Origin of the sequence: Streptomyces sediminimaris (assembly GCF_047049295.1) — a bacterium.
GTDB lineage: Bacteria > Actinomycetota > Actinomycetes > Streptomycetales > Streptomycetaceae > Streptomyces > Streptomyces sediminimaris.
The window spans coordinates 1005319-1118252 of sequence record NZ_JBJWOT010000001.1 but is presented as its reverse complement, the minus strand read 5'-3'; the positions used below and the strand labels follow the sequence as shown (position 1 = coordinate 1118252).

The 112934-nt window shown below is 73.2% G+C and carries 96 protein-coding genes and 1 riboswitch (2 of these 97 only partly in view); of the genes, 44 read left to right on the top strand and 52 right to left on the bottom strand.

The annotated features are described in order from the left end of the window. The 4 genes from ACJ9NR_RS05140 to ACJ9NR_RS05125 form a co-directional block, all read right to left on the bottom strand. On the bottom strand, positions 1 to 527 hold the beginning of the coding sequence (locus ACJ9NR_RS05140) for a beta-xylosidase/alpha-l-arabinosidase (protein WP_412489525.1). It extends 1855 nt beyond the left edge of the window; only the first 527 of its 2382 coding nucleotides appear in the window; the start codon lies at positions 525 to 527; its stop codon lies beyond the left edge, outside the window. A 121-nt stretch (positions 528 to 648) separates the two neighbouring features. Then, on the bottom strand, positions 649 to 1545 hold the full coding sequence (locus tag ACJ9NR_RS05135) for a carbohydrate ABC transporter permease (RefSeq protein WP_412489526.1): 897 nt from the start codon (positions 1543 to 1545) through the stop codon (positions 649 to 651). A 1-nt stretch (position 1546) separates the two neighbouring features. After that, complete coding sequence (locus ACJ9NR_RS05130; RefSeq protein WP_412489527.1) at positions 1547 to 2449, bottom strand: carbohydrate ABC transporter permease; 903 nt, start codon at positions 2447 to 2449, stop codon at positions 1547 to 1549. Then, a complete protein-coding gene (locus ACJ9NR_RS05125) occupies positions 2446 to 3756 on the bottom strand; it encodes an extracellular solute-binding protein (RefSeq protein ID WP_412489528.1) in 1311 nt (436 codons plus the stop codon). Before ACJ9NR_RS05125 ends, ACJ9NR_RS05130 begins: the two co-directional genes overlap by 4 nt. Before the next feature lie 405 nt (positions 3757 to 4161). Between ACJ9NR_RS05125 and ACJ9NR_RS05120 the strand changes: the two genes are divergently transcribed. Continuing rightward, entirely contained in the window at positions 4162 to 5190 is a 1029-nt protein-coding gene (locus ACJ9NR_RS05120) for a LacI family DNA-binding transcriptional regulator (RefSeq protein ID WP_412489529.1), read from the top strand. 69 nt (positions 5191 to 5259) lie between these two features. On the opposite strand, the gene exaC is transcribed toward ACJ9NR_RS05120, so the two are convergent. The 8 genes from exaC to xylB all read right to left on the bottom strand — a co-directional run bounded on the left by exaC (position 5260) and on the right by xylB (position 15260). Continuing rightward, positions 5260 to 6783 (bottom strand): acetaldehyde dehydrogenase ExaC, encoded by a 1524-nt coding sequence (exaC, locus tag ACJ9NR_RS05115; RefSeq protein ID WP_412489530.1) that lies wholly within the window; start codon positions 6781 to 6783, stop codon positions 5260 to 5262. 114 nt (positions 6784 to 6897) lie between these two features. Further along, entirely contained in the window at positions 6898 to 8193 is a 1296-nt protein-coding gene (locus ACJ9NR_RS05110; protein ID WP_412489531.1) for a GAF domain-containing protein, read from the bottom strand. 141 nt (positions 8194 to 8334) lie between these two features. Continuing rightward, a complete protein-coding gene (locus tag ACJ9NR_RS05105; RefSeq protein ID WP_412489532.1) occupies positions 8335 to 8934 on the bottom strand; it encodes an N-acetylmuramoyl-L-alanine amidase in 600 nt (199 codons plus the stop codon). A 115-nt stretch (positions 8935 to 9049) separates the two neighbouring features. Next, positions 9050 to 10063 carry an acetamidase/formamidase family protein gene (locus tag ACJ9NR_RS05100; RefSeq protein WP_412489533.1) on the bottom strand — a complete coding sequence of 338 codons (1014 nt, stop codon included), beginning with the start codon at positions 10061 to 10063 and terminating at the stop codon, positions 9050 to 9052. After that, a complete protein-coding gene (locus tag ACJ9NR_RS05095) occupies positions 10060 to 11544 on the bottom strand; it encodes an APC family permease (protein WP_412489534.1) in 1485 nt (494 codons plus the stop codon). The genes ACJ9NR_RS05100 and ACJ9NR_RS05095 overlap by 4 nt, the downstream gene beginning before the upstream one ends. Before the next feature lie 180 nt (positions 11545 to 11724). Beyond that, positions 11725 to 12267, bottom strand: a complete 543-nt coding sequence (locus ACJ9NR_RS05090; protein WP_412489535.1) for a heme-binding beta-barrel domain-containing protein — start codon at positions 12265 to 12267, stop codon at positions 11725 to 11727. Positions 12268 to 12595: 328 nt separating this feature from the next. Continuing rightward, positions 12596 to 13804 carry an ROK family protein gene (locus tag ACJ9NR_RS05085; protein WP_412489536.1) on the bottom strand — a complete coding sequence of 403 codons (1209 nt, stop codon included), beginning with the start codon at positions 13802 to 13804 and terminating at the stop codon, positions 12596 to 12598. A gap of 10 nt (positions 13805 to 13814) precedes the next feature. Next, positions 13815 to 15260, bottom strand: a complete 1446-nt coding sequence (gene xylB / locus ACJ9NR_RS05080; protein ID WP_412489537.1) for a xylulokinase — start codon at positions 15258 to 15260, stop codon at positions 13815 to 13817. A 160-nt stretch (positions 15261 to 15420) separates the two neighbouring features. Between xylB and xylA the strand changes: the two genes are divergently transcribed. Together xylA and ACJ9NR_RS05070 are read left to right on the top strand one after the other, a co-directional pair. Beyond that, entirely contained in the window at positions 15421 to 16587 is a 1167-nt protein-coding gene (gene xylA, locus ACJ9NR_RS05075) for a xylose isomerase (RefSeq protein ID WP_412489538.1), read from the top strand. 182 nt (positions 16588 to 16769) lie between these two features. Further along, a complete protein-coding gene (locus tag ACJ9NR_RS05070) occupies positions 16770 to 17324 on the top strand; it encodes a hypothetical protein (protein ID WP_412489539.1) in 555 nt (184 codons plus the stop codon). Positions 17325 to 17409: 85 nt separating this feature from the next. Here the strand turns inward: ACJ9NR_RS05070 and ACJ9NR_RS05065 are convergent, their stop codons facing one another. Both ACJ9NR_RS05065 and ACJ9NR_RS05060 read right to left on the bottom strand, forming a co-directional pair. Continuing rightward, entirely contained in the window at positions 17410 to 18675 is a 1266-nt protein-coding gene (locus ACJ9NR_RS05065; RefSeq protein ID WP_412489540.1) for an SWIM zinc finger family protein, read from the bottom strand. After that, the gene (locus tag ACJ9NR_RS05060) at positions 18672 to 21545 is read right to left on the bottom strand and encodes an SCO1167/SCO6262 family helicase (protein WP_412489541.1); all 2874 of its coding nucleotides are present in this window, start codon (positions 21543 to 21545) and stop codon (positions 18672 to 18674) included. The genes ACJ9NR_RS05065 and ACJ9NR_RS05060 overlap by 4 nt, the downstream gene beginning before the upstream one ends. A 305-nt stretch (positions 21546 to 21850) precedes the next feature. Between ACJ9NR_RS05060 and ACJ9NR_RS05055 the strand changes: the two genes are divergently transcribed. Together ACJ9NR_RS05055 and ACJ9NR_RS05050 are read left to right on the top strand one after the other, a co-directional pair. Next, positions 21851 to 22906, top strand: a complete 1056-nt coding sequence (locus ACJ9NR_RS05055; RefSeq protein ID WP_412489542.1) for an acyl-CoA desaturase — start codon at positions 21851 to 21853, stop codon at positions 22904 to 22906. Between the two features lie 134 nt (positions 22907 to 23040). Further along, positions 23041 to 23223 (top strand): tail-anchor membrane protein, encoded by a 183-nt coding sequence (locus ACJ9NR_RS05050; RefSeq protein WP_412489543.1) that lies wholly within the window; start codon positions 23041 to 23043, stop codon positions 23221 to 23223. A 225-nt stretch (positions 23224 to 23448) separates the two neighbouring features. Here ACJ9NR_RS05050 and ACJ9NR_RS05045 read toward each other — a convergent pair whose 3' ends face one another. The 3 genes from ACJ9NR_RS05045 to ACJ9NR_RS05035 all read right to left on the bottom strand — a co-directional run bounded on the left by ACJ9NR_RS05045 (position 23449) and on the right by ACJ9NR_RS05035 (position 25887). Continuing rightward, positions 23449 to 24366: a hypothetical protein gene (locus ACJ9NR_RS05045; RefSeq protein WP_412489544.1), complete on the bottom strand. Its 918-nt coding sequence runs from the start codon at positions 24364 to 24366 to the stop codon at positions 23449 to 23451. A 138-nt stretch (positions 24367 to 24504) separates the two neighbouring features. Then, positions 24505 to 24801 (bottom strand): hypothetical protein, encoded by a 297-nt coding sequence (locus ACJ9NR_RS05040; protein WP_412489545.1) that lies wholly within the window; start codon positions 24799 to 24801, stop codon positions 24505 to 24507. 486 nt (positions 24802 to 25287) lie between these two features. Continuing rightward, a complete protein-coding gene (locus tag ACJ9NR_RS05035) occupies positions 25288 to 25887 on the bottom strand; it encodes a class I SAM-dependent methyltransferase (RefSeq protein WP_412489546.1) in 600 nt (199 codons plus the stop codon). Positions 25888 to 26568: 681 nt separating this feature from the next. Here ACJ9NR_RS05035 and ACJ9NR_RS05030 point away from each other — a divergent pair. Continuing rightward, the gene (locus ACJ9NR_RS05030) at positions 26569 to 27174 is read left to right on the top strand and encodes a GTP-binding protein (RefSeq protein WP_412489547.1); all 606 of its coding nucleotides are present in this window, start codon (positions 26569 to 26571) and stop codon (positions 27172 to 27174) included. A gap of 118 nt (positions 27175 to 27292) precedes the next feature. On the opposite strand, the gene ACJ9NR_RS05025 is transcribed toward ACJ9NR_RS05030, so the two are convergent. After that, positions 27293 to 27721, bottom strand: coding sequence for a PPOX class F420-dependent oxidoreductase (locus tag ACJ9NR_RS05025; protein ID WP_412489548.1), 429 nt, complete (start codon positions 27719 to 27721; stop codon positions 27293 to 27295). A 92-nt stretch (positions 27722 to 27813) separates the two neighbouring features. Between ACJ9NR_RS05025 and ACJ9NR_RS05020 the strand changes: the two genes are divergently transcribed. Both ACJ9NR_RS05020 and ACJ9NR_RS05015 read left to right on the top strand, forming a co-directional pair. Next, on the top strand, positions 27814 to 28227 hold the full coding sequence (locus tag ACJ9NR_RS05020; protein ID WP_412489549.1) for a roadblock/LC7 domain-containing protein: 414 nt from the start codon (positions 27814 to 27816) through the stop codon (positions 28225 to 28227). A 126-nt stretch (positions 28228 to 28353) separates the two neighbouring features. Next, positions 28354 to 29292 (top strand): DUF6397 family protein, encoded by a 939-nt coding sequence (locus ACJ9NR_RS05015; protein WP_412489550.1) that lies wholly within the window; start codon positions 28354 to 28356, stop codon positions 29290 to 29292. Between the two features lies 1 nt (position 29293). Here ACJ9NR_RS05015 and ACJ9NR_RS05010 read toward each other — a convergent pair whose 3' ends face one another. After that, positions 29294 to 30160, bottom strand: coding sequence for an acyl-CoA thioesterase (locus ACJ9NR_RS05010; protein WP_412489551.1), 867 nt, complete (start codon positions 30158 to 30160; stop codon positions 29294 to 29296). A 19-nt stretch (positions 30161 to 30179) separates the two neighbouring features. Continuing rightward, positions 30180 to 32693: a DEAD/DEAH box helicase gene (locus ACJ9NR_RS05005; RefSeq protein WP_412489552.1), complete on the bottom strand. Its 2514-nt coding sequence runs from the start codon at positions 32691 to 32693 to the stop codon at positions 30180 to 30182. Positions 32694 to 32838: 145 nt separating this feature from the next. Between ACJ9NR_RS05005 and ACJ9NR_RS05000 the strand changes: the two genes are divergently transcribed. Next, positions 32839 to 33633: a metal-dependent hydrolase gene (locus tag ACJ9NR_RS05000; protein WP_412489553.1), complete on the top strand. Its 795-nt coding sequence runs from the start codon at positions 32839 to 32841 to the stop codon at positions 33631 to 33633. Between the two features lie 15 nt (positions 33634 to 33648). On the opposite strand, the gene ACJ9NR_RS04995 is transcribed toward ACJ9NR_RS05000, so the two are convergent. From ACJ9NR_RS04995 to ACJ9NR_RS04980, 4 genes are all read right to left on the bottom strand, one after another. Then, entirely contained in the window at positions 33649 to 33921 is a 273-nt protein-coding gene (locus tag ACJ9NR_RS04995; protein WP_412489554.1) for a type B 50S ribosomal protein L31, read from the bottom strand. A gap of 71 nt (positions 33922 to 33992) precedes the next feature. Beyond that, positions 33993 to 34463: a DUF5709 domain-containing protein gene (locus ACJ9NR_RS04990; RefSeq protein ID WP_412489555.1), complete on the bottom strand. Its 471-nt coding sequence runs from the start codon at positions 34461 to 34463 to the stop codon at positions 33993 to 33995. Positions 34464 to 34978: 515 nt separating this feature from the next. Continuing rightward, positions 34979 to 36760: an ABC transporter ATP-binding protein gene (locus tag ACJ9NR_RS04985; RefSeq protein ID WP_412489556.1), complete on the bottom strand. Its 1782-nt coding sequence runs from the start codon at positions 36758 to 36760 to the stop codon at positions 34979 to 34981. Next, entirely contained in the window at positions 36757 to 38640 is a 1884-nt protein-coding gene (locus ACJ9NR_RS04980) for an ABC transporter transmembrane domain-containing protein (RefSeq protein ID WP_412489557.1), read from the bottom strand. The genes ACJ9NR_RS04985 and ACJ9NR_RS04980 overlap by 4 nt, the downstream gene beginning before the upstream one ends. A gap of 669 nt (positions 38641 to 39309) precedes the next feature. Here ACJ9NR_RS04980 and ACJ9NR_RS04975 point away from each other — a divergent pair. Beyond that, on the top strand, positions 39310 to 40263 hold the full coding sequence (locus tag ACJ9NR_RS04975) for an IS481 family transposase (RefSeq protein WP_412489558.1): 954 nt from the start codon (positions 39310 to 39312) through the stop codon (positions 40261 to 40263). A 144-nt stretch (positions 40264 to 40407) separates the two neighbouring features. On the opposite strand, the gene ACJ9NR_RS04970 is transcribed toward ACJ9NR_RS04975, so the two are convergent. Next, positions 40408 to 43185 carry a lectin gene (locus ACJ9NR_RS04970; RefSeq protein WP_412489559.1) on the bottom strand — a complete coding sequence of 926 codons (2778 nt, stop codon included), beginning with the start codon at positions 43183 to 43185 and terminating at the stop codon, positions 40408 to 40410. Positions 43186 to 43595: 410 nt separating this feature from the next. Beyond that, positions 43596 to 44054, bottom strand: coding sequence for a MarR family winged helix-turn-helix transcriptional regulator (locus ACJ9NR_RS04965; protein ID WP_412489560.1), 459 nt, complete (start codon positions 44052 to 44054; stop codon positions 43596 to 43598). A gap of 317 nt (positions 44055 to 44371) precedes the next feature. Here ACJ9NR_RS04965 and ACJ9NR_RS04960 point away from each other — a divergent pair, with 317 nt between their 5' ends. Together ACJ9NR_RS04960 and mltG are read left to right on the top strand one after the other, a co-directional pair. Continuing rightward, positions 44372 to 46183, top strand: coding sequence for an ABC transporter ATP-binding protein (locus ACJ9NR_RS04960; protein ID WP_412489561.1), 1812 nt, complete (start codon positions 44372 to 44374; stop codon positions 46181 to 46183). 43 nt (positions 46184 to 46226) lie between these two features. Further along, positions 46227 to 47087: an endolytic transglycosylase MltG gene (gene mltG / locus ACJ9NR_RS04955; protein WP_412489562.1), complete on the top strand. Its 861-nt coding sequence runs from the start codon at positions 46227 to 46229 to the stop codon at positions 47085 to 47087. Positions 47088 to 47100: 13 nt separating this feature from the next. On the opposite strand, the gene ACJ9NR_RS04950 is transcribed toward mltG, so the two are convergent. Further along, entirely contained in the window at positions 47101 to 48186 is a 1086-nt protein-coding gene (locus tag ACJ9NR_RS04950; RefSeq protein WP_412489563.1) for an NAD(P)-binding domain-containing protein, read from the bottom strand. Between the two features lie 75 nt (positions 48187 to 48261). On the opposite strand from ACJ9NR_RS04950, the gene ACJ9NR_RS04945 reads away from it, so the two are divergent. The 11 genes from ACJ9NR_RS04945 to ACJ9NR_RS04895 all read left to right on the top strand — a co-directional run bounded on the left by ACJ9NR_RS04945 (position 48262) and on the right by ACJ9NR_RS04895 (position 58155). Beyond that, positions 48262 to 48690, top strand: coding sequence for a YjbQ family protein (locus tag ACJ9NR_RS04945; protein WP_412489564.1), 429 nt, complete (start codon positions 48262 to 48264; stop codon positions 48688 to 48690). A 928-nt stretch (positions 48691 to 49618) separates the two neighbouring features. Then, positions 49619 to 51274, top strand: coding sequence for an FAD-dependent oxidoreductase (locus ACJ9NR_RS04940; protein WP_412490510.1), 1656 nt, complete (start codon positions 49619 to 49621; stop codon positions 51272 to 51274). Positions 51275 to 51435: 161 nt separating this feature from the next. After that, positions 51436 to 51927, top strand: coding sequence for a hypothetical protein (locus ACJ9NR_RS04935; protein ID WP_412489565.1), 492 nt, complete (start codon positions 51436 to 51438; stop codon positions 51925 to 51927). Positions 51928 to 52042: 115 nt separating this feature from the next. After that, positions 52043 to 52750 carry a class F sortase gene (locus tag ACJ9NR_RS04930; RefSeq protein ID WP_412489566.1) on the top strand — a complete coding sequence of 236 codons (708 nt, stop codon included), beginning with the start codon at positions 52043 to 52045 and terminating at the stop codon, positions 52748 to 52750. A gap of 125 nt (positions 52751 to 52875) precedes the next feature. Continuing rightward, the gene (locus ACJ9NR_RS04925) at positions 52876 to 54018 is read left to right on the top strand and encodes a SchA/CurD-like domain-containing protein (protein WP_412489567.1); all 1143 of its coding nucleotides are present in this window, start codon (positions 52876 to 52878) and stop codon (positions 54016 to 54018) included. Positions 54019 to 54078: 60 nt separating this feature from the next. Beyond that, positions 54079 to 54489, top strand: a complete 411-nt coding sequence (locus ACJ9NR_RS04920; RefSeq protein WP_412489568.1) for a cupin domain-containing protein — start codon at positions 54079 to 54081, stop codon at positions 54487 to 54489. Then, positions 54486 to 55754 (top strand): beta-ketoacyl-[acyl-carrier-protein] synthase family protein, encoded by a 1269-nt coding sequence (locus ACJ9NR_RS04915; protein ID WP_412489569.1) that lies wholly within the window; start codon positions 54486 to 54488, stop codon positions 55752 to 55754. The genes ACJ9NR_RS04920 and ACJ9NR_RS04915 overlap by 4 nt, the downstream gene beginning before the upstream one ends. Then, the gene (locus ACJ9NR_RS04910) at positions 55751 to 56992 is read left to right on the top strand and encodes a ketosynthase chain-length factor (protein WP_412489570.1); all 1242 of its coding nucleotides are present in this window, start codon (positions 55751 to 55753) and stop codon (positions 56990 to 56992) included. Before ACJ9NR_RS04915 ends, ACJ9NR_RS04910 begins: the two co-directional genes overlap by 4 nt. 35 nt (positions 56993 to 57027) lie before the next feature. Beyond that, positions 57028 to 57282: an acyl carrier protein gene (locus ACJ9NR_RS04905; RefSeq protein ID WP_412489571.1), complete on the top strand. Its 255-nt coding sequence runs from the start codon at positions 57028 to 57030 to the stop codon at positions 57280 to 57282. 2 nt (positions 57283 to 57284) lie between these two features. After that, positions 57285 to 57800: an SRPBCC family protein gene (locus tag ACJ9NR_RS04900; protein ID WP_412489572.1), complete on the top strand. Its 516-nt coding sequence runs from the start codon at positions 57285 to 57287 to the stop codon at positions 57798 to 57800. A gap of 22 nt (positions 57801 to 57822) precedes the next feature. After that, complete coding sequence (locus tag ACJ9NR_RS04895) at positions 57823 to 58155, top strand: TcmI family type II polyketide cyclase (protein WP_412489573.1); 333 nt, start codon at positions 57823 to 57825, stop codon at positions 58153 to 58155. 80 nt (positions 58156 to 58235) lie between these two features. On the opposite strand, the gene ACJ9NR_RS04890 is transcribed toward ACJ9NR_RS04895, so the two are convergent. Both ACJ9NR_RS04890 and ACJ9NR_RS04885 read right to left on the bottom strand, forming a co-directional pair. Next, positions 58236 to 59264: a methyltransferase gene (locus tag ACJ9NR_RS04890; RefSeq protein WP_412489574.1), complete on the bottom strand. Its 1029-nt coding sequence runs from the start codon at positions 59262 to 59264 to the stop codon at positions 58236 to 58238. Positions 59265 to 59334: 70 nt separating this feature from the next. Beyond that, entirely contained in the window at positions 59335 to 60393 is a 1059-nt protein-coding gene (locus tag ACJ9NR_RS04885) for a right-handed parallel beta-helix repeat-containing protein (protein WP_412489575.1), read from the bottom strand. A gap of 120 nt (positions 60394 to 60513) precedes the next feature. On the opposite strand from ACJ9NR_RS04885, the gene ACJ9NR_RS04880 reads away from it, so the two are divergent. Beyond that, positions 60514 to 61689, top strand: coding sequence for a cytochrome P450 (locus ACJ9NR_RS04880; RefSeq protein ID WP_412489576.1), 1176 nt, complete (start codon positions 60514 to 60516; stop codon positions 61687 to 61689). 809 nt (positions 61690 to 62498) lie between these two features. Here the strand turns inward: ACJ9NR_RS04880 and ACJ9NR_RS04875 are convergent. Next, on the bottom strand, positions 62499 to 64109 hold the full coding sequence (locus tag ACJ9NR_RS04875) for an MFS transporter (protein WP_412489577.1): 1611 nt from the start codon (positions 64107 to 64109) through the stop codon (positions 62499 to 62501). Between the two features lie 373 nt (positions 64110 to 64482). Here ACJ9NR_RS04875 and ACJ9NR_RS04870 point away from each other — a divergent pair, with 373 nt between their 5' ends. After that, on the top strand, positions 64483 to 65688 hold the full coding sequence (locus ACJ9NR_RS04870) for a cysteine desulfurase-like protein (RefSeq protein WP_412489578.1): 1206 nt from the start codon (positions 64483 to 64485) through the stop codon (positions 65686 to 65688). A gap of 61 nt (positions 65689 to 65749) precedes the next feature. Next, positions 65750 to 66796, top strand: coding sequence for a helix-turn-helix domain-containing protein (locus ACJ9NR_RS04865; RefSeq protein WP_412489579.1), 1047 nt, complete (start codon positions 65750 to 65752; stop codon positions 66794 to 66796). Positions 66797 to 67212: 416 nt separating this feature from the next. Here the strand turns inward: ACJ9NR_RS04865 and ACJ9NR_RS04860 are convergent, their stop codons facing one another. Then, positions 67213 to 67839, bottom strand: coding sequence for a TetR/AcrR family transcriptional regulator (locus tag ACJ9NR_RS04860; protein WP_412489580.1), 627 nt, complete (start codon positions 67837 to 67839; stop codon positions 67213 to 67215). A 58-nt stretch (positions 67840 to 67897) separates the two neighbouring features. Between ACJ9NR_RS04860 and ACJ9NR_RS04855 the strand changes: the two genes are divergently transcribed. Together ACJ9NR_RS04855 and ACJ9NR_RS04850 are read left to right on the top strand one after the other, a co-directional pair. Next, positions 67898 to 68584 (top strand): class II aldolase/adducin family protein, encoded by a 687-nt coding sequence (locus tag ACJ9NR_RS04855; protein WP_412489581.1) that lies wholly within the window; start codon positions 67898 to 67900, stop codon positions 68582 to 68584. After that, a complete protein-coding gene (locus tag ACJ9NR_RS04850; RefSeq protein ID WP_412489582.1) occupies positions 68581 to 69519 on the top strand; it encodes a carbohydrate kinase family protein in 939 nt (312 codons plus the stop codon). The genes ACJ9NR_RS04855 and ACJ9NR_RS04850 overlap by 4 nt, the downstream gene beginning before the upstream one ends. A 17-nt stretch (positions 69520 to 69536) precedes the next feature. On the opposite strand, the gene ACJ9NR_RS04845 is transcribed toward ACJ9NR_RS04850, so the two are convergent. The 4 genes from ACJ9NR_RS04845 to ACJ9NR_RS04830 form a co-directional block, all read right to left on the bottom strand. Next, positions 69537 to 69968: a VOC family protein gene (locus ACJ9NR_RS04845; protein ID WP_412489583.1), complete on the bottom strand. Its 432-nt coding sequence runs from the start codon at positions 69966 to 69968 to the stop codon at positions 69537 to 69539. Positions 69969 to 70335: 367 nt separating this feature from the next. Next, entirely contained in the window at positions 70336 to 71082 is a 747-nt protein-coding gene (locus ACJ9NR_RS04840) for a helix-turn-helix transcriptional regulator (protein WP_412490511.1), read from the bottom strand. A gap of 183 nt (positions 71083 to 71265) precedes the next feature. Continuing rightward, a complete protein-coding gene (locus tag ACJ9NR_RS04835; RefSeq protein ID WP_412489584.1) occupies positions 71266 to 72915 on the bottom strand; it encodes a C40 family peptidase in 1650 nt (549 codons plus the stop codon). Positions 72916 to 72923: 8 nt separating this feature from the next. Further along, positions 72924 to 73097: riboswitch (cyclic di-AMP (ydaO/yuaA leader) on the bottom strand. A gap of 233 nt (positions 73098 to 73330) precedes the next feature. Further along, positions 73331 to 73735, bottom strand: coding sequence for a DUF5997 family protein (locus ACJ9NR_RS04830; protein WP_412489585.1), 405 nt, complete (start codon positions 73733 to 73735; stop codon positions 73331 to 73333). A gap of 105 nt (positions 73736 to 73840) precedes the next feature. Between ACJ9NR_RS04830 and ACJ9NR_RS04825 the strand changes: the two genes are divergently transcribed. Next, positions 73841 to 74602 (top strand): LysR family substrate-binding domain-containing protein, encoded by a 762-nt coding sequence (locus tag ACJ9NR_RS04825; protein WP_412489586.1) that lies wholly within the window; start codon positions 73841 to 73843, stop codon positions 74600 to 74602. Between the two features lie 253 nt (positions 74603 to 74855). Continuing rightward, the gene (locus tag ACJ9NR_RS04820; RefSeq protein ID WP_412490512.1) at positions 74856 to 75638 is read left to right on the top strand and encodes a hypothetical protein; all 783 of its coding nucleotides are present in this window, start codon (positions 74856 to 74858) and stop codon (positions 75636 to 75638) included. 103 nt (positions 75639 to 75741) lie between these two features. On the opposite strand, the gene ACJ9NR_RS04815 is transcribed toward ACJ9NR_RS04820, so the two are convergent. Beyond that, entirely contained in the window at positions 75742 to 78846 is a 3105-nt protein-coding gene (locus ACJ9NR_RS04815; protein ID WP_412489587.1) for a carboxyl transferase domain-containing protein, read from the bottom strand. A 92-nt stretch (positions 78847 to 78938) separates the two neighbouring features. On the opposite strand from ACJ9NR_RS04815, the gene ACJ9NR_RS04810 reads away from it, so the two are divergent. After that, on the top strand, positions 78939 to 79619 hold the full coding sequence (locus tag ACJ9NR_RS04810) for a TetR/AcrR family transcriptional regulator (protein WP_412489588.1): 681 nt from the start codon (positions 78939 to 78941) through the stop codon (positions 79617 to 79619). On the opposite strand, the gene ACJ9NR_RS04805 is transcribed toward ACJ9NR_RS04810, so the two are convergent. After that, positions 79583 to 80278, bottom strand: a complete 696-nt coding sequence (locus ACJ9NR_RS04805; protein ID WP_412489589.1) for an HAD family hydrolase — start codon at positions 80276 to 80278, stop codon at positions 79583 to 79585. The two genes, ACJ9NR_RS04810 and ACJ9NR_RS04805, sit on opposite strands and share 37 nt — an antisense overlap. 19 nt (positions 80279 to 80297) lie before the next feature. After that, entirely contained in the window at positions 80298 to 80774 is a 477-nt protein-coding gene (locus ACJ9NR_RS04800) for an Lrp/AsnC family transcriptional regulator (RefSeq protein ID WP_412489590.1), read from the bottom strand. A gap of 211 nt (positions 80775 to 80985) precedes the next feature. Between ACJ9NR_RS04800 and ACJ9NR_RS04795 the strand changes: the two genes are divergently transcribed. Next, the gene (locus ACJ9NR_RS04795; protein ID WP_412489591.1) at positions 80986 to 82476 is read left to right on the top strand and encodes an FUSC family protein; all 1491 of its coding nucleotides are present in this window, start codon (positions 80986 to 80988) and stop codon (positions 82474 to 82476) included. 184 nt (positions 82477 to 82660) lie between these two features. Next, positions 82661 to 83695 (top strand): lactonase family protein, encoded by a 1035-nt coding sequence (locus ACJ9NR_RS04790; RefSeq protein ID WP_412489592.1) that lies wholly within the window; start codon positions 82661 to 82663, stop codon positions 83693 to 83695. A gap of 91 nt (positions 83696 to 83786) precedes the next feature. Here ACJ9NR_RS04790 and ACJ9NR_RS04785 read toward each other — a convergent pair whose 3' ends face one another. The 4 genes from ACJ9NR_RS04785 to ACJ9NR_RS04770 all read right to left on the bottom strand — a co-directional run bounded on the left by ACJ9NR_RS04785 (position 83787) and on the right by ACJ9NR_RS04770 (position 87710). Then, positions 83787 to 84710 carry a sirohydrochlorin chelatase gene (locus tag ACJ9NR_RS04785; RefSeq protein WP_412489593.1) on the bottom strand — a complete coding sequence of 308 codons (924 nt, stop codon included), beginning with the start codon at positions 84708 to 84710 and terminating at the stop codon, positions 83787 to 83789. A gap of 118 nt (positions 84711 to 84828) precedes the next feature. After that, positions 84829 to 85809 (bottom strand): N-acetylglucosamine kinase, encoded by a 981-nt coding sequence (locus ACJ9NR_RS04780; RefSeq protein ID WP_412489594.1) that lies wholly within the window; start codon positions 85807 to 85809, stop codon positions 84829 to 84831. Beyond that, positions 85806 to 86483: a uracil-DNA glycosylase gene (locus tag ACJ9NR_RS04775; RefSeq protein WP_412489595.1), complete on the bottom strand. Its 678-nt coding sequence runs from the start codon at positions 86481 to 86483 to the stop codon at positions 85806 to 85808. Before ACJ9NR_RS04775 ends, ACJ9NR_RS04780 begins: the two co-directional genes overlap by 4 nt. A 72-nt stretch (positions 86484 to 86555) precedes the next feature. Next, a complete protein-coding gene (locus tag ACJ9NR_RS04770) occupies positions 86556 to 87710 on the bottom strand; it encodes a WD40/YVTN/BNR-like repeat-containing protein (protein WP_412489596.1) in 1155 nt (384 codons plus the stop codon). A 213-nt stretch (positions 87711 to 87923) separates the two neighbouring features. On the opposite strand from ACJ9NR_RS04770, the gene ACJ9NR_RS04765 reads away from it, so the two are divergent. Together ACJ9NR_RS04765 and ACJ9NR_RS04760 are read left to right on the top strand one after the other, a co-directional pair. Continuing rightward, positions 87924 to 88508 carry an Rv1733c family protein gene (locus tag ACJ9NR_RS04765; RefSeq protein WP_412489597.1) on the top strand — a complete coding sequence of 195 codons (585 nt, stop codon included), beginning with the start codon at positions 87924 to 87926 and terminating at the stop codon, positions 88506 to 88508. A 270-nt stretch (positions 88509 to 88778) separates the two neighbouring features. Further along, the gene (locus ACJ9NR_RS04760) at positions 88779 to 89612 is read left to right on the top strand and encodes an MIP/aquaporin family protein (protein WP_412489598.1); all 834 of its coding nucleotides are present in this window, start codon (positions 88779 to 88781) and stop codon (positions 89610 to 89612) included. 68 nt (positions 89613 to 89680) lie between these two features. Here the strand turns inward: ACJ9NR_RS04760 and ACJ9NR_RS04755 are convergent, their stop codons facing one another. The 4 genes from ACJ9NR_RS04755 to ACJ9NR_RS04740 form a co-directional block, all read right to left on the bottom strand. Then, on the bottom strand, positions 89681 to 91570 hold the full coding sequence (locus ACJ9NR_RS04755) for a phospholipase C (protein ID WP_412489599.1): 1890 nt from the start codon (positions 91568 to 91570) through the stop codon (positions 89681 to 89683). A gap of 187 nt (positions 91571 to 91757) precedes the next feature. Further along, the gene (efeB, locus tag ACJ9NR_RS04750; protein WP_412489600.1) at positions 91758 to 92981 is read right to left on the bottom strand and encodes an iron uptake transporter deferrochelatase/peroxidase subunit; all 1224 of its coding nucleotides are present in this window, start codon (positions 92979 to 92981) and stop codon (positions 91758 to 91760) included. Then, positions 92978 to 94234 (bottom strand): EfeM/EfeO family lipoprotein, encoded by a 1257-nt coding sequence (locus ACJ9NR_RS04745; protein ID WP_412489601.1) that lies wholly within the window; start codon positions 94232 to 94234, stop codon positions 92978 to 92980. Before ACJ9NR_RS04745 ends, efeB begins: the two co-directional genes overlap by 4 nt. A gap of 245 nt (positions 94235 to 94479) precedes the next feature. After that, positions 94480 to 96147, bottom strand: a complete 1668-nt coding sequence (locus ACJ9NR_RS04740) for a DNA alkylation response protein (protein ID WP_412489602.1) — start codon at positions 96145 to 96147, stop codon at positions 94480 to 94482. Between the two features lie 71 nt (positions 96148 to 96218). Here ACJ9NR_RS04740 and ACJ9NR_RS04735 point away from each other — a divergent pair, with 71 nt between their 5' ends. The 3 genes from ACJ9NR_RS04735 (at position 96219) to ACJ9NR_RS04725 (ending at position 102348) form a co-directional block, all read left to right on the top strand. Continuing rightward, the gene (locus tag ACJ9NR_RS04735) at positions 96219 to 96956 is read left to right on the top strand and encodes a PaaX family transcriptional regulator C-terminal domain-containing protein (protein ID WP_412489603.1); all 738 of its coding nucleotides are present in this window, start codon (positions 96219 to 96221) and stop codon (positions 96954 to 96956) included. Positions 96957 to 97233: 277 nt separating this feature from the next. Continuing rightward, entirely contained in the window at positions 97234 to 98058 is an 825-nt protein-coding gene (locus ACJ9NR_RS04730; protein WP_412489604.1) for a hypothetical protein, read from the top strand. A 9-nt stretch (positions 98059 to 98067) separates the two neighbouring features. After that, complete coding sequence (locus ACJ9NR_RS04725) at positions 98068 to 102348, top strand: cation-translocating P-type ATPase (protein ID WP_412489605.1); 4281 nt, start codon at positions 98068 to 98070, stop codon at positions 102346 to 102348. A gap of 127 nt (positions 102349 to 102475) precedes the next feature. Here the strand turns inward: ACJ9NR_RS04725 and ACJ9NR_RS04720 are convergent, their stop codons facing one another. Beyond that, the gene (locus ACJ9NR_RS04720) at positions 102476 to 103555 is read right to left on the bottom strand and encodes an NADH:flavin oxidoreductase/NADH oxidase (RefSeq protein ID WP_412489606.1); all 1080 of its coding nucleotides are present in this window, start codon (positions 103553 to 103555) and stop codon (positions 102476 to 102478) included. 100 nt (positions 103556 to 103655) lie between these two features. On the opposite strand from ACJ9NR_RS04720, the gene ACJ9NR_RS04715 reads away from it, so the two are divergent. Continuing rightward, positions 103656 to 104009 (top strand): ArsR/SmtB family transcription factor, encoded by a 354-nt coding sequence (locus tag ACJ9NR_RS04715; RefSeq protein ID WP_412489607.1) that lies wholly within the window; start codon positions 103656 to 103658, stop codon positions 104007 to 104009. Positions 104010 to 104179: 170 nt separating this feature from the next. Here ACJ9NR_RS04715 and ACJ9NR_RS04710 read toward each other — a convergent pair whose 3' ends face one another. Next, positions 104180 to 105574, bottom strand: coding sequence for an FAD-dependent oxidoreductase (locus ACJ9NR_RS04710; RefSeq protein ID WP_412489608.1), 1395 nt, complete (start codon positions 105572 to 105574; stop codon positions 104180 to 104182). 191 nt (positions 105575 to 105765) lie between these two features. On the opposite strand from ACJ9NR_RS04710, the gene ACJ9NR_RS04705 reads away from it, so the two are divergent. Then, positions 105766 to 106245, top strand: a complete 480-nt coding sequence (locus ACJ9NR_RS04705) for a DUF6214 family protein (RefSeq protein ID WP_412489609.1) — start codon at positions 105766 to 105768, stop codon at positions 106243 to 106245. Positions 106246 to 106255: 10 nt separating this feature from the next. Here ACJ9NR_RS04705 and ACJ9NR_RS04700 read toward each other — a convergent pair whose 3' ends face one another. Then, complete coding sequence (locus ACJ9NR_RS04700; RefSeq protein ID WP_412489610.1) at positions 106256 to 107005, bottom strand: TetR/AcrR family transcriptional regulator; 750 nt, start codon at positions 107003 to 107005, stop codon at positions 106256 to 106258. Between the two features lie 253 nt (positions 107006 to 107258). Here ACJ9NR_RS04700 and ACJ9NR_RS04695 point away from each other — a divergent pair, with 253 nt between their 5' ends. After that, entirely contained in the window at positions 107259 to 107507 is a 249-nt protein-coding gene (locus ACJ9NR_RS04695) for a DUF2630 family protein (RefSeq protein WP_412489611.1), read from the top strand. A 40-nt stretch (positions 107508 to 107547) separates the two neighbouring features. Here ACJ9NR_RS04695 and ACJ9NR_RS04690 read toward each other — a convergent pair whose 3' ends face one another. From ACJ9NR_RS04690 to ACJ9NR_RS04680, 3 genes are all read right to left on the bottom strand, one after another. Continuing rightward, the gene (locus ACJ9NR_RS04690; RefSeq protein WP_412490513.1) at positions 107548 to 108237 is read right to left on the bottom strand and encodes an HAD family hydrolase; all 690 of its coding nucleotides are present in this window, start codon (positions 108235 to 108237) and stop codon (positions 107548 to 107550) included. 77 nt (positions 108238 to 108314) lie between these two features. Then, positions 108315 to 108986 carry a phosphatase PAP2 family protein gene (locus ACJ9NR_RS04685; protein ID WP_412489612.1) on the bottom strand — a complete coding sequence of 224 codons (672 nt, stop codon included), beginning with the start codon at positions 108984 to 108986 and terminating at the stop codon, positions 108315 to 108317. 171 nt (positions 108987 to 109157) lie between these two features. Continuing rightward, complete coding sequence (locus tag ACJ9NR_RS04680; protein WP_412489613.1) at positions 109158 to 110093, bottom strand: M56 family metallopeptidase; 936 nt, start codon at positions 110091 to 110093, stop codon at positions 109158 to 109160. 124 nt (positions 110094 to 110217) lie between these two features. Between ACJ9NR_RS04680 and ACJ9NR_RS04675 the strand changes: the two genes are divergently transcribed. The 3 genes from ACJ9NR_RS04675 to ACJ9NR_RS04665 all read left to right on the top strand — a co-directional run. Further along, on the top strand, positions 110218 to 111891 hold the full coding sequence (locus ACJ9NR_RS04675) for an FUSC family protein (RefSeq protein WP_412489614.1): 1674 nt from the start codon (positions 110218 to 110220) through the stop codon (positions 111889 to 111891). After that, positions 111888 to 112430, top strand: a complete 543-nt coding sequence (locus ACJ9NR_RS04670; RefSeq protein WP_412489615.1) for a MarR family winged helix-turn-helix transcriptional regulator — start codon at positions 111888 to 111890, stop codon at positions 112428 to 112430. The genes ACJ9NR_RS04675 and ACJ9NR_RS04670 overlap by 4 nt, the downstream gene beginning before the upstream one ends. A gap of 372 nt (positions 112431 to 112802) precedes the next feature. Continuing rightward, positions 112803 to 112934 carry the 5' portion of an N-acetyltransferase gene (locus tag ACJ9NR_RS04665; RefSeq protein ID WP_412489616.1) on the top strand. 792 nt of this gene lie beyond the right edge of the window, so 132 of the gene's 924 nt are visible here — the first part of the coding sequence; it begins with the start codon at positions 112803 to 112805; its stop codon lies off the right edge, out of view.

Genomic DNA, 112934 nt, shown 5'->3' with positions numbered 1-112934 from the left:
ACGACGTCCAGGACGGGCGCGAGTCCCTGGTGGACGCCGACGGCGCGCATGTCGCGGCCGATGGCGGCGGCCATGCGCCGCACCGTGTCCGGATCGAAGGTCGCGCCCCAGGACAGCGGAACGGGGTAGGCCGTCGCCCCCCAGGCGGCGAAGCCGGCCAGGCACTCGTCATGCGCGAGAGCGGGGATGCCGAACCGGTTGGTGGCGGCGATACGGGTCTGGGTGCGGGCCAGGGAGAGCGCACCCAGGGCGGGGTCGACCGGACCCGTGCCGAAGGGCCGGGTCAGCTGGCCCAGTCCGGTGGGCAGGAGTGCGTCGAGATCGACGGCCTCCTCCATGTCGTGCTGATGCGGGGCCACTTCACCGCCCTGGTCGGAGGCGCCCACCCACACTCCGTACAGCTGGGCGGTCTTCTCGTGAAGGGTCATCGCGTCGATCAGGGCGTCGACCCTGGCGGTGACGGGAAGCGCGGGGTCGTTCCAGAGGGGGATCACGGGGGTGTTCTCTACAGCCACGTTGGCGTTCACTTTCCTCCCACGCCCGTCAGGCCCTTGACCAGGGCGCGACGGGCGAACAGGTATGCAGGTCGGGCCGTCCGAGCCACCAGCCGTCCACCGGCCACGGCGTCGGTGCCGGCGTCGGCGTCGGTCAGCGGCTGAATCCGGCGGTCAGACCGCTCAGCAGCTGGCGGCGGCCGAACGCGTAGAGCACCAGGACGGGCAGTGTGGTGAGGACGACGGCGGCGAGGACGGCGGGGACATTGACCCCGTACTGGCCCTGGAAGGTCCACAGCGCGAGCGGCAGGGTCCGGCGCTCAGGGCTCTGCGTGAGGACCAGCGGCAGCAGGAATCCGTTCCAGATGGTCAGGGCGTTGAAGATGGTCACGGTGAGGATGGCCGGCCGGGTGAGCGGTGCCGCCAGCCGCCACAGGGCCGTCCATTCGGTGGCGCCGTCGACCCGCATCGAGTCGAAGAGTTCATTGGGCACGTCGCGGATGAAGTTGGCGAGCACCAGCACGGACAGCGGGATGGCGAAGGCGATCGACGGGAGGATCAGCGCCAGCAGACTGTCGTACAGGTGCAGTTTGATGATGATCAGGTAGACCGGGATCACCGTCGCCTGCAGCGGGATGGCCAGGCCCATGAGGAACAGCCCGTTCATCGCCCGCAGGACCCGCATGCGCCAACCGCGCACGATGGCGTAGGCGGCCATGAAGGAGAACACGACCGCAGGCACCACGGCGCCGGCGGTGACCACGACGCTGTTCAGGAAGTAGCGGAGGAAGTCGGACTCGATGACCAGCCGGTAGTTGTCCAGTGTGGGGTCGCTCGAAGGCACCAGCGGGTTGCTCGCGTAGTAGCGGCTCTGGACCTTGAGACTGGTGATGACGGTCCAGTACAGGGGTACGGCGACGACGGCGAGCCAGAGCCATCCGGCCAGGCCGCCGGCCCAGTTGCGCCGGCGGGCCGACGGAGGGGAGTGGCGTTGCCGTTCGCGGCGGGTGGCCTTCTGCGGTCGTCGCGACTCGGTCAGCATGGTGGTCACGTCAGGCCCCCTCGAGTTGGCTCGCACCGGCGTCCCGGCCCCCCAGCCGGCGCAGCAGCAGGGCGAGGGCCAGCCCCACCAGGACCAGGATGACCGCGATGGCGCTGGCCGGACCCATCAGGCTGGCCTGGAACCCCCGCTTGTACATGTCCAGTGCGAGGACGCGGGTGGCGTCGCCGGGGCCGCCTTCGGTCAGGATGAAGATGAGGTCGAAGAAGGTCAGCGAACCGACCACCATCAGCGTGGACGAGGTGATGACGGTGTATTTCAGCTGGGGCAGCGTGATGCTGAAGAACTGCCGGACGCGTCCGGCTCCGTCCAGCTGCGCCGCCTCGTACAGGGACTTCGGGATCTGCTGGACCCCGCCCTGGTAGATCAGTGAGTGGAACGGGATGAACTGCCAGGAGACGACGAAGACGACGACCCCGAAGGCGAGTCCGGGCCGCCCCAGCCAGTCCTGGCTGAGCGCGTGGATCTTCAGCCCGGCACCGAGCCCGAAGTTGGGGTCCAGCAGGGCCTTGTACGCGATCGCGATGGCGGCCGAGCTGAGCATCAGCGGGACGAAGTAGATCACGCCCAGCACCGCGCGGTAGCGCTGGCGGCCGGCCAGGAACGTGCCGAGCAGAATGCTCAGCGGCGTCTGGACGGCCCAGGAAACGGCCATCACCAGGAACGTCACCCAAAGGGCGTGCGGCAGCCCGGGGTCGGTGAGCACCTTGCGCCAACTGGTCAGCCCCGAGGGGTGGATGGCGCCGATCCCGTCCCACGTGGTGAAGCTCAGCGCGAAGACACCGACGAGCGGAATCACGGCGAAGCCGACGAACATCACCAGCGCCGGCGTCGCCAGCCACGGCAGGATGCTGCGCGGTTCGCGACGCGGCGGATGGCCGGTGAATGCGCTCATTTGGCGGTGACCGCGTTGAGGTTGTGGGCGAACTGCTGCGGTGAGATGGACAGTTGGAACAACTTGACGATGTTGTCGAGCAGGGTCTCGGCGGCCGTCGGGCTGAGCGCCTGGTCCCAGGACTGGCCGAACACCTTGGCCTTGCTGGCGATGCCGTAGGTGAACTGCAGGAAGTCGGCGCTCTTGGAGGCGGCGAGCAGCTTCTCCGTACCCAGCCGGATCGGAACCGCCCCGGTGCCGATCCACTTCTTCACCTCCGCCTCCTGGAGGACGCCCCGGGCGAAGAAGTCCTTGGCGATCTTCTTCTGCTCGGCGCCGGCCTTCGAGGAGATGGACAGGTACTGGGCGGGGTTGCCGACGGTGTCGCTCGGATCGCCCTTGCCGCCTTCAACGGGCGGGAAGGTCATGTAGCCGAGCGAGCCGCTGGGGACGAAATCGCCGCCGTCGGCCTGCTGGATGCCGTACGACCAGGCGCCGTGCAGCATCATCGCGGCCCTGCCGGTGTACAGCAGTGCCTGGTCGGCGTTGGAGTCCGCGGTGATCGAGGAGAAGCCCTTGACGAATCCGTGGGCCTTGACCAGTTCCTGCACCTTGGTCAGCGCGGTGATGGCGTCCGGGTTGGACCAGGCGTTCTTCTCGCCCTCGATGATGGCCTGGAACACCTGCGGACCGCCGATGCGGTCGAAGAGGAACTCCAGCCACATCATGTTCGTCCACCGGGACTGGCCGCCGAGGGAGAACGGCGCTATGCCCTTGGCGTTGAACTTCGGCACCAGCGCCATGATGTCGCCCCAGGACTGCGGCGGTTTCACACCGACCTTCTCGAAGACCCTCTTGTTGTAGTAGAGGATGATCGGCTGCACGGTCTCGCACGGCATCGCGTAGATCTTGCCGTCGACGGTCGCCGCGCCGAACGAGGACGGGAACAGCCGCTTCTTGACCTCGGAGTGCTCGTCGAACCACGAGGTGAGGTCCTCGACCTGGCCGGCTTTCACGTAGGTGCGCAGCGTCCCGCCGCCCCAGCCCCAGATGATGGTGGGCGCCTGCCCGGCACCGATCGCGGTCTTGATCTTCGTCTTGTACGCGTCGTTCTGGAAGGTGGTGTCCTTGATCTGTTCCTTGGGGTGGGCCTTGTTGAACGCGTCCACCGCGCCGGCCCTGACGCCTTCCTGCGGCTGGCCGTTCAGGTACCAGTACGTGGCCGCACCGCCGTTCTTGCCGGGACCGGACGAGCCGCAGGCCGCCAGTGCCGCGGAGACCGGCACGCCGGCGGCCAGGCCGAGGAGGGTACGTCGGGAGAGCGCCATGTTGTTTCTCCGCACTCGAGAGCCACCGGCTTCTCGTGAGTCAAGGGGAAAAGGGTCTCGAAAGTTTTCGAAAGTTGCGCCTTCAAGTTCTGTTGGTGCAAGTTAGATTTCGGGTTGAGGCCCTGTCAAGGCATGTGCATGCACGTTGTCGAGCAGTGGTTAACTGCCTAATATCGGCAAACGAGACCCTTGTGGAGCTCCGAACAGGCATCGAAAGGTTTCGAAATCCGTACGGCTTGGCGGCGACCTGCTCCCCGACGCGACTGCCTGTCGAGGTCGAGGACGGCCCGGCACCTCCCGGACGAGGCCGGTGCCGGGCTGCCGTACGGTTGACCGGTTCCACCCGCGTTGCCGGCCCGAGCGGCGGCTCACCACGCCGGTGGACGTACAGCTGGGGAGGAACCGATGCGACCGAACGCCAGACGCACCACGTTGGCGGACATCGCTCAAGCGGCCGGGGTCTCCGTCGCGACCGTGTCCAAAGTGGTCAACGGCCGCGGTGACGTGGCACCGCACACCCGCACCCGGGTGCAGGAACTGCTGCACCAGCACCACTACCTCGCGCCCGTGCTCCGCCACACCGAGGCCGTCCAGAGCCCGGTCATCGAGGTGCAGTTCCAGGGCGGCCTGAAGTCGTACGTGGCCGAGACCCTGGAGGGCATCGTCGACTCCGCCGCGGAGTCGGGGGCCTCGGTGGTGATCAGCAGGGCGTCCCGTGCCCCGCACTGGGCCCGGGACCTGGTCTCGGCCGGGCGCCGCGCGGTCATCGCGGTCACCAGCGTGTACACCGCGGCGCACCTGAACGAACTGGCCAGGTCCGGGCTGCCGCTGGTCGTGCTGGACCCCCTGCACCTGCCGGACAGCCGGGTCCACAGCGTCGGGGCGACCAACTTCGCCGGCGGCCTGGCCGCGACCCGGCACCTGCTCTCCCTGGGCCACCGCCGTATCGCCTATCTCGGCGGACCGGCCATGGCCGTGTGCAACCAGGCACGCATGCACGGCTACCGCGCCGCCATGGAGGCGGAAGGGGCGCGGGTGCCCGACGCCTACGTCCGGCCCGGAGAATTCACGTACGAGACGGGGCTGCTCGGCGCCACGGCGCTGCTGGGCATGTGGGAGCCACCGACGGCGGTCTTCGCGGGCAACGACGAGATCGCGCTCGGTGTCATCGAGACCGCCCGCTGCCGGGGGCTGCGCATCCCCGAAGACCTGAGCGTGGTCGGCTTCGACGACACGAGCCTCGCCCAGATGGCCTCACCGCCGCTGACCACCGTGCGCCAGCCGCTGCGCGAGATGGGCGGTGCGGCCCTGCGCACCGCCCTCCGGCTGGCCAACGGCGAAAAGGTCGAGTCCCACCACATCGAACTCGCCACCGAACTCGTGGTACGCGCCTCGACGGCGCCGCCCCGCGAACAGGCTCCGGCGCCCGGGTGATCGGTCCGCCGGGCCGGCCGCCCGGAGCGCGGGAGGGCGGGAGCGGCTCCGGGCAACCGGCCCGGGGCTCTAGAAGAAGCCGAGCTTCTGGGGGCTGTAGGAGACGAGGAGGTTCTTCGTCTGCTGGTAGTGCTCCAGCATCATCTTGTGGTTCTCGCGACCGATGCCCGACTGCTTGTAGCCGCCGAAGGCCGCGTGGGCCGGGTAGGCGTGGTAGCAGTTCGTCCAGACCCGGCCCGCCTGGATGGCCCGGCCCGCGCGGTAGGCGGTGTTGATGTCCCGGGTCCACACGCCGGCGCCCAGGCCGTACAGCGTGTCGTTGGCGGTCTTGACGGCGTCGTCGAAGTCGTCGAAGGACGTCACGGAGACGACCGGGCCGAAGATCTCCTCCTGGAAGATCCGCATGCGGTTGTCGCCCTCGAAGATGGTCGGCTGGACGTAGTAGCCGCCCTTCAGCTCACCGTCGTGCTCGATGCGTTCACCGCCGGTGAGAACCTTCGCGCCCTCCTGCCGGCCGATGTCGAGATAGGAGAGGATCTTCTCCAGCTGGTCGTTGGAGGCCTGGGCGCCGATCATCGTGCCGGTGTCGAGCGGATGGCCCGGCTTGATCAGCTCGGTGCGGGCGACGGCGGCCTCAATGAACTCGGCGTAGTTGCCGCGCTGGACGAGCGCCCTGGACGGGCACGTGCACACCTCGCCCTGGTTGAGCGCGAACATGGTGAAGCCCTCGAGGGCCTTGTCACGGAAGTCGTCGTCGTGCGCCCATACGTCGTCGAAGAAGATGTTGGGCGACTTGCCGCCGAGTTCCAGGGTGACGGGCTTGATGTTCTCGGAGGCGTACTGCATGATCAGCCGCCCCGTCGTGGTCTCGCCCGTGAACGCGACCTTCGCCACCCGCGGGCTGGAGGCGAGGGGCTTGCCGGCCTCCACTCCGAAGCCGTTGACGATGTTGACCACACCCGGCGGCAGCAGGTCCGCGATCAGGCTCATCCAGTAGTGGATGGAGGCCGGCGTCTGCTCGGCGGGCTTGATGACGACCGCGTTGCCCGCGGCGAGCGCGGGCGCCAGCTTCCACGTCGCCATCAGGATGGGGAAGTTCCACGGGATGATCTGCGCGACCACGCCCAGCGGCTCGTGGAAGTGGTACGCCACCGTGTCGTCGTCGACCTCGCCGAGCGAGCCCTCCTGCGCGCGGATCGCGCCCGCGAAGTAGCGGAAGTGATCGATGGCGAGCGGGATGTCGGCGGCCAGCGTCTCGCGCACCGGCTTGCCGTTCTCCCAGCTCTCGGCGACCGCCAGCTGCTCGAGGTTCTCCTCCATGCGGTCGGCGATCTTCAGCAGGATGTCGGAACGCTCGGTCACCGACGTGCGGCCCCAACCCGGTGCGCTCGCGTGCGCCGCGTCGAGCGCCCGCTCCACGTCCTCCGCCGTGCCGCGCGCGATCTCGGTGAACGGCTGCCCGTTCACCGGCGACGGGTTCTCGAAGTACTGCCCGCGCAGCGGCGGCACGTACTCGCCCCCGATGAAGTGGTCGTAGCGCGCCTGGTAGGAGACGATCGCGCCGTCGGTGCCGGGCGCCGCGTAACGGGTCATGCTGGTCTGCCTCCTTCGCAGCGCTGCCCGCCGTTGGGCAGCTTTCCCCGGGAGGCTAGGGAGGGCGACGTTGCAACCACGTTGCCGTGAGCGCCGGGACGGGCTCCGGGGGCACTACGCAGGCGCGGCACCCCGGCGCCCCGCGTCGCCCGGCCAGTCGCCCGGGGCCGCCAACTCGGCCTCCAGCGCGGTCAGACGGGCCCGGACCGCCGCCGTCGGACGGACGGCGGCCAGCGCCTGCCAGATGGCCAGGTCCTCCTCGCCCCAGGGCGCGTGCGCCCAGTCGGAGAGCAGATCGGGATCGCGGCGGGCGATGAGCGCGGTACGGAGGCCGTCGGCGAGGCGACGCCTGAGCCGCACCACCGCCGGTGCCTGCGAACCCGGCAGCAACGGTCCCGCGTACGCCCTCGCCGCCGCCGTGACCGCGCCCGTCTCCAGCCGCCGCTCCAGGACGGCGGCATCGCTCTCGACGGGAACGGTCAGCCGGTACGGCCGCGAGCCCAGCAGCCCGGGTCCCAGCACCCGCCGCAGCCGGGCCAGTTCGGCACGCAGCGTCACCGGCGTCACCGACTCGTCCTCGTACAGCGCGCACAGCAGCTCGTCACCGGTCAGCCCCTCGGGGTGCCGGGCCAGCAGCACGAGGATCTCGCTGTGCCGCCGGCTGAGTCTGATCCCGCGCCCACCGGTGAGCAGGTGCGCCTCGTCCCGTCCCAGCACGCTCAGCTCGGGCGTGTCACGGGCGGGCCGCTCCGGGGCGAGCAGGGCCAGCTGGGACTCGGCGGCCCGGGCGACCGCCTGCACGAAGCCCAGGCTGTGCGGATGCGCGAGCCCGTCCCCGCCGGTGATGTCCACGGCACCGAGCACCCGCCCGGTGCGCGGGTCGTGCACCGGAGCCGCCGCGCACGTCCACGGCTGCACGCGCCGGATGAAGTGCTCGGCCGCGAACACCTGTACGGGCCGGTCGACCGCGACCGCCGTTCCCGGCGCGTTGGTCCCCATCGCCGTCTCCGACCACCGGGCACCCGGCACGAAGTTCATCAGCCCCGCATGCCGCCGGGTCGCCGGATGCCCCTCCACCCACAGCAGCCTGCCGTGCGCGTCGCACACCGCGAGCAGATGCTCCCCGTCCGCCGCGAACGTCCCCATCAGCTCCCGGAACAACGGCATCACCCGCGCCAGCGGGTGCTCCGCCCGATAACTGCCCAGGTCACCGTCGACGAGCTCCACGGTCGCCGTGCCGTCGGGCCCCACGCCGGCCCGTGCCGAACGGCGCCATGACTCGGCCACCACCGAACGCACCGGCCGAGGCACCGTCCCGGCCTCGGTGAACATCTCGTGCGCGCGGCGCAGCATCCGCATGCGCTCGGCGGGGTCGGTCCCCGGCTCCAGGGCCACCCACGGATCGGTCAAGGCGCCCTCCCCGGCAGTGGTACGGCAGTGACACGGCAGTGACGCGGCCGCGATTCGGCTGGGGGACATCGTCACTCCGAGTACGCGCGCGGACAACCGTTTCGACCGCGATCAACCCGAAGGGGGACCGTGCCGCCGAGGTCAGGCGAAGTTGACGAGCCTTATGTAGCGCGTCCAGTCCCAGTCGGGCCCGGGGTCGGTGTGGTCCGTCCCGGGCACCTCGTAGTGCCCGATGATGTGCGCGCGGTCCTTCGGGATTCCGTACGTGTCGCAGACCGCCGCGGTGAGTCCGGCCGACTGCTCGTACAGGGCGTTGGTGAAGTACTCGGGCCGGTCCACCCATCCCTCGTGCTCGATGCCGATGCTGCGCGTGTTGTAGTCCCAGTTGCCCGCGTGCCAGGCGATGTCGGACTCCCGCACGCACTGCGCCACATGCCCGTCGGCCGACCGGACCAGATAGTGGATGGACACCTGCTTCGCCGGGTTCTGGAAGATGGACAGCGCGTCGGCGTACGTCTCCTGCGTGACGTGGATGACCACGTAGTCGATGGGATAGGCCGTGGGGCGGTTCGAACGGGTGTAGTTGGAGGTGCTGGCCGGCTGCCACTCGGCGCCGGGGTAGTCGACGGCCCGGGTCTGCGCCCCGGCCCGTGGGTCGGGGAGTAACGCGTACGGGACGGCGGCGAGGGCGGCGCCCTTGAGGAACCGCCGTCTGCTGGTGGCCGGTCCTGACCGTTGCATGAGGCCGTGCCTTTCCGTGAGGGGGTGGGGGTCTGTGCGGCAGGGGCCCGTGAGGGGCCGGGCTGACACGCGCGGCGGGGGACGGGCCGGGCGGGCCGGTCGCCGGAGGCGGCACTCAGCCCCGCAGGGTGGCCGCCATCTCCCGCAGCTGCGCGTGCATCCCGCGGTGAGTCTCGCGCGCCGGCAGCCACTGCTTGCGGATCTTCGCCACGCACGTGTAGTTGGTGTCGCAGACATTGGCCAACGGTGACTCGACCGCCTGGGTCGCGAACTGGTACGCGTCCAGTTCGCCGAAGCCGTAGTCCCGCACCAGCCACTGCACCAGGTCCAGCTGCGATATCCGGAACGCGTCCTCGAGCGGGCGTGCCGAACCCGTCGAGACGATGTGCGTGTCCGATTCGATGCGCGGCCAGGGTGTGGCGACGCCCTTCAGCAGCTCCACGATCACCACGGTGTTCATCGCGCACTCGACGGCGACCCCGCAGGTCTCGCCCTCCCCCTGGCGCGCGTGCCCGTCGCCGAGGCTGAGCAACGCGCCCTCCACGTTGACCCCGAGGTAGCAGGTGACACCCGCCCGCATCTCCGGGGTGTCCATGTTGCCGCCGTGCGCGTCGGGCACCAGGGCCGAGCGGACCTCGAGATTGGCGGGCGCCACTCCGACGGTGCCGTGCATCGGGTCCATGGGCAGCTCGGCCTCGATGCCGCTGTCGCGGGCCGTGAACAGCGCCGTGCGCCGGGCCCGGTCCAGCTGCCAGATCCACACGGTCTCCGGCAGGGGCGGCTGCAGGGTGGCCGTGGCGTGCGTGGAGGTGAGCGCCCCGAACAGGGGGACGGTCGTCGACGCGGCCCAGTCGCGGGCCGGTTCGATCGACACGAAGTGCACGGCGACCGTGTCGCCGGGTTCGGCGCCCTCGACGTGGAAGGGCCCGGTCTGCGGGTTGAGGAAGGGAAACTCGCACACCTCGGACACCAGGTCCTTCTCGGACCGCACCCGCCCGGCGAAGCAGTCCTCCGTGTACAGGTCGAGGACCGTGCCGGGCGCGATGCGCGCCACGGGCGGTGCGCCGCCGAAGGTCCAGGCGTACTCGTCGGGCCGGGGCCGGACGGTCAGGATGCGGGGGTCGCTCATGCTTGCGCTGCTCCGTTCTGCGCGGGTTCGGTCAGGGCGGGTTCGTCGAGGTGGACACGGGCGGTCTCGGCCATGCGCTCGGGATGCCGCCGCATCAGCACGAGCAGCACCACGACACCGGCGGCCATCCACACCCCGACGATCGGTCCGGCGTACGACACCGGGGCCGTCAGCTCGGTGACGAAGTCGAAGGCGGGCAGTCCCGCCGCGGTCAGCAGCGCGGGCACGAACGCGACGATGCCGAGCAGGGGCAGCAGCAGATGCCGCAGCGGGTCGAACCTCTCCCGTCCACGGCGCAGGAAGTACCCGGCGCAGGCGAGGTTCACGATGATGTACACGCCGATCACCACCGTGACGATGACGGTCGCGAGGAGCAGGAAGGCCGTCACCGGGTCGTAGGCCAGTCCCAGCCCCAGCGCGGCCCCGACCGCGACGGCGCTCTGTACGGCGATACCGGCGACGGGGGAGCGGTGCCTCGGGTGGAGCGTGGCGAAGAGGCGCGGCAGGACGCGGATGCGGGCCAGGGCGAAGGCCGTGCGGGTGGAGACGTTGGCGCACGCGTTGGCGTTGGCGATCGTGGAGTTCACCACGGCCAGGAAGACCAGCACCCAGAACAGGCCGAACGACGCCCGTGCCACGCCGTCCCAGGACGCCTCGCCGGAAGCCCCGAACCTCGCGAACCGGTCCGGCCCGAAGTAGACCGTCATGGCGTAGGTGGTGATCACGTAGAAGAGGCCGATACCGAGGGCCGCGCCGAGAACCGCGCGGTGCATCGTCCGGCGCGGGTCCCGTGTCTCCTCGGCGAGCGGTGCGGCGGCCTCGAAGCCGGCGAAGGCCAGCACCGTGTACACCGATCCGGCGAAGACGCCGCTGACGCCCTCGTAACCCTGGGCGGTGTGGGAAGTGCCGAACACCGTCAGGGTGTTGTCGCCGCCCGCCTTGGCGATGAGCCAGACGGCGAACACCAGGAGGACGAGAACCTCGAAGACGCCGAGGACCGTGCCGAAGCGGGCCGAGGCGCGCACTCCGAAGTACCCGGCGGCCCCGATGATCGCGACACCCGCCAGCGCCCAGGGCCACCACAGGTCCGCCGGATACGAGGACCACTCCTGGTGCAGGGTGCCCGCCGTGGTGAAGCCGAGCTGCAGAAGCAGCAGTGGCGGCACCAGCGCCTCCACGAACACGTACCCCCAGCCGACGAGGAAGCCGACAGCCGGGTGCAGGCCCCGCGCCGCATAGGTGGACACCGAGCCCGCGGCCGGGAGTTCCCGCGCCAGCTCGGCCACGCAGGACGCGGTGAACAGACAGGCCACCAGTGCGATCAGCACGGCCAGCGGCAGACTGCCGCCGGCGAAGGCCGCGCCGGACGGGATGGAAGCGGCGACCGCGGCGGCCGGCGCCATGGCCGTGATGCTCTGGAACAGGACCTCGCGCAGCCCGATCGCGTCGCGCCTGAGACCTGCGACCGCGTCCCCCGACATGTGAATCCCCCTCAATCCACGCCGACATGCCCGGCGCCGCCCGTCTCGACGGGTGCGCCTCGCGTGATTCACGGTACGGCGCTTGCGAGTTGGGCAGAAGGGCCCGGCGTGCTTCGGTGGACGCGGCGGCGGATGTGGAAAACCCGGCCACTCGTACGGGTGAGGCCGGTGCCCCGCGGACTACCGCACGCGTCGCAGGTTCGCCGAGAGATGGTGCTGCAACGGCCGGCCGACCGCGGCCATGTCGAAGACGAACGTGAGGCTGTCGCTGTCGGTCAGGGTGTAGCGGCGGCGGGTGGCGTCGACCTGCTTGGCCGTGGGGGTGAGGGCCACCTCGTGGGCGGAGAGGTCGATCGTGCCCTCGGCCGCCGACCCGATCGCGATCTCCGCGGTGCCGGTGGGCTGGGTGATCAGCGCCTCCACCCGTCCGTCCGGCTGCAGCCGCCACCAGCCGCTCTCCCTGGCCGCCGGACGCAACGGCACGTCATCGGCGTCGAGCAGCCAGGCCCGCGCCTCGTAGCGGAGGAAGGGGCGCCCGTCGTGGCTGAAGGTGACCTCCTGCCCGTACGAGAAGTCCGCGTCGAGCGTCGGGTACTCGCCCTGGCCCCGGCCCTGCCACGTGCCGAGCAGACCGAGCACGGGCGCGAGCAGCGCGTGCGGTGGGGGCGCCGTGTCGGGCCGGTGGCTGTCGGGGTAGGGGTGGGCCGGTACGGGGTCGAACACGGTGGTGCTCCTCTGGGCGGGTGCGTCGCGGGTGCGGAAGGTGACGGACTCGTGCGGGTTCGGGCGCGAGCGCGGGTGTGGGTGCGGGTGCCGTACCGGCGGTGGCGCGGGTGTCGGTCTGGTGTGGGTGGGTGGTGAGGGTGCCGGTCTGGTGTGTGTACCGGTGGTGGCGCGGGCGCCGGTCCGGTGTGTGCCGGTGGTGGTGAGGGCGTCGGTGGTGGCAGTTGGCGGTGTGCGTACCGATGGTGGTGTTCATGCCGGCGGTGGTGCCGGCGCCGGTGTGTGCTCGTCCTGGTGTCCGGCGACAGCCTAGCTAGGCGTGCCACCCTCAGGTCCGCGCGCCCACCGCTGCGGGATCGTCCAGCACCGCCCGCACCACCGAGTGCGCCGCGCCCAGCAGCGGCCCCTCGGGGCCCAGCCGCGACACGGACACCGGGCAGGCCGGACCCGCGGTGCGCCGGTCCAGCTCGGCCTCCAGTGACGGCAGCAGCCACGGCGCCAGCCCGGCCAGCGCGCCGCCGAGCACGACGCCCTCCGGATCGAGCAGGTTGACCGCCCCGGTCAGCGCGATACCGAGCGCCGTGCCCGCGTCGCGCAGCGCGTTGCGTACGTCCTCGTCGCCCGCGGCGGCCCGGCCTGCGAGCAGCCCGACGCGGTCCTCGCCCGGCTCCAGGCCGGCGGCGCGCAGCACCGCCTCCTCACCGGCGTACTGCTCCAGGCAGCCGCGCCCGCCGCACGGGCAGGCGGGCCCCTCCGGCCGCACCGGCACATGCCCGAGCTCGCCCGCGAAACCGCGCGTCCCGCGCAGCAGCCCACCGGCAACGACGACCGCCGCGCCGATGCCGATCTCCGCCGAGACGTGCAGGAAGTCCCGGGGGGTGTTCTCGCCGAGCCACAGTTCGGCGAGCGCGCCGAAGTTGGCCTCGTTGTCGACGGTCAGCGGGATGTCGTCGGGCAGCACGGCACCGATGTCGGTGTCGTGCCATTCGAGGTTGGGAGCGCGTACGACGGTGCGGGCGTCGCGTGCCACCAGTCCCGGCACGGCCACCGCGAGTCCCGCGGGCCACAGCCCCTCGCCCTCCGTCTCCGCCACGACCCGGCGTACCAGTCCGGTGAGTTCCTCGAGCACCGGCTCGGGCGAGCGCCCGCGGTTCGCGCCGTGCCGCACGGCACGCGCGCGTACCCGCCCGCGCAGGTCGACCGCGCAGACGGCGAGGTGATCCACGCCGATTTCGGCGCCGATCCCGGCCGGACCGCGCCCGCTGACGGCGAGCGCCGAGCCGGGACGGCCCACCCGGCCGGGGCGTTCCGGGCCCAGCTCCTCGAGCAGCCCGGAACGTATGAGCTCATCGACCAGGGTCGACACAGCTGCCCTGGTCAGTCCGATGCGCGAGGCGACGGCGGCGCGGGAGAGCGGTCCCTCGGCGCTGACGGCGTGCATCACGCGCGCGAGATTGCGGTGGCGCATGCCGCGCTGGGTGTCGGGCAGCACCCGTCCCGGGCCGGCCGGCTGGACCTCGTGCAGCGGTGCGGTCATGCCCCCGTCCTCAACGGCTCTCCGTGCTCCGCTCCAGCAGCGGGGCCGCGTCGGAGAGTACCCCGGCGATCCTCGCCAGCGTCTCCTCGTCCCGCTCCACCGCCTCCAGCACCGGGCCCGCCGCGGTGTTCCAGCGCCGGGCGACCGCGGCCGGGTCCTCGCCCGTCAGCAGCGCCGCGGCCTGCGCGGCGGCGCCCAACGCGACCAGTTCCTTCGCCTCAGGGACCTGCACAGGGCGGCCCGAGAGCCGTCGTACGGTCTGCTGCCAGGCCGTGCCCCGGGCGCCGCCGCCGATCAGCAGCAGCGGGACCGAGCGGTCCGCGTCCTGGTCGAGCACCAGGTCGAGCGCGCCGAGCAGGGAGTGGACGGCCCCGTCGTAGGCGGCCTGCAGGAGCTGGCCGCCCGTGGTGTCGTGGCGCAGGCCGTGCAGCAGGCCCGAGGCGCTCGGCAGGTTCGGCGTGCGCTCGCCGTCCAGGTAGGGCAGGAGCGTCACGCCGGTGGCGGGTTCGACGGCCTCGCGGTCGCGTCCCAGCAGGGCGGCGACGCGGTCGACGGCGAGCGTGCAGTTCAGGGTGCAGGCCAGCGGCAGCCAGTCGCCGCGGGCGTCGGCGAAGCCCGCCACCGTGCCGGTCGGGTCGGCGGGGCGTCGCGTGGTGACGGCGTACACCGTGCCCGACGTGCCGAGGCTGAGCACGGGGGTGCCGGGCCGCAGCCCGAGCCCCATCGCGGCGGCCGCGTTGTCACCGGTCCCCGGCGCGACCAGGGTGCCCTTGGAGAACGGCAGGTCGTGGCCGTCGCGCACGGTGCCCGCCACCTCGCCGGGCCGGACGACGCGGGGCAGCAAGGCGGGGTCGAGCCCCACGTGGGCGAGGGTCTCGTCGTCGTAGGACTCCGTTCCCGAGGCCCACCAGCCGGTGCCCGAGGCGTCACCGCGGTCGGTCGTGCCCTGTCCCGTCAGCCGCTCGGTGAGGTAGTCGTGGGGCAGGCGCACCGCCCGGGCCGCGCGCGCCGCCTCCGGCTCGTTCTCGGCGAGCCAGGCCCACTTCGTGATCGTGAAGGACGGGCCGGGGACACTGCCGGTGCGCTCCGCCCAGGCCTTCGGCCCACCCAGCTCCTCGACCAGCCGGCGGGCCTGCGGCGCCGAGCGGACGTCGTTCCACAGCAAAGCCGGGCGCACCGGCTCGCCCCGCTCGTCCAGCGTGACTAGGCCGTGCTGCTGCCCGCCGATCGAGACCGCGGCCGCCTCGTGAGCCGCGTCGCCGCACTGGCGCAGGGCCTCGCACAGGGCGTCCCACCACTGGCGCGGGTCGCTCTCGCGGCCCGCCCCGGAGGAGACGGTGTGCGGTGCCTGACCGCTCGCGACGACCTGCCCGGTGGCCGAGTCGACGACGAGCGCCTTGGTGGACTGGGTGGACGTGTCCACGCCGACGACGAGCGGACCTTCGGCAGCTGACATCGGGATCTCCCTTTTTTCGCGACTCTACGGGACGAAGACATGGGCTCTGTGCTGACAGAGACATCTTGTCTCTTCCCAGAGGTGCGTCCGCATACTAATTTGTAAACTGCCATGACGAAATAGTCGGAGCAAGCAAGTCGGAGCAGCAAGGAGCCACGGCATGAACTACCAGCCCACCCCCGAGGACAGGTTCACCTTCGGCCTGTGGACCGTCGGCTGGCAGGGGAGGGACCCGTTCGGCGACGCCACGCGGCGTGCCCTCGACCCGGTCGAGACGGTGCAGCGCCTGAGCGAGCTCGGCGCCCACGGTGTGACCTTCCACGACGACGACCTGATCCCCTTCGGGTCCTCCGAGACCGAGCGCGAATCGCACATCAAGCGCTTCCGCCAGGCTCTCGACACGACCGGCATGGCCGTGCCGATGGCCACCACCAACCTCTTCACGCACCCCGTCTTCAAGGACGGCGCGTTCACCGCCAACGACCGTGACGTGCGCCGTTACGCGCTGCGCAAGACGATCCGCAACATCGACCTCGCGGTGGAACTGGGCGCCAGGACCTATGTCGCCTGGGGCGGCCGCGAGGGCGCCGAGTCCGGTGCCGCCAAGGACGTCCGCGCCGCCCTCGACCGCATGAAGGAGGCCTTCGACCTCCTCGGCGAGTACGTGGTGTCCCAGGGCTACGACCTGCGTTTCGCCATCGAGCCCAAGCCGAACGAGCCCCGCGGCGACATCCTGCTGCCCACCGTCGGCCACGCGCTCGCCTTCATCGAGCGCCTGGAGCGCCCGGAGATGTACGGCGTCAACCCCGAGGTCGGCCACGAGCAGATGGCCGGACTGAACTTCCCGCACGGCATCGCGCAGGCCCTGTGGGCGGGCAAGCTCTTCCACATCGACCTCAACGGCCAGTCCGGCATCAAGTACGACCAGGACCTGCGCTTCGGCGCCGGCGATCTGCGCGCCGCGTTCTGGCTCGTCGACCTCCTGGAGAGCGCCGGTTACGACGGTCCCCGCCACTTCGACTTCAAGCCGCCGAGGACCGAGGACCTCGACGGCGTGTGGGCGTCGGCCGCGGGCTGCATGCGCAACTACCTGATCCTCAAGGAGCGTGCCGCCGCCTTCCGCGCCGATCCGGAGGTGCAGGAGGCCCTGCGTGTCTCGCGCCTGGACCAGCTCGCCCAGCCGACGGCCTCGGACGGGCTGCAGGCACTGCTCGCCGACCGCGGCGCCTTCGAGGAGTTCGACGTCGAGGCGGCCGCCGCACCCGGGATGGCCTTCGAGCGCCTCGACCAGCTGGCCATGGACCATCTGCTGGGGGCCCGGGGCTGAGTGCACGCGCGCGTGCCCGCCCGCGCGGTCCGCGCGAAGTGCACGCGCGCGTGGGGCACGCCCGTAGGGCCTGAGCGATACCCGTACGGAATGCTCCGGAACGGTGCGGTCCGTGGCATGGACCGGTACCGACGTCCGTACGGGCGTCGCCCGGCGCCCGACGCGTGGCGACCGTGGCCGGTATGGCCATGCCATGCGTACCGCCTCCGCCACGCCTACCGCCTCCGCCGCCCGGACCGCCGGGTGACACGCCGCCGCCCGGCGGTTCCGGACCGCACCACGGCCACTACGGCCACTACGGCCACCACGGCCATTACGGCTCCGGACACGGAGCAGGAGGAGGTCACGGGACCGGAGAAGGGTTCGGCCCTCCTCCGGGAGGCGACGAGCCGCCCGCCCACGGCGGCCACGACGGTTGGCAGCCGCCGCCGGAACCCTCCGGGAGGCCGCGCGGTCCGCTCGTCCTCGTCCTGGTCGTCCTGGTCGTCCAGGTCGGCCTGGTCGTCCTGGTGGCGGTCGCGGCTGTGGTCGCCGTCGCCCTGATGGCCTCCGGCAACGGCGGCTCTCCCGGCGGGAAGTCGCCCGCCGGGACCGGCGGCGCCACCACCACCGGACGGCCGTCCTCGCCCTCGCCGAGCATCCCGACCGAGCTGCCGGGCGAACTGCCCGGCACGCTCCCGTCGGAGCTGCCCGGCGAGTTGCCGAGCGGGTCGGAGTCGCTGGTCCTCCCTGGGTGACGCCGGAGCGCCGTGACCGCCGGACCGGTGTCGGCGGTCGGACGCGGTGTCGGCGGTCGGACGCGGTGCCCCCCGGCCGCACGCCTCAGCCGGGGTCCTGACCCAGCACCGGCTCCAGTGAGGCCAGAGCCGTCGCCGGGTCCTCGCAGGCCGCTCCGGCGGGCACCCAGTGGCCCCGCTCCTTCCGGTACGGCCACCAGCGCCCGTCCCGCCCCAGACGCAGCTGGGCCGGTGCGCCGACGACCGTCCAGCGGTTGCCCCTCGCCCGCAGGGAGGGCCGTTCGTCCTCCTCCCAGGCCGACTCCAGCGCGGCACGCGCGCGTGCGAGCGTCTCGCCCGCGGGGGGCCACTCCTCCTCAAGGACGAACAGCGCGGCGGCGCCTCCGAGGTCCCACGCGCGCGTGGCCCGCTCCAGCCCCTCCCGGTCTCGTCCCGACCCGGCTGCCAGCCGGTCCGCCACAGCCGGACCGGGCGTTCCCGCCGCGAGCCGCACGGCATCCTGGGACACCGCCGACGCCGCTTCCGCGTACGGCTGCTCCTGCTCGCCGCGGAGCACCCGGGCGAGCAGACGCCGCGCCTCGGCGGCGGTCCGGGCGGCCAGATGGCGCAGTGCGGCCGGGTCGATGCCCGGTGCGGGCGGTGTTTCGGTGTCCAGGGACGGCGGCCGTCCGGGTTCCCGGGGAAGTGCGGGGAGGTCGGGCAGGGGCGGGATGATGTCCCCGCTCCGGTACGCCTCGGTGGCATCCACCCCTTCCGGGCCGGAGTGCACCTCGGCGTTCCTGGTGCCGCGTGCCTCCACCTCGTCGAGCAGGGCGCGTTCGCCCCGTCCGCGCATCAGCAGCAGCACGAACGGGTCCCGGTCCAGCAGCCGCGCCACCTGGTAGCACAGGGCTGCCGTGTGCCCGCAGTGGTCCCAGGCGTCGCAGTCGCACTCCGGCTCCAGATCACCCATGCCCGGCAGGAGTTCGACGCCCGCGCTCGCCGCGTCCTCGACCAGGTGCGGCGGCATGTCCCGGTCCAGCAGCGCCGCGACGTGGCCGGCCCGTTCGGTGGTCAGGTCCAGCAGGCGGTCCCACTGGGCGTCGTCCAGCTCCGCCAGCAGGACGTCGGCCCGGTGCGCCGTGCCGTCGCGGTCCTGGACCAGGGCGGTGATGCGCCCCGGGCGCACGGACACCGCGCCCACGGCTCCCGCGCGCGCGAGCCTGCGGCCCGCCTCGAGCTGGCGCGAGTCGAGCGCGGTCTCCTCCAGGGCCCTCAGCCAGGCCCGGCCCCACCACGTCTCCGCGAAGCCCCGGCCGCCCGCGGGCGGCAGCGCGGTGAACGTGCGCTCCGTGTCCCGGTCCTTCGTCATGCGCCACCTCGCAGTTCCACCCATTCGGCCAGCTCCGAGTCGGTCAGCTCGGTGAGTGCCGCCTCGCCCTGGCCCAGGACCGCGTCGGCCAGCTCCCGCTTGCGTCCGAGCATGTCGGCGATGCGGTCCTCGATCGTTCCCTCCGCGATCAGACGGTGCACCTGCACGGGCCGCGACTGGCCGATGCGGTACGCGCGGTCGGTGGCCTGCGCTTCGACAGCGGGGTTCCACCAGCGGTCGTAGTGCACGACGTGCTCGGCTCGCGTCAGGTTCAGCCCCGTTCCCGCGGCCTTCAACGACAGCACCAGCACGGGGACTTCACCGTCCTGGAACCGCCGCACCATGGCCTCGCGCTCGGCCACGGGTGTCCCGCCGTGCAGGAACTGCGAGCCGATGCCGCGAGCCGTCAGATGGCCTTCGATGATGCGCCCCATGCGCGCGTACTGTGTGAAGACCAGAACGCTCGCCCCCTCGGAGAGGATGGTGTCGAGCAGTTCGTCCAGCAGTTCCAGCTTCCCCGACCGGCCCGCGACGCGCGGCCGTTCCTCCTTGAGGAACTGCGCCGGGTGGTTGCAGATTTGCTTCAGGGCCGTCAGCAGCTTCATGATCAGCCCGCGCCGCGCCATGCTGCCGGCACCCGAGATCTCCGCCAGTGTCTCGCGCACCACCGCCTCGTACAGTCCGGCCTGCTCCTTGGTCAGGGACACCGCGCGGTCGGTCTCGGTCTTCGGGGGCAGCTCCGGTGCGATCCCCGGGTCCGACTTGCGGCGCCGCAGCAGGAACGGCCCCACCAGACGGGCGAGCCGTTCCGCGGCGGCCGGGTCCTGACCGCCCTCGACGGCCTGTGCGTACCGTGTGCGGAAGGTGTCGAGCCGGCCCAGCAGGCCCGGTGTCGTCCAGTCGAGGATCGCCCACAGCTCCGACAGGTTGTTCTCCACCGGGGTGCCGGTCAGCGCCACGCGCGCGCGTGCCCCGATGGAGCGCAGCTGGCGCGCCGTCGCCGCGTACGGGTTCTTGACGTGCTGTGCCTCGTCGGCCACGACCATGCCCCAGGACACCTCGGCGAGCCTGGGGGCGTCGAGGCGCATCGTCCCGTACGTGGTGAGCACGAACTCCCCGTCGGCCACGGCGTCCAGGTCGCGCCGCGCTCCGTGGAAGCGGCGTACGGGTGTGCCGGGGGCGAACCTCTCGATCTCGCGCTGCCAGTTGCCCATCAGCGACGTCGGGCACACGACGAGCGTGGGACCGGCCGTCGGCGCGTCGCCCTGCCGGTGCAGATGGAGCGCGATCAGGGTGATCGTCTTGCCGAGGCCCATGTCGTCGGCCAGGCAGCAGCCGAGGCCCAGTGACGTCATCCGGGCCAGCCAGTTCAGGCCACGTCGCTGGTAGTCCCGCAGCGTGGCCGCGAGGCCGTCCGGCTGGGCGACCGGCTCCTGCGCCTCGGGGGACGCGAGCCGCTCTCCGAGGGCCGCCAGCCACCCCCCGGGGTCCACGTCGACCCGATGGCCGTCGACCTCCGCGGAGCCCGTCAGCGCGGCGCCGAGCGCTTCCACGGGGCTGATCTTCCGGTCCCGCCGGGCTCGGGCCCGGTGCACCTCCCGGGGATCGACCAGGACCCAGCGGCCGCGCAGGCGCACGACCGGCCGGCCGGCCTCGGCGAGGCGGTCCAGTTCCTCGCGCGTGAGCTGCTCGTCGCCCAGCGCGAAACGCCAGTCGAAGGCGAGCAGCGCGTCGGCGGACAGGAACGCGGGGGTGTCCGGGGCGGCTGCTGCGTCCGCCGGCTCCCCGCCCGGCGGACCGATCACGGCGCGGGCGGTCAGCGTCCGGAACAGCTCCTTCGGCCAGTGCACGTCGATCCCGGCCTCGGCGAGGGCCCGAGCGCCCTGTCCGAGGAGCTCGGTGACCTCCTCGTCGGCGAGTTCGACGGCGTCCGGCACGCTCTGTGCCAGCAGTGGCGTCAACGCCGGCCAGGAGCGGGCCGCCCGGCGCAGCGCGAGCAGGGCCTCCACGCGCGCGGGTGGTCCGAAACCTCCGCCTCCCGAGTCGCCCCAGACCTCGGAGGCGTCCGCCACGAGCGCCGGGTCGTGCACGCTGTGCATCTGCGGCACGGCCCGGAACCGCACCGCGGCGTCGTCCTGCCCCGCGTCGGCGAGGCCGGGCACCTCGATCCGCAGCGACAGCCGTACGCCCGCGTCGTGACCCGCGGCGACATCGGCGGCCCACGCGCGCTGTTCGGGCATGTGCAGCGGCTCCGGCGCCGCGTAGGCAGGCCCGCCCGTCACCAGGAAGGCCGCCGGGGACCGGGGGAGGGAGTCGGCCACCGCGTCCAGGAAGGCGCGCAGCAGCCGCTCCGGTTCGGGCAGCCGTGGCGGCCCGGTGGCAGCCAGCGGCACGGCGTGCGCCTCCGGCGGCATCGAGGCGGCCAGTCGACGCACGCGCTCGATGTCCTCCAGGGGCAGCGGACCGACGCGCCAGGCGTCGTGATCGGAAGGGGAGAGCCCGGGCAGCAGCAGCCCGCGCGCCACGAACTGCAGGGCCAGCAGGCCGGCCGCGCCCCAGAAGACGGCGCTCCGGTGTCCGTCCGCGTCGGTGCGCGCACGCGTGAGGAGCGGCAGCGCGGCCCGCACCGGCAGCAGGGCCGCGGCGACCTCGACCACGTCGACGCGGCCGTCACGGTCGCCGCGGGGCAGCACGACGCCGAGATCCTCGACGGATCCGGCCGCGACGGACGCAGGGACGCCGCCGTCGGGCCGCCAGAACGCGACCCGGCCGGTGCGAGCGGGATCGCCGGGCAGGAAGACGGCGCAGCAGCGGGCGAGGCCGGGGACCTCCGAGACGTCGGAGGGCGTTGCCGCGGGGAACGTATGCACAGCGAAGCGCACTCCTCAAATTTGACTACTGAGCGTCCGGGCCGCCGAGGGTACAACAACGAGGCCCGTGATGGGCGGTCGCACGGACCGCCGTCGCCGATGGCCCGTCGCCGATGGCCCGTCGCCGATGGCCCGCCGCCGGGGGCCCGGCCCCGGGGGCCGGGCCCTGGGGGTGCTGCCAGCCCCCCTGCGCGCCACAGGCTGGCCCCCGGCCCTTCCCGGGGGGTGGCGTCATGGCCTCCGAAGGTCGTCGATTCGTACGTTTGCTCAGGTCAGCCCGTTGCCCGAGAAGCCGGAGACCGGACATGCCCGAGCTCACCACAGCCGTAGCCGAATCGCCGCGGAAAGCCCGCGACGCCCCGCCCGGTGGAAGCGAGTTCGCACCCCTCCTGCGCGTGGTCCGGGGCCGGGGTCTCCTGCGACGGCGCCCGCTCTGGTACGCCCTCCGCATCGCCACCAACGCTCTCGCGCTGGCCGCCACCGTCACGGGCGTCGTCCTCGTCGGCGACTCCTGGTGGTCACTTCTGCTGGCTCCGCTGCTGGCGGTGTTCTGCGCGCGCACGGCCTTCATAGGCCACGACGCCGGCCACTCCCAGATCACCACCGGCAAGCCGGCCGCCCGGATGATCGGCCTGATCCACGGCAACCTGTTCCTGGGGATGAGCTACGCCTGGTGGAACGACAAGCACAACCGTCATCACGCCAATCCCAACCACATCGACAAGGATCCCGACGTCGTCGCCGACGTCCTGGTGTTCACCGGTGAGCAGGCCAGGGGGCGGTCCGGATTCAGGCGCTGGCTGACCCGCAACCAGGCGTGGCTCTTCTTCCCGCTCACCCTTCTCGAGGGCGTCGCCCTGAAGGTGCACGGCTTTCAGGACCTGCGCCGGCAGTCTCCCCGGGAGCGAGCGCTGGAGGGCCTGCTGCTCGTGATCCATGCCGCCGCCTACGCGGCCTTGCTGCTCACCTCGCTGTCCCCGGCCAAGGCGCTCGTGTTCGCCGCCCTGCATCACGCGCTGTTCGGCCTGCACCTGGGGCTGGCCTTCGCCCCCAACCACAAGGGCATGGAGATGCCCGATCCGGACGGCGAACGATGGGGCCATCTGCGCCGGCAGGTCCTGACCTCGCGCAACATCCGTGGCGGTGTCCTGACCGACTGGTTCCTCGGTGGCCTCAACTACCAGATCGAGCATCACCTCTTCCCCAGCATGCCCCGGCCCCATCTCCGTCTCGCCCAGCCACTGGTGCGCGCATACTGCCTGGAGTTGGGTATCTCCTATGCGGAGACGGGGCTCGTCGACTCCTACCGGCAGGCACTGCGTCATCTGCACGAGGTGGGAGAGCCGCTGAGGGCCGAATGACCCGGTGGCGGGCTCTCAGGGATGAGTCGGGGTCGCGTGTCAGGGACGTCTCAGGGTCGCGGTCAGGAACCGCCGGAGGCGCGGGCCCGTTTTCAGGACAGAGAGCGGCAGTGGCCGCGAAGGAGGCGACGCACATGTCGAAGAACGCGAAGATCGCCGCGGGGGGTGTGGCGGCCGGGATCATCCTGCTCATCTGGCTGCCCTGGTGGGCAGCGCTCCTGATCATCCTGGGAGTGCCGGCCGCCGCGTACCTCACCCTGGACCCCTCACAGCGGCGCAGGCTGCGCCGCGTCACCCGCAAGGAACTCGGTCGCTGACCGTCTCACCGCGGGACCGGCCGGGTCGGAGGCATCCGCCGGCCGGGAGCACGTCCGCAGGGTCACGCATGGCTGCTCAGGCGCGGGGCCGTGCGTGAAAGCCTCTACGGAGGGGGGAAACGGCCGGGGGACGGCGACGTCGCGCTGAGCGCCGAGGAGCCGGCCGGGAGGGCCGGAGGCGGCACGGACGTCGTCCCGACCGCCCGGCCCGTCCGCGCGGGGACGTCAGAGGGGACGTACGGCCATCTTCTCGAGCGCGTCCAGAAGACCGGGCAGCTCCGGCCCGCGTCCGACCGGCAGTACCTCGCCGGGTTCCGCGTCGAGCAGCACGAACGCGATGTCGTCGGTCCGGGCCACGAGCGACCAGCCCGGACCGTCGGCACGCAGTGTCCGCGCGTCACCCGGGGCGAAGGACGACCGGACGCGGCCGAGCGGCGGCGGCGAGTCCACATACGCGCGTGCTTCGGCGAGCACGCGCCGCACTCCGCCGTGCTCCTTGGACCCCTTCGCCCGCCCCTCCTGCTCGGCGTGATCACCGTTCACGGCATCGTCGGCGTCCGCGGCGGAGGCGAAGGCCTGGTCCGGACTGCCGGGACTGTCCGCGCCGTCCTCGCTGTTCGGGCCGCTGTCCGGATTCAGGAAGTCGGTGTCGTTAATCTGCTCCCGCCAGATCGCCCACTGAAGCGCGATCTCGTCGGCGCCCAAGCGCCGTTGGGCGGGCCCCCACGTGCTGGTGTCCGGCGGCGTCAGCGGCGGGCCGTCCGCGACCTCGGGGCCGGGGTCGTGCGGCGCGGGCACGTTGGGAGCGGCGACGGCGACCGCGAGGGGCCAGCCCGGCAGCGCGGCCACGACAGACCGCTCGTCGGGTGAGAGGTCGTACTCCATCCCGCAGTCCCAGGAGGCGATGGCGACCGCGACCAGGGAGACGTCGTCGACCACGACGGTCCACCGGGCGCCGTCGCCGTCCTGGCCGAGCACCAGGCCGTATCCGTCGGCGAGCGGCGCGAGGCCGAGCGCCGCACAGGCCTCCGGGTAGTCGTCGCCGAGCACGCTCGGAAACTTCGCCGGCGTCAGAAGTACCGCCGTGAGCACGTAAAGCGCCTCGTCCGCGGCGGTGACGGCGTCCTCGTCCGTCCCGGCCATGCCAGCCTCCCCATCGATGTGTCCGAACGCGCGCACCCTAGTGCGAGCGGAAGCAGCTTGTCACGACTCACGGGAACACGTGGACCTGCAGTTTTCCGACTGGACGGGGCGAATCGACCACCTGTGCCCCCGCGTTTCTCAGGCCGCCGGGAGCCCCAGCAGCGCACGGGCCACCGTCCCCGGGGACTCGTCGCGCTCCCGCGCGAGCGCGATCACAGCCCTGCAGGCCAGCTCGTTGACCCCGAAGGACAGGGCTTCCGGCGACACCCAGCCCGCCGCCTCGTCGATGCGGGCCTGGTCGTCCTCCGCGCAGGCCGAGACGTACGCGGCGGCGGCTTCGAAAAGATTGTGTGTACGTTTGTCCCGGCCATCGCCCGGAGCCGCGCGAACGGCGTGGAGCAATCTCGCACAGAACTTCCGCACCCTGCCCAACATGCTGACCACCTTCCCCCTGCGTGGTTGCCCGCGGCCGACCGCTCCATCGTTCATCTCCTGCTACTCAACCTAGAGTTGGAGTTCCGGCGGCAGAAGAGGGACGCGACGGTGAAGGGAAGTGGATCAGCTGCTCAGTGCCGCGATCGTCTCGCGCGGCCGGGTGGGTCCGGGCCGGGACGTCGCGCGCGGGCTCGCGGAGGCCGGCCCCCCCCGCGGGCGGCGACCGTGCGGAGGGCCGGCCCGCGCACACCGCACCGGTCGGCCGCCGGTCCGCGGCACGGCTCGATCCCGCCCGTGCGGGAGCCTCCTCGAAGGGCTGCTGGTCGACCGCGGGGACCTCCCGAAGGAGCCGGCGGTGAACTCTGTGGCCTGCGAGGCCGTGGAGGCGTCTGGTGTACGCGTGGTGACGGTGCCTGTGCGGGCCCGCAGCGCCGTGTCAGGCGACCCGGCGCCTTCGTGGCGGCCGCCGCGGGCCGGTGCCGAGGATCAGCCCTCCCGCACGGCCAGGGCCAGGAAGCGTTCGTCCTCGTCGGCGTAGGACGTCATGCGCCAGCCCGCGGTGGCCAGCAGTGGGCGCAGATTGGGCTCCGCCCGCAGGTCCTGCGGTGAGATCCGGCGGCCTTGCCGCGCCGCCAGCGCCGCCCGGCCGACCGGGTGGAACAGTGCCAGCATGCCGCCCGGGCGGACCACCCGGGCCAGCTCCCGCAGGTTCTCGGCCGGTTGCGGCAGGTGCGCGATGAGGCCGGCGGCGAACACGGCGTCGAGCGAGTGCGACCGCAGCGGCAGCGCGGCCACGTCGGCGAGCAGCAGCTGCCCGTCGCCGTCCCTCTCGGCGCGTACGGCGGCCCGCAGCATGGCCGGGGTGAGGTCGGCGCCGACGACGACCCCCGAGGCCCCCACGGCGGCACGCAGCGGCGTCAGTGCCCTGCCGGTGCCGCAGCCCGCGTCGAGCACCCGGTCGCCCTCGCGCAGTCCCAGATCGGCGACCGCGGCGGCGTAGGCCGGGCCGTCGTCGGGGAACCGGCTGTCCCAGTCGGCGGCACGGGCGCCGAAGAACTCCCGGACATGTGTGTGGTCGTCGCTCATGTTCCGCATGATCCCTCACCGACACGGATGACGCCGCGGTGCACACGTTCGAGCGTGACGCGGTCGTTCAGTTGCACCTGAGTGCCATCTTCCAACATCTTTCGAAATGTGCCCCCTTGTGGCGCCCCTGGCGGGTCTAGCGTCCCGGGGCCATGGGACACCTGGACCACGGCTGCTGGACGACCTGGTGACGCGCGTACGGGAGGCGCGGCGCCCCGTGGCGCTCTCCGGCGACGGCCTCGCGGCGGGCGCCACGGGCGATCTTCGCCGCGGGGACGCGGAACACCTCGTCGGCGTGCCTCCGGCTTCCCCGGTCTCGGCGAGGGAGCCGGACGGCCCTTCGGCGTCGGCGGGGTGCGCCGGAGCCGCACACCGGTGCGCCGCGGCCGGGATCGGCCACGCGCGCGTGGCGGGCGGCCAGTGGTACGACGGCGGGGCCGGGCCGCCCGCTTCCCGGGGAGCACGTGCCGCGCGCCGTGGTCGACGCCGTGGTCGGAGGGCCGCCGCGCCCTCTGCGGTGGGCAGGTCAGCCGACCCCGCGGTGACGGGTCTGCCGGCGAGGCCGCGGGTGTTGTGGACGGAGAGCGCGCAGCCTTCGGCCCGGTCCGCACAGAAGGCGACGAAGTCGTGAAGTCGTCCAGTCGCGCCGGCTCTTGCCGGCACTCTCGAGAGAAGTGATCGATGGTCTTCGGGCACTCTGACGCGTACGGCGGCGAGACGGCTCCGCTGGCGCTGAAGATTCTGGTCGCCGGCGGGTTCGGCGTGGGCAAGACCACCCTGGTGGGGGCGGTGAGCGAGATCAGGCCGCTGCGCACCGAGGAACTGCTCAGTGAGGCCGGCCGGTCGGTGGACGACACGGGCGGTGTGGGCCGGAAGGCGACCACGACCGTCGCCATGGACTTCGGCCGCATCACCGTCCGGTCCGGCCTCTCGCTGTACCTCTTCGGCACGCCCGGCCAGGACCGCTTCTGGTTCCTGTGGGACGAGCTGGCGCAGGGCGCGCTCGGCGCCGTGGTGATGGCCGACACCCGACGGCTCGCGGACTGCTTCCCCGCGGTCGACTACTTCGAGCACCGAAACATCCCGTTCGTGGTCGCCGTCAACTGCTTCCCGGGTGCCCGCACTTACGAGGCCGAGGACGTCTCCCACGCTCTCGATCTCGCCGGCGGGACGCCGGTGGTGCTCTGCGACGCCCGTGACCGCGCGTCCGGCAAGGAGGTGCTGACCAGCCTCGTCGAGTACGCCAGCCGGTTGCACACCGCCCGGCTGCTCAACTCGGTCTGCTGACGGACCGGTCTGCCGACGGATCGGTAGGTTGACGGACCGGTCCATTCGGCCGGCCCGGCCGGCCCGGCCGAATGGACCGGCGGCTTCCCGGCGGGCAGGCGCGTACAGCAACCGAGGTTCAGTCGGCGACGCCCTTCATGGACAGGACCTGGTCGATCGCCACACGGACGAGGAGTTCCCCAGGTACGCCGTTGCGTTCGCCGAACTCCTCGGCGCGATCCTCACCCATGTACCGCGCGCCGATGCGGGCGGCCCAGTGCCTCAACTCCCCGGGATCCTCCGAGATCCGGGCACGGCCGTGCAGCACGACGAAGTCGAAGGGCGGCCGGTCGTCGTCGACACACAGGGCGACCCGGCCGTCACGGACGAGGTTCCGCCCCTTCACGCTGGCGCCACCGGTGTTGAACACGAGATCGCCGCCGTCGAGCACGAACCAGATCGGCGTCACGTGCGGACTTCCGTCCGCCCGGACCGTCGCCAGCTTCGCCGTGCGGGTGCCGTGGGCGAGGAACGCCCGCCACTCTTCCTCGGTCATCTTCTGAGCCATGCACCTATCCTCCTTGCCCGTGGGCCGGTGGTGGTGAAGGCTGGCGGGAGATCCTCCGGCCAGGGGGAGTCGTCACACGGGGAGACCGGAACATGGCGCAGAACCGGGGACTGGACTGGTTGCTGGACGATCTGACCGAGCGCGTCGAACATGTGCGTCACGCCTTGGTCCTGTCCAACGACGGGCTGGTGACGGGAGCGAGCACGGGCCTGCGGCGTGAGGACGCCGAGCATCTCGCCGCCATCTCGTCCGGACTGCACAGCCTGGCCAAAGGCTCGGGACGTCACTTCGGCGCGGGCAGAGTCCGCCAGACGATGGTGGAGTTCGACGACGCGGTGCTCTTCGTCACCGCCGCCGGAAACAGCAGCTGCCTGTGCGTGCTCGCCGGTTCGGAGGCCGACATCGGCCAGATCGCCTACGAGATGACGCTGCTCGTCAACCGGGTCGGGGAGCACCTCGAGGTGGAGACCCGGCAGCCCGAGGGATTCCCGACCACAGACTCCTGACCTGCCTTTTCACCGTCTCCCGTGGAGTTGTCCACAGGCCCGCCACACGATCCGCCGAAGCGGCTACGGTTTTTCCAGAAGCCACGCGAACGGCGCGGACCGCACATTTCACGGGGGAGACCGGCCATGTCGGGCAACACTGCCACACCGGCGCACAGCACCTTCTGCACACCGAGCCGGGCAGCGCGTGAGCTGGGGCTCAGGCGGGGAGAGTTCGACCTCGCCGTGAGCCTTGGACACGTCCGTACCGTGCTCGACGAGGGGGGCGGGGGGCCGCGAGTCGCCCGCGCCGAGATCGATCGGCTGCGCGCCGAGGAGGGATTCCCCGAGACGCTGAAGAAGCGCGTCGAGGCCGTGGGCACCAGGGAGGGCGCGGGTCTGCTGGCGGTGTCCCACGGCAGGTTCACCAGACTGGCCCGGCTCGGCGTCGTCGTTCCGGTCCGCTTCTACCTCAACCGCTACCGGGCCGTGGTCTGGCTCTATCTGGCCGAAGAACTACGGCAGTTCCTGGCCGACGAGACCAACGCGCCGCTGCTGGGCGGTCGTACGCCTCCGGATCTGCGGGAGCACTTGGCGGCGGGGCTGGATCTGCGGCCCCGGACCTGGCGGGGCCGCCACCTGGGTCTTCTGCGACGGCAGGCCGGCGAGCATCCATGGGCGTGCGCGGCGGCCGTGGCCTCGCTGCTCGACGCCGTTCAGGTGGCGGAGATCGTGCCGGACCCTTACGAGCGCGCCCACTTGAACCGGTTCCGGCCCAGGCCGCCCGGGTACGGCGCACCCGGCTCGCCCACCGCGCAGCTGGCCGAAAGCCTCACCGTGGCGCGGGATCCGGACGAGATCGGCTGGCTGCGAGCCGACCTCGCCCAGGCGGTGAGCGATGCGCGCGCACTCCAGCCGGCGCCGCGCCCGGCTTCCGGATCACGCCCGACGCCGACACCGTCGTGCACGGCTCCCGCACCACCGCGCCCGGCGCCCGCTCCCACCCCGGACCACGACCGACCGGTCCCCGAGGGACCACCACGTTCACGGGGCCTGCTGCGCTGGCTGCGTCGCGGCACCGACTGAGCTACAGAGCCCGGAACAGACCTTCCTGGACCACGGACACGAGCAGCCGGCCCTCCACGTCGTAGATCCGGCCGCGGGCAAGACCCCGGCCGCCGGTGGCGATCGGCGACTCCTGGTCGTAGAGGAACCACTCGTCCGCACGGAAGGGCCGGTGGAACCACATTGCGTGATCGAGGGAGGCCATGTCGAAACTCCGCGGCCCCCACAGGGGTTCGATCGGGAGGCGGACCGCATCCAGCAGGGTCATGTCACTGGCGTAGGTCAGGGCGCAGGTGTGCACCAGTGGTGCGTCGCCGAGCGGTCCGACCGCGCGCATCCACACGGCGCTGCGCGGCTCGGCGTCCTTGACCTCTTCGGGGGTCCAGCGCAGCCGGTCCACGTACCGGATGTCGAAGGGCTGGCGCCGGGCCATCCGCTCCAACTGCTCGGGCAGCTCGCCCAGATGCTCGCGGACCTCCCGCATCACCGACGGCAGCGACTCCGGATCCGGGACCTTGCGGGCCGGCGGCAGCTGGTGCTCGAAGGGTCCTTCCTCAGGCTTGTGAAAGGAGGCGGTGAGATTGAAGATTGTGTGGCCCTGCTGCACGGCGGTGACCCTGCGGGTCGTGAACGACCTGCCGTCCCGTACCCGTTCCACCTGGTACACGATGGGCACGCCGGGCCGGCCCGGGCGCAGGAAGTACGCGTGCAGCGAGTGCACCGGACGGTCGTCGTCCGTGGTGCGTCCGGCAGCGACCAGTGCCTGGCCCGCCACCTGGCCGCCGAAGACACGCTGCAGGGACTCCTGCGGGCTGCGGCCACGGAAGATGTTGACCTCGATCTGCTCCAGGTCGAGCAGGTCGACGAGGCGCTCGGCCGGGTTCGTCATGCGCGGGTCTCTCCTTGGCTCACAGCTGGCCGACATCGGTGACGCGGATGACCGCACGGCCCTCCGCGTCCGAGGCCGCGAGGTCGACCTCCGCGCTGATGCCCCAGTCATGGTCGCCGTTCGGGTCGGCGAACGTCTGGCGAACGCGCCACAGACCCTGCTCCCGGTCCTCCTCGATGCGCAGCAGCTTGGGGCCGCGGGCGTCGGGGCCGGTGCCCAGGTCCTCGTACTCGTCCCAGTACGTGTCCATCGCCTCGCCCCACGCGTCGGCGTCCCAGCCCGAGTCGGCGTCCAGCTCGCCCAGCTCCTCGACCTGGTCGAGTGCGGCGAGCTCGACGCGGCGGAACATGGCGTTGCGGACCAGGACCCGGAAGGCGCGGGCGTTGCTGGTGACGGGCTTGACCTCGTCGGCCTTCTCCTGGGCCTCCTCGGCGGTCATCTCCTCCGGGTTGGCGAGCTGCTCCCACTCGTCGAGCAGGCTGGAGTCGACCTGGCGGACCATCTCGCCGAGCCACTCGATCAGGTCCTGAAGGTCCTCGGACTTGAGGTCGTCCGGGATGTTGTGGTCCAGGGCCTTGTAGGCGCTGGCGAGGTAGCGCAGCACGATGCCCTCGGTGCGGGCCAGCTCGTAGAAGGACACCAGCTCCGTGAAGGACATGGCCCGTTCGTACATGTCGCGGACCACGGACTTCGGCGACAGCGGGTGGTCGCCCACCCAGGGGTGGCTCTTGCGGTACGTGTTGTACGCGTGGAAGAGCAGTTCCTCCAGGGGCTTGGGGTAGCTGATGTCCTGCAGACGCTCCATGCGCTCCTCGTACTCGACGCCGTCCGCCTTCATCGCGGCCACGGCCTCTCCCTTGGCCTTGTTCAGCTGGGCGACGAGGATCTGCCGCGGGTCGTCCAGCGTGGACTCCACGACGGACACCATGTCCAGGGCGTAGGAGGGCGAGTCGGGGTCGAGGAGTTCGAACGCCGCGAGGGCGAACGTGGACAGCGGCTGGTTCAGCGCGAAGTCCTGCTGCAGGTCCACGGTGAGGCGGACGATGCGGCCCGTGGCGTCCGGCTCGTCGAGCTTCTCGACGATGCCGCCGTCCAGCAGGGAGCGGTAGATGGCGATCGCGCGCCGGATGTGCCTGAGCTGCTGCTTGCGCGGCTCGTGGTTGTCCTCCAGCAGGTGCCGCATCGCCTCGAAGGCGTTGCCCGGGCGGGCGATGACGGACAGCAGCATCGTGTGTGTCACCCGGAAACGGGAGGTGAGCGGCTCCGGGTCGGAGGCGATGAGCTTCTCGAAGGTGTTCTCCGTCCAGCCGACGAAGCCCTCCGGCGCCTTCTTGCGGACGACCTTGCGGCGCTTCTTCGGGTCGTCGCCCGCCTTGGCGAGCGCCTTCTCGTTCTCGATGACGTGCTCCGGCGCCTGCGCGACGACGTATCCCGCCGTGTCGAAGCCGGCCCGGCCTGCGCGCCCGGCGATCTGGTGGAACTCACGGGCGCGCAGTGTCCGGACGCGGTTGCCGTCGTACTTGGTCAGCGCCGTGAACAGCACGGTGCGGATGGGCACGTTGACGCCGACGCCGAGCGTGTCCGTGCCGCAGATGACCTTCAGCAGGCCCGCCTGGGCGAGCTTCTCCACCAGGCGCCGGTACTTGGGCAGCATGCCGGCGTGGTGCACTCCGATGCCGTGCCGGACGTAGCGGGAGAGGTTGCGGCCGAACTTGGTGGTGAAGCGGAAGTTGCCGATCAGGTCGGCGATCTGGTCCTTCTCCTCACGCGTGCACATGTTGATGCTCATCAGCGCCTGTGCCCGTTCCACGGCCTGCGCCTGCGTGAAGTGCACGATGTACACCGGTGCCTGCCTGGTCTCCAGCAGCTCGGTCAGCGTCTCGGTGAGCGGGGTGAACTTGTAGGAGTAGGAGAGGGGAACCGGACGGGTCGCCGAGCGGACCACCGCGGTGGGGCGGCCGGTGCGGCGGGTGAGGTCCTTCTCGAACATCGAGACGTCACCGAGCGTGGCGGACATCAGGACGAACTGCGCCTGCGGCAGCTCCAGGATCGGGATCTGCCAGGCCCAGCCGCGGTCACCCTCCGCGTAGAAGTGGAACTCGTCCATGACGACCTGACCGATGTCCGCGCCCTTGCCGTCGCGCAGCGCGATCGAGGCCAGGACCTCGGCGGTGCAGCAGATGACGGGTGCGTCGGCGTTGACGGACGCGTCGCCGGTCAGCATGCCGACGTTCTCGGTGCCGAAGAGCTTGCACAGCTCGAAGAACTTCTCCGAGACCAGCGCCTTGATCGGAGCCGTGTAGAAGGTGACCTCGTCCCGTGCCAGCGCGGCGAAGTGCGCACCCGCCGCGATCATGCTCTTGCCGGAGCCGGTGGGCGTCGACACGATCACGTTCGCACCGGAGACCACCTCGATCAGCGCCTCCTCCTGGTGGGGATAGAGCGTGAGACCGCGCTCCTCGGCCCACGACTCGAAGGCCTCGTAGAGAGCGTCGGGGTCGGCGGTCGGCGGCAACTGATCGATAAGGGTCACGCACCCATCTTGCCTGGCGTCCTCCCTCATGGGGGAATCGGTTGCCGGAACGAAGATCACCACCAGTACGCTGAGACGCCGACGGAGCGTCAACGCACCCTGTCAACCGGACAGCGGCACAGAAGAAATGGGGCGGGTAACGGCCATGATGGGACCAGCACACTCACTCTCGGGCGCCGCGGCCTGGCTCGGGGTCGGTGCGGCGGCCGCCGCGGCCGGGCACCCGATGCCCTGGCCGGTCCTCCTGGCCGGCTCTCTGATCTGTGCCGGAGCCGCGCTCGCCCCGGACCTCGACCACAAGGCGGCCACCATCTCGAGGGCCTTCGGTCCTGTCTCGCGCGGCCTGTGCGAGATCGTCGACAAGCTCTCCTACGCCGTCTACAAGGCGACGCGGAAGCCGGGCGACCCGCGCCGCTCCGGGGGCCACCGCACCCTCACCCACACCTGGCTGTGGGCGGTCCTGATCGGTGCGGGTACGTCGGTCGTCGCCATCACCTGTGGCCGCTGGGCGGTCCTCGCCATCCTCTTCGTCCACATGGTGCTGGCCATCGAGGGCCTGCTGTGGCGGGCGGCCCGGGGTTCCAGCAGCGATGTGCTGGTCTGGCTGCTGGCGGCGACCAGCGCGTGGATCCTCGCCGGGGTGCTGGACAAGCCGGGCAACGGCTCGGACTGGCTGTTTTCGGAGCCCGGCCGGCCGTACCTGTGGCTGGGGCTGCCGATCGTGCTGGGTGCGATAGTGCACGACATCGGGGACGCGCTGACGGTCTCCGGCTGCCCGATCCTGTGGCCGATCCCGGTGGGCCGCAAGCGCTGGTACCCCATCGGCCCGCCGAAGATCATGCGGTTCCGTGCGGGGAGCTGGGTCGAGCTGAAGGTGCTGATGCCGGCGTTCATGCTGCTCGGCGGCGTGGGGTGCGCGGCCGCACTGAACTTCATCTGAGAAGCGGGGCCCGCTTCAGCTCCCGCCGCCCGAGCCCTGGCCGGCAGCACCTCCGTAGCGCCGTTCGAACTGGGCGATGCGGCCCTCGCTGTCCACCGTGCGCGCCTTGCCGGTGTAGAAGGGATGACTTTCGGAGGAGATCTCCACGTCCACCACCGGGTAGGTCTCGCCGTCGTCCCAGTCGATGGTCCGGTCGCTGGTCGCGGTGGACCGGGTCAGGAAGGCGTAGCCCGCGGCGCGGTCACGGAAGACCACCGGGTGGTAGTCGGGCTGCTTGTCCTGCTGCATACGTGCTCCTTGGGTGGTGGGCGTCCGGGCCGGCCGGGCAGGGCCGACCGGATGTGGTCAGCCGGACGTGGTCAACCGGAAAGGGTGTCCTCATCGACTACGTGCATCGCCGCCTCCTCGGCGGACGCCGCCGCGCCGTCGATGCCCACGTCCGTGGCGATCAGCGCGCTCTCGTCGTCCTCGTGCGCGCCCTCGTCGGGGGCGACGAGACGGCCGGAGCGGCGGGCACCGACCTCGTTGTCCAGGGGTTCGCCGTCGGAGCCGTCGCAGTCGCCGATGCCGTCGCCGCCGGACACGACGAGTTCGGGCATCTCCTCGGAGAGCCGCTGATCCAGTGTCTCCCCGCGTCTGCCCTCCGCGGCGGTCACGCCGGTGTGCTCCACCGCCCACGGCCTCTCCGGAGGGGACCAGCCGCGATCGAGAGGGTCGTCGACACCGTCGTCGACCAGCGTGTCCTCCGCGTCGAGAATTCCCGAGTCGTCCTGGATCTCGGATCCGTCGGGCTGATAGACGTCGTCTCCCCATCCGTCGGCGCTGTTCACGGGTACCTCCAGTGCTGGGGACGGGCCCGGACCGCGGTGGACGCCGGGCCGTGGCCACGCGGAGCACAGGCTGCGCCCGCACGGAACCGCAGATTCCAGGACGCTTCCCCGAGCCGGTGCCGATATCCAGCCTTCCACCCCTTTTCGGGACCGCGCAACGGCACGGCGGGAGGAGAAAACCGGCAGCCGGGGTCACCCGGACGGAAGGCCCGAGGACCAGGCATGGCCGTGCTCCGTCACCCAGACGTGTCCGTCGTCCGTCACCGCGGTCGACGAATCGGGCGGCCTGCGCGGACCGGTGCGGATGCGGGCCTTGGTGGTGCCCAGGGGGATCTCCTCGGCCGGCCCGTCTCGGCCGCGGTGCAGCCGCCGAGCACCGCGAGTGCGACCGCGGGCCTGTTCGGGCGGAGACAGGCGCAGGGGCCGGGGCGGCGGCAGCGGCAGCCCCGGCTGCGACCGGGCCGGGAGCCGCCGCGCGGCAGCCAAGCCGCCGGGCCGTTGCCCTGGCGGGCGGTTCACCCGTGCCAGGACCGCCACAGCGCCGCATACGCCCCCTCCGCCGCCACCAGTTCCTCGTGGCTGCCGAGCTCCGCGATGCGGCCGTTCTCCACGACGGCGATCACGTCCGCGTCGTGGGCGGTGTGCAGACGGTGGGCGATGGCGACCACCGTGCGGCCGTCGAGGACGCGGGCGAGGGACCGTTCGAGGTGGCGTGCCGCTCGCGGATCGAGCAGGGAGGTCGCCTCGTCCAGGACCAGCGTGTGCGGGTCCGCGAGCACCAGGCGGGCCAGCGCGATCTGCTGGGCCTGGGCCGGAGTGAGGGCCAGCCCGCCCGAGCCTACCTCGGTGTCCAGGCCGTCGTCCAGCGCACGCGCCCAGCCCTCGGCGTCGACCGCGCCCAGTGCCGCCCACAGTTCGGCGTCGACCGCGGAGGCGCGGGCCAGCAGGAGGTTGTCGCGCAGCGAGCCCACGAAGACGTGATGCTCCTGGTTGACGAGGGCCACGTGCGAGCGGACGCGTTCGGCGAGCATCCGCGACAGCTCGGCGCCGCCGAGGGTGATGCGGCCGTCCCGGGGCGCGTAGATGCCGGCGAGCAGCCTGCCCAGTGTGGACTTGCCCGCGCCCGAAGGCCCGACCAGTGCCAGCCGGGTGCCGGGCGCGACCTGGAGGGAGACCTCGCGCAGCACGTCCACGCCCTCGCGGTAGCCGAAGAGCACCCGGTCCGCGTGCACGTCACGGCCCTTTGGAGCCAGCGCCGGCTCGCCGGCGTGCGGCTCGATGTCGCGCACGCCGACGAGCCGGGCCAGCGACACCTGGGCCACCTGCAGCTCGTCGTACCAGCGAAGGATCAGGTTCACCGGGTCCACGAGCATCTGCGCGATGAGCGCGCCCGTGGTCAGCTGCCCCACGCCGATCCAGCCCCGCAGGACGAACACGCCGCCGATCATGAGCACCGAGCCGAGCACGGTCGCGTGCGTGAGGTTGATGACGGGGAAGAGCACGGATCGCAGCCACAGGGTGTAGCGCTCCCAGGCCGTCCACTCGCGCACCCGGCGCTCGGACACTTCGATGCGGCGGTCGCCGAGGCGGTGGGCCTCGACGGTGCGCCCGGCGTCGACGGTCTCGGTGAGCGCGGCGGCCACGGCGGCGTACCCCGCGGCCTCCGAACGGTAGGCGGACGGCGCCCGTTTGAAGTACCAGCGGCAGCCGACCACCAGCAGCGGCACCGCGACCAGCACCGCCGGCGCCAGCGGCGGCACCGTGGCGACGAGGCCGCCCAGCAGCAGCAGCGCCCACACCACGCCGATCGAGAGCTGCGGCACCGCCTCGCGCATCGCGTTGGCGAGCCGGTCGATGTCCGTCGTGATGCGGGAGAGCAGGTCGCCCGTGCCGGCCCGTTCCAGGACACCGGGCGGCAGCCCGACCGACCGTACGAGGAAGTCCTCGCGCAGGTCGGCCAGCATCCGTTCGCCGAGCATCGCCCCGCGCAGCCGTACCTCCCGCACGAACACGGCCTGCACGACGAGTGCGAGGACGAACAGCGAGAGAGTGAGCGGCAGATGGAGCTCCCGCGCACCGTCCGACACCCGCTGCACGAGATCGCCCAGCAGCCAGGGGCCCGCCATCGAGGCGACCACGGACACCGTGTTGACGGCCATCAGGATCGCGAAGGCGCGACGGTGACGCCGGAACAGTTCGGCCACATACGTGCGGACGGTGGCCGGGGCGCCGACGGGCAGCGTGGCCGCCGTCGTCGGGGCCGCCGGGTCGTACGCCGGTGGCGCCACGCCGATCATGCCGACTCCTCGATCTGGTGCAGTTCTTCTTCCGTCTCCCGGGTCACCACGGCCCGGTAGTGGGGCTCGGCGTGCACCAGGTCGCGGTGCACGCCGACCGCCGTGACCTCACCCTCGTGCACCAGTACGACCCGGTCCGCCTGGTCCAGGAGCAGCGGGGAGGAGGTGAACACCACCGTCGTGCGGCCCTCCCGCAGGCGGCGCACGCCTCGCGCGATCCGCTCCTCGGTGTGCGAGTCGACGGCCGAGGTCGGCTCGTCCAGGACCAGTACCTCCGGGTCGGTGATCAGCGAACGGGCCAGCGCGAGCCGCTGCCGTTGCCCGCCGGACAGCGACCGTCCACGCTCGGTGATCCGTGTCCCCATCGGGTCCTCGGCCTCCGGCGAGCCCTGCGCGAGCGCCTCCAGGACGTCCTCGCACTGGGCGGCGGTCAGCGCGTCGCGCGCGGTGACGTCACCCGAGGCGGGGACGTCGAGCAGCTCGCGCAGCGAACCGGACAGCAGCACCGGGTCCTTGTCCTGCACCAGGACGGCCTGGCGGGCCGTGTCCAGCGGCAGCGCGTCAAGGGGGACGCCGCCCAGCAGGACGGACGTGCCCCGCTCCGCCGGGTGTCCGCCCAGCCGCTCGGCCAGCCGCCCCGCCGCGTCCGGGTCACCGCACACCACGGCGGTCAGCCGGCCGGCGGGAGCGAGCAGACCGGTGGTGGGGTCGTACAGATCACCGCTCGGCACGCAGTCCGAGTCGCCGCTCGGTACGCCGCCCGGATCACCACTCGGTACGCCGCCCAGGTCACCGCTCCGTACGCCGTCCGAGTCGTCGCTCGGCACGCCGCCCGAGCGCGCATTCTCTGCCACGCCGTCCGTCCGCACATCACCGCTGTCGGTGGTCCGCTGCAGCGACAGCACGCGCGCCGCACGCCTGGCGGAGGGCCGCGAGAACGAGTAGGCCATCGCGATCTCCTCGAAATGGCGCAGCGGATAGCCGAGGACCATCACCGAGCTGTAGACGGTGACCAGTTCGCCGACCGTGATCCGCCCCTGGCGGGCCAGCTGGATGCCGTACCAGACGACCCCGACCATCAGCAGACCCGGCAACAGGACCTGGATCGCCGAGATCAGGGCCCACATGCGGGCGCTGCGCACGGCGGCGCGGCGGACCTCCTGGGAGGCGCTGCGGTAGCGGTCGAGGAACAGCTCCTCGCCGCCGATGCCGCGCAGCACGCGGAGACCGGCGACGGTGTCCGAGGCCAGTTCGGTGGCCCGGCCCGCCTTCTCACGCTGGAAGTCGGCCCGCCGGGTCGCCCGCGGCAGCAGCGGCAGGGCGGCCAGCGCCACCACGGGCAGGCCCACGGCGACGACCAGGCCGAGCGCCGGCTGGTAGACGAGCAGCGCCACGCAGACCACCACGACGGTGCACGCGGCCGCGGTGAACCGGGAGACGGCCTCCACGAACCAGCCGATCTTCTCGACGTCACCGGTGGAGACGGCGACGACCTCGCCGGCCGCGACGCGCCGCGTCAGCGCGGAGCCCAGTCGGGCGGCCTTGCGGGCGAGCAGCTGCTGCACGCGGGCCGCGGCCGTGATCCAGTTGGTGACCGCGGCCCGGTGCAGGAAGGTGTCGCCGAGCGCGATGCCGGCCGCGGCCAGCACCAGCAGGCCGCCCGCGAGGGCGAGTTGCCCGCCCGAGCGGTCGACCGCGGCCTGGATGGCCACGCCGACGCAGAACGGCAGCGCTGAGACCGACGTGAAGTGCAGCAGGCCCCAGGCCATCGCCGTGAACTGGCCGCCCAGTTGATTCCGGCCCAGCCACCACAGGAACCGGGGTCCCGAGCGCGCGTCCGGGACACCCGGGTCGGGATACGGAAGGTCTTGAATCTGCATGACGGCTGACGTCCCAGTGGCTCGTGTCAGTTGGGTGGCGGGGTCCGCGAACGGCGGTAGCAAACCGTGAAAGGTTCGCCTCGCGACGTGGTCGGAAGCAACAGGTTTTCTGCCGCCGGACCGTACAGAGCCGCCGGACCGCACAGAATGGTGCGATGCGAAAAAATGGCGCATCTCGTACGGCGGTCGCGACGGCGGCCCTCGGGACGCTCCTGGCGCTCACGTCCGGATGCGGCAGCGAACAGCCGGGGAGACAGGGAAACAGGGGAGACAGGGAAACAGGGGAGCCAGGGAAACAGGGGAGAGAAGGGCGCCGTGGGCAGCTTCGCCCTCAGAAGCACGCACACGGCCGACCGCACCCGCTCCGTCCCCGGCATCGGCGGTCGCCTGCGACGCCAAGGGCGGCAGTATCTGGCTGCACATGGACCACGGCAGCGGTACGTCGGCGTGCGTCAGCGTCTCCCGGCCATGGGGTACCTGCTGCTGCGCACTCTCGACCCGGACCTGCATCCGGTGGTGGTGATGGGGGACAGAGCAGACCTGACGGCCTAGGTGTTCTGTCCACGGAGGTTGGTGACAGCGATCACTGACGTGTGATCTTGAAATGGGTGAGGGCCTTCTGGCTCGGTGTGGATTGCGACATCTGCACCGGCGACCAGAAAGGCCCTCATGCCGCACCGTAACGCACCGCTGACCGAGACCGGACGCCTGCGTCTGGCCCGCTGTGTCGTGGACGACGACTGGCCCCTGCGGCGGGCCGCGGAACGCTTCCAGGTCTCCGTGAACACCGCCAAGCGGTGGGCCGACCGCTACCGCCAGCACGGCGAGGCGGGCATGGCCGACCGTTCCAGCCGCCCGCACGCCAGCCCACGGCGGACCCCGACACGTACCGAGCGGCGGATCATCAAGGTCCGCGTGCTGCGCCGCTGGGGACCCGCCCGCATCGCGGGCCTGCTGCGGCTGGTGCCTTCCACCGTGCACCGGGTGCTGACCCGCTACGGCCTGGCCCGCCTGACCCACCTGGACCGGGCCACCGGCCGCGTCATACGCCGCTACGAACGCGCCAGGCCCGGCGAGCTGGTGCATGTGGACATCAAGAAGCTCGGCAACATCCCCGACGGCGGTGGCCACAAGGTCCTGGGCCGCCAGGCGGGCCGCAAGAAGCGTTCCGGCGCCGGCTACAGCTACATCCATACCGCCGTCGACGACCACTCCCGCCTGGCCTACAGCGAAATCCTCACCGACGAGAAGCAGGAGACCGCCGTCGCCTTCTGGCGGCGGGCGCAGGCGTTCTTCGCCTCCTGTGGGATCAGCGTCGAGCGCGTGCTGACCGACAACGGCTCCTGCTACAAGGCCCGTCTGTGGCGCGATGCCCTGGCCACGGCCGGCATCACGCACAAGCGCACCCGCGCCTACCGGCCGCAGACCAACGGCAAGGTCGAGCGGTTCAACCGCACCCTGCTCGACGAGTGGGCCTACGCCCGCCCCTACCGCTCAGAGCAGGAACGACGCGACGCCTTCCCCGACTGGCTGCACACCTACAATCACCACCGCGGACACACCGCGCTCAAGGGTCAGCCACCCGCCAGCCGCGTTCCCAACCTCACGGGTCAATACACCTAGGAGGGTCTTGGCGGTCAAGTGCCGGGCCGGACCGTCGTGTCGGCGAGGCCGCGCCGCTGCCCGACCCGATGGGTGCGGCGCGGCGCGGCGCTCTCGGACGCCCACGCGGTGATCGAAATGATGTCGCCTGGGCGTGCCGTCGGCTCAGTTCGGCAGTCTCCAGTTCTGGGCGGCCGTGCGGTTGCAGGTGTAGAGCTGGAGCTGAGTGCCGTTCGTGGTCGAGGAATGGGGGTCGTCCAGGCACAGTCCGGACTCGGGGTTGACGAGCGATCCGTCGGAGCCCTGGGTCCACTGCTGGGCGCCGCTGCCGTTGCACGTCCACAGCTGGATCAGGGTGCCGTTGGTGGTCCCGCTGTGATCGGCGTCCAGGCATTTGCCGAGGGTGCGTATCGTTCCGTCACCGGCGATGATCCAGTCCTGCGCGTAGGTGTTGTTGCAGGTGTAGATCTGGACGTGGGTGCCGTCGGCCGTGGCGGACGAGGCGTCGTCCGCGCAGAGGTTCGCGGCGACCGAGGAAACCATGGGGCCAATGCGAGGTGACGGCGGGGCCGTGGTGTCACCGGCGTAGGAGGGCGGCGCCGCGGACGCCGCCGTCGCCCAGGAGGTGTTGGCGCTGGTGCCGAGGGTGTAGTCGAGCGTGCCGCCGGCGGTGATCGCCGTCGTGGGGGCGTAGGCGTTGTTCCAGGCGGCGCCGTTGAAGGTCGCGGACTGCACGTAGGGGGCGTTGTCCGCCGCGCCGTTCCCGTTGACGGTCAGCGTCCTGCCCGACGGGAGGGTGACGACGGCCTGGGTGAACAGCGGTGAGCCCAGGGCGAGATCGGAGGTGCCCGGGGTCTCGGGGAACATGCCGAGCGCGGACCACACGTACCAGGCGCTCATCGCGCCGAGGTCGTCGTTGCCGTCGGCCAGCCCGCCGGGGGTGTTCGCCCAGATCTGGTCCTGGATCGCCCGCACGGTGCGCTGCGTCTTGTAGGGCTGCCCGGTGTAGTCGTACTCCCACGGCAGTTCGATGCTGGGCTCGTTGCCGACCCAGGCGTAGCCGCCCGCGCCGGTGAAGCTGCGCAGCACGGTGTCCAGGTAGTGGTTCATCGCCGTGTTGCCGCCCTTGGCGCGGGCCAGGCCGCCGATGTCGAAGGGGACCATGCCGGTGTAGATCCAGGAGTCGGCCTCGACCATGTCGGTGCCGCTGGTGGGGTCGAACCCGCCGGTCCACGCACCGTCGGCATCGCGCGGCTGGACGAAGCCGGAGGCGGGGTCGAGCACGTTGCGCCAGTCCTGGGCGCGGTTCGCGTACGTCTTCTGGTCGGCCGTGTCGCCGAGTGCGCCGGCCATCGCGGAGAGTGCGAAGTCGGCGGTGTCGTACTCCAGCGTGGTGGCCACCGGACCGTAGAAGTTGCAGCAGCCGTAGCTGCCGTCGTGCGGCATGTACCCGGGTGAATTCAGGTAGTTGAGGCCGGGGCGGTCGTTGTTGGCGGTGCTCGCCTGCTTGACCATGTCGGCCAGGGCGGTCTTCGTGTCGAAGTCGCGGGCGCCGAAGGCGTAGTAGTCGGCGAGAATGGCGTCCGCCGGGTCGCCGACCATGACGTACGACTCCCCGTTGTTCTCCGACCACTTGGGGAAGATCCCGGTCTGGGTGTAGTCGTCGACCATCGACTGCGCGGTGTCCGAGGCCACCTCGGGTGCCACCAGGGCTTCGAGCTGTGCCTGCGAACGGTAGATGTCCCAGCCGGAGTAGTTGGCGTACGCCGCGTCGTGCCCCGCGTCCACCGTGTGCGTCCTGCCGTCGAAGCCGTAGTACTGGCCGTTGGTGTCGCTGATCACGTTCGGGTGCAGCAGGGAGTGGTAGAGCGCGGTGTAGAAGCTCTGCTGCTGCGCGGCCGTTCCGCCGGCGATCCGGATCTTGCCGAGCGCGCTGTTCCAGGCGTCCTGCGCGGCGGTGCGGGTCGCGTCGAAGTCCCAGCCGGGGTTCTCCGCCGTCCGGTTGGCGACCGCGCCCGCGACCGAGACGTAGGAGACGCCGACCTTGGCCTGGACGACCGGGTCGGACGTGGTGTTGAAGGTGACGTAGCCGTTCGAGGCGGCGACCGACGGGGAGGCGGCGCTGCCCCCCGCGGCCTTCGGCGGCGTCGCACTCGGGACCTTGCCGTGCAGCACCGGCTTGTTGGGCGTCTCGGCGGCGTTCTTGGACGCCTTGCCCGGCTGGACGGGCTTGAGTGTCGACGCCTTCGCGAGGGAGGTGCCCTGCGAGGTGAAGGGCTGGTCGAAGACCATGTCGAAGTACACGGTGTAGGTGTTGCCCGCGCCGCAGAAGCGGCCGCTGGTGACCTGGCCGCTCACCTCGGTGTCCGAGACCCTGGTGAACTGCGTGTTAGTGGCGCCGTTCTGACTGCCCGTCAGTTTGAAGATCAGGTTGGCCCGGCTGGTCGACGGGAAGGTGAAGCGTGCCATGCCGCTGCGGGTGGTGGTGGTCAGCTCGGTGGTCACCTGGTTGTTGAGCGCGACCTTGTACGACCCGGCCGACGCGGACTCGTCGGCGTGCGAGAACGCGTCCGTGGCGCCGGTGTTCACGGCCCCCACCGTGGGCAGGACCGGGACGTCACCGGCCGCGCCGCAGCCGGGCCCGGCGATGTGGGTCAGGCTGAATCCGGTGATCGAGGAGTCGTTGTACTCGTAGCCCCCGCCGGAGGGACGCGACGGTGTGTCCGGACTCCACTGCACCATGCCGAACGGCACGTCGGCCCCGGGGAAGTCGTCGGCCTGGTTCGAGGTCCCGATGAACGGGTTGACCACGGTGGCCGGTGAGGCGACGAACGCGGCGTTACCGGCCGCCCGGGCGGGCGCGGACATCCCGAGCGCGGCCAGGGCCGCCGCCGCCAACAGACCGATCACCGTGGTTCCCGGCGGTCTCAGCAGTCGTGTCATCACGGAGAGTTCTCCTCTGCTCGGAGAGGGGGGGCGACAACGTTGTCTCTCTGTCTTGAGCGCGGGGTGCGGGGCACGGGCGCGGGCACGGGCCGGGGTGCGGGGGCAGAAGCGCCGGCGCCCGAGGGGTGGCGGGAACAATCGAGCTTGACAACGTTGTCGGATCACCCCGGAGGTGAGGTGCCTGACGGTGGGAGCGCTACGACGGGTCCCGGGGCGCCGGGCGCCCAGGGTGTCGACTCGAACTCTTCGCGAAGTTAGCCACTGGGCAGGGTCATGTCAACGGAGTGGGCCACCGCCGTTTCCGGCCACTGCGGTACCGACGGGACGCGCCGGGCATGTCCACGCACCGGGCTCGGCGTGCTCACTCAGGCCCGCGTCCGGTGCTGAGCGGACGCCTGTGCGGTCGGTCAGCAGTGGTGACCGGGCGCCGTCACACCCTGGTCCATCAGCGTGTCCAGCAGTCCGCCGAGAACCTCGCGCTGCTCGTCCGTCAGCGGCGCGAGGATCTCCGCGGCGGCGGAGCGCCGCGATTCGCGCAGAGCGCGCAGCGCCGTGCGGCCGTCCTCGGTGAGCTCTATCCGGATCACGCGGCGGTTGGTCGGGTCGGGCACCCGGCGCACCTTGCCGCCGGCCTCCAGTCCGTCCACCAGCGTGGTCACCGCGCGGGGGACCACCTCCAGGCGCTCGGCGAGGTCCGCCATGCGCGGCGGCTCGTCGTAGTGCGCCAGCGTGCGCAACAGCCGGGACTGGGCCGGGGTGACGCCGAGGCCCGCCAGCTCGATGTGCCGCTTCTGGACGCGGTGCATGCGACGCGTGAACCGCAGCAGTTGCTCGGCGAGCAGGCTGTCGGTGTCCGGGGTGGTCATGCGGGAACAATATCAGGATCTATTTCATTGTGAGCATAGGTAACAATGAGCTAGGGTCCGACAGTCGGCGCCGGACTCGCGCTGGCCCTCCGCACCTCCGACTTCGACCCCGCCGGCGTCTTCCGTCCGTGTCTTCCGTCCGTGTCTTCCGTCAGTTTCTCCGGTCCCGTCCGTTTCTCCGACCCCGTCCGCTCTCCGATCCCGTCCGTTCTCCCATCCCGTCCGTTCTCCGACCCCGTCCGTTCTCCGATCCCGTCCGTTCTTCGATCCCGTCCGTTTGTCCGATCCCGAACTCGATCCCGATCCCGTAGGAGCTCATGCACCCCGACCGTGAACCCCGCTGGACACCGCCGGCCGACGCCAAGGAGCAGCCCCGGCAGGTGCGCCGCATCCTCCGGCTCTTCCGCCCCTACCGCGGCCGACTCGCCGTCGTCGGCCTGCTGGTCGGCGCCTCGTCGCTGGTCTCCGTCGCCACGCCCTTCCTGCTGCGGGCCATCCTCGACGTGGCGATCCCCGAGGGCCGTACCGGCCTGCTCAGCCTGCTCGCGCTGGGCATGATCCTCAGCGCCGTCCTCACCAGCGTCTTCGGCGTCCTGCAGACCCTGATCTCGACCACGGTCGGCCAGCGCGTCATGCACGACCTGCGCACCGCCGTCTACGGCCGGCTGCAGCGCATGTCCCTCGCGTTCTTCACGCGCACACGCACCGGTGAGGTCCAGTCCCGGATCGCCAACGACATCGGTGGCATGCAGGCCACCGTCACCTCCACCGCCACCTCTCTGGTCTCCAACGTGACCAGTGTGGTCGCCACGATCGTCGCGATGATCGCGCTCGACTGGCGCCTGACCGTCGTCTCGTTGCTGCTGCTGCCCGTCTTCGTGTGGGTCAGCCGCCGTGTCGGCAACGAGCGCAAGAAGATCACCACCCAGCGCCAGAAGCAGATGGCCGCCATGGCCGCGACCGTCACCGAGTCGCTCTCCGTCAGCGGCATCCTGCTGGGCCGCACCATGGGCCGCTCCGACTCCCTCACCCGGTCCTTCGCCGAGGAGTCCGAGGGGCTGGTCGACCTCGAGGTGCGCTCGAACATGGCCGGTCGCTGGCGCATGGCCGTCATCACGATCGTCATGGCCGCCATGCCGGCCGTCATCTACTGGACCGCGGGCATCGCCCTCCAACTGGGCGGTCCGCAGGTCTCGATCGGCACGATCGTCGCCTTCGTCTCGCTCCAGCAGGGCCTGTTCCGCCCGGCCGTCAGCCTGCTGTCGACCGGCGTCCAGATCCAGACCTCGCTCGCCCTCTTCCAGCGCATCTTCGAATACCTCGACCTGCCGATCGACATCACCGAGCGGGACGACCCCGTCCACCTGGACCGGATCAAGGGTGAAGTCCGGTTCGAGGACGTCGAGTTCCGCTACGACAGCGACGACGGCCAGAGGGGACCGATCCTCGACGGCATCGACGTCACCGTCCCCGCGGGCAGCAGCCTCGCGGTCGTCGGCCCGACCGGCGCCGGAAAGTCGACGCTCGGCTACCTCGTCCCGCGGCTCTACGACGTCACCGGCGGCCGCGTCACCCTCGACGGGACCGACGTGCGCGACCTGGACTTCGACACCCTGGCGCGGGCGGTCGGCGTCGTCTCCCAGGAGACGTACCTCTTCCACGCCTCGGTCGCCGAGAACCTGCGCTTCGCCAAGCCGGACGCCACCGACGAGGAGCTGCGCACGGCCGCGAAGGCGGCCCAGATCCACGACCACATCGCGTCCCTGCCGGACGGCTACGACACGGTCGTCGGCGAGCGCGGCCACCGTTTCTCCGGCGGTGAGAAGCAGCGCCTGGCCATCGCGCGCACCATCCTGCGCGATCCGCCGGTGCTGATCCTGGACGAGGCGACCAGCGCACTGGACAACCGCACCGAGGCCGCCGTGCAGGCCGCGATCGACGCCCTGTCGGCCGACCGCACCACGCTCACCATCGCCCACCGCCTGTCCACCATCCGCAGTGCCGACCAGATCGTGGTCCTCGACTCGGGCCGTGTCGCCGAACGGGGCACGCACGAGGAGCTGCTGGAACAGGGTGGGCGGTACGCGGCCCTGGTACGCCGGGATGCCCAACTGGAACCGACGAGCTGAACATATGCCGGGTTTGGGGCGATATGCGGGTTACCGTGCCCGCATGCAGAAGAACACTCCGCCACGGAGCACGATTCGACTGACGCGGCGGGGCAAGCTCGTCCTCGTCGTGACCGGGGCCGTCGTGGCCGGCACCGCCGTGGCGGTGCCGCTGCTGATGCTCCGCAGCGGCGGGGACGCCCGGCCCGCGTCCCTGGTGATCCCGGAGGGCTGGCGCGCGAGCCAGATCTACGACGCCGTCGACAAGACCCTCGCCCTGCCCGCGGGCAGTACCAAGAAGTCGCTGGCGAAGGCTCACTTGAAGCTGCCGAAGGACGCCGAGGGCAACCCCGAGGGCTACCTCTTCCCGGCGACGTATCCCGTCCCCGAGAAGGCGACCCCCGAGTCCCTGCTGACCACCATGGTCGACACCGCCGACAAGAAGTTCAACGGTGCTCCGATCGCGGCCGGCGCACAGCGCAACGCGATGAACGTCTACCAGGCGGTGACCGTCGCGAGCATCGTGCAGGCCGAGGCCGCCTCGAAGGCCGACATGGGCAAGGTGGCGCGGGTCGTCTTCAACCGGCTCGAGCGCGGGATGCCCCTGCAGATGGACTCCACCCTCAACTACGTCCTGCACCGCGCGACGCCGGCGACCAGCTCCGCGGACACGAAGGTCGACAGCCCCTACAACTCCTACCAGCGCATGGGGCTGCCGCCGACGCCGATCGACAACCCGGGCGAGGACGCGATGCGCGCCGCGATCAGTCCCACCCCCGGCGACTGGCTGTACTTCGTGACGGTCAAGCCCGGAGACACCCGCTTCACGGCCGACTTCGCCGAACACCAGCGCAATGTGGCCGAGTTCAACGCGGTCCGGAAGACGGCCGACGCGGTCCGGAAGACGGCGTCCCCGTCCGGGTGAGCCAGGCGGGGCCTCAGGCGGCGGCCGGTTCGCCGGTCCGTCCGGCGAGCAGCCGCCGCACGTCCCGTACGGCCGCCCGGCCCGCGCGGTTGGCGCCGATGGTGCTGGCCGACGGGCCGTAGCCGACCAGGTGGATCCGCGGGTCGGCGACGGCCCGGGTCCCCTCGACACGGATGCCGCCGCCCGGTTCGCGCAGCCGCAGCGGTGCCAGGTGGTCGATCGCGGCCCGGAAGCCGGTCGCCCACAGGATGACGTCGGCGTCGACGCGCCGGCCGTCCGCCCACTCCACGCCGTCCGGTGTGATCCGGTCGAACATGGGCCGGCGCTCCAGGACGCCCTCCGCGAGGCCCTGCCGGATCGCGTCGTTCAGCGGCAGGCCGGTCACCGACACCACGCTCTCGGGGGGCAGCCCCTGCCGCACCCGCTCCTCCACCAGCGCGACCGCGGCGCGGCCGGACTCCTCGGTGAACGGGCCCTCGCGGAAGACGGGCGGACGCCGGGTGACCCAGGTGGTCGCGGCCGCGTACCCGGCGATCTCCAGCAGGTGCTGCGTCCCGGAGGCGCCCCCGCCCACCACGACCACCCGCTGCCCGGCGAAGGCCTCGGGCCCCGGGTACCGCGCGGTGTGCAGCTGGAGTCCCCGGAAGGTCTCCTGGCCGGGGTAGCGTGGCCAGAACGGCCGTTCCCACGTACCGGTCGCGTTGATCAGCGCCCTGGTGGACCAGTCACCGTCCGAGGTCTCGACGAGCAGCCGCCCGCCGGAGCCCTCCCGCACCGCACGCACCTCGACCGGCCGCCGTACCCGCAGATCGAAGGCGTCCTCGTACGCGGCGAAGTACTCGGCGACGACCTGCGAGGACGGGCGCGCGGGATCGGCGTCCGTCAGTTCCATGCCGGGCAGGGAGTGCATCCCGTGGACCTTGCCGTACGTCAGCGACGGCCACCGGAACTGCCAGGCACCGCCCGGTCCGGGGGAACGGTCCAGCACCACGAAGTCGCGCTCCGGGACGAAACCGGTGCGCCGCAGGTGATAGGCGCTGGACAGCCCTGCCTGACCGGCGCCCACGACGACCGCCTCGACCTCGCGTGTGTTGTTCACGCTTCTACCAACTCGGGCGGGGCGGCGGATCTTCCCCTGCCGTGTGGCACGGGCCGGATGGGTCACGATGGAGGCATGTCAGATGCCTTCACCACCCGAGTACTGAACGTCTCCACCGGCTCCGCGGAGAGGGTCGCCGACCTGACCCGCGACTGCGAGTCCTTCCTGCGGGAGGCGGCCGGCGGCCGTGACGGTCTCCTCAACATCTTCGTCCCGCACGCCACGGCCGGCGTCGCCATCCTCGAGACGGGCGCCGGCAGCGACGACGACCTCCTCGCCACCCTCCACACCCTCCTTCCCGCCGACGACCGCTGGCAGCACCGGCACGGCAGCCCCGGTCACGGCCGCGACCACGTTCTTCCGGCGATCGTCCCGCCGCACGCGACGCTGCCGGTGGTCGGCGGACGGCTGGAGCTGGGAACCTGGCAGTCGGTGTGCCTGGTGGACACGAACAAGGACAACCCGGACCGCACGGTGCGGCTGTCCTTCCTCGCGGGCTCCTGAGCGCCTTCCGGCACCGCACCGCTCGACTTCCCGCGGGGCGTCGGCATAACCGGCGGCGTCACCTGTCCACCGGCTCGGCAACCTGATCGCCGCTCTGGACCTGCCCGTCCAGGAAGCCGTCGCCGACCGCCACGTCCATCCGGCAGCGATGACCTGGACCGCGGTGCCGGCCCTGACCGCCGCGGTCGTGCTCGCCGCCGCCTGCAAGGAGGCCAGGGGCATCCGGTCCGGCACGACGGGCACGACCGGCACGCAGGCGCCCAGCAGCCCGGCGGCCGACACCGCGCAGCGCCCGGGTACGGGGCCACCGCTGGACCCGCTGGACCCGCTGGACCCGCTGGACCCGCTGGACCCGCTGGACCCGCTGGACCCGCCGGATCCGCGGGACTCGGCGGACCCGCCGAATTCGCCGGATCCATCGAACCCACCGAACCCGGCGGACCGCTGGGCCGGAGGGAGGCGACCGCCGGACCCGCCGGACCCGGCAGTCCGCCGGACCGGACGGAGGCGACCGCCGGACCGGGCAGCGGGGACCGCGGGACCGGACGGAGGCGACCGCCGGACCGGGCAGCGGGGACCGCCGGACCGGACGGAGGCGACCGCAGCGCCGGACAGCCGAAGATCGCCGGACCGGACAGCGGGACCGCCGGGCCGGTCGGACGGAACAGACGGCTCGTCAGTCCGGCCGGACGGATCCTCAGGCCGGTCGGACGGCTCGTCAGTCCGGTCGGACGGCTCGTCAGGCCGGAGTGTCGTTCCTTGCCTTGTCGCACCGCGCCGTACTCACACACCGTCAGCTACGCGGTTTGCGTCGCCCATCGGGTGCCAGCCGGGTGAAGCCTGCGGCGCCACCGGCTTCCCGGGGCATGCATCAAGACCCCGGCCCGATCCGGGCGGCTGCCACGACGACGTGCTGGAGGCGAGCGTGATGAACGAACGAGCCGAGCAGGCCGGCCACGACACCCTCAGGGTCCCGGTGCTCGTCGTCGGCGGTTCCCTGGTCGGCCTGTCGACCTCGCTGTTCCTGGGCCGGCTCGGGGTGCGCCATCTCCTCGTGGAGCGGCACTCCGGCACCTCGATCCACCCGCGCGGCCGTGGCAACAACGTCCGCACGATGGAGCTCTTCCGGGTGGCCGGCGTGGAGCAGGGGATCCACCGGGCCGCCGCCACCCTGGCCGACAACCACGGCATCCTGCAGACGCCCACCCTGGTCGGCGACGCGGGGGAGTGGCTGTTCCGCGAGATCGACCCCGGCGGGGGACTGGCCCGCTTCAGCCCCAGCGGCTGGTGCCTGTGCAGCCAGAACGACCTGGAGCCGGTCCTGCTCGACCACGCCGGCCGACTCTGCGGCGACCTGCGCTTCTCCACGGAGCTGATGTCCTTCGAAAGCGACGCCAACGGTGTCACCGCCGTGGTCAAGAGCCGCGAGACCGGCGAGCACACCACCGTCCGCGCCGACTACCTCGTCGCCGCCGACGGCCCCCGCAGCCCCGTCCGCGAGCAGCTCGGCATCGGCCAGAGCGGCCCGGGCGACCTGTTCCACAACGTCAGCGTCACCTTCCGCTCCCGCCGCCTCGCGGAGGTCGTCGGCGACCGGCGCTTCATCGTCTGCTACCTCACCGGCCCGGACGCCGACGGCGCCCTGCTGCCGGTGGACAACCGCGAGAACTGGGTCTTCCACGCCCCCTGGCACCCCGAACTCGGCGAAACGCTGGAGGAGTTCACCGACGAGCGGTGCGTCGGACACATCCGCCGCGCGGTCGGGGTGGCGGACCTCGACGTGGAGATCACCGGCCGGGCCCCCTGGCACGCCGCCCAGCGCGTCGCGCGCAGCTACCGTGCCGGCCGCGTCTTCCTGGCCGGCGACTCCGCCCACGAGATGTCGCCCACCGGGGCCTTCGGTTCCAACACCGGCATCCAGGACGCCCACAACCTCGCCTGGAAGCTGGCCGCGGTGCTCGGCGGCTGGGCCGGCGAGGGGCTGCTCGACACCTACGACGCCGAACGCCGCCCGGTCGCGGAGGCGACCAGCGCCCGTGCCGCCCACCGTTCGGCCGAGCACAGCCACCCCGGCTTCACCCCGCCGCCCGGCGCCGGCGGCGGTCCCCGGCGCGGCATCCTCGACGTCGCGCTCGGCTACCGCTACCCGCGGGGTGCGGTCGTCGGCGCCGACCCCGCGGCGGCCGTCGTACCGGAGAAGCTCGACCTGACCGGCCGGCCCGGCAGCCGGGCGCCCCACTTGTGGGTGCGGCGCGGGGAGGAGAAGGTCTCCACCCTCGACCTCTACGAGCGGACCCTGGTACTGCTCAGTGACGCGGGTGATCCGAGCGGATGGCACCGCGCCGCCACCCGGCCGGCCCAGCGGATCCCGGTACCGCTCGCCTCCTGGCGCGTGGGCACCGGGCCCGGAGCCGACCTGGTCACGGAGGGCGACGCGGACTGGACGGCCGCCCACGGCATCACCCGCGGGGGTGCCGTCCTCGTTCGGCCGGACGGGTTCGTCGCCTGGCGGTCGGCCGGACCCGTCCCGGATGCCGAATCGGTGCTGCGTGACGTCCTTGCGGAGGTGCTGGCACTGGGTTGATCACCCGAAGAGCGGAGTCACGGGTGAGGCCGGCCGCTTCACCCGGCTGATCGTCCCGACTGGTGGCCCGGGGGCGCCTGACTGACGGTGGATCACGTCGGGGCCCGGTTCAGTCAGCTGACCAAGTCCCAGCTGCCGGGCCGTGACGGAAGGACCATCAGATGCGCTCTGCTCGCATGATCCTGGCCACAGCGGCGGCCTCCGCCGCCCTGGCCTTCGGCGCTCCCGGCGCGTACGCCGCCGGGGGCAACTGGGATCACGACGACTCTTCGTACAGCGACGGCTCCTCGCACGGCAAGGAGCACGACAGGCACGAGGCACCGCACGGCGGCATGCACACCGGTGGAGGTGCGCTGGCCGCGGTGAGCGACCACAACGACTGGGGCAGCTCGCGGGACCCGAAGACGGACCCCGACACCTACAAGGACAACGACGGAGGCAAGAAAGACTGGGGCGGCGGGGATCGCGACAGCGGCAGCCGCGGCAACGACTCCTGGGGCGGCGGGCACGAGAAGCCCAGTGGCGGGATGCACACCGGCGGCGGGGCGCTGGCCGCTCCGACGGCGACCGCCGGCGGGCTGGCCGTGCTCGCGGTGGCGGCCACCGGCCTGTACGCGATCCGTCGCAAGAAGCCGGTCGGAAGCCCGGCCTGATCCATGCCGGATGCGATAGCGCAGCCGCGGCCGCCACCCGTGCCCCGAGTGGCGGCCCGGCGCGCTGTCCCCGCACCCCGTCCGCACCGCTGCCGTGCCAGTGAGGTGGTCCCCGATGGCACAACCCCCTTCCTCCACCGACGACGAACCGGTGCCCGCGGCACCGGGATCCTCCCGCTCCGGGGCGATGATGATGTGCGTCGCGGCCGGCCTGGTCCTGGTCGCCGGCCTCGTCAACGGCCACGGCGACTCCACCGGCTCCGCCGGCCCGGCCGTCGCGCCGCGCCCGGCCGCGGCGGCCCCGCGGTCCGCCGGGACGTCCGAGCCGCGGCCCGCCACGACCGGCGCCGTACGGCCGGTCGGAAAACACCTGCCGAGATCGGCGCCCGTGCGCCTGCGCATCCCGAAGATCTGGGTGGACGCCCCCTTCACCGACCTCTACATCGGGCCCAACGGGCACCTGCAACCGCCGCCCGCCGCCGACACCAACCTCGTCGGCTGGCATGCCAAGGGCGCGTCGCCCGGTGAGACGGGCACCGCGGTCATCGCCGGGCACGTCGACACCAAGACCTCCGCGGCCGTCTTCGCCAACCTCGGCGAGCTGAAGAAGGGCGACGTGTTCTACGTCGACCGGGCCGACGGGAGCACGGCGACCTTCAAGGTGGACGACGCCGAGACCTTCGCCAAGTCCGACTTCCCCAGCGACCGCGTGTACGACGACACCCCGCGTGCCGAGGCGCGGCTGATCACCTGTGCGGGCGACTACGACCACTCGGCGCACGACTACACCGACAACCTCGTGGTCTTCGCCCATCTCGTCTGAGAGGTCACCCGCGTAGTGCATCCGAGTCGCGGGCGTGCGGGCACGGGCACACGATCGAGAAACGCCGGCGCCGCATCACGGCGGCCGAGGCCACCACTTCTGTCCCCGAAGGAGATGTGCGCAGGATGACCACCACGTCGGAACGTGTATCCGGTTCCCCGGCCAGCCAGGTCTCGCCCCGAGTCTCACAGTCCGTGTTCGACGGTTCCAGACTCCGGGTCGTGCTGCTGGTGGACGTCAACGACGGCGCCCAGCAGCAGTTCCTGGAGGCCTACGAGCTCCTGTGCAACCAGGTCGCCTCCGTCCCCGGACACGTCAGCGACCAGCTGTGCCAGTCCATCGAGAACCCCTCGCAGTGGCTGATCACCAGCGAGTGGGAGAGCGCCCCGCCGTTCCTCGCCTGGGTCAACAGCGAGGAGCACGTGCGGATGGTGGAGCCGCTGCACCACTGCGTCCGCGACACCAGGTCGCTGCGCTTCCACATCGTCCGCGAGACCGGCGGCCCGGCGGCGGGCGCCGAGGCGGCCGGGCGCCGGCTCCAGGCGGCGCCCCGGATCGGCGACGGCCTGATCCGGCACGCGCTCACCTTCACCGTCAAGCCCGGCAGCGAGGAGAAGGTCGCGAAGATCCTGGCCGACTACGCCTCGCCCGAACCGCGGGTCGACGACGCCACCCGGCTCGTCCGCACCTCCCTGTTCATGCACGGCAACCGCGTGGTGCGGGCCATCGAGGTGCGGGGCGACCTGCTCGCCGCGCTGCGCCACGTCGCCCGGCAGCCCGAGGTCCGCGCCGTCGAGGAGGCGGTCAACCCCTACCTGGAACAGGACCGGGACCTCGACGACCCCGAGTCGGCCCGTGTCTTCTTCACCCGGGCCGCGCTGCCCGCCGTCCACCATGTGACCGCCGAACGGCAGCAGGGGCCGGCGGAGCGGTACGCCCTGTCCTACCCGGTCCGCTCCGGCCAGGGCATGCGCCTGGCGGAGCTGCTGGCCCGCCAGGACGCGGCGGCGGCCGACGATCCGCTGAACCCGGTCGTGCGCAGCACGATCTTCCAGCGCGACGACGTCGTCGTACGGCTGATCGACGTGCGCGGCGGGCTCGACGCGGCGGATCCCGCGCTGATCCTCGGCCTCGCGGACCCCGCGCGGATGGGCGAGCTGACAACGCTGTCCGCCGACGCGTCCGCTCCGAAGGACGCCGAACTCGCGCGCCTGGTGCGGCTCGCCCGCATGGAACTCGTCACCGACCGCCGCTCGCCCGAGGCCTGATGCGCCCTCACCCGGCGCCCACACCCTTACGTCGATGCAGGACCTGAACGGAGGAACGCCGTGATCTCATCCCGTCCCAGAATCGTGGATCTCAGCGAGGTCGAGCCCAACCGCCGGCGCGGCGGTGATCTGCGCGCCATGCTCACTCCCGCCACCGTCGGCTCCACCAGCGGTTTCATGGGCGTCGCCATCGTGGAGCCCGGCGACCGCATCGCTGAGCACTACCACCCGTACTCCGAGGAGTTCGTGTACGTCCTGTGCGGGGAGCTGGAGGTCGACCTGGACGGCGTCGCCCATCCGCTGCGGCCCGAGCAGGGGCTGATGATCCCCGCCCACATGCGCCACCGCTTCCGCAACGTCGGCAACGTGGAGGCCCGCATCGTCTTCCACCTCGGCCCGCTGGCCCCCCGTCCCCAGCTGGGCCACGTCGACACCGAGGAGACCGATACCGTCGCAGAGGTCGGTTCATGACGCGACGGGTCGCCGTCACCGGCATAGGCATCGTCGCCCCGGGCGGCATGGGCGTGCCGGCGTTCTGGGATCTGCTGGCGGCCGGGCGCACCGCGACGCGGGGCATCACGTTCTTCGACCCGGCGGGGCTGCGCTCGCGGATCGCCGCCGAGTGCGACTTCGAACCCGCGGCACTCGGACTGGACGCCGAGCAGACCGCGCGCTGCGACCGCTACATACAGTTCGCCCTGGTCGCGGGCGCGGAAGCGGTGCGGGACGCCGGCCTCGACCTCGCGCGGGAGAACCCCTGGCGCGTGGGGGTCTCCCTGGGCACCGCGGTCGGCGGCACCACCCGGCTGGAACACGACTACGTACTGGTCAGCCACCACGGGCAGCGCTGGGACGTGGATCCGCAGCAGGCCGGGCCGCATCTGCACCGGGCGTTCGCGCCCAGCACGCTGGCCGCGACGGTGGCGGAGGAGTTCGGGGCCCGCGGTCCCGTGCAGACCGTCTCCACGGGCTGCACCTCCGGCCTCGACGCGGTCGGCTACGCCTTCCACACCGTTCAGGAGGGCCGGGCCGACCTGTGCATAGCCGGCGCCTCGGACTCGCCGATCTCCCCGATCACCATGGCGTGCTTCGACGCGATCAAGGCGACCTCCCCGAACAACGACGACCCCGCCCACGCCTCGCGTCCCTTCGACGCCGACCGGGACGGCTTCGTGATGGGTGAGGGTGGCGCGGTGCTCGTCCTGGAGGAACTCCAGCACGCCCGGGCCCGCGGCGCCCGCGTGTACTGCGAGCTGGGCGGTTACGCCACCTTCGGCAACGCGTACCACATGACCGGACTGACCCGCGAGGGCCTGGAGATGGCCAGGGCCATCGAAGCCGCCCTCGACCACGCGCGGCTCGACGGCACGGCGATCGACTACGTCAACGCGCACGGCTCGGGCACCCAGCAGAACGACCGGCACGAGACCGCCGCGGTGAAACGGGCGCTCGGCCCGCACGCCTACGACACGCCGATGAGCTCCATCAAGTCCATGGTGGGCCACTCCCTCGGCGCGATCGGCGCGATCGAACTCGTCGCCTGCGTCCTGGCGCTGGCCCACCAGACGGTCCCGCCGACCGCCAACTACGAGACCCCCGACCCCGAGTGCGACCTGGACTACGTCCCGCGGACCGCACGCGCCCGGAAACTCGACAGCGTGCTCTCGGTGGGCAGCGGGTTCGGCGGCTTCCAGTCCGCGGTCGTCCTGACCCGGCCGAGGGAGAAGACACGATGAGCGAACCGTATCCACGGCGCGCGGCCGTCACCGGCATGGGCGTGATCGCCCCCAACGGAGTCACCACGGAGACCTTCTGGAAGTCCACCAGGGAAGGCATCGCCGTCCTGGACCGGGTCACCCGTGAGGGCTGCGAGCACCTGCCGCTGAAGGTGGCGGGCGAGGTCCGCGGCTTCGACCCCTCGGCCGCGGTGGAGGAGCGCCTCCTCGTCCAGACCGACCGGTTCACGCACTTCGCGATGGCCGCGGCCGATCTCGCCCTGGCGGACGCCCGGCTCGGCCGGACGGTCACCGACGGCTCCCCGTTCTCCGTGGGCGTGGTCACCGCGGCCGGTTCCGGCGGCGGCGAGTTCGGGCAGCGGGAACTGCAGCAACTGTGGGGCAGGGGGAGCCGGTTCGTCGGCCCGTACCAGTCCATCGCCTGGTTCTACGCCGCCAGCACCGGCCAGATATCCATCCGCCGCGGCTTCAAGGGCCCCTGCTCCGTCGTCGCCGGCGATGAGGCCGGCGGTCTGGACGCCCTCGCCCACGCGGCGCGCGGCGTGCGGCGCGGCACCGACGTCATCGTGGCCGGCTCCACCGAGGCGCCGCTCGCCCCCTACTCGATGGTCTGCCAGCTCGGGTACGCGGAGCTGAGCACCGCGGACGACCCGGCCCGCGCCTACCGACCGTTCACCTCCGCGGCCTGCGGGTTCGTGCCCGCCGAGGGCGGCGCCATGCTGGTCGTGGAGGACGAGGGCGCGGCCCGGGAGAGGGGAGCGCGGGTGCGTGCGGTGCTCGCCGGGCACGCCGCCACCTACACCGGCGCCTCCCGCTGGGAGGAGTCCCGGCTCGGTCTGGCCCACGCCGTCCGGGGCGCCCTGGACGAGGCGGGCTGCGCGCCGGGGGAGATCGACGTGGTCTTCGCCGACGCCCTCGGCGTGCCGGAGGCAGACCGCGCCGAGGCCCTCGCGATCGCCGACGTGCTCGGCACCCGGGTACCGGTCACGGCACCCAAGACCGGGATCGGCCGTGGCTACGGAGCGGCGCCTGTGCTCGACGCCGTCGCCGCGGTGCTCGCGATGGAGCACGGCGTGATCCCGCCCACCCCCAACGTCTTCGACATCTGCCATGACCTGGACCTCGTCACTGGCAGGGCCCGCACCGCGGAACTTCGCACGGCGCTGGTCCTGAGCCGGGGACTCATGGGGTCGAACTCGGCGCTGGTGCTGCGGCACGGCGCCACCGGCGCCTCGTGACGAGACGCCGCGGAGCAGAGAAGGAGAACAGGTCCATGACCGATCGCATCACCGTCGAAGAGCTGGCCGAGCTCATGAAGAAATCCGCCGGGGTCACCGTCGCTCCGGAGGAACTCCGCGTCGCCGACCCGGGCTTCGACACCCTCGGCATCGACTCGCTCGGACTGCTGGGCATCGTCGGCGAGCTGGAGAACCGGTACGGCACCCCGATGCCTCCGGACGCCGAACGCTCGAAGACGCCCCGGCAGTTCCTCGACCTCGTCAACAGTGCCCTCATGACAGGAGCGTGAGCATGACCGGACACACCCGGAAGACCGGACACACCCAGGAGACCGGACACACCCGGAACGAGATCACCATCGCGGCACCGCTGGACCTGGTCTGGGACATGACCAACGACCTGGAGAACTGGCCGCGGCTGTTCAGCGAGTACGCCTCGGTCGAGGTCCTCTCCCGCGAGGGGAACAGGACCACCTTCCGGCTGACGATGCACCCGGACGCCAACGGCACGGTGTGGAGCTGGGTCTCCGAGCGCGAGCCGGACCGCGACACCCTCACCGTCCGGGCCCGCCGCGTCGAGACGGGCCCCTTCGACCACATGGACATCCACTGGCGCTACGAGGAGGTGCCGGGCGGCACGCGGATGGTCTGGACACAGGACTTCGCGATGAAGCCGGACGCGCCGGTCGACGACGCCTGGATGACCGACAACATCAACCGGAACTCCAAGGTCCAGATGGGCCTGATCCGGGACCGCATCGAGAAGGCCGCCGCCGAGCGCGGGGCCACGCCGGGCCTGAACGGCTGAGCCGGACGGAGAACGACCCCCCATGCACCAAGCCCTGATCGTCGCCCGCATGGCACCGGGATCGGCGCCCGACATCGCCAAGGTGTTCGCGGAGTCCGACCGCGGAGAGCTGCCCCACCTCGTCGGGGTGACCCGGCGCAGCCTCTTCCAGTTCGGCGACGTCTACCTGCACCTGATCGAGTCCGAGCGCGAGCCCGGCCCCGCCATCGCCAAGGTCACCGACCACCCCGAGTTCCGGGACGTCAGCGAACGGCTGTCCGCCCACGTCACCGCCTACGACCCCGCCACCTGGCGTTCCCCCAAGGACGCCATGGCGCGGCGCTTCTACCTCTGGGAGCGTGACCCGGCCGGCTGACCCGGCGCGGCACCACCGGTGGCCGGACCCGCGACGACGCGGGATCGGGCCACCGGTGGTCCGTGCGGCCGGCGGCCCGGTCAGCCGGGCACGTGACAGTCGAAGGCGTGCAGATAGGGGTTGACCGGCCGGACGTCGTCGATGACCAGTCCCGCCCCGGTCAGCCGTTCCACCATGCTCCGCGTCGTGTGCTTCGCCCCGCCGACGTTGAGGAGCAGCAGCAGGTCCATCGCGGTGCTGAACCGCATGGAGGGCGAGTCGTCGACGAGGTTCTCGATGACCACGACCCGGGTGCCCGGGCCGCCCGCCTCGCGCACGTTGCGCAGCGTCCGCGCGGTGCTCTCGTCGTCCCACTCCAGGATGTTCTTGATGACGTAGACGTCGGCCTTCACCGCGACGGCCACCCGGACGTCGCCGGGCACGATGCGCACCCGGTCCGCGAGGTCCCCGCCCTCCCGCAGCCGCGGCACCGCGTTCTCCACCACCCGGGGCAGGTCCTGCAGAGTGCCGTGCATCGACGGGTACTTGTCGAGCAGGCTCGCCACGACGTGCCCCTGGCCGCCGCCGAGGTCGGCGACCGACGAGCTCCCCGACAGGTCGAGGAACGCGGCGACATCGCGTGCCGACTGCGCGCTGGAGGTCGTCATGGCGCGGTTGAAGACGTCGGCCGACTCCGGGGCGTCCTCGTTGAGGTAGGGGAAGAACTCCTTGCCGTAGAGGTCCTCGATGACGTTGCGCCCGGTGCGCACCGCCTCGTCCAGCCGCGGCCAGGCGTCCCAGGTCCATGGCTCGGTGCACCACAGCGAGATGGCGCGCAGGCTGTGCGGGTCGTCCTCGCGCAGCAGCCGGGACACGTCGGTGTGCGCGAAGGTCCCGTCCGGCAGTTCGGCGAAGACGCCGTGGCAGGACAGCGCGCGCAGCAGCCGCCGCAGCGGACGGGGTTCGGCCTTCACGGCGGCCGCGAGGTCCTCCACGGACATGGCGGCCTCACCGAGGGCGTCCGGGACGCCCAGCCGGGCGGCCGCCCGGACGGCGGCGGCGCACGCCGCCGCGAACGCGAGCTCCCTCAGCCGCATGGACGGCGACGGAGCGGTCTGTGCGGTCGTCATGCGCCGCTTCCTTCCTTCTGCCGGTCCACGCATCCTGGGCCGGTACGCGCGAGGGGCCGGGACGGGCGGGTCAGCACAGGCCCGCGGGCTTGGACGCGCGGCAGGTGTTGCCCTGGAAGGTGTTGTCCTTGCCGAGGTCCGCGTTGACCAGGTCCGCCGGGGAGTTGCCCTTGAGCACGTTGCCCGTGATGCGGTTGTGGTCACTGGTGACGCCCACGAAGCTCTTGAACAGGACGATGCCGCCGGACATCGAGGAGGTGCCGACGTTGTCCCTGACGATGTTGCCCGTCACCGCGGTGTCGTCGGCGCCGGTCACGACGATCCCGGAGCCCTGCAGTGCCTCCAGCCGGTCCGTCTTCGGACACGACTTGTTGTTGCGTACGACGTAGTTGCCGCGCACGGCCAGGTCGCCGGCCTTCGGCTTGTTCTCGTCGCCGACGACGAAGACCCCCGCGCAGTTGCCGGTGACGTGGTTGCGCGTGACGACGAGGTTGCGCAGCCGGCGCACCGTGACGCCGATGCGGTTGCCCTCCAGGCGGTTGCGCTCGACGACCGTGCCGCCGGTATCCGAGGCGCCCGCCTCCTCCTTGATCGTGTTGGCGAGGAAGACCCCCGCGTCACCGTTGTCCCGGGCGGTGTTGTCCCTGATCACCGCGTGCACCGAGCGCTCCTGGGCGATGCCCCACACACCGTTCCCGACCGAGGTCACGTCCTGGACGGTCAGCCCGTCGGTCGCCATGGAGAACACACCGCTGCGGGCGAAGCCGGTGACGGTCAGGTTGGCGACGGTGACGCCCGCCAGGTCGCGGTCCTTCGTCCCGACGACGCAGATGCCGTTCCCGCCCTCGGCGCAGCTGCCGGCGGCCCTCTTCGTACCCGGTTCGATCACCGTGCTGCGTCCCATGCCGCGCAGGGTCAGCCCCGGCGTGGTCACCTTGACGCTCTCGTGGAAGGTGCCGGGGGCCAGCAGAACGGTGTCCCCGCTCCCGGCGGCGTCCACCGCCTTCTGGATCGACTCGCCGGGCCAGACCACGTGCACCTCGTGGTGGGAGGCGGGCGGAGCGGCACCGAGTCCCGTCCCGACGACCACGGCGGTGCACATCAGGTACGCAATGCGGTATTTCGTCATATCTCGAACGCTATGACCCGATGGACCGCTCACCGGGCCGATGGGCCATCCGGTGGCGTGTCACACCCCCGCTGTAGTGTTCGAGGCGATGGCTCACTCCGCACTCGACCAGGGCTCACGATGAGTGTCGTCACGTCCTTCCCGCTCGGCGCCGCGACCACGCTCGCCGAACTCGCCCGCGATCCGCATCCGCGCCTCGCGCTGCTGCGCGCGCACGAGCCGGTGTCCTGGCTGCCGGAGCTGGGCGGCTGGCTGGTGACCCGGCGCGACCTGGCGCTGAGCGTGATGCGGGACGCCGCGACCTTCACCGTCGACGACCCCCGGTTCTCCACCGCGCGGGTCGTCGGGCCGAGCATGCTGTCCCTGGACGGTGCCGAGCACGCCCGCCACCGCGAGCCCTTCAATCCGCCCTTCCGGCCCCGGCGGGTGCGGGACGGATTCGCCGCGTCCATCGAGCGGGAGACCGGCCGGCTCGTCGACGCCCTGCGCCCGGCGGGCGCCGCGGAACTGCGGCGCGCCTTCGCGGGACCGCTCGCCGTCGCCGTGGTGACCGACGCCCTCGGGCTGGCGGGCGTCGGCGCGGACACGGTCCTGTCGTGGTACGACGCCATCGTGCGCTCGGTCTCGGAGATCACCGCGGGACGCGAGGCGGGGCCCGCCGGTTCCGCCGCCTACGCGGAGCTGCGGGCAGCCGTGGAAGGCACCGTCGCCGGCCGGCACGGCGCGTCGCTGCTGGTGGCCGCCGCGCAGCGGCTGGCCCTGCCGGAAGTGGCCTCCAACGCCGCGGTGATGATGTTCGGCGGCATCGAGACCACCGAGGCGATGATCACCAACGCGCTGCTGCAGCTGCTTGGGCACCCCGACCAGCTCGCGCTCGTCAGGGCCGACCCGGACCTGCTGGACGGCGCGATCGAGGAGTCCTTGCGGCTCGAGCCGGGCGCCGTCGTCGTCGACCGCTACGCCACCCGGGACATCGAGCTGGGCGCGGCCGTCATCCGCGAGGGCGACCCCGTCACCGTCTCCCTGGCGGGCGCCAACCGCGACCCGGCCGTCTTCCCCGACCCCGACCGCTTCGACGTCCGCCGCGCCGGCGCCCGCCTCCAGCTGGCCTTCGCCCACGGCCCGCACCACTGCGTCGCAGCCCATCTGGCCCGTCTGGAGACCCGCATGGCGCTGGAGCACCTGCTGCGGTGCCTGCCCGGCCTGCGCCTGGACCCGGACCGCCCCACTGCTCCGGAGGGCCTGGTCTTCCGCAAGCCGCCCACGCTGCACGTGCTGTGGGACCGGCCCGGCTGAGCCGTCCTCGCACCCGGCCGGGCCCCGTCTCCACGGGCGCGTCACCGGTACTACGAGCGCTGGGGCCGCTGAGGATCCTGCGGCGCCGCCTGATGCTGAGCGTGCTGACGATGCTGAGGTGCCGCCTGCTGCTGGTGGGAGCCGGGCCCCGGCGCACTCCGCTCGTGGTGGGCCGCCGGTACCTGGTCGTGGTGGACCGCGGCCTGTGGCGCCTGGTGCTGCATGTGTTCGGCCGCCACGCGGGCCTCCGCCACGGCGTCACCGCGCTCGCGGAGCAGACTCTCGTAGACCGGCAGGCGATCGTTTCCGGTTATGTCGGGTGTCACAGTCTCAATTCCTCAATCATGTCGCGGGAGCCGATCCGGGAAATACTGTCAGACACGGCTCTGCCGCGCCGAGAGGCCATGGCAACCACTGGACCCATGAGGGCCGGCGGGCCGCGATCGAGGAGAAGGCGAAAGTGTTGTGTGCGGGCGGTGAGAACATCCTGTGACCGGCCGGCCCGGTCCGTCGGTCACAGGGCGCACGAACGCGAAAGGGCCGTGTCCCGGGCGGTCTGAGCAGGCAGTCCTGCGGCCCACGGACCGCCTGCTCCGGATGCGGCAGGGGTGCCCGGGGGCAGTCGCAGGTCCGGTACCCGGGCCGCCGGGCCGATGGCGTTCTCCGCGTTTCCCATCCGGTGCGTCACCGTGCCGTATTGCCGGCGCGCGCGACCCCGGGCCCGTGTCTGACATTTCCCGGGCATCCCCGAAAGGGTCACCCTTTCTGCAGATGACGCGCATTCCGCAGCGATATCCGACGGCCGTGGTTCAGGCGGCCGCGGGCTGTTCCCGCGCATCCTCCTCGATGCCCACGGTGGCGTCCTTGTCACCCTTTCCGCGCAGCGCGACCACGCTGAGGAGGCAGCAGGCGAGGGCGGCCACGCCGCAGACGACGTAGCCGACCGCGTAACCGTTGCCGAGGGCCTCCAGGGCGATGGGCACCGCGCCGCCGGGCGGGGACGACGGCGGGACCGAGTTGGCGGCGAGGGGGCCGCCCTCCGCCGCGACCTGGCCCGCGGCCGCCTTGGCCTGGGCCGGCAGTCCGGAGGCGGACAGCTTCGAGGTGAACTCGTCCGCCGCGCGGCTCAGCGCGATCGCGCCGATGACCGCCGGGCCGAGCGTGAAGCCGAAGTCGCGGAGCAGGCTGGTGGAGGCGCTGGCCATGCCCGCGTAGTGGACCTCCACGGTGTTCACCGCGGTGGCCGTGATCGAGGACACCGTCAGGGCGAAGCCGATGCCGACCAGGCCGATCGGCACGATGAGCGCGGTGAGGGCCCGGTCGTGGACGGACAGGGTGGCGGCGATGAAGTCGCCCGTCGCCATCAGCGCCAGACCGGCGCCCAGGATCCACCTCGGGCTGACCTTCTCCAGCAGCCGGGAGATCACCGGCATCAGCAGCAGCGTCCAGGCGTTGAGCAGGATGAAGGCGAACGATCCGCGCAGCGGGCTCTGGTGCTGGACCGGGCCCAGCCGGATGCTGGTCGCGTAGGCGGTGCCGAGGTAGCTGAACATGCCGACCACCGCGACGAACGACGCGACCGCGAACGCCCGGTTCTTGAACAGGTCGAGCCGCAGCAGGGGCGAGGCGGCCCGGTGCTCGGCGACGACGAACAGGCCCATGCACACCGCGGCGACGACGTAGGCGATCACCACCGGTGTCGCCGTCCAGCCGTCCGCGGGGCCCTGGATGACCGCGTACAGCAGGGCGAACATGCCCACGCCGACGGTGATCTGACCGGCCAGGTCGAGCGAACGGCCCTCCGGGGCGCTCGAGTCGTGCGCCAGCAGCTGGCTGAGCACGGTGCTGATCAGGGCCAGGCCCGTGACCACGACGAAGGCCCAGCGCCAGGAGCCGTAGTTGCCGGTGATGCCGCCGAGCACGGGGGCGACGAAGCCGCCGCTGGACAGGGCCGCGGCCCAGATCGCGATGGTGCGGGCGCGGTCCCTGGCGGAGTGGGTGCCCGCGGCGATCATCGCGAGCGAGGTCGGGAACAGGGCCGCCGCGCCCAGGCCCGCGATGGCCTGGCCCAGCCAGAGCAGATGGATGCCGGTCGCGGCGGCCGCGAGCGCCTCGCCGAGCACCAGCAGCGCGCCGCCGCCGACCAGCAGGCGCTTGCGGCCGAAGAGGTCGCCGAGGACGCCGAAGGTCAGCTCCAGGACGGAGACGGGCAGCAGGAACGCGTCCGAGATCCAGGTCAGTTGCGAGCCGACGGGGTGCAGGTCCTCCTGGAAGAGCCCGTTCAGGGTGGCCGGCATGGCCAGTGCGATCTGGGCGAGACAGACCGCGAAGCAGCCGGCGACCAGGGTGCCGACGGGCAGCCCGCCGGACGGTCGGCCGACGGAGGTGGAATCCGGTTGGGTGCGTGCTTCGGTGGACACGTGGTTCCCCTTATGGGCGGGTTTACGGGGGGATGGCAGCGCCGGGAATCGCTGCGAATGTAGGGCAGTTTTTCTACGGCGGTCAATGGGATGCCCAATATTGGGTCATCGCGGTGTCACGCGGACACCTGGCCGATCTCGACGGCCCCTGCCCAGGCGGCGGCGAGCCCGGCACGAACGCCCCGGCGGCCGGCGGATGCGGCCGGTGCCCGCGGGACCGCCGGCTCTCCGCCGGGCGGCTCCGCGGTGCGGGTGCGCGCGGGTGCGCTCCCCGCCACCTGCCCGGGGCCGCCCGGGCGGCCCCGTGGTTGCCACGTCCCTCGCCGATCGCGCACGATCATGGCCCCGGCCCGACCCGCACAGGAGCTGCCTCGTGACGTACGACATCGCCGCCATCCGCTCCCAGTTCCCCGCCCTCGCGGCCGGAACGGCGCACTTCGACGGCCCGGGCGGCACCCAGACCCCGCGACGCGTCATCCGCGCCGTCGCCGACGCGATGTCCCGGCCGCTGTCCAACCGGGGGCGGACCGCGCCGGGCGAGCGCAACGCCGACGCCATCGTCGTCGGCGCCCGCGCGGCCATGGCCGACCTGCTGGGAGCGGACCCGGCCGGGATCGTGTTCGGCCGCAGCGCCACCCAGCTCACCTACGATTTCTCCCGCACCCTCGCCACGACGTGGCGGCCCGGTGACGAGGTGGTCGTCACCCGGCTCGACCACGACGCCAACATCCGCCCCTGGGTGCAGGCCGCCGCCCGGGCCGGTGCGACCGTGCGCTGGGCCGGGTTCGATCCGGCCACGGGGGAGCTGACCGCCGACGACATCCGCGCCGTGCTGTCCGAGCGCACCCGGCTGGTCGCCGTCACCGCCGCCTCCAATCTGATCGGCACGCGTCCCCCCGTGGCCGAGATCGCCCGCCTGGCGCACGAAGTCGGGGCGCTCTGCCACGTCGACGGCGTCCACTACGCCGCCCACACGCTCGTCGACCTCGGGCAGCTCGGCGCCGACTTCTTCGTCTGCTCCGCCTACAAGTTCCTCGGCCCCCACCACGGCGTCCTCGCCGCCCGGCCGGAGCTGCTGCGGACCCTGCATCCGGACAAGCTCCTGCCCGCCACCGACGCGGTCCCCGAACGCTTCGAACTGGGCACGCTGCCCTACGAGTTCCTCGCGGGCACCACCGCCGCGGTCGACTTCCTCGCCGGGCTCGACCCGAGCGCCACGGGAACCCGGCGCGGGCGCCTGGCCGCGGCGTTCACGGCGCTCGCAGGTCACGAGGACAGCCTGCGCACGCGGATCGACAAGGGTCTGTCCGCACTCGGCGGCATCACGATCCACTCCCGCGCGGCCGACCGCACCCCCACCCTCCTGCTGACCTTCGAGGGCCGCTCCACCACGGACGCCTACGGCTTCCTCGCGGAACGCGGCGTCCACGCCCCGTCGGGTTCCTTCTACGCGCTGGAGGCCTCCCGCCACCTCGGCCTCGGCGACACCGGCGGCCTGCGCGTCGGCCTCGCCCCCTACAACGACGCGGAGGACGTCGACCGGCTCCTGGCGGGGCTCGCGGAGTTCCTCACGCGCTGAACGCCCTGACCGGCGGCCGGGCGCCCGGCCTGCCGCCGGAGGCGTGTGGTTGACTACGGCCGTGCTGGACGAATCGTTCCTGCGGACCGCGGACCTGCCGGTGGGCGACCGGTTCGAAGCCTGGACCGAGCGCATGGGCCGCACCCACGCGCCCATGCGGCTGGCCAGTGACCGCGCGGCGGACTACCGGGGCGAACAGCGCCTGGTCGGCCTCGGGGACGTGACCGTCTGGCCGGCGACCTTCGACCACCTGGTCTTCCGGCGGACGCCCAAGCTGATCCGGCAGTCCGACCCGGAGGTCTACCACCTCTCCCTGCTGCGGCGGGGAGAAGCGGCGGCCAGCTGGGGCAGCCGGCAGGTCGCCTACCGCATCGACGACTTCCACACCAACAGCTCCTCACGCTCGTACGACATCTCCACCGGTCCCGAGCCGGTCAGCATGATCGGGGTCGAGATACCGAGGGCCCTGGTGGCCCTGCCCGGGCACCGGGCGGACCGGGTGATCGGCAGCCGGGTCTCCAGCCGCGAGGGGATGGGCGCGCTGCTGGCGCAGTTCCTGATCCAGCTGGTCTCCGACACCGGGCCCTACCGGCCGTCGGACGGGCCCCGGCTGGGCACCGTCGTCACCGACCTGGTGACCGCGGTCTTCGCCCACGCCCTGGACGCCGACCGGGAGGTGCCGCCCGAGACCCGCGCCCGCACGCTGACCGTGGGCGTCAAGGCGTACATCCGCCGCCATCTCGGCGACCCGGAGCTGACCCCCGCCCGGATCGCCGCCGCGCACCACATCTCGCGCAGTTACCTCTACCGCCTCTTCCAGGCCGAGGGCATCACCGTCGGCGCCTACATCCGCGACCAGCGGCTGCGGCGCGCCTGCCGCGACCTCGCCGACCCGGCCCAGCGCACGACGCCGATCCACGCCGTCGGCGCCCGCTGGGGCTTCCCGCGTGCCGCCGAGTTCACGCGCGCCTTCCGCACGGCCCAGGGCGTCCCGCCGAGCGAGTACCGCGAACGGGCGTGGGCCGCGGACCGCGCCGAGGCCGCGCGGCAGGGGTGTGGACCCTCCAGTGGACCCTCCGCCAAGCAGCTGTGGACCGGACGCCGATGACACGGAGCCGGCCTCCTGTGCATCCTTGTGCTCGCCACGGGGGAGAGCGGGCGCGGACCGTGCGGGGCCAGGACTGCCGGGGAGTCCTGGCCCCGCCGTCGTGCCAGGGTGCCCCGGTGCCCGAACCGTGGCACGCACCCGAGAGCCGGGCCCGCCGGACGGCCGCCTTCCGGCCCGGGCGCGGATGCCTCCGTCGACGCTGAGGACCACGCCGTCGACGAAGGGGGCGCGGTCGCCCGGCCCCGGTTCCGCGTCGGCGGGAGGCCTCCGCCGCACCGCGCTCAGGGACCTCTCCTGGCGGTCTCAGGGACGCCTCGGGACGTCTCGCGGGGTCTCGCGGACGTCTCACAGGTTTCTCACGGGCGTCTCGCGGTCGGGGAGGCGAGGGGAGGGCGCCCGGCCCACCCGCGCCCGGTTCACCCGCGCCCGGCGATCGCCGCGAGATACCCCCGCAGCATCACCTTCGCCTCCTCCAGCAGAGCCGCGTCGCCCGACGCGTCGCGGCGGAAGGCCTCCTGGGCGAGAGCGTCGGCGGCCAGGACGGCGGCGAGGCAGGACCGGGTGAGCCGCTCGTCGTCGTGGGCGAGGCCGAGGGCGAGGAGGACACGACGGACACCGTCCGCCATGCGCCGCTTGTGCGCCCGGTCCGCGGCGCGGGTCCGCTCGGTCGGGCCGCTGCCGAACCACAGGGCCCGGAAGCCGTGTTCGGTGCGGTAGATCGCGGCGAACTCGTCGACGAGTACCCCGACCGGGTCCGCCCAGCGCCCGGCGGACGCGGTGCGCACGAGCCCGTCCATGGCGGCTTCGAGCCGGGCGAAGTACCCGGTCGCGAGCGCGTCGATGATCGCCTCGCGGTCGGGCAGGTACTGGTACAAGGAGCCGACCGAGACGCGCGCCTCCGCGGCGACGCGGGTCGTGGTCAGGGCCTCGACGCCGTCCGCGACCAGGACCCGCTCGGCGGCCTCCAGGACCCGGGCCAACCGGGCCTTGCTGCGCGCCTGTTGGGGCGTGCGGCGCAGGGGTGCGGCGGCCGGTTCACGCACGGGGCGACCTCCGGATCCGAACGTGACTTTGTTTCACCTTTGGGTTAGGTTCCCGCACATGACCGACTCAAGCGTGGTGCTGGGTCAGGAGCGGGCCGCCGTCGCGGACGCCTGCCGCCGGCTGGGAGCCGAGGGCCTGCTCATCGGCACGGCCGGGAACGTCAGCGTGCGTGTGGGGGAACGGGTCGCGATCACCGCGACCGGAGCGGTGCTCGCCCGACTCGGCCCGGACCAGGTGACGGTGGTCGACCTGGACGGCGCAGTCGTCGAGGGGGACCTGCAGCCCACCTCCGAACTGGATCTGCACCTCGGCGTCTACCGGCGCTACGGCACCGGCGCGGTCGTCCACACCCACGCGCCGATGGCCACCGCGCTCTCCTGCGTCCTGGACGAACTTCCCTGCGTCCATTACCAGTTGCTCGCCCTCGGCGGCACCGTCCGGGTCGCGCCGTACGCCACCTTCGGCACCCCCGAACTGGCCGCTTCGGTGCTCGCCGCGCTGGAGGGCCGCGGCGCCGCCCTGATGGCCAACCACGGCGCCGTCACCCATGCCCCGACCCTGGAGCAGGCCGTCGAGCACGCCCTGCTCCTGGAGTGGGCCTGCGGCGTCTACCAGCACGCGGCCGCCCTCGGCACGCCCCGGGTCCTCGACGAGGCCGGGCAACTCGCCGTCGTCGAGGCCGCGATCGCCCGCGACTACGGCACCACCCGCCCCGTACCACCCGCGCAGGAGGGAAACCGATGAAGGCACAGCAGGTCGTCACGATGGGCGTGCACGTACTGGACGTGCTGGTACGGCCGGTGGAGGAGATACCCGAGGGCCAGGGCGCCACCCTTGTGGAGGACATCCGGATGACCGCCGCGGGGACGGCCGCCGGCACCGCGCTCACCCTCGCCAAACTCGGCGCCCTGGTGCGCACCGCGGGCGCGATCGGCACCGACCCGACCGGCGACCTGCTCATCCGGCTGCTGGACCGGGCGGGAATCGACACCGAGTTGCTCGTCCGCCGTATCGGCACCTCCACCTCGGCGACCGTCCTGCCCATCCGCCCCAACGGCGACCGGCCCACCCTCCACCTGCTGGGCGCCAACGTCACCTACGGCCTCGACGACGTGCCCTGGGACGCCGTCGAGGAGGCCACCCATCTCCACCTCGGCGGCCCGGAGCTGATCGGGGCCGACGTCGCCGCGCGCATCCTGGCGCACGCCAAGGAGCACGACGTGGTCACCTCGGTGGACCTCCTCGCCCCCGGCGACCTCGGCACCTACGACCAGATCGAGCCGCTGCTGCCGTACGTCGACTTCCTGCTGCCCAACGACGACCAGCTCCTCGGCTTCAGCGAGGAGGAGGACCTCGTCACCGGGGCGAAGAAGTTCCTGGCCGCGGGGGCCGGACTGGTCGCCGTCACGCGCGGCGGAGACGGTGCGCTCCTGGTGACGGCGGACGGCACCGAGACGGTCCCCGCCTTCGAGGTGGACGTCGTCGACAGCACCGGATGCGGTGACGCCTTCTCGGCCGGCTTCCTGCGCGGCATCGGCCTCGGCCGCACCCCGCGCGAGGCCGCCGTGCTGGGCAGCGCGGCGGCGGCGCTGGTGGCGCAGGGACTCGGCAGCGACCACGGCGACTTCGACCTGCCCGAAGCCGACGAGTTCGCCATGACGCACAAGATCCGCGCCTGACCGCCGCCGGGGATCCGTCAGTCCGCCGTGACCGTCCGCCCGCCCCACTCCTCAGGGGCGACGTCCGCGAGGGTCTGCGAGAACGTCCACTGATGGCCGGCCAGGTCCTCGGCCGTGTACTGGCGCTCCCCGTACTCGAAGTCGGTCGGCTCCATGACGATCCGCGCACCGTGTTCCCGGGCCCGCTCGCAGTGCGCGCGGGCGTCCTCGACCCGCACCGTCACCGAGTGCGTGACCTCACCGGGGCGCGGCGGCCGGCGGTCCTTGCGCGTGTCCCCGACGATCACCGCGCCGTCCCCGAAGGCGAGCTGGGCGCGGTGGTCCTCGCCGATCCGTACCCGCTCGGTGAACCCGAAGGCGGCGCCGAGCCATGCGACCGCCGCGCGTACGTCGGGATAGATCAGGACGGGGATCACGGTCGGTGAGGGGATGGAGCGGTTCCGCTTCATGACCGACTCCCTGGCGTCGTCAATCGAGAGGCGGACGTCCCGCCGGTCGTGCCAGGCTAGCCCGTCGGGTCGGCGCCGGCACCGTATGGCCGTCCGCCGCGGTCCGCCACCGTCCGCGCGTCGTGATGTCGTCGGTACGTCGCCGGGGTCGCCGGGGTCGCCGGGGTCGCCGGGGGAGCGGCGGTGACGGCGTCTCGGCCCGCGCCGCCGACCGTCGAGGCGTACGTCCGGGGGCCGGTGCCGAAGTGCGGGGCGGTGCGGCGGCGGGCGGACCGGCCGGGTGCGTGCCCGCCGCCGAGCACCGGCGACGCGGTTCGGAAGTCCCCTGCCACGGCGCGCAGATCGCCCTGCCGCCGGACCCGCACGCTCAGGGCGTGGGGATCAGCCCCAGCCGCTGGGCCCGTAGCACCGTGCCGACACGGTCCCGCGTGCCGAGCTTGCGGTAGATCCTCTCGACGTGCTTGTGGACCGTACGGTCCGAGATGCCCAGCCGGCGGCCGATCGCGGCGGCGGTCAGGGCGTCCGCCAGCAGGAGCAGCACGGTCAGTTCGCGGGGCGTGAGCGGCCCCTCGGCGGCCGGCGCACCGGGCGTCGCGGCGGGCGGCCGCCGCCTGCTCTCCAGGAGCCGGCGCTGCCGCTCGACCGCCGCGAGCAGAGGCTGCACCTGCTCGGCCGCGCGGACATGGTCGTCGGTGAAGTCCGTGCCGGAGCGGTAGATCATGCATCCGGTGATCGGCGTCGTCGTCCCGGGCAGCGGAATCGCCAGGACGTGGTCCGCGTCCATGGCGTCGCCGATCAGCCGCCTGGTCGGGCTCGCCGACCAGGCGGAACCGGCGGCCCGGCGCGCGGTGAGGGGCTCCCTGCCGGACCCCGCCGCATAGTGCCGGGCGAACGGGTACCCCGCGCGCAGCAGGCCCAGATCCTCCTCCGCGAGCCCGTCGAACACCGTGGCCAGGGCCGGCGGCATGCCCACCGTGCCCTCGCTCTCGCTCCAGTCGTCGAGCTTGTAGACCAGGGTCTCGCCGCCGCACACGCCCGGCAGCGCGCTCGCCAGCAGCGGCCAGAGCCGCTCGGGCTCGCTCTCGTTGAGCGCGGCGACGGCCACCGACAGCATGCGCTCGTGTGCCGAGCCCCGCGCCTGTCCCACGTTCTCTCCGCTCGTCCGCCGCGTACGCAGTTCTGCCCATACCGGCGATACCCCACGCCGTCCGAGACTTCAACCGGGCCGCCGCGATGATCTCGGGCCCGATCACCGTGCGGGCCGCCGGAGCGGGGGGCCGGCGGCCCGCAGCACGCCTTACGCGGGGCGCACGGCGATCCGTACGGCCGCCTCACCGGCGTTGTGGATCGACTCCTCACGGATGACCGAGCCGGGACCGGGCGCGTGGACCATCATGCCGTTGCCCGTGTACAGCCCGACATGGCTGAAGTTGTCGTGGAAGAAGATCAGGTCGCCGGGGCGGGACTCGGCGAGCGGGATCACCGTGCCGGTGCCCGCTTGCTCGGAGGTGCTGCGCGGCAGTGCGACCCCGGCGGCCTTCCACGCCGCCTGGGTGAGACCCGCGTTGTCGTACGACTCCGGCCCGACCGCACCCCACAGACACGGCCTGCCGATCTGCGCGCGGGCGAAGGCGACGGCCCGGTCGGCCTGGGTTCCGACGGGCGCCTCGACGGCCGGGACGCCGGTGTCGAGGACGCTCGGCTGCCGCGCGCCCCAGTGGCCGAGGGCGGGTACGCCCGTGTCGAGGCCGCTCGGCTGCCGCATGCGCCAGTCCTCGACGGCCGGCACCCCTGTGTCCAGGACACTGGGCTCCCGCAGCCGCATCCGCCACGCCTCCTCGGCCGCGGACACACCCGTCTCGGCGACGCCCGGCTGCCGCGCGCCCCAGTTCCCGGCGTCGGAGGCGCCGGTGTCGAGCAGGGCCGGCTGCCGCGTGCGCCAGTCCTCACCGGCGGGGATCGCGGTGCCGGGGAGGTCCGGCTGCTGCGCGCCCCAGTTCCCGGCGGCGGGTGCGCCGGTGTCGAGCAGGGCCGGCTGCCGCGTGCGCCAGTCCTCACCGGCGGGGATCGCGGTGCCGGGGACGTCCGGCTGCTGCGCGCCCCAGTGGCCGAGGGCGGGTACGCCCGTGTCGAGGACGCTCGGCTGCCGCAGCCGCCACGCCTCCTCCGCCGCGCGCTGGGACTGCTCCGCCGGGGGCTGCCACGTGGTGAGGGCCTGGGGCTGGGCGGCCGCGAGCGGGGCCGCGGACGTCTGCCGGGCGGTGTGCCGGTACAGCAGGTCGCTGGCCGCCGCGATCTTGCGCTGGTTCTCCTGCTTGGAGCGGCGCAGCACCACCTGCCCGGGCTCCGGCGCCTCCGCGGGCGGGGCCGCGGTCTGCTGACGCTGGGCCGGCACAGCGGGCAGCGCGGCCGTCGGGCCGGCCGTCAGCTCCGCCGCGGGACGCTGCCGGGTCCCTCCGGCAGGAAGTTCGAGGGCGGGCCGGGCGGCCGCCTCCAGCTCACGGGCGGCGCCGTGGCCCGCCGTCCCGGAGGCCCGTTCCGGCCCCTTCGGACGGGCCGCGGTGCGCTGGGCCGGCAGCCGGTCGGCGGGGAGGATCGCCGGGGCCGTCGGGCCCAGGGACGAACGCGCCCCCTGGAACCACTGCCGGGCGAGGTTGTCCAGATCGGGGTCCGAGGTCCGGCCCCCGCCTCCCGGGGCCCGGCCCCGGGAGGCGGACTGCGCCCGGGTGATGTTGTGCAGGCCGGTGTCGCTCTCGGCCCGGTCGTACAGGCTGCTCACCCGCTGCCGGACGTCCTCGCTGCTCGGGGCCGCGTCCACCGCCGTCGCGGCGGCGTCGGCCGTCTGTGAGAACAGGGCCACCGAGGTGAGGGCAGCGGTGGCGAGAGCGGAGTTGCGCATTCCGGGAAGGCCGGAGCCTTGGGAGCGCGACGATCGTTCCGGCGCCATGGGAGCCGTACTCCTTCCGTGCTCCGCCTACCGAGTCAGCTGTCGGGTTCGGGCGGTCGATCCGGAAGGCATGCCCTACGGCCCTTGCCCGGACGGGCGGTCGGGCCGATTCACCCCATCGTTCGGTCGGGTCCCCGGCTCCGGCTGCCACGGGGGCGCACCGGACTCGGCGGAGGCCGCACGTCCCGGCGGGGCGCCGGAAGAACTCGTGCGGCCTGCCGCCAAACTAGCCAACTTGTGCGGCTCGTGTGAAGGTTGAGGGGCGGAATGTCCGATACGCTTCTGTGACCTTCGTCGTGACGTCCCGTCAGGTGCCGGGCGCCCGTACACAGCGGCTCCGGACGGCGACCGACCGTCGCCGGCGGACCGGCGGGCGGGCACGGGGCCGGGCGGTGGGCCGGGCGGTGGGCGGTGGTCAGGAGCGGCCGGACCCGCTCCGCGCCGCGCGCTCCGCGTTCCGCTGCTTGATCCGGGCCGCCTCCTTGCGGACCTCGGCCTGGGTCGCGCGCTCCCTCAGCAGCCACTCGGGCTGCTCCTGCTTCAGGGCCTCGATCTGCTCGGTGGTGAGCGCCTCGGTGACGCCGCCGCGCGCGAGGCCCGCGATGGAGACGCCCAGCTTCGCCGCGACCACCGGACGGGGGTGCGGACCGTCGGCCCGCAGCTCGCGCAGCCACGCGGGCGGATCGGCCTGCAACCGGTCGAGCTCGGCCCGCGAGACGGCACCCTCCCGGAACTCGGCGGGGGTGGCCTCGAGGTACACACCCAGCTTCTTCGCCGCGGTCGCGGGCTTCATCGTCTGGGTGCTCTGGTGCGACGTCATGGGGTCAGGGTATCGAGCGGACACGACGGCCCCGACCGGGGCCGCCGGCCCGGGACCGGTCACGGCCGGTGACCCGGCACCGCCCCGGGCCGGTAGCCTTGCGGCGTGACAGGCTCGCAGGCATCTCCCACGTTCCGGCTCGCGTACGTCCCGGGGGCGACGCCCGCGAAGTGGGTGCGGATCTGGAACGAGCGCCTGCCCGGCGTCCCGCTGGCCCTCCTCGCCGTACCGGCCGCCGAGGCGCCCGGCCTGCTGCGTGCCGGCGGCGCCGACGCCGGACTCCTGCGGCTGCCGGTCGACCGTACGTACTTCAGCGCCATCCCGCTCTACACGGAGACGACGGTCGTCGTGATCCCCAGGGATCACGTGATCACAGCGGTGGACGAGGTGAGCGTGGACGACCTCGCCGAAGAGGTCCTCCTCCACCCGCTGGACGACGTCCTCGGCTGGGACCGGCCGCCGGGCCGGCCCGCCGTCGAGCGTCCCGCCACCACGGAGGACGCCGTCGAACTCGTCGCGGCCGGAGTGGGCCTGCTGGTGGTCCCGCAGTCGCTGGCGCGCCTGCACCACCGCAGGGACCTGGTGTACCGGCCGGTCGTGGACGCTCCTCAGTCGAGTGTCGCCCTGGCGTGGCCCGAGGAGGCGACGACGGACCTGGTCGAGGACTTCATCGGCATCGTCCGCGGGCGCACGGTCAACAGCTCCCGGGGCCGCAAGGCCGCGGCGCCGGAGCCGAAGGGCAGGACCGGCGCGCGGGCCGGTGACAGGCGCGCTTCCACCGGCGCGAAAACGACGGCGCGCAACCTCGGGGGCAAATCCGACGTCTCCAAGGGCGCCAAGCGCAGGAAGCCCCGCCGCCGGGCGTAGCCCTCGGGCGGGGTGGCGTGGCCCCTGTGCTGTACGGGTCACCTTCACCCTCTCAGGGGGAGTCTTGCTTCGCATGGGGGAGCGCCGTGAGAGCGGCACCGAGGAGGAGCCGCTCAGCGACGAGCCGCTTGCCGGTGAGCCGCTCACCGATCAGCCGTACGCCGACGGGCCTCGCGCGGACGAGCCGCACGCCGACGCACCGCGCGCCGACGGACCACCGGCCGCTCCGCCCGGCCGCCGGGGACGTGAGCGGTTGCGCGCCGCCCTGTGGCGGTCGGCGTCCTTCGTCGGGCGCACGGTGCGCGGCGAGTGGTACGGCATCGTGGTCGATCCGGTGCGGCAGCTCGTGCGGCGCGGGCTGTCCGGGCTGACGCTGGCGTTCGTGGCCGCCTTCGGCGTGATCTTCTTCCACGCGCTGGCGCAGCGGCCCACGGGTGCGGTGGTGGTCCGCGTCCTCGGCGGTGTCAACGCCGACCTCCCGCTGTGGCTGGCCCTGCTGCGCACCCCGGTGTCGCTGTACGTCCCGGCCCTGGACCTGCCCGTGTGGGCGGGGATCACGCAGCTGTTCCTCGCCTTCGCGCTGGCCGAACTCATACTCGGCCGGACCAGGACGCTGGTCGTCTCGTACGCGACCACGCTGGCCGGCACCCTGATGGTGCGGGTGATGATCGCGCTCGGTGCGGGCTGGGGCGGGCTGGGCCTGCCGCCCGGAATCGGGCGGGTGCTCGACACCGGACCGTCCGCCGCGGTCGTGGGCCTGTTCACCTACGTCGCCGTCGTACGGCGTGCCCCCGTCGTCTTCGCGCTCACCAGCGGGTCCATGGTGTGGGAGTCGGTCGCCGTGCCCAACCTGGCGGGCCGCGAGCACCTGATAGCGATCGGCGTGGCGATCCTGCTGGCCCTGCGTGGCCGGGCCCGCTCCCGCTCCCGCCTGTTCGCCGGACTGCGGCGTGCGCGCGGCGTGCGGGGCGGGGACCCGGCTCCTCTTCAGCGCGGGATCCGGCATCCGGATCACCTGTGCGAACATCCGGAGTGAGGAGGCGGAGCACGGACGCACCGGCCGAGGCGGCGCATCGGGCGGCGGCCGCCGCGCCGCACCGCCGCCCTCCGGATCGCCGCGGACCCACCGGACCGGGTGTTCACCAGGCGTCGACGAACGGGCGGTGACCCGGGCGGGGGACGGGGCACCGCTCCAGCGCGGCCACGATCCACTCCCGCGACCCCGCCGGATCGATGACCGCGTCGATCTCCAGCGCGGCCGCCGCGTTGACCGCCTTCCCGCGTTCGTACAACTCGGCGACCCGCTCCTCGAAGACACGGGCACGCTCGGCGGGGTCCGCGATCGCCTCCAGCTCCTTGCGGTGGCCGAGCCGTACCGCGCCCTCCAGGCCCATCCCGCCGAACTCGCCGCTCGGCCAGGCGGCCGTGGCCAGGGGAGCCCGCGTCGAGCCGCCCATCATGGCCATCGCGCCGAGCCCGTACGCCTTGCGCAGCACCAGGCTCACCAGCGGCACCCGCAGATTGGCGCCGGTCACGAAGAGCCGCGCGAAGTGCCGTACGGTGGCGGTCCGTTCGGTCTCCGGGCCGACCATGAACCCCGGGGTGTCGCACAGCGAGACCACCGGCAGCCCGAAGGCGTCGCACAACTGCAGGAAGCGGGCCGCCTTGTCGGCCGCGTCGCGGTCGATCGCCCCGCCCAGATGCGCCGGGTTGCTCGCCAGCAGGCCCAGCGGCCGCCCCTCGACGCGCACCAGGCACGTCAGGACGCCGACGCCGAACCCGGGCCGCAGTTCCAGCACCGAGCCCGTGTCCGCGAGCCCCGCGACGGCCGTCCGCACGTCGTACGCCCGCCGCCGGTTCTCCGGCACCACCTGCCGCAGCAGCCGCTGGTCCGGCGCCTCCCAGGTGCCCTGCGGGCCCCGGAAGTAGGCCAGGTACGTCCGCGCGACCCGTACCGCCTCCGCCTCGTCGGCGACGGCGATGTCCACGACCCCGTTGGGTACCTGCACCGACAGCGGGCCCACCTCCTCCGGCCGGTACACGCCGAGCCCGCCGCCCTCGATCATCGCCGGCCCGCCCATCCCGATCGTCGCCTCGGGTGTGGCGATCACGACGTCGCAGCAGCCGAGGAGCGCCGCGTTGCCCGCGAAGCACCGTCCGGAGGCGATGCCGACCAGCGGGACCAGCCCGCTGAGCCGCCCCATCCGCCGGAAGGTGGTCAGGTCGAGACCGGCCACGGACGTGGTGTCGGTGTCCCCGGGCCGCCCGCCGCCGCCCTCCGCGAACAGCACGACGGGCAGCCGCCGTTCCCCGGCGATCTCCAGCATCCGGTCGGTCTTGCGGTGGTTCTGCAGTCCCTGGGTGCCGGCGAGGACCGTGTAGTCGTAGGACATCGCCACGCAGGGCTCGCCGCCGACGCGCCCGGTGCCGCAGACCAGGCCGTCCGCGGGCGTGGACCGGATCAGGTCGTCCAGGGAGCGGCGCCGGCGCTGGGCGGCGACGGCCAGGGCGCCGAACTCGGTGAAGGAGCCCGCGTCGCACAGGTCCTCGATGTTCTCGCGGGCGGTGCGCCGGCCGAGCGCGTGCCGTTCGGCGACCGCCTCCGGCCGGTTCCCGTCGAGCCCGAAGGAGTGCCGGCGTACGGCCTCGGCGAGGTCCGCGCGTACGGCGTCCGGGTCGGCCGGCTCCTCCGCCGCGGGCCCGTCGTCGCCCGGGCCGGTGACGCCGTCCAGCGCGGCCAGCACCGAGCCCTCGGCCACCGTCCGGCCCACCCGGGCGTGCAGTTGCCGCAGCACCCCGGAGCCGGGAGCGCGCACCACGTGCTCCATCTTCATGGCCTCCAGCACCAGCAGCCGCTGTCCGGCACGCACCGGCTCGCCGGGGGAGACGTCGACGGAGACGACCGTACCGCTCAGCGGTGCGAGGACCGTGCCGCCGGAGCTCTCCTGCCGGACGGCCGGGTGTGCCCGCGCGAGCTCCTCCACCACGCCCGTGTGCGCCCAGAAGCGCGGCCGGGCCAGCACCTCCCGCAGCAACGGGATGCCGGTCCGCACCCCCTCCACGGCGAACTCGCCCAGCGCCCGCCGCGCCCGTGCGCAGGCCGCCTCGACCCCGCCCGCGGGGACGTGCGCGATCACCTTCGCCAGCAACGGGTCGTAGCGCAGGCCGACCGCGGCCCCCGCGCGGCTCGCGGTGTCGACCCGCACGCCGGGCCCCGACGGCAGGTCGAAGCGCGTGACGTGCCCCGCCTCCTCGGCGGTGACCCGCGCCTGCACGGCGAATCCGCGCGGCGCGGCCGGCGGGTCCGACAGCCCCACCTCCGCCAGCGAGGCCCCGGCCGCGAGCCGCAGCTGCACGCCGACCAGGTCGATGCCCGTCACCTCCTCGGTGACCGTGTGTTCCACCTGGAGCCGGGGGTTGGCCTCGACGAACCAGAACTCGCGCCCCTGGAGCAGGAACTCGAAGGTGACCAGGCTGGAGCACCGCGCGGCGCGCGCCATCCGCAGCGCGGCGCCGAGTACCCGCTCGCGGGTGTCCTGGTCGAGCTCCGGGGCGGGCGCGATCTCGATCACCTTCTGGAAGCGGCGCTGCGCGCTGCAGTCCCGGTCCCACAGATGCGTGACGGCCCCGGTCGCGTCCCCGACCACCTGGACCTCCACGTGCCGGGCCCCCTCCAGCAGCCGCTCGGCGTACAACTCGCCCCGGCCGAAGCCCTGCCGGGCCTCCGAGGCGCACCGCTCCCAGGCCTCGTCCAGTTCCCCGGCCCGCCGCACCACCCGCAGGCCGCGCCCGCCGCCCCCGCCGACCGCCTTGATCATCACGGGCCCGGAGGCCAGCAGCTCCCGCGCCCCGTCCGGGCCGTCGGCGCCGGCGAGCACGGGAACGCCCGCCTCGGCGGCGAACCCGCGGGCGCGCGCCTTGTCCCCGAAGACTGCCAGCACCTCGGGCGCCGGCCCGACGAAGGTGATGCCGGCCTGTCCGCAGCGGCGCGCGAAGTCCGCGTCCTCGCTCAGGAAGCCGTACCCGGGATGGAGGTAGTCGCATCCGGTGCCCCGCGCGGCGGCCAGCAGCGCGGCCCCGTCCAGGTAGCCGCCGACCGGCACGGCCTCGTCGGCCGCCCGGGCGTGCGCGTCGTCGCCCTCGGCGTACACGGCGACCGAGCGCAGCCCGGCCTCCGAGGCGGCACGCAGGACGCGTACGGCGATCTCCCCGCGGTTGGCGACCAGTACGGCGGCAGAACCCATGTGAGCCCTCCAGGACACGGGCCCCGACGGGCCTCATCGACCGGCCCCGCCATGCTCATTGACATTGACGTCAACGTCAATACGCTCGCGGCATGGCACGCACGCAGCACAGGGCCTGGGCGGTCCGCACCGCCCGCGACCGCACCGGGGCCCCGGCCCGCGCCCGGCTCCTGGACGCGGCCGAGGCCGTCTTCGCGCGGCGCGGACTCGGCCCCGCCACCGTCGCCGACATCACCGCGGAGGCCGAGGTGTCCCGGGCGGGCTTCTATGTGTACTTCGCCTCCAAGGAGGAGATCTTCCGCGTCCTCGCGGTGCGCGTGCGGGACGCGTTCCTCGCCGCGCAGGAGGTGCCGGGCGTCGACACCGGCGACCCGGGCGCCGTCGCCGAGGCGTCCGTCGGCGCCGTCATCGCCGCCTGCGCCCGGCACCAGCCCCTGCTCGTCCTGCTGGAACAGCAGGCCCGCACCGATCCGGACGTGCGGCGGCTGTGGGAGGAGATCCGCGAGCGGCCCGTGCGCCGTCACGCCCGCTACATCCGCCGCCTCGCCGACCGGGGCGAGGCGGCCCCGGTCGCCGAACCGCTCGCCGTGGCCCGCGCGGTGGGCGGCATGTGCGCCGAGTTCGCCCGCCGGGTCGCGGCGCGGCCCGAGACGTACGACGCCGCCGTACGGGACGTGAGCACCATGTATCTGCGCCTGCTCGGAGCCGGACCGGTGCCTCCCGCGGCGGCGCGGGATCAGGAGGGCCGGGCCGGGCGCAGGAGCCAGTCGTAGGTGCCGCGCGCGGTGAACTCGTCCTGCCCCCCGCGCAGCAGCAGGTCCGCGGTGGCGAACTCCGGGGCGCCGGCCCGGGCCGTGACGTACGGGATCGCGACGCAGCGCATGCCGGCGGCGTGCGCGGCGGCGGCTCCGGGGGCTGCGTCCTCCAGGACCACGCAGTCGGCCGGGACCGCGCCGAGGCGCCGGGCCGCCTCCAGGAAGACGTCGGGGGCGGGCTTGCCGCGCGCGACCTCCTCGGCCGAGACGACGGCGCGGAAGTACCCGCCCAGGCCGGTGCCCGCCAGGACCGCCTCGATCGCCTCCGGCGACGACCCCGAGGCCACCGCCATCGGCACCCCGTCCGTGGCGAGCAGTTCGACGAACTTCCGCATCTGCGGGTACGCGCGCGTGCCGGTGCGGGCCAGCTGCAGATAGCGGCGGTCGATGTCGGCGAGCAGGTCCTCGGCGGACACCGCGAGGCCGTACTCCCGCTGCCACCGGGCGGCCGTCTCCTGCGTGCTGACGCCGACGTACCGCTCGTGATCCGCCCAGGTGAAGTCCGGGACGCCGTGCTCGGCGAGGGTCCGCCGGCCCGCTTCGAAGTAGTTCGGCTCGCTGTCCACGAGCGTTCCGTCGAGATCGAAGACGACCGCGGTGTCGCCGAGCCTGCTCATGACCCCAGCATGGCAAAGGTCACGTGCGGGCCGCGCGCCCGATCGACTCGACCAGGGGCAGCAGCCGTTGCGGGACGCGCTCGCGCAGGGCCACCTCGGTACGGGTGCGGACGACGCCGGGCAGGCTGATCAGCTTCTGGATCACGTCCTCCAGATGCTCGTTGTCCCGTGCCACGACCCGGGTCAGCAGATCGCCGCCGCCCGTGATCGAGAAGGCCTCGACGATCTCCGGCACCGTGGCCAGCGCGTCCCCCACGTCGTCCAGATGTCCCTGGGTGACCTCGATGTGCACGAACGCGAGCACCGGATGACCGAGTGCTGCCGGGGAGAGCGTCGGGCCCGTACCGGTGATCACGCCGTCCCGCTCCAGCCGGTCGAGCCGCGCCTGCAGGGTGCCCCGCGCCACGCCCAGGATGCGGGCGTACTCGCGCACGCTGGTGCGCGGCTGCTCCATCAGCAGCCGCAGGATGCGGGTGTCGAGTTCGTCGACGGCCATGGGGTGCGGCCTCCTCCCGGACGGTCCGGTCCGTGTCTGGTCCGATGGCCCGCCCGTGCACGCTCCCGGATCGATGTGACTGTGCCAATGGCCCAGCATAATGCGGCCCGCTTGAGCCGACGGGAGGTTCGGTGCTGCAATGTGGGTGTCGATGGCGCTGCGGAACCTCCGCGGCGCCTTTTTCATGCCGTGTCCGAGGGGTGGGAAGCAGTTGCTGAAGAGGGTGTTCGTGGCTCCGGACCCGGGGCGCACACGGCTGCGCTTCGCCGCCCGTGCCGTCCTCGGCATCGGCCTCGCGGCCGTCGTCTGCGGCCTGGCCGGCCTCTCCCTCGTCGGTGCCGTCATCGGCGGCCTGGCCGCGCTGCTCGCCCTGTTCACCGTCTCCGACGCCACGGTCCGCGGGCAGGCCGTCACCACCGCGCTGCTGCCCGCCGTCGGCCTCCCGGTGCTCGCCGCCGCGGCCGTGCTGCACGACCACCCGGTCGTCCGCGACCTCGCCTTCCTCGCGATCACCGGCGCCGGCGTGTACGCGCGCCGCTGGGGACCGCGCGGGCACAGCCTCGGCGTGTTCGCGTTCATGACCTTCTTCATGGCGCAGTTCCTGCACGCGACCACCAGCCGGCTGCCCGAGCTGTACGCCGCCGTCGTGCTGTCCCTGCTCACCACCTCGGCCGTGCGCTTCGGCCTGTGGTGCTACGAGGCGCGGCTGCCCCCGGCGCCCGCGCCCGCACCGCCGGCCGGCACCGGTCTCGCGCGCCTCACCACGCGCCAGGCCGTCCAGGCCACCGCGGGCGCGGGCCTCGCCCTGCTCCTGGGCCAGCTGGTGTCCGGGCAGCGCTGGTACTGGGCCGTCGGCGCCACCTGGTGGGTCTTCGTGAACACCGCCTCGCGCGGCGAGACCCTGGTCCGCGGCTTCCGCCGGATGCTCGGCACGCTGCTCGGCATCGGCCTGGGCGTACTGGTCGCCGTCCCCCTGCACGGCGCCCCGGCCGCCTCGGCCCTGCTCCTCGCCGTCTGCGTCTTCGGCGTCTTCTACTCGGCAGCGGTGTCGTACACGTGGATGATGCTCTGCGTCACGCTGCTCGCCGGACTCCTCTACGGCCTGCTGGGCGTGCTCACCCCCGGCCTGCTGGCCCTGCGCGCGGCGGAGACCGGCGTCGGCGCGCTCGGCGCCGCGCTCGCCGTCCTCTTCGTGCTGCCCGTCACCACGCACACCGTCACCGACGGCTGGATCCAGCGCGCACTGCGCTGCGTCCACGCCTGCACGGCGGAGGCGGCGGCCCGGCTGGCCGGCTCCGCGGACGCCGACCCGGCGCGCCGGATCGCGGAACTGGAGCTGCTGCTCGGCCGGGTACGGATGTCGGTCGCGCCCCTGGTCCATCCGCTGAACCCGATGCTCGGCCGCAAGCGGCGCGCCCGCCGGGTGCTGGCCCTGCTCGACGACTGCGCCCGCGAGACGCGGGGCCTGGTCTCCGTCGCCGCCGACCCCGAGGCCTCGCACGACGCCCGCCTGGCCGCCGCCTGCTGGCGCGTGGAGGCGGCGGTCGAGGCCCTCACCGGCGGCGGCGACCACGTCACGACCCTTCCCGGGCCACCCGCGACGGAGCCCGCCCTGGCCCACCTGCACGGCCTGGAACGGGCCCTGGCGGAGCTGGCCGCCCCGCTGAGGACAGCGTCGGGTTCACCGCTCGTCGGCGCGTAGGCCGTCCGACGGCCGTCCGCGGGCCGGCCGCCCCGCTTGCGAACGCCCTCGGACCCGCCGCTCCTCGGCGCGCGGCGCCGGGCCCGGCGGACGGGGCGGTCCGGTCCGTGCCCACGTATGGTCTAGACCGCGAATGATCGACTGCTAACGTCGCCCTGACGCACAGGACCGAGAGGGGACAGCGGTGACGGATGGCGGCGGGCGGCGACAGCGGGCCTACATCGGGTCGTTCACGGCGGCCGGCGGCCCCGGGATCGTGACGGCGGCCGTGGCCGCGGGCAGCGGCGCGCTCACCGCCCTGAGCCGCGTGGACTCCGTAGCGGACCCGTCCTATCTGGCGCTGGCACCCGGCGGGCGGACCCTCTACGCCGTCAGTGAGACGGCGGAGGGCGCGGTCGCCGCGTTCCGCGTGACGGGGGAGCGGCCGGTGAAGGCCGGGGCGCCGGTGCCGGTCGGCGGCGACAGCCCCACGCATCTGAGCGTCCACGACGGCCATGTCCTGACCGCCAACTACGGCTCCGGAAGCGTCACGGTGGTGCCGATCCGGGCCGACGGCACGCTCGCGGGCGCCGCGTCCGGCGTCCTGAGCCACAAGGGCTCGGGTCCGCACGCCCTCCGCCAGCAGGGGCCGCACGCCCATCAGGTGCAGCCCGACCCGAGCGGCCGCTGGGTGCTCGGCGTCGACCTCGGCACGGACTCCGTCCGCGTCTGCACACTGACGAACGGCCGTCTCGAAGTCCACCGGGAGATCGCCCTGCGGCCCGGCTCGGGACCGCGCCACCTGGCCTTCCACCCGGACGGCACGCGTGCGTACGTGCTCGGCGAGCTGACGCCGACGCTCACCGTCTGCCGCTGGGACGCCGCCGCCGGCCTCCTGGAGCCGCTGACCGTCGGGCAGGTGCTGCCCGGCGCCCCGTCCGGCGACGCCTACCCCTCCGGCGTCGTCGCCTCCCCCGACGGCCGCTTCGTGTGGACCGCCACCCGCGGCGAGGACGTCCTGTCCACCTTCGCCGTCGAGGGCGACGAGCTGCGGCTGGTCGGCACGGTGCCCTGCGGCGGCCACTGGCCCCGTGCGCTCGCCGAGTTCCAGGGGTTCCTCTACGTCGCCAACGAGCGCTCCGGCGAGGTGGCCTGGTTCGCCGTCGACCCGGCCACGGGCCTGCCGCGCCACGTGGGCGCGCTCGGCGTCCCCGCCGCGTCGTGCGTGGTCTTCGGCTGAGCGCCGCGGCGAGCGGCGGCAGGTGTGCCGAAGGGCCCGCTCCGGTGGCCGGAGCGGGCCCTTCGGCATGTGTACGGTGCCGCCGTCAGCGTCAGCGGACCGGCGTGCCCTGCGGCTGCGGCGGGGTGATGCCCAGGGCGGACGTGTACTTGGCCAGCGCCAGCTTGCCGATCGCCGGGTAGGGGCCGAGCGGCTCGGCGGCGGAGCAGTCCGCCTCCTTGGCCGCCTCCTCGACCAGGCCGGGGTCGACCTCCGGTCCTATCAGATACGGCGCGAGGGCCAGCTGCTGCGAGCCCGCGTCGCGCAGCTGCTCGGCGACGGCCGAGATCGACCCGTCCTGGTCGAGCGCCGCCGCCATGACCGGCACCGCGAGGCGCGCGGCGAGCAGCATGCCGGTGATCCCGGCCGCCTGCACGGCCTCCTCACCGCCCACCGACGCCAGGATGATGCCGTCCGCCGCGGTCGCCACGGTGAACAGGCGGGCGCGGTCGGCGCGGGCCAGACCGGCCTCCGACAGCCGCACGTGCAGCGCCTCGGCGAGCAGCGGGTGCGGGCCCAGCACGTCGGTCAGATCGGCCGCGATACGGCTGTCCATCACGGCCTGGCGGATACGGCGCAGCAGGGCGCCGTCCGGGCCGGCCAGCAGCGGCACGACGACGGCGACGGGGCCGTCGGGCTCCTTGACGTCCAGACCCGCGGCCTTGGCCTGCTCGTAGCGGGCCGTGCGCTCCTCGGCGGCGTGCGTCAGCACGGCCTGGAGCGTCGGGAACTCCGTCTCGTCCCCGTCCAGGTACGCGATCCGGGCGTCCAGGCCGGGCAGCTCGGAGCGCGCGATGCTCACGACCTCCTCGGCGAGGCTGCGCGTGGCGGCACCGGGAGTGCCCGGCACCACGAGGACGAGCGCGGGCGCGCCCTCAGGAGCCGCCAGCGGCTCGGGTCGGCGGTGCCGCCCGGGCTGGCGAGGTCGCGGCATTCGTACTGGCAGGCCGGACGCGGGTCCAGTGGCAGAGCTCATGGCGACGCATGTTACTGGCTTCTTGGGCTCCCCTGTTCGGGGAGGGTGCAGGTGAGCGGTATCCGTCCGGTTTTGTCTGATGAGTTACGTCCGCGGGGAGGTGACCGGCGTGCCGGGGTCAGTCGCCCCGCACGGTCACCACGCTCAGCATCGCCGCGTCACCCGGGAGGGTGAGCGCCCCCGCGGCGAGATCGAGGGCGATCCGGACCGAGCCCGCGAGCGGGTCGCCGCCGGCCGGCACCAGCGGCGCGTGGGGCAGTCGCCGCGCCAGTTCCTCCCTCAGCGGGACGAGCAGCGGGTCTCCCATCTTCAGCAGGCCGCCGGTGACCGACACCCGGGGCTCTCCCCTCTCCGGGCAGACCGCGGCCGCCGACTCGGCCATGTGCCGGGCCGCCGCGCGCAGGATGCCCGCGGCCACCGGGTCACCGTCGGCGCGGGCGGCCACCTCCGGCGCGAAGGAGGCGAGGACGGCGGGGCGGTCCTGACGCGGGTAGAGCCGGCCCGGCAGCCCCGGCATCGGGCCGAACACCTCCTCGGCGCGGGCCAGCAGACCGGTCGAACCGCCCGGCCTGCCGTCGTACGCGCGCAGCGCGGCCTCCAGCCCGGCCCGCCCGATCCACGCGCCGCCGCCGCAGTCGCCCAGCAGATGACCCCAGCCGTCCGCGCGGCGCCAGCACGTCAGGTCGGTGCCGACGGCGATCAGTCCGGTGCCGGCGGCGACCACGGCACCGGGACGCGGCCCGAGCGCGCCCACGTAGCCGGTGACGGCGTCGGCGACCAGGGCGACCGAACGGATCCCGAACTCCCGCCCCAGCGCACCCGGCAGTTCGGCCCGCAGCGCCTCGCCGAGGGTGGCGAGCCCGGCGGCACCCACGGCCGCCGTGCTCAGCGGCCCGACACCGGTCTCGGCGGTCAACTCCCGCACCATCGGCGCCAGTCGCGCCATGAAGTGCCCGGGATCGATACCCCGTGATCCCGTGGGCACCGGCTCCCGCGACTCCCGCCGGCCCAGCGGACCGCGCTCCCGGCTGCCGATGACGACGCGCAGTCCGGAGCCCCCCGAGTCGACGGCGAGGACCCCGTCCTCCGCGGCGCTCACGGCAGTCGCCAGTCCACCGGCTGTCCGCCCTGGCCGATCAGCAGGTCGTTGGCCCGGCTGAAGGGGCGGGAGCCGAAGAAGCCGCGGTCGGCCGACATCGGGGAGGGGTGGGAGGACTCCACCGACGGCAGGGTGCCGAGGAGCGGCCGCAGATTGCGGGCGTCCCGGCCCCACAGGATGGACACCAGGGGCTTGCCGCGCCCCGCGAGGGCCCGGATGGCCTGCTCGGTGACCTCCTCCCAGCCCTTGCCGCGGTGCGCGCCCGGCTTGCGCGGGGCGGTGGTCAGCGCCCTGTTGAGCAGCAGCACCCCCTGCTCGCTCCACGGCGTCAGGTCGCCGCTGGAGGGTGCCGGCAGCCCCAGGTCGGTGTGCAGTTCCCGGAAGATGTTGATGAGACTGCCGGGCAGTGGGCGCACCTCTGGCGCCACCGAGAACGACAGCCCCACCGCGTGTCCCGGCGTCGGGTAGGGGTCCTGACCGACGATCAGGACCCGTACCTCGTCGAAGGGTTGCTGGAAGGCCCGGAGGACGTTCGGCCCGGCCGGCAGGTAGGTGCGCCCCGCGGCGATCTCCGCGCGGAGGAAGTCGCCCATCGCGGCGATCCGTCCGGCGACGGGTTCCAGGGCCTTCGCCCAGCCTGCTTCGACGGTCTCATGCAAAGGTCGTGGTGCCACGGCGTCACCCTACTGCCGTACGGGCGGCGGAGATCAACCGGTGGCCCGGGCCGTGCGTTCCCCCCGTGGGCCTCATCCCACCACCGCGGCCCGTACGCACAGCACGTCCGGCAGGTGGGAGGCCAGCTGCCGCCAGCTGTCGCCGTCGTCGGCCGACGCGAACACCTCGCCGTTGCGGTTGCCGAAGTACACGCCCGCCGGGTCGGCGCCGTCGGTGCACATCGCGTCCCGCAGCACCGTGCCGTAGTGGTCCTCCCGCGGCAGGCCCGCCGACAGCGGTTCCCAGCTCTTGCCCGCGTCGGAGGTGCGGAAGACCCGGCAGCGGCGGTCGGCGGGCACCCGGTCCGAGTCCGCGTTGATCGGGAAGACGTACGCGGTGTCGCCGCGGTGGGGGTGGGCGGCCGCGGCGAAGCCGAAGGTGGACGGCAGCCCCTCACCGATGTCGGTCCAGTGGGCGCCCGCGTCGTCGCTTCTGTAGACACCCCAGTGGTTCTGCAGGTAGAGCCGGTCCGGCGTGGCCGCGTCCTGGGCGACCTTGTGCACGCACTGCCCGAACTCCGGGTTGGGATCCGGCAGGAAGACCGCGGACACACCGGAGTTGGAGGGCCGCCAGCTCGCCCCGCCGTCCGTGGTCCGGAACACCCCGGCGGTCGACACCGCCACCGTCACCGCCCGCGGGTCCCGCCGGTCGGTGACCACGGTGTGCAGCCCCTCGCCGCCGCCTCCCGGCACCCACTTCGAGCGCGTCGGGTGCTCCCACAGGGGGCGCACCAGCTCGAAGGTCTCCCCGCGGTCCGCCGAGCGGTAGAGCGCGGCCGGCTCCGTACCCGCGTAGACCACGTCGTCCTCCGCGGCCGCCGGGTGCAGCTGCCACACCCGCTCCAGCGAGGCCCCGGTCTCCTTGGGGAACCTGACCGCGGGCCGGGCGGGCTCGGTCCAGGTGCGGCCGAGGTCGTCGGAGTGGAACACGGACGGTCCCCAGTGGGCGCTGTCGCCGCCGGCCAGCAGCCGCGGACGGTCGCCGCGGGTGTCGATGGCCACCGAGTACATCGCCTGCGCGTTGAAATACGGACTCTCGTCGAACTCCCAGGTGCCCCCGCGCCGGCGCCCGATGAACAGGCCTTTGCGCGTGCCCACGGCGAGCAGTACCTCGGTCATGCCGATCACCTCCGTGACGTCGTCGTCGACGTCCTCGTCCCAGACACCGGCCAGTCTGCACCCCGCCACTGACAGTCACCCCTGGAGTGAGGATCCATGCAGGTCAGGACGGCGGAGGCGGCTCGGGCGACGAGATCCGGCCCCGTGCGCGGCAACACCTGCGCGAGTGGGGGTACTCGTGCGACCGTCGGGTCGGGGGAGTCGGCGTGAGCATCCCACGGTCCTGGCCCGTATGGGATGGCGGTCGGGGAAGGGCGTGCGCGCATGAGGAGGATGCCTTCGATGGCGTTCCGTGGTCCCAAGGCGTGGCTGTGGCGCTGGCGGCGCAATCCGCTCAGACGCCGCGTCGACGTGGTGGAGGCGTGGGTCGTGGTCGCCGCGTGGCTCGTCACCCTCGTGGCCGGAGTGCTCGCCGGCCTGGCGGCCACCGCGTCCGTCGAGCACGGGCTGGCCCGCGAGCGCGTCGAGTGGCGGCAGACGGTGGCACTGCTGACGGAGAAGGCGCCCGGAAAGGCCGCGGACCGCCCGGCCGGGGCCACCGGCCGGCAGGTGTGGGGCAGGGTGCGCTGGAAGGGGCAGGACGGCTCCCGGCACACCGGCCAGGTCCGGGTCGGCGCCGGCAGCGCCGCCGGCAGCGCGGTGACCGTCTGGACGGATCCGCACGGCGAGCTGGTCACGAAGCCGCCCACCGCCTCCCAGGCCCGGATGCGCTCCGTGCTGATCGGCGTCCTGGTGGGCCTGAGCGCCGCGGCGGTGCCCTTCGTCGGCGGCCGGGTGCTGTGCGGCCGCCTGGAACGCCGCCGTATGGCCCGGTGGGACGCCGAGTGGGCCCGCTTCGGGCCGCGGTGGGGCCGCAACACGCTCTGACGGCCTGTCCCCCTCCCGGGAGCCGGCGCGCCCCGTGAGGCCACCGGCGAGCCGCCGGGATGCTGTCGCGCTGCGCGCACCCGGCCCCTGTGCCATCGTCTTCGGTGAGACCTTGACCCGTCGCGGGCGAGACGTCGGGCGGACGTGCGCACGGGCGTGCGCCCATGCCGAAGTGGTGGCCGTGACTCCAGTTGATGCTGGGCCTCTGGACGCCTCGCGTCGGACAACTACCCTCGCGAATACAACCATTTCTGGCGGAAGGGGTGCCACATGGCGGAGCGGACGCCCGGAAGACGACTGGTCGGCGAACTGTCGGCCGAGTTCCTGGGCACCATGATCCTCATCCTGTTCGGCTGCGGTGTGGTCGCCCAGGTGGTGGCCGCCGGTATCGGTGACCACGACAGCATCGCCTGGGCCTGGGGCTTCGGGGTCACCTTCGGCGTGTACGTCGCCGCGCGCATCAGCGGCGCGCACATCAACCCGGCGGTCACCCTGGCGCTGGCCTGCTTCGCGGGCTTCTCCTGGAAGAAGGTGCTGCCGTACACGCTGGCGCAGACCGCGGGCGCCTTCGTCGCGGCGCTGCTGGTGCGCTGGAACTACACCGAGGTCCTGGCCAAGGCCGACCCGGGCCACACCATCAAGACCCAGGGCGTCTTCTCCACCCTTCCGGGCAACGGCACCCTGCCGGTGAGCGAACTCGGTGCCCTGCGCGACCAGGTGATCGGCACCGCCATCCTGGTCCTGGTCATCTTCGCCGTCACCGACCTGCTCAACACCCCGCCCGGCGCCAACCTCGGCCCGCTCATCATCGGCTTCCTGGTCGTGGCGATCGGCATGGCCTGGGGCACGGACGCGGGCTACGCGATCAACCCGGCCCGTGACTTCGGGCCGCGGCTGGCCAGCTTCATCACCGGGTACGGGACCGCGTGGCGGGACCAGTACGGCAATCTGTACTTCTGGGTGCCGATCGTCGGGCCGCTGGTCGGCGGCGTGGTCGGTGCCGCCCTGTACCGGCTGTTCATCTCGAAGTTCCTGCCGGTCGCCGACGAGGAACTCGAACCGGCCCGGATTCCCGAACCCAAGGCCGGGACGGAGGGGGCCTGAACGGCGCTGAGGGGCCGCGGGCACTCTGCCCGCGGCCCCTCCCGATGCGTTCCTGATGCGGGTGCGCCCTACCGGGCCGCGGCCGTCCGCGACCGCCGGCGGCGGTGCAGGACGAACGCGGTGCCCGTCGCGCCGGCGGCGAGCAGACCGGCGGCTGCGGCGACCGGCACGGCCGGGGAGGAGGGGCTGCTGTCCGCCACGTTCTGCGCCTTCAGGTCCTGCACGTAGGGCGGGTAGGCGCCCTCGGCGGACGTCGAGGCGGCCGTGGCGCTGTGGCGCGGGATGCCCCGCACGGACTTGACCGAGCCGTCCGGATCCAGCAGAACCTGCTTGTTGTTGGGGTGCCGGAAGTCGAACATGCCGCCCAGGCTGCCCGCCCGGCGGTCGAACGAGGCGTCACCGATGCGGCCGGTGCACCAGTTGTTCTCGATGAACCGGGTGATCGACGCCTGCTCGGTGGCGGTGTGGTCGACCGAGTTCACCTTGCTGTAGGGGGAGACGACCAGCAGCGGCTGCCGGGTGCCCGGGCCGCAGCGGTCCGCGTAGCCGCCCGCGGCGGCCGGTCCCGACTGGCAGGCCGGGCTGTCGGTGGCCTTGCCGTTGGAGCCGACGGTGGAGTCCTTGGAGCCGTTGAGCACCTTCGACACGACGTGGTCGTACCAGCCGTCGGAGTCGTCGTAGGCGACCACGACCGCGGTGCTCCTCCACTGCGGCGACTTCTGCAGCGCGTTGATCTCCTTGACCAGGAAGTGCTGCTCGTCGATCGGGTCCGAGTAACCGGCGTGGCCGTCCTGGTACTCGGCGGCCTTCAGGAAGCTGACCGCGGGCAGGTGGCCGGCCTTGAGGGCGGCGTCGAAGTCCGTCAGGTCGTAGTTGTGGTTGGCCCGGCCGTTGTGGCCGATCTCGGCGACGCTCTTCGGGGCCAGGTGGTGCGGGTTGGACGTCGACTTGTAGTACTGGAACGGCGAGTGGTGCGGGCTGTAGTCGACCACCGCGGCGCCGCCGACGTTGGTGTGGGTGGCGCCGCCGCACTTGGCGTAGTCGCCCTGCTTGCCGTCCCAGGGGGTGCTGGGCCGGAAGCCGCCCTGGAACCAGCCCCAGCTCACGCCCCTGCGGTTGAGCAGGTCACCGATGTTCCTGCCCTGCATCGCCGCCAGCGCGTTGGCCGACGTGTGGTCCTTGTCCGAGCAGTCGTCGTAGGCGGGGTCCGGGTCGTTGATCACCGTGCCGACGCCCTTGGCGTCGGGGGAGACGACGGTGTACGGGTCCGGCTTCGAGGTCTGCTTGGGGTTCTCCGTGCCGGAGGCCGGGTCGACGGAGATCACGCCGTGCGTCTGACCGGAGATCAGGTTGAGCGCGCCGGGGGTGGAGGGCCCGTAGTTCGAGCTGAACGACCTGTCGTTGAGCGAGTAGTGCTGGGCGTAGTTCCACAGCGCCGTGACCGTGTTGCCGTCGTAGTAGTCCATCACCAGGCCGGGCTCGCCGAAGAGCCCGCTGCACTTGTTGACCTCGGTGTTCTCGACGTACTTGTCGGCCTTGCCACCGTCGGCCGCGTACTGCTCGGGGCCGTAGGAGTGGTTCTGGTCGCAGGTCATGGCCTGCGAACTGGCCAGCCGCTTGGGCTTGTAGAGGTTCGGGTTCTTCTCCAGCAGCCCGGCGTTGAGGAGGTTGTCCGCCTTCGGGGTGCGGGCCGCGGCCTTGAAGGGGGTGCCGTCGGTGTTGGCGGCCTTCGGGTACGTGGCGAAGTAGTGGTCGAACGAGATGTTCTCGTCGTAGATCACCACGAGGTGCTTGATCGGCGTCGCGGTGTGCGTGGGGTGGTGCCCGCGACCGCCGTGTGCGGAGGACGCCGCGGCGGGCAGGACCCCGCCCGCGCTCGCCAGGGCTGCCGCACCGAGCAGGGCGCCCGCGCGCGCCAGCCGGCGCCGCGCCCTCGAAGTTCTGCCTGTGCCGATCATGCTGTCTCGCCTTCCGGGAGAACCGAGTTCCACTGTCACGGCGTTCTCGTGACCATGACATCGATTGCCGATCCTGGGCAATGGTGGCGGCGGGTTGGGGGAGCGGCAATGACGCCCCAGAGAATCTTGGGTCAGGAAATCCTCATCTCCTCTTGGTCTGCTCTTGACCGGAATCCGACGGGCGGGTTCAGGCCAGCAGCGTGCGTCCCAGCCAGTCGGAGGCGCCGCGCGCACCGGGCAGGGCGAAGAAGTAGCCGCCCCCGAACGGGACGATGTAGTCGACCAGCGGCTCGCCCGCCAGGCGTTTCTGCACCGTCTCGAACTGCCGGGCCAGGTCCTGCTGGTAGCAGCAGAACAGCAGGCCCATGTCGAGGTTGCCGTTGCTGTCCGTGCCCCGGTCGTAGTTGTAGGCGCGGCGCAGGATGCGCTGGTCGGCGGTGGCGGCGGTGCGCGGGTTGGCCTTGCGGATGTGGCTGTCCAGCGGGATGACGTCGCCCTGGGGGTCCTGGGCGTAGTCGGGGGCGTCCTTCTCGTGGCGGCCGTCCAGCGGCGCGCCGGTGTCCCGGGCCCGGCCGAACATCCGCTCCTGCTCGGTGATCGAGACCCGGTCCCAGAACTCCACCAGCATGCGGATGAGCCGGATGACCTGATAGCTGCCGCCGGCCGCCCAGGCCGGCTCGCCCGTCCCGCCGCCCACCCACACCAGGCGGTCCATGGCGCGGGCGTCGCGTACGTCGGGGTTGGCGATGCCGTCCTTGAAGCCCAGGTGGTTGCGGGGCGTGCCCGAGGGCCGGGAGGGGCTGACGAATCCGTCCATGCGCCAGCGCACCTGCATGCCGCCGCGGGTGTGCCGGGTGATGTCGCGCAGCGCGTGCAGCACCGTGTCCTGGTGCGCGGCGCACAACTGCACGCTCAGATCGCCGTGGCACCAGGCGGCGTCCAGGTCGTCGTCGGGGAAGGACGGCATCGCGGTCAGCCGGCGCGGCCTGCGGGAGGCCAGGCCGTAACGGCCGTCGAAGAGGGAGGGACCCACCCCGACGGTGACGGTCAGACCGTCCGCCGGTACGTCCGGGCCGAGCGTGCCGGAGTCGGCGGGCGGCGCGGTGATGCCCAGCTCCTCGGGGCTGCCGCCCGCGGTGAGGTACCGGGCGCGCTCGGTCAGCGTGCGCAGCAGATCGGCCAGTTCCCCGCGGTTCTCGGCGGTGGTGTCGAACGACACGAAGGCGGTGGCGCGCTGCGCGGGGGTGAGGATGCCGGCCTGATGCCGCCCGTGGAACGGCACGCGCGTGCTCCCGCCCGCCCGCGCGGAGGCGGAGGCGGCCTGGTGGTCGGCGGCCACCAGGCCGCCTCCGGCCACGGCCGCCGCGCCGGCCAGGAAGCCCCGGCGTCCGACCTTGTTCACCGGGTTCACGCGGTCCTCCGTACGTCCGTCAGGGCTGCCACGTCGGCGAGCCGCTCGACCAACTCGCCCATGTCCGCGTCGAGTTTCTCCCGCTGGGCGCGGGTCAGCCGGTCCAGCGGCGTCCAGTGCCCGCCGTGGTCGAACCCGTCGAGGGTGCGCCGGGTGCGGGCCGTCCAGGAGTCGATCCCGGGCAGATCCGCGGTGCGGGTCTTCAGCAACGGCCGCAGCCGGCCGAGCAGTTCGCTCGTGCCGTCGAGGTTGGCGCGGGCGGTGGCGAGGTTGGTGCCGCTGCCGTAGTCGGTACGGCCGGTCAGTTCGAACTGCACGGTGTTCTCCAGGATCTCGTGCGCGCGCAGGCCTATGTCGGCCGGGTCCATCCGCTCGTCGGGCCAGCGGTCGCGCAGCTCGTCCACGGCCTTGACCAGCCGCGCCGCCGGAGCGCGCAGGCCGCTCGCCGGCTCGCCGTGCCACAGCCCGTACTCCACCCGGTGGAATCCGGTGAAGCCCGGGTCGTGCACCCCGCCGGGCAGTCCCGCGGTGGTCCCGTTGATCGCGGTGTCCGCGTCGCCGAAGGTGCCGTAGGCGGCCCCCATCCGCTCGTAGACCAGATGCGCGGTGAGCCAGTCCTTCCGGGCGGCCGTGAGGTCCCCGCGGTCGATCGCGTCGCGCAGCGCGCCGGTCCTGCGCGCCAGGTCGACCGTACGGGCCTGGATCCACTTCTGGTACGCGAGCGTGGGCGGGATCAGGTCCTGCTGGGTGACCGGCACGGCGGCCGGGCCGCTCCTCACCGTGCTCCCGGTGATGCGCACGGTGGGGCCGGTGATCGCGTCGGCGTCGTCGGCCACGCACTTGAAGGCGTAGCTGCCGTTGCCGAGGGTCACCCGCAGCGGGCGCTCGGTGCCCGGTGCGAGCCCCTCGACCTCGCCGTAGACCGCGCCCGTCCCCGGGTCGGTGAGATAGACCTCTTCCGCGCTGCCGGAGGAGTTGCGCAGATCGAAGACCTGGCGGCCGGCCGCGGGGTGCCTCCAGCCGCGGCCGCAGCCGGCGGAGGTGATCTCGACGGTGGTGTGCCGCAGACCGTCGGCCGGCGCCGCCCGGTGACGGTCCCCGCCGGAACCGCCGGCTGCCAGGGCCGCGGCCACCACCGCCGCCGCCACGGCCAGCGCACCGCCCGCGAGCAGGACGGTGCGCCGCCGGGAGGGACGGGGCGGGGGCGGAGCGGAGCCGGTCCCGGCTGCGGCGCCGACTGCGGCTTCGGGCATGCCGGTCCTCCCTGGAGGTCGTACGGACGAGGCGGCGTCGGACGATCCTAAGCAGGCCCCGGGGCCGCGACCGCCGTCCTGGCCGGGTTCTGACCATGGCAAGAGCCAGAATTCGCCCGCGGTTCACCCGCCGGTAGGGCCGGCCGCCTCCGCTCTCACATGCGGTGATGCCCCGTGATCTCTCCGCAGCGGCCGGGTCGTGAGGTCCGGCCGTCCCGTGACCGGTGACCGCGCACCGCGCGGGCTCAGCTCTCCTCCGGCAGCGCGCGGCCCAGGACGGCGTCCAGGTCGGCGGCCTCGGGCAGCGTGCCGAAGGCGTGCCCCCAGTCGCCGCCCAGCCGGGTGGCGCAGAAGGCGTCGGCGACCGCGGCCGGCGCGTGCCGGACCAGGAGAGAGGCCTGCAGGGTCAGCGCCATCCGCTCCACCAGCCGGCGGGCACCGGCCTCGGACCCGGCCGTGAGCTGGTCCCTCAGCCGGGCCACGGCGTCGTCCAGGCGGGCGTCCGCGCCCCGCGCCAGGGCGAGTTCGTCGAACAGCGCCTGCGCGGTGGCGGGCTCGCGGCGCAGCGCCCGCAGGACGTCGAGGGCGTTGACGTTCCCCGAGCCCTCCCAGATCGACAGCAGCGGCGCCTCGCGGTAGTGCCGGGGCATGCCCGACTCCTCCACGTAGCCGTTGCCGCCGAGACACTCCAGTGCCTCCGCGGTGAAGGCCGGGCCCCGCTTGGTCACCCAGTACTTGCCGACGGCCGTCGCGATCCGCCGGAAGGCGGCCTCACCGGCGTCGCCGCGCACCGCCCGGTCCGCGGCGCCCGCCAGCCGCAGGGTGAGCGCCGTGGCGGCCTCCGACTCCAGCGCGAGGTCGGCCAGGACGTTGCGCATCAGCGGCTGGTCGACCAGCCGCGCCCCGAACGCGCTGCGGTGGCGCACGTGGTGCCCCGCCTCGACGAGCGTCTTGCGCATCAGCGCGGCCGACATCATCACGCAGTCCAGGCGCGTGCAGTTGACCATCTCGATGATCGTCCTGACGCCCCGGCCCTCGGGCCCGACCAGCCAGGCCACCGTCCCGTCGAACTCCGGCTCGGAGGAGGCGTTGGAGCGGTTGCCGAGCTTGTCCTTCAGCCGCTGGATGCGGAAGGTGTTGCGGGTTCCGTCGGGCAGGATCCGCGGCACCAGGAAGCACGACAGGCCCTCCGGAGCCTGCGCCAGCACCAGGAACACGTCGCACATCGGCGCGGAGGTGAACCACTTGTGCCCGCGCAGCTGGTACACGCCCGGTTCGGCGGTCGGCCACGCCGTCGTCGTGTTCGTACGGACGTCGGAGCCACCCTGCTTCTCGGTCATCCCCATGCCGGCCAGCAGACCGGGCTTCTCGGTCGGCACCCGCAGCTCGGGATCGTACTCCCGGCCGGTCAGCAGCGGCTCGTAGACCTTCGCGAGTTCGGGCTGGGCGCGCAGGGCCGGTACGGCCGCGTACGTCATCGAGGTCGGGCAGCCGTGCCCGGCGTCGGTGTGCCCCCACACCAGGCCGCCGGCGGTCCGGGCGACATGGGCGCCGGGCCGCTCGTCCGCCCACGGCGCCCCCGCCAGGCCCTCGGCGACGGCGGCCCGCAACAGGTGGTGCCAGCTCGGGTGGAAGTCGACCTCGTCGACGCGGTTGCCGTACCGGTCGTGGGTGCGCAGCACGGGCTCGTGGACGTTGGCCTGCTCGGCCCACTCCTGGGTCTCGGCGCTGCCGGCCCGCAGCCCCAGCCGCCGGATGTCCTCCTCGGCCCAGCCGGCACCCTCGCGGCGCAGCCCCTCCAGCAGGGCCGTGTCCTCCGAGGCGTCGTAGGGAGCCAGGTCGGGAGGCTGGTTGGTGACGGCGTGGGTGGCGTACTGGTCCCGCGGCTGCGCGGGCGAGGGTGTCGAGGCCATGCGGTCATGTTGCACCTTTTCCACAGTCGCAGCAATGCTGCAACAGAAGGCCGCACGTAAAGTACGGGCCCATGAACGTGTCACCGCGGGCGGGTGAGGCAGGGCTGCCGCCGCTGTCCGCGCGGTCGGTCGTGCTGAGCCTGCTGCTGGGCACCCATCCGCCGGAGCTCCCGGTCAGGGAACTCGTCCGCGCGGTGGAGCCCTTCGGCGTCGGCGGCTCCACTCTGCGCGCCGCCCTCAGCCGGATGGTCGCCGCCGGTGACCTGCGCCGTGCCGACGCCGTCTACCGGCTCAGCGACCGGCTGCTGGCCCGCCAGCGCCGCCAGGACGAGGCGGTGGAGGCGCGCACGCGCGCGTGGGACGGCGACTGGGAGATGGTGGTGATCACGGTGACGGGCCGCGGGCCCGCCGAACGCGCCGACCTGCGCACCCGGCTGACCGCGCTGCGGCTGGCCGAACTCCGCGAGGGCGTGTGGCTGCGCCCGGCCAACCTCCGGCGCGCCCTGCCGGACGACCTCACGCGGGTCGGCCAGACCTACACCGCCCGCCCCGGCCGGCCGGCGCGCGAACTGGCCGGGGAGCTCTGGCCGCTGGAGACCTGGGCCGCCACCGCCCGCGCCCTGCTCGACCGTGTCGCCCGGGCGCACCGCCCGGCCGACCGCTTCACCGCCTTCGCCGCGGTCGTGCGCCATCTGCTGGCCGATCCCGTGCTGCCGCCCGCACTCCTGCCCGCCGACTGGCCCGGCGCGGCCCTGCGCGCCGCGTACGCGGACTTCCAGCGGGAGGTCACCGGGGCGATCGGGCGCTGACGCGCCGGCGTCCGTGCGAAACGCCGTGCGAGTGCGCTCGTACGGCCGGGGCCGCCACCGCAGGGGCCCTGCATGTCGGTTATGTCTGTACATGTTGGTGATATCCGGCTACGCGTACGTACAGGTCGCGTCGCCCGGGAGCGCTCCCGCGACGTTCGCGCCGCGCGGCTCCGGCCGCTTTCACCAGGGCCGGGTGACGCGGCGCCGAAGGGGAACTCGCCAAGTCCGGCACGCGATCTCATACGGAACCGCGATCTCATACGGAACGAGGAGAGCCATGGCTCAGCAGGAGCATCGGTCGTCGTCGGTCACCCTCCCGGGGCCGCTGCGGAATGCGGCCTCGGCGTTGCGGAAGGTGCCCGGTGCGGCAGTGGTGGGCAGGGCGGCGGAACAGGCCCTGGACAAGGTGGGAGCGGTGTCACCGCGTGGGCGGCGGCTGGCGGTGTACGCGGGCGCGGGCGTCCTGGGCGTGGCGGGCGTGGTGGAGTGGCCGGTCGCCGTCACCGGCGCGGCGGTGGCCTGGCTGACGCAGCCCCGGCCGGGCGAGCGCCCTGAGCGGGAGGCCGGCGAGGAGCGCGGGGGGAGTGAGGACAGCAGGGCGAGTGAGGACCGCGGACGCGGTGGAGAGCGCGAGGACGAGGACGGTGAGGGCTCCGGGGACGTGATCGCTCCGGGATACCGGGGCGCGGTGCCGGTGGACGAGGAACCGGCCTCCCCCTTCGGCACGGAACCGGTGGACGAGCAAGCGGCTGCGTACCCCGGCGCGGAGGGGTCGGCGGACGACGTACCGGCGGCTCCCTTCCGCACGGAAACGCCCACGGACACGGAGTCCCCGGCGTCCGCCGGTGCACCGCCGTCCGATCCCGCCGGCACGACACCTCCGGCCCGGGCCGGTACGGCAGCCTCGGCCGGCACCGGTGTGACGCCGCCGGATCCCACCGTCGCCACGCCCCCGGCCTCCGCCGGCCCGACGCCTCCCGGCCCCGTACGGGAGGCGGAGGCCACCGAGCCGGGTGAGCCCGACCGCGGTCTCCTCGGCGGCGGCGGTCCGCTGACGGACGAGGACGCGCCGGCGGCGCCGGCCGACCGTACGACCGGCTGAGGGCACGCGATGGTCCTGGGACTACTGTCGCGGCCGGCCGTCGCGGCGGTGGGAGTGATGGCGGCCGGTCCCCGGCTGCTGGTCCGCGGGGCCGCGCCCGTCGTGGGCGCGGCCGCCGGGGCGGCGGCCAAAACGGCCCGCGCCGGGGTCCGCGGCGCGGACGGCGCGGCGCACCTCGCACGGATCGCCCGCGCGGCGCTGCCGAATGGCCCGCGGCCCTGGCGGTCCGGCGCGCGGGCGCACCTGGCCCTGCGCCCCGAACTGCCCGACCCGGCGCTGCCGGACGGCGGGCGGGAGAACCGGGTGCGGAAGGTGGCCGCGGCGCTGGCCGAGCGCCCCGACGTCCTCTACGCCTACTGGGACGGCGGCCTGCGGCGGCTCGTGGTCGAAGCGGTCGACGAGGCGGTCGGCGACGAGGTCGTGGACGCGGCCACCGCGCTCGCGGCCCGGCACGGGCTCACCCCGGCGGACGACGGAGTGGAGGAGTTCGGGCATCCGGCCGATCAGGCCGGAGTACGGGCCGCCATGGAGGCGCTCGCCATCGACGGGGCGGGTGTCGCGATCGGCCTGGCCGGCCGCCTGCTGCGCCTGCCGCCCACGCCCCGCCAGCTGACGGCGCTGGTGACGCTGCTGCGCGAGAACCCCGCCGTGCGCGCCTGGCTGCGCGCGCGGATCGGCCGCACCCGCATGGACCTGTTGCTGGCGGCCCTGAACGCGGCCACGCACGGCGTGGGCGGGACCCCGAACGCCCTGGTGCTGGACGGCGCGCTGCGCGCCTGCCAGCTGGTCGAGACGCTGGCCCGCGCGGCCGCCTTCGAGACCGTGCACGACGAGGTGTGCACCGCCGAGCGTGTCGGCGTGCCCGCGGACCACTGCCCGCGACCCCCGCTGCGCACCTCCCCGGCGCAGGAGTACGCCGGCAACGCCTCGGCCGGCAGCCTGCTCGGTGCCGCCGCCACCCTGCTGGTCAAGCGTGACATGAACGAGGCGGCCGAAGCGGTCCTCGCCGGCTCTCCCAAGGCCGCGCGCTACGGGCCCGCAGCCTTCCACGCCGTACTGAGCACCACGCTGTCCCGGGCGGGTGTCCTGGTGCGCAACACCGAACGGCTGCGGGAGATCGAGATGGCCGGCACGGTCGTCCTGCATCCGAGCGCACTGTGCGACCCCGGCGGTGAGGCGGACGCGTGGGCCGAGCCCGTCCTGGACGCGGCGCGGCGCGCCGGGCTGAGCGTCGTGCTGGTGGACGACCCCGCCCTGTCGGAGATCGCGGGTCTGGCCGACCGCGTGGTGTCCGCCGGGCGGCCGCTCAGCGATGTGGTGGCCGAGCTGCGCGCGGAGGGCGGCGCCGTGGTCACCGTCGCCCGGCCCCGCTCGGCCGACGACGCCGCGGTGCTGGCGGGGCTGCTCGGCGGTGACGTGGCCGTCGCCCTCGCCGATCACGACAGCGCGGTCGTGTGGGGCGCGGACGTGCTCGCCCTGCACGGCCTGCCCGACGTGTGGCGGCTGCTCACCGCGATCCCGGCCGCCCGCGCGGTGGGCCGCAGGTCGCAGGTCCTGGCCCGGTCCGGTGCCGCCCTGTCCGGACTGCTCGTGGCGATCGGCGAGTCGCGGGGGTCCGGCCGGACGTCCTGGCCCGGACTGCGGCACACACCGGTCGACGTGAGCGCGGCGGTGGCCCTGTTCTCGGGGGCGCGGGCCGCGTGGCGGGTGGCCGCGGTCCACGCCCCGCATCCGCGCCCGCGCGTGGCCTGGCACGAACTGGAGCCGCAGGACGTCCGGGACACGCTGGAGCGGATGCCCGGCGACGAAGCGGCCCCCGAGCGGGAGACCGGCGAGGCGGCCGCGGCCGCGCGTACGGCACATCCTCTCCTCGCGCCCGTGCGCTGGTCCGTGCAGCTCGCCCACGCCGTGCGCGAGGAGCTGGACGACCCGCTCACCCCCGTCCTCGCGGTCGGCTCGGCTGCCGAGGCGATCCTGGGCTCCGCCATGGACGCCCTGCTGGTCGTCGGCGCCCTGGACCTCAACGCGCTGGTCGGCGGTGTCCAGCGGCTGCGGGCCGAGCAGGCGCTGTCGCGGCTGCTCGCCCAGCAGAAACAGAAGGCACGCGTCGCGCCCCCGGACGAGGACCGGGCGGGCGAACCGCGCACGGTCGACGCCACCCTGCTGGGGCCGGGCGACGTGATCGAGCTGAAGACGGACGACGTGGTCCCGGCCGACGCCCGGCTGCTGTGGCAGGACGGCCTGGAGGTCGACGAGTCGGCGCTGACCGGGGAGTCCCTGCCGGTGGAGAAGCAGACGGACCCCACCCCCGAGGCCCCGATCGCCGACCGGAGCTGCATGGTCTACGAGGGCACCACCGTGGTGGCCGGACTGGCCCGGGCCGTCGTGGTCGACACCGGCGAGCGCACCGAGGCCGCCCGCGCCGTCCACCTCGCCGCGCGCACGCCCCCGGCGGCCGGTGTGCAGGTCCGGCTGCAGGAACTCACCCGCAAGGCCCTGCCGCTGACGATGGCGGGCGGGGCGGCCGTCACGGGTCTGTCACTGCTGCGGGGCACCCCCGTCCGCCGTGCCGTCAGCGGGGGAGTGGCCGTCGCCGTGGCGGCCGTGCCCGAGGGACTGCCGCTGGTGGCCACCGTGGCCCAGCTCGCCGCGTCCCGGCGGCTGAGCCGGCGCGGTGTCCTGGTGCGCACCCCGCGCACGCTCGAGGCGCTGGGCCGTATGGACATCATCTGCTTCGACAAGACCGGCACCCTCACCGAGAACCGGCTGCGCCTGGCGCGGGTCTGCGACGACGGCGGCACGGTCCGGGCGAAGGACGACCCGGCGGGCGCGGCCGCGCTGCGGGCCGCGGCACGCGCCTGCCCGCAGCTGAACGGCGGCTCCGAGCGGCCGGTGCACGCCACCGACGAGGCCGTGCTCGAGGCGGCCGGCCCGGACCCCGGCTGGACCCAGCTCGAGGGGCAGCCGTTCGAGGCCGGCCGCGGTTACGCCGCGGCCGTCGGCCGGACCGGGGACGGACCCCGTGTGCTCGTGGTCAAGGGGGCCCCGGAGGTCGTCCTGCCCGCCTGCGCCGGCCGGCCGCCGTCCGTCTCCGACGCGGCGCACGACCTCGCCCGTGACGGACTACGGGTCCTGGCGGTGGCCGAACGGCGCCTCGGGGACGACGAGTCGGAGACCGGCCTGCTCGACCAGCCGCTCCGGAACCTGGAGTTCGCCGGTCTGGTGGCGTTGGCGGACGCGCCCCGCGAGACCTCCCCGGCCCTGGTGCGCGGCCTGGCGGAGGCGGGCGTACGGCCGGTCATGCTCACCGGCGACCATCCGCAGACCGCCCGGTCCATCGCGGCGGACCTCGGCTGGCCCTCCGACAGGGCGGTGGTCACCGGTGACGAGCTGATGGCGGCGGACCGTTCGGCCAGGAGCCGGATGCTCGAGGACGTGGCTGTGGTGGCCCGGGTGGCGCCCGAGCAGAAGCTCCAGGTGATCGAGGCGCTGCGGGACGCGGGCCGGGTCGTCGCCATGGTCGGCGACGGCGCCAACGACGCCGCAGCGATCCGCGCCGCCGACGTCGGCGTGGGCATCAGCGCCCGCGGTTCGGCGGCCGCCCGCAACGCCGCCGACCTCGTCCTGACGGACGGCGATCTGTCGGTCCTGATCGAGGCCGTGCACGAGGGCCGGGCCCTGTGGCACAGCGTCGCCGACGCCATCGCCATCCTGATCGGCGGGAACGCGGGCGAGGTGGGCTTCGGCATCCTGGGCACGCTGCTGTCGGGCGCGGCGCCGCTGACCACCCGCCAGATGCTGCTGGTCAACCTGTTCACGGACCTGTTCCCGGCGATGGCGGTCGCGGTCACGCCGAACGAGGAGGCCGCCCGCGCGGTCGCCGGACGGCCGGAGGACACGCTGGACGTGCTCGGCAGGCCCCTCATCACGCAGATCCGCCATCGCGCCCTGACGACCACGGTGGGTGCGGTGGCCGCCTGGCTGTTCGGCCGCTTCACGCCGGGCACCGCCCGCCGCTCCGGCACCATGGCGCTGTGCGGGGTGGTGGGCACGCAGCTCGCCCAGACCCTTCTCGACCGCCGCGACAGCCCGCTCGTCCGGGCCACGTCCATCGGCTCCGCGGTCGCCCTGTTCGCCCTCGTCCAGACGCCGGGCGTCAGCCGCCTGTTCGGCTGCACCCCGCTGGGCCCGGTCGCCTGGACCGGCGTTGCCGCGGCGATCGCGCTCGCCCTGTGGGGACAGCGGGCGCTGCCCGGGATGGAGGCGGCGGTGCGGCGGTTGGCGGGGTGAGGCGCCCGGAGGGCGGCCGGCCGGGTGTTGCCCGGCTCCTGACTCCCCTTCGGCCGGGCCCCGGACACACCACGGCCGGACACACGCCGTCCCGCCCCCCACCACCCCGGGCCCGCACCGAACCGGACTACACCGACCGGTGGTACTGGTCCGGCACGTGCACGTCCGCGCCGAGTTCGCGGGCCGCGTGCCGCGCCCACGACGGGTTGCGCAGCAGCTCGCGGCCCAGCAGCACCGCGTCCGCGTCGCCGTTGGCGAGGATCTTCTCGGCCTGCTCGGTCTCGGTGATCAGGCCCACGGCAGCGACCGGCAGCGACGTCCCGGCCTTCACCCGCGCGGCGAAGGGCACCTGGTAGCCGGGGCCGGTCGGGATGCGGACGCCGGCGGCGTTGCCGCCCGTGGAGACGTCGAGCAGGTCGATGCCGTGCGCCTGGAGATCGGCGGCGAGCCGGACGGTGTCGTCGGCCGTCCAGCCGCCCCGCTGCAGCCAGTCGGTCGCCGAGACGCGGAAGAACAGCGGCTTGTCGTCGGGCCACACCTCCCGTACGGCGTCCGCGACTTCGAGCGCGAAGCGGACGCGGTTCTCGTACGAGCCGCCGTAGGCGTCGGTGCGGTGGTTGGAGTGCGGCGAGAGGAACTCGTTGATCAGGTAGCCGTGGGCGCCGTGGATCTCGGCCACTTCGAAGCCGGCTGCGAGCGCACGGCGGGCGGCGTCCGCGAACTGGCCGACGACCGCCTGGATCTGATCTACCGTCAGCTCGGTCGGCACCACGTGCCGCTCGTCGAACGCGAGCGCGCTCGGCGCGAGCGGCTGCCACCCGTACGCGTCCGGCCCCACCGGCCCTCCGCCCTTCCAGGTGCGGTCGGTCGAGGCCTTGCGGCCGGCGTGGGCGAGCTGGATGCCGGGCACCGTGCCCTGGGAGACGAGGAAGCGGGTGATCCGGCGGAACGCCTCGGCCTGTGCGTCGTTCCAGATGCCCAGGTCGTACGGGGAGATCCGGCCCTCGGGCGAGACGGCCGTGGCCTCGGTGAGGATCAGGCCGGTGCCCCCGGTCGCGCGGGCCGCGAGATGCGTGAAGTGCCAGTCGTTCGCCGCGCCGGTGCCGGGCCCCTCGGGTGCGGCCGAGTACTGGCACATCGGGGCCATCCAGACCCGGTTGGGGATGGTCACGCCACGCAGGGTGAAGGGCTGGAAGAGGGCGCTCATGGGGAGCTGCTCCGTTCTCGCGGGACCGCAGGACGCTTCGTACGATACCCATCGTAGTACGCCGGATGTCAAACTACGACGCCTCTCGTACAATGACCCCGTGAGTACTGCCGCCGCCACCAGCAACCGTGACCTGCCGCACCCCGCGAGCGGGGACATCCGGCTGGAATCCGTGCTGCACGCGCTCTCCGACCCCATGCGGCTGCGGATCGTGCGTGAGCTCGCCGCCGACAGCGATGAGCTCACGTGTTCGCAGTTCGCCCTGCCGGTGACCAAGTCCACGAGCACGCACCACTTCCGGGTGCTGCGCGAGGCGGGGGTGATCCGGCAGTGCTACCGGGGCACGGCCAAGATGAACGGCCTGCGCCGGGACGACCTGGACGAGCTCTTCCCGGGGCTCCTCGACGCCCTGCTCGCCGCGGCCGCCCGGCAGGCGGCCCGGCTCGGCGGCTGAACCGCCCTCGCCGGGGAGGCGGTCGAAGAGCGGGTGCGGCGCGATCGCCGTCAGGCGGCCCGCGCTGAAACCGTACGGTGCGGTGATGGCCCGTGCGCGGACGGTGCTGCGGCGCGTCGATGTCCGGGCCCCTGCGGGTGTGTCCTGCCCCTGGCCGCCTGGCCGCCGTGCTACGGCGCCTGCGGTACCCCCGCCGTCCGCGCCGCCGCCAGCAGCGACTCCCAGTCCGCCAGCTTCACGACGCCGCCGCGGCCCAGCGAGGCCCCGAGGGCCGCCTCGGCCCGCTCGATCGCCCGCCATCCCGGCCACTCGACCGGATCGACGCCCTCCGCACGCAGCGCGGCGACCGGATCCCCGGGCACGGGAGCGGACGCGAGCACCGGGACGTCGTCGAGCAGCGACAGCACCGTCTCCTTGGCGCACGGGCGGTTGGTGCCGATCACGCCCGTCGGGCCGCGCTTGATCCAGCCGGCCACGTACTCGCCCGGCGCGACGACGCCCGCGCGCAGGACCCGCCCCGCGAGATGCGGCACGGTGCCGCTCGACGCGTCGAACGGCAGCCCGTCCAGCGGCACTCCGCGGTAGCCCACCGAACGCAGCACCAAGTGCGCCTCGACGTCCTCGAATCGTCCCGTGCCCCGCACGCCGCCCCGCCCGTCGGGCTCCGTCCGCTCGAAGCGGACCGCCCTCACCGGTCCTGCCGTGCTCGCGGCTCCGCCCGGGCCGGAGTCGCCCCCGTCCGCGAGGAGTTCGACGGGCCGCAGGAAGAAGCGCAGCCGGATCCGGCGCGAGGCGTCCTCGCGGGGCGCCCGGGCCCAGCCGCGCAGCACCTCCACGTTGCGGCGCTGGACGGCCGGCAGGGCGGAGGGGTCCGTGTACCCCGGGTCCAGCGCCAACTCCGCGGGATCCACCAGGACTCCGGCGTCCGGGAGGCCGCCCAGCTCACGCAGCTCCTTGGTGGTGAAGCGGGCCTGGGACGGTCCGCGCCGGCCCACCATGCAGATGTCGCGCACCCGGCTCGCGGCCAGCGCGCGGAATGCCGCCTGCGGCATGTCGGTGGGGCCGAGTTCCGCCGGGCCCCGGGCCAGCATCCGCGTGACGTCCACCGCGACGTTCCCCACGCCGATCACCACGGCCGACCGGGCGTCGCGCACGAAACCCTCGTCGGCGGCGTCCGGATGAGCGCTGTACCAGGACACGAACTGCGTCGCCGACCAACTGCCCGGCAGATCCTCGCCGGGGATGCCGAGACGGCGGTCGGCGGCCGCGCCCACGCAGTACACCACGGCGTGGTACAGCTTCCGCAACCGCTCCGCGGGCAGCCCGCCGGGGCCGATCGGCACGGCACCGAGGAAGCGCACCCGCTCGTGCTCCAGGACCGTACGCAGGTTGTTCTGCAGTGACTTGATCTTCTCGTGGTCGGGTGCGACGCCGTAGCGCACCAGGCCGTAGGGGCACGGCAGGCGGTCGATGACGTCGACGAGCACGTCGGGATGGAGCTGGACGAGATTCTGGGCGGTGTAGACCCCGCTCGGCCCCGAACCGACGACGGCGACACGCAGCACTGCGGAACTCCTTACGAGAGGAGATCGCTGACGGCTCCAGCATCGCACCGCCGCTGCTGCGCTGACAGGGTGCAGGCGCACCGTGGGCGTGCGTGTCCACTCCGGGCGGTGTGTGAGCGGGTGGTTACGTAGCGCGTGTGATGGAAGCATCCTTTCTTGATCTTTCTGATCGTTGTCCGACGGACGGCACGGTGTCCGTGTGGCCCGCCTGGCAAGTGCGGGAGGGTGAGCGCACCACCTCGTGGTTCACCGTCCGGCTGGGCTTCGGCGACGGCGCCCGCATCGACGTGCTCGCCGTGGTCGGCGGCGGATCCGTCTCGCTTGAGGAGGTCCGGGCCCAGCCGCCCCTGTCCCTGGACGACCTCGCGGAGCTCGCCGACTGGATCGAGGAACCGCTCTTCCGGGCGTGCGCCCCCGCACCCGGTCCGGCCGCGGCGCACCGCACGTCCGCGGGAGCCCGGCGCTCGCGGCCCACCTGGCCCCGCGGGATCGAGGGCCGGCGCCGCGTCGCCCAGGAGTACCGGACGGCACAGCAGCGGGGCGCGGACCCCGTTCTCGCGGTGATGTGCGCGACGGGGCACAGCCGGCGCAAGTCGCTCCGGCTGATCTCGCAGGCGCGCGACTCGGGGTTCCTGACGCCCCGTCACGCGCGTCGCCGGCCTGCCTCGTAGCGGCGGGCGGCTACAACCGGCCCCGCTGTCCGGAGGCGTCGGGCGGCTCCGGCGCGTCGGGCCGCGCGTCCGGCTCCTCGCCGGTCGCGTCCTCGCCGGTCGTGTCCTCGCCGGTCGCGAAGAACCGCGACAGGTCCGAATCCCCGGCCGCGGCCGCCGCGGCGCCGCCGCCGGGCGGCAGGCCCATCTCCCAGTCGAGCCGGTAGCGCTTGAACAGCTCGGCCCGCAGCGTCGTGATCGGCATCGGGACGTTCGGCAGCACCATCGCGTAGACGGCGCCCATCAGCAGGGACCGCATCATCGGATAGTCCACGTCGACGTCCCGCGACCCGTGCCGGGTGACCACGTCCCGCAGCAGCTCGGCCAGGCGCTGCTGCTCCGGGCACTGCACGAAGCCCTCCGCCTGCAGCAGCCCGGCCATGTGCTGGCGCATCAGCACGGGCCGGTCCCGGCCCAGGCCCAGGATCGCGTCGATGGCCCGCGCCATCCGCTCCCGGCCGTCCGCGCTGCGCGGCTCCCGTTCCACCGCCTCCTCCAGCGTGCGGTGCATCAGCCGGTGCACCGCGGACTGCACGAGCTGGCGTTTGCCGGGGAAGTAGTACGACACCAGACCGCGCGCCGAGCCGGCCCTGTCGGCGATGTCGGCGAGCGTCGTCGCCTCGTAGCCACGCTCGCCGACCAGTTCGACGGCCGCCTGCAGAAGCCGTTCCCGGGATCGCCGCCGCAACTCTTCATTGACCGAGGCGCTGCGCGGGGACATGCTGGACTCCTGCGTTGACTGGCTGCCAGCCAACTATACTCGGCAGGGTCCCGATCCGGGCCCCGTAGGGGCTGGTCAGGGCTGCCGTCCGTCTGGGGCGACGCGGGGGATCGTCTCAGGCGGACGGTCACATCGCCCAGAAGGTGTCCTCAGGCTACTTCCCGCATCGCGGCCGGACTCGGCGCTCCCGTCGCACGACGGCCCGCCCGTCCCTACAGTGGGCACGAATGCCGAGCGGAGGAGGCCCGCGGAGATGGAACAGGACCAGCGGATCCTGGCCAGGATCACGGAGATGGTCGAGAACGAGCGCGAACTCCGTGCGTCCCTCTCGGCCGGCGAGATCGACGGCACGACGGAGCGGCAGCGGCTCGGCGAACTGGAGCGCGAGCTCGACCAGTGCTGGGATCTGCTGCGGCAGCGACGTGCGAAGGCCGAGTACGGAGAGAACCCGGACCAGGCCGCGGTGCGCCCGTCGTCGCAGGTGGAGGGGTATCTGGAGTGAGCCGGGCCCGGTGACGGCCGGGCGGGCCGGGCCGGTCCGCTCAGCCCACCAGGTCCAGCACGGGCCGCAGCGCGTCCGGCCGCTCGTTCGCCGGCAGGTGGTCCACCATGTGCACCCGGCACCCCAGGGCCGCGGCGCCGCCGTCCGCCCGCCGGTTGTCCCCGACCATCAGGACGTCGCGCGGATCGGCCCCGAGCGCCTCGCAGGCCGTCGCGAACAGCCGGGGGTCGGGCTTCTGGACGCCGTGTTCGCAGGACAGGACGTAGGTGTCCACGAACCGGTCGAGGCCGTGCTCGCGGAAGACGGGGCGCAGGTCCCAGCCGATGTTGCTGACCACGCCGACGCGGATGCCGCGCTCGCTCAGCCCGTCCAGGACCTCGGCGGCGTCGGGGTAGGGCGCCCACGCCTCCGGCCGCATGTGCCGGTCGTACAGGGCGTCGTGCAGGGCGGGGTCGGGCAGCGGCACCTGGCGGGAGAGCCCGGTGTAGGCGGTCCGGTGCAGCTCGGCGCTCCGGTCCCGGATCGGCCACACCTCGGCGAGGTTCCCGGGCACCTGCGCCGGGGGCGCGCCACCGGGCAGCGCCCCCGACACGTGAAGCGCCTCGGCCGCCTGGCCGAACTCCGGTTCCGCGAGCGCGATCCCGGCCTCGTCGAGCACCGCGCGCAGCCATGACTCGGTGGACTCGACGCGGAAGAGGGTGCCGGAGAAGTCGAAGAGGACGGCCGTCATCATGGTGGGGATCTTACGGGGTGGGGTTCCGGCGTCCGGAAGGACCGCGGGTGCGGGGCGACCCGGGCCGGGCCCGCTCACGGCCGCCGTCGCCGGTGGACCAGCACGGCCAGCGCCGCGGTCGCCGCGCCCAGGAGCCAGCCGCCCACCACGTCGGAGGGCCAGTGCACGCCCAGCCACACGCGTGTGAGGCCCACGCCGACGACGGAGACGAGCGCGAGCGTCAGCGCCGTGCGCCACAGGGCCCGTCCGGCGCCGTAGCGGTGCAGGAGCCAGAGCAGCAGGCCGCAGACGAGCGTGGCGGTCATCGCGTGGCCCGAGGGGAAGGCCGCGTAGTGGGCCGAGTCGACGGGGTCGCGCCAGACCGGGCGCGGGCGGTCGACCGCGGCCTTGAGGCCCTGCTGCAGCAGCAGGCCCGCGGCGACGGCGGCCGCCAGCCACAGCGCCGTCCACCAGGCCGAGCGCCGCCACGCCAGCCACACCACGGCGACCGCGCTCAGCAGGCGCATCGTCAAGGGGTCCCAGACCCAGTCCGTCAGGATGCGGCACAGGCGGGTGAGGCCCGGTTCGTCGAGGGCCCAGTGGTGCGTGGTGCGGGAGATGTCGCCGTCGACGCCGATCAGCGGAGGCCAGCGGACCGCGACCAGGGCGAGCAGCAGCGCGGAGCACAGGGCGAGGACGGCTGCGGCACGGGCGGCGGTGCGGGGGGCCGGTGAACGGGCGGGGGAGCCGACGGGCGGGTGGTGCATACGGTGATCCTCGCCGACCGGCGGGGTGCGAAACCAGCACCCCGGCGAAGCGAGCCCATCCCCGTGTGCGCGGCCCCGCTACGGGCTCATCCCCGTGCCCGCAGCACGGGCCTCCCCTTGCCCGCAGTCCCGGTAAGGGGGCGGTTCCAGGCCCGCAGTCCCGGTAGGGGGCTATCCCAGGGCCCGCAGCCCCGGTGCGAACGCCACCAGCACCGGCAGCACGGGCAGCAGTGCCGCGGCCGCCGTCAGCCCCAGCCGCCGGGCCGCCGGCAGCCGGTCGGGGGCGCCGAGCAGCCGGTGCACCCGCTGCGGAACATGTGCCTGGGCGGCCGGCGAGGGGCCGAACACGCCCCGGTCCTCGTTGAGCTCGACCAGTGCCAGCGCGGTCGTCAGCCGGCCGTGACGGCGGGAGGCCGTGTCGTCGGCGGCGAGCTCGACCAGGCGGTGCATCTCGGCGCGGAACGCTTCGAAGACCGGCACCTGCGGGAATCCGCCCGCCAGTGCGTCCGAGCAGTGCAGCAGCCAGTCGTGCCGGGCCCGCGCGTGACCCTGCTCGTGGGCGAGGACGGCGTCCAGCTGCCGGCCCTTCAGACGGCGCAGCGCGGCGGTGGTGACGACGAGTTCCGGCGCCGCACCGGGCAGCCACCAGGCGTCGGGCCGCTCACCCTCCAGGACGACCAGCCGGCCGTTCGCCGGTTCCTCACCCGGCAGCAGCGGGGCGCTGAGCCGCAGTTCGGCCCGGCGCCGCCGACGGCGGGCGCGCGCTCCCACGACCTCCCTGACCAGCATGGCCCCGCTCCACAGGCCCGCGGACGCGAGCGTCACCGCGGTCGCCGCGGCCCAGGGGCCGCCGGCGCCGAGCGCGTAGGCGTCCACCACTCCGTGCGGCGCCCCGGCGAAGACATGGCCGCGCACCGCCTGCCAGGCGGCCGCCGCGCTGAGGGTCATCGACAGCGCACAGGACACCAGGACGGCCGCCACCACGCACTGCCACGCCCACAGCGCGACCACCGGTTCGCGGTCCTGCCAGTCCGACCGGGCGAGCAGCCGGGGAGCCACGACGGCGGTGAGCGCGCCGAGCAGCAGCAGTGCCGCGGGGACCATCATGGCGCTCACCCTAGAAGCGGACGCGGGCCCGGGGTGCGCTCCGCCGCGCAAAGTGACGCAGGCAACGGTCGCGTGACCCCTCGCACAGCCGGACGCGATTAGTTTACAAGTAAAACACCTGCTAATGTCATGTCCCGTGACCCCAGCGACCACCACCACGCCCGCCCCGCGCACCCGGCGCCTCCCCCTCGCCGGCGTCCTGCGCCTCGGCAGGCCCGCGGACATCTGGTTCAAGCCCGCGCTGAGCGTGGTCGCCTCGGTCGCCCCGCCCAACCTGCTCCTGACGGCGCTCGGCCGGCTCGACCTGGCGCTGTACACCATGGCGGGGTCGCTGTGCGCGCTCTACGCCCACAACCGTCCCTACGCCGCCCGGGCCCGGGTCCTGGCCTGGGTGGTGCTCGGCATGGTCGGCGGTCTCGCCGCCGCGCTGGTCGCCGCCTCCCTCACCTCCAGCGCGGTCGTGCTCGTCACGGTCGGCGCCCTGCTGGCCGCGCTGCAGAAGGCGCTGTGCGACGCGACCCGCATCGGCCCGCCGGGCAACGTGGTCCTGACGTTCATCGCCACCGCCTCCCTCTTCGCGCCGCAGACGCTCGGCCAGGTGCCCGGCCACCTCGCGCTGGCCGGCGCGGCGGGCGCCTGGTCCTGGCTGGTCGGGATGGCCCCCGGGCTGCTGCGCCCGCACGGCCCCGAGCGCCGGGCCGCCGCCGGCGCCCTGAGGGACGCGGCCGCCCACGCCGACACGCGCGGCACCGCGGACGGTCACGCCCGCACCCGGGCCGCCGCGGCGGCCGCCGTCCAGGCCGCCTGGCAGTCGCTGTCGGCCGCCGGTGGTGCCCACGCCCGGCGCGGTCTCGAACGCCTCGTCGTCCGCGCCGAGGTCGCCCTCGCCGCGCCCGCGGACACCGATCCCCAGCAACTGCGCGCGTGGGCAGATGAGTTGACCGGCAGCGGTCCCGTCCCGGAGGTCCACGACCCGGCGGCGGCCGGTGAGCCGCCCGGTGTGCGGGCCGAACGGGCCGCCCCGCCCCGGCCGTTGCGGACGCGCCTCGGCCCGCTCGCCCCGATCGCCGTCCGCACCGCCCTGGGCTGCGCCCTGGCCGGGTACACCTCCCTCGCCCTCGGCGTCGGCCGCCCCTACTGGGCCGTCGTCACCGCGGCCTCCCTCTACCAGGCCAACCTCGCCCTCACCTGGACCCGCGGCGTCCAGCGCATCGTCGGCAACCTCCTCGGCGTCCTCCTCTTCGCCGCCGTCGTCCCCCTCGCCCACCTGGGGCCGGCGGCACTCGTGCTGTGCTGCCTGGCCTTCAACTTCGGCGCCGAGGCGCTGATCGGCCGCAACTACTGGCTCGGCACCGTCTGCGTGACCCCGATGGCCCTGCTCGTCACCGAGTTCACCGGATTCCAGGAGCCCGGGACGCTGATCACCGAGCGGGTGGTGGACACCGTGGTGGGCGCCCTGGTGGGCTTCGTCGCCGCGATGGCGGTCACCAACCGGCGCTCCGGCGACCGTGTCGAGCACGCGCTGAGAGCGGCCGAGCGCGCCCGCGAGCACACCGCCCGCCTGCTGGCCGAAACCGCCCCCGCGCCCGTCGCCGTGGAGGCGGCCCGCCGCGCGCTCGCCGCCGCCCTGGCCGAGCTGCGCGCCACCGTCGACGCCGCCTCCGGCGAGTGGTGGCAGCGCGCCCTGCCTCAGGAGCGGGTCGTGCGCGCCGAGCAGGCCGGGCACCGTACCCTCGCGGCTACGGTGCGGCGCCAGGGGCTGCACCCGAGCGGCGAAGCGGAGGGCGTACGGCCATGACGGCACCGGACGGACGGCAGGCGGGGGCGAGCCGAGGCGACGACACCGTCTCCGCGGTCGTACGGCAGTGGCGGGCCGTCCACCCCGAGCTCGACACCGGCCCCATGGAGATCATCGGCCGCATCAACCGCTGCGCCGCCCTCCTGCAGCAGGCCGAGGACGCCCCGCTGCGCCGCGCCGGCCTCAGCCGTCCCGAGTTCGACCTGCTGGGCGCGCTGCGCCGCACCGGCCACGAACTGACGCCGGGCGAGCTGGCCCGCGAGACCTTCTCCTCGGGCGCCGCCGTCACCAAGCGGCTCAAGCAGCTGACCGAGCGCGCCCTGGTCGAGCGGCGCGGCGACACCCGCGACCGCCGCGTGGCCCACGTCCGCCTCACCGACGCCGGCCGCGACCTGGTCGACGGCATCCTCCCCGAGCAGCTGTCCTACGAGACCGCCGTACTGGCCGTGCTGGACCCGCGGGGACAGGGCGAACTGGCCGGGCTCCTCGGCGAGCTGCTGGGCCGGCTGGAGGGACATCTCGGCGCACTCCGCGCCTGACCGACCGGCCGGCCGCCGCCCTCGCAGGTGTCCGACCGAGGCGACGGGCCCGTCGGCGTGATCGGCATCCGCTGCCTGCGTGCCTGCGTGCCTGCGTGCCTGCGTGCCTGCGTGCCTGCGTGCCTGCGTGCGACCCGCCGGTTCGGCCTCCCGGCCTCGACGGCCTGACCCGGGACGCGTACGGACAGGCTCGGCGCGCGCCCCGGTGTCCGGCCGGATTCCGGCCGCCCGCCCCGGCGTGACAGGGACACCCACGCCGGACAAGGGGAGGGGATACGCGCTCGCTCACACCGGCGTGCCGGGCGTAGGCTCGCCGCGTACCGCACCGCGTGGCGGCCTCGAGCCCACCCCGTTCCGCCCGGAGGTTCCCGCATGCCCGCGTTCACGGTGCGCCCTTTCCGCCGCGACGACCGCGACCAGCTCACCGACCTGGTCAACGCGCACGTCGCCGCCGTCGTGCCCGGCGTCTCCGTCTCGGTCAACACCGTTCTCGGCGACCTGGAG

Bases quoted from the DNA above. Each gene is read 5' to 3' on its own strand.
- ACJ9NR_RS05070 (WP_412489539.1), top strand. From the start codon at position 16,770: ATGGCCATGCCATGCGTACCGCCTCCGCCACGCCTACCGCCTCCGCCG.
- ACJ9NR_RS04720 (WP_412489606.1), bottom strand. From the start codon at position 103,555: ATGAGCGCCCTCTTCCAGCCCTTCACCCTGCGTGGCGTGACCATCCCC.
- ACJ9NR_RS04885 (WP_412489575.1), bottom strand. From the start codon at position 60,393: ATGACGAAATACCGCATTGCGTACCTGATGTGCACCGCCGTGGTCGTC.
- ACJ9NR_RS04690 (WP_412490513.1), bottom strand. From the start codon at position 108,237: ATGACGGCCGTCCTCTTCGACTTCTCCGGCACCCTCTTCCGCGTCGAG.
- ACJ9NR_RS04675 (WP_412489614.1), top strand. From the start codon at position 110,218: ATGTCATGTCCCGTGACCCCAGCGACCACCACCACGCCCGCCCCGCGC.
- ACJ9NR_RS04965 (WP_412489560.1), bottom strand. From the start codon at position 44,054: ATGACCACCCCGGACACCGACAGCCTGCTCGCCGAGCAACTGCTGCGG.
- ACJ9NR_RS04805 (WP_412489589.1), bottom strand. From the start codon at position 80,278: ATGAGCAGGCTCGGCGACACCGCGGTCGTCTTCGATCTCGACGGAACG.
- xylB (WP_412489537.1), bottom strand. From the start codon at position 15,260: ATGTCAGCTGCCGAAGGTCCGCTCGTCGTCGGCGTGGACACGTCCACC.
- ACJ9NR_RS04940 (WP_412490510.1), top strand. From the start codon at position 49,619: ATGAACGAACGAGCCGAGCAGGCCGGCCACGACACCCTCAGGGTCCCG.
- ACJ9NR_RS04700 (WP_412489610.1), bottom strand. From the start codon at position 107,005: ATGTCCCCGCGCAGCGCCTCGGTCAATGAAGAGTTGCGGCGGCGATCC.
- ACJ9NR_RS05100 (WP_412489533.1), bottom strand. From the start codon at position 10,063: ATGAGCGACCCCCGCATCCTGACCGTCCGGCCCCGGCCCGACGAGTAC.
- ACJ9NR_RS04970 (WP_412489559.1), bottom strand. From the start codon at position 43,185: ATGACACGACTGCTGAGACCGCCGGGAACCACGGTGATCGGTCTGTTG.
- ACJ9NR_RS05105 (WP_412489532.1), bottom strand. From the start codon at position 8,934: ATGCAACGGTCAGGACCGGCCACCAGCAGACGGCGGTTCCTCAAGGGC.
- ACJ9NR_RS05120 (WP_412489529.1), top strand. From the start codon at position 4,162: ATGCGACCGAACGCCAGACGCACCACGTTGGCGGACATCGCTCAAGCG.
- exaC (WP_412489530.1), bottom strand. From the start codon at position 6,783: ATGACCCGTTACGCGGCGCCCGGCACCGACGGCGCGATCGTCTCCTAC.
- ACJ9NR_RS04910 (WP_412489570.1), top strand. From the start codon at position 55,751: ATGAGCGAACCGTATCCACGGCGCGCGGCCGTCACCGGCATGGGCGTG.
- ACJ9NR_RS05035 (WP_412489546.1), bottom strand. From the start codon at position 25,887: ATGAGCGACGACCACACACATGTCCGGGAGTTCTTCGGCGCCCGTGCC.
- ACJ9NR_RS04905 (WP_412489571.1), top strand. From the start codon at position 57,028: ATGACCGATCGCATCACCGTCGAAGAGCTGGCCGAGCTCATGAAGAAA.
- ACJ9NR_RS04925 (WP_412489567.1), top strand. From the start codon at position 52,876: ATGACCACCACGTCGGAACGTGTATCCGGTTCCCCGGCCAGCCAGGTC.
- ACJ9NR_RS05125 (WP_412489528.1), bottom strand. From the start codon at position 3,756: ATGGCGCTCTCCCGACGTACCCTCCTCGGCCTGGCCGCCGGCGTGCCG.
- ACJ9NR_RS04855 (WP_412489581.1), top strand. From the start codon at position 67,898: ATGACCGACTCAAGCGTGGTGCTGGGTCAGGAGCGGGCCGCCGTCGCG.
- ACJ9NR_RS04730 (WP_412489604.1), top strand. From the start codon at position 97,234: ATGGCTCAGCAGGAGCATCGGTCGTCGTCGGTCACCCTCCCGGGGCCG.
- ACJ9NR_RS04740 (WP_412489602.1), bottom strand. From the start codon at position 96,147: ATGGCCTCGACACCCTCGCCCGCGCAGCCGCGGGACCAGTACGCCACC.
- ACJ9NR_RS04685 (WP_412489612.1), bottom strand. From the start codon at position 108,986: ATGCACCACCCGCCCGTCGGCTCCCCCGCCCGTTCACCGGCCCCCCGC.
- ACJ9NR_RS04835 (WP_412489584.1), bottom strand. From the start codon at position 72,915: ATGGCGCCGGAACGATCGTCGCGCTCCCAAGGCTCCGGCCTTCCCGGA.
- ACJ9NR_RS04680 (WP_412489613.1), bottom strand. From the start codon at position 110,093: ATGATGGTCCCCGCGGCACTGCTGCTGCTCGGCGCGCTCACCGCCGTC.
- ACJ9NR_RS05010 (WP_412489551.1), bottom strand. From the start codon at position 30,160: ATGACGAACCCGGCCGAGCGCCTCGTCGACCTGCTCGACCTGGAGCAG.
- ACJ9NR_RS04945 (WP_412489564.1), top strand. From the start codon at position 48,262: ATGTCAGATGCCTTCACCACCCGAGTACTGAACGTCTCCACCGGCTCC.
- ACJ9NR_RS04900 (WP_412489572.1), top strand. From the start codon at position 57,285: ATGACCGGACACACCCGGAAGACCGGACACACCCAGGAGACCGGACAC.
- ACJ9NR_RS05030 (WP_412489547.1), top strand. From the start codon at position 26,569: ATGGTCTTCGGGCACTCTGACGCGTACGGCGGCGAGACGGCTCCGCTG.
- ACJ9NR_RS05020 (WP_412489549.1), top strand. From the start codon at position 27,814: ATGGCGCAGAACCGGGGACTGGACTGGTTGCTGGACGATCTGACCGAG.
- xylA (WP_412489538.1), top strand. From the start codon at position 15,421: ATGAACTACCAGCCCACCCCCGAGGACAGGTTCACCTTCGGCCTGTGG.
- ACJ9NR_RS04760 (WP_412489598.1), top strand. From the start codon at position 88,779: ATGGCGGAGCGGACGCCCGGAAGACGACTGGTCGGCGAACTGTCGGCC.
- ACJ9NR_RS04815 (WP_412489587.1), bottom strand. From the start codon at position 78,846: ATGGGTTCTGCCGCCGTACTGGTCGCCAACCGCGGGGAGATCGCCGTA.
- ACJ9NR_RS05130 (WP_412489527.1), bottom strand. From the start codon at position 2,449: ATGAGCGCATTCACCGGCCATCCGCCGCGTCGCGAACCGCGCAGCATC.
- ACJ9NR_RS05050 (WP_412489543.1), top strand. From the start codon at position 23,041: ATGTCGAAGAACGCGAAGATCGCCGCGGGGGGTGTGGCGGCCGGGATC.
- ACJ9NR_RS04985 (WP_412489556.1), bottom strand. From the start codon at position 36,760: ATGATCGGCGTGGCGCCACCGGCGTACGACCCGGCGGCCCCGACGACG.
- ACJ9NR_RS04915 (WP_412489569.1), top strand. From the start codon at position 54,486: ATGACGCGACGGGTCGCCGTCACCGGCATAGGCATCGTCGCCCCGGGC.
- ACJ9NR_RS04935 (WP_412489565.1), top strand. From the start codon at position 51,436: ATGCGCTCTGCTCGCATGATCCTGGCCACAGCGGCGGCCTCCGCCGCC.
- ACJ9NR_RS04810 (WP_412489588.1), top strand. From the start codon at position 78,939: ATGGCACGCACGCAGCACAGGGCCTGGGCGGTCCGCACCGCCCGCGAC.
- ACJ9NR_RS04725 (WP_412489605.1), top strand. From the start codon at position 98,068: ATGGTCCTGGGACTACTGTCGCGGCCGGCCGTCGCGGCGGTGGGAGTG.
- ACJ9NR_RS05040 (WP_412489545.1), bottom strand. From the start codon at position 24,801: ATGTTGGGCAGGGTGCGGAAGTTCTGTGCGAGATTGCTCCACGCCGTT.
- ACJ9NR_RS04840 (WP_412490511.1), bottom strand. From the start codon at position 71,082: ATGCTGTCGGTGGCCGTCGCCGCGCTCAACGAGAGCGAGCCCGAGCGG.
- ACJ9NR_RS04800 (WP_412489590.1), bottom strand. From the start codon at position 80,774: ATGGCCGTCGACGAACTCGACACCCGCATCCTGCGGCTGCTGATGGAG.
- ACJ9NR_RS04670 (WP_412489615.1), top strand. From the start codon at position 111,888: ATGACGGCACCGGACGGACGGCAGGCGGGGGCGAGCCGAGGCGACGAC.
- ACJ9NR_RS04930 (WP_412489566.1), top strand. From the start codon at position 52,043: ATGGCACAACCCCCTTCCTCCACCGACGACGAACCGGTGCCCGCGGCA.
- ACJ9NR_RS05045 (WP_412489544.1), bottom strand. From the start codon at position 24,366: ATGGCCGGGACGGACGAGGACGCCGTCACCGCCGCGGACGAGGCGCTT.
- mltG (WP_412489562.1), top strand. From the start codon at position 46,227: ATGCAGAAGAACACTCCGCCACGGAGCACGATTCGACTGACGCGGCGG.
- ACJ9NR_RS04845 (WP_412489583.1), bottom strand. From the start codon at position 69,968: ATGAAGCGGAACCGCTCCATCCCCTCACCGACCGTGATCCCCGTCCTG.
- ACJ9NR_RS05055 (WP_412489542.1), top strand. From the start codon at position 21,851: ATGCCCGAGCTCACCACAGCCGTAGCCGAATCGCCGCGGAAAGCCCGC.
- ACJ9NR_RS05000 (WP_412489553.1), top strand. From the start codon at position 32,839: ATGATGGGACCAGCACACTCACTCTCGGGCGCCGCGGCCTGGCTCGGG.
- ACJ9NR_RS04765 (WP_412489597.1), top strand. From the start codon at position 87,924: ATGGCGTTCCGTGGTCCCAAGGCGTGGCTGTGGCGCTGGCGGCGCAAT.
- ACJ9NR_RS05015 (WP_412489550.1), top strand. From the start codon at position 28,354: ATGTCGGGCAACACTGCCACACCGGCGCACAGCACCTTCTGCACACCG.
- ACJ9NR_RS04735 (WP_412489603.1), top strand. From the start codon at position 96,219: ATGAACGTGTCACCGCGGGCGGGTGAGGCAGGGCTGCCGCCGCTGTCC.
- ACJ9NR_RS04890 (WP_412489574.1), bottom strand. From the start codon at position 59,264: ATGACGACCGCACAGACCGCTCCGTCGCCGTCCATGCGGCTGAGGGAG.
- ACJ9NR_RS04975 (WP_412489558.1), top strand. From the start codon at position 39,310: ATGCCGCACCGTAACGCACCGCTGACCGAGACCGGACGCCTGCGTCTG.
- ACJ9NR_RS05085 (WP_412489536.1), bottom strand. From the start codon at position 13,804: ATGACCGCACCGCTGCACGAGGTCCAGCCGGCCGGCCCGGGACGGGTG.
- ACJ9NR_RS05065 (WP_412489540.1), bottom strand. From the start codon at position 18,675: ATGACGAAGGACCGGGACACGGAGCGCACGTTCACCGCGCTGCCGCCC.
- ACJ9NR_RS04850 (WP_412489582.1), top strand. From the start codon at position 68,581: ATGAAGGCACAGCAGGTCGTCACGATGGGCGTGCACGTACTGGACGTG.
- ACJ9NR_RS04880 (WP_412489576.1), top strand. From the start codon at position 60,514: ATGAGTGTCGTCACGTCCTTCCCGCTCGGCGCCGCGACCACGCTCGCC.
- ACJ9NR_RS05025 (WP_412489548.1), bottom strand. From the start codon at position 27,721: ATGGCTCAGAAGATGACCGAGGAAGAGTGGCGGGCGTTCCTCGCCCAC.
- ACJ9NR_RS04830 (WP_412489585.1), bottom strand. From the start codon at position 73,735: ATGACGTCGCACCAGAGCACCCAGACGATGAAGCCCGCGACCGCGGCG.
- ACJ9NR_RS04745 (WP_412489601.1), bottom strand. From the start codon at position 94,234: ATGCCCGAAGCCGCAGTCGGCGCCGCAGCCGGGACCGGCTCCGCTCCG.
- ACJ9NR_RS04895 (WP_412489573.1), top strand. From the start codon at position 57,823: ATGCACCAAGCCCTGATCGTCGCCCGCATGGCACCGGGATCGGCGCCC.
- ACJ9NR_RS04980 (WP_412489557.1), bottom strand. From the start codon at position 38,640: ATGCAGATTCAAGACCTTCCGTATCCCGACCCGGGTGTCCCGGACGCG.
- ACJ9NR_RS04695 (WP_412489611.1), top strand. From the start codon at position 107,259: ATGGAACAGGACCAGCGGATCCTGGCCAGGATCACGGAGATGGTCGAG.
- ACJ9NR_RS04995 (WP_412489554.1), bottom strand. From the start codon at position 33,921: ATGCAGCAGGACAAGCAGCCCGACTACCACCCGGTGGTCTTCCGTGAC.
- ACJ9NR_RS04960 (WP_412489561.1), top strand. From the start codon at position 44,372: ATGCACCCCGACCGTGAACCCCGCTGGACACCGCCGGCCGACGCCAAG.
- ACJ9NR_RS04785 (WP_412489593.1), bottom strand. From the start codon at position 84,710: ATGAGCTCTGCCACTGGACCCGCGTCCGGCCTGCCAGTACGAATGCCG.
- ACJ9NR_RS05095 (WP_412489534.1), bottom strand. From the start codon at position 11,544: ATGTCGGGGGACGCGGTCGCAGGTCTCAGGCGCGACGCGATCGGGCTG.
- ACJ9NR_RS04755 (WP_412489599.1), bottom strand. From the start codon at position 91,570: ATGATCGGCACAGGCAGAACTTCGAGGGCGCGGCGCCGGCTGGCGCGC.